Consider the following 110,308-nt stretch of genomic DNA (forward strand, 5'->3'; position numbering starts at 1 on the left):
GGTTGTGGGAGAGTAGGACGCCGCCGGACAATCATTTGAATGGTTCAGGGGCCACCCACAGGGTGGCCCCTGAACCTGTTTTCAGGCACCATCGCCCCACGGGCGAGCTGAGGAGCAGGACAGATGGCGGAGAACGATCGAGCACGAGGTGGCAGGCCGTCAGGAGGTCGCCCCGATCGTCCCGGAGCCGGACGTCCGGCCGGTGGTGGTCGTGGCCGCTCGGGGGACGCCCCCCGGGGTGGCGACCGACCGGAGCGCGGCCGCAGCGGGGGCAAGCCGGGAGGACCGCGCTCGGAGCGCGCCGACAAGCGTCCCTTCGAGGAGCGTCGCGACGGCGGCACCCGCGGGGGCGGCGGTCGTGGCGGTGCGCGGCCGGGAGGACCCGGCCGGGACGCCGGCGGGCGCGGTCCGCGCGGCCAGCGTGACGCCGAGCCCCGTCGCGAGCGCGTCGACCAGGCTGTCTACGACGGTCCGCCGCTGCCGGAGGAGATCACCGGCAAGGAGCTCGATCGCGCGATCTCGGCGCAGCTGAAGGGCCTGCCGGAGAAGCTCGCGCAGCGCATCGCGCGGCACCTGGTGGCGGCCGGTCAGCTGATCGACTCCGACCCGGAGACGGCCTACCGACACACGCTCGCGGCGCGGGCGCGCGCGTCCCGCCTCGCGGTCGTCCGGGAGGCCGTCGGCGAGGCGGCCTACGCGGCGGGTCACTACGCCGAGGCGCTGGCCGATCTGCGGGCGGCCAAGCGGATGAACGGTGCGACCGCGTACCTGCCGATCATGGCCGACTGCCACCGTGCACTCGGTCAGCCGGAGCAGGCGATCAAGCTGGCCAAGAGCCCGTCGGTGGTGAACTTCGTGCCGGAGGCGAAGGCCGAGATGACGATCGTCGAGGCCGGCGCGCGTCGCGACCTCGGGCAGCTCGACGCCGCGCTGCGCACCCTCGAGCTCGCTCCGTTGACCTCGAAGAGCCGCTCGTCGTGGGTCGTCCGACTGCGCTACGCGTACGCCGACACGCTCGAGGCGGCCGGTCGCCTCGAGGAGGCGCTGACCTGGTTCCACCGCACCCAGGCGATCGACGCCGAGGACCTCACCGACGCGTCGGAGCGGGCGGCGGACCTGGAGCGTCGTACCGCGGAGTGAGCCGGGCCACTCCACTGCGGTGACGGTGCGAGACTGCGCGCCATGGTGAGCGTGGAGCGTCCCGCCCTCGAGGGCAGCGTCGCAGTCCGTGACGGTCGTCGCCTGAGCTTCGCCGAGTACGGCGCCCCGAGGGGGCCGGCGGTGGTCTGGATGCACGGCACGCCCGGCGCACGCCGGCAGATCCCCTTCGAGGCGCGCTCCTTCGCCGAGCGCGAGGGCATGCGGATCATCGGCGTCGACCGTCCGGGCATCGGCTCGTCCTCGCCGCACCTCTACCCGGACGTCCGCGACTGGGCCGAGGACCTCGAGCTCCTGCTCGCGGCGCTCGCCATCGACGACGTCCGTCTCGTCGGGCTCTCCGGCGGCGGTCCGTACGTCCTGGCGGCCGCCGCGGCGCTGCCCGGGCGTGTCCGGGGCGTCGGCGTCCTGGGCGGCGTCGCCCCCACGGCCGGCCCGGATGCCGTCGAAGGCGGGCCGATCCAGCTCGCCGTGCGGCTCGCGCCGCTGCTCGACCTCGCGCGCGTGCCCCTCGGCATCACGCTCACCCAGGCCATCCGGCTGGTGCGTCCCCTCGCCGGCTCGGCCCTCGACCTCTATGCCGCGGTGCAGCCCGCCGGCGACAAGGCGCTGCTCGCTCGGCCCGAGTTCAAGGCGATGTTCCTCGACGACCTGCTCAACGGCAGTCGCTTCCAGACCCTCGCCCCGCTGAACGACCTCGTCCTCTTCGCCCGGCCCTGGGGCTTCGCCCTCGAGGACGTCCGGGTGCCGGTGCGCTGGTGGCACGGCGACCAGGACCACATCGTCCCGCTGCGACACGGACGCCACGTGGTCGACCGGCTGCCCGACGCGACCCTCACCGTGATCGACGGGGAGAGCCACTTGGGCGGGCTGGGGATCGCCGAGGAGGTCCTCTCGACGGTGCTCGCGCTCTCGTGACGGGTCGCGGACGACGGCCCGGCCCGAAGGCTGGTGCTCATGCGCCCCATGGGTCACAATGGGCGCACAACTTCCATACCTGTCATTCGGTGATCCGCGATGACGGCACGAGACCGCTGGGGAAGGCGTAGCTCGCGCCGTAGTTGAAGGAGGCTCACCGTGACCGCACGCTCTGCCGCCCGTCCGATGACGAGGGGTGTCTTCTACGTGCACTCAGCTCCGTCGGCGCTGTGCCCGCATCTCGAGTGGGCCGTCGGCGGTGTGCTCGGCTCTGCCGTGAGCCTGGACTGGACGCCGCAGCCGGCGCAGTCCGGCACGTACCGCGCCGAGCTCTCGTGGACCGGCGAGGTCGGCGCCGCCGCGAAGATCACCTCGGCGCTCCGCGGGTGGAAGCAGCTGCGCTTCGAGGTGACCGAGGAGGCGACCTCCGGCACGGAGGGCTCCCGCTACTCCTACACCCCGGACCTCGGCGTGTTCCACGCCGTCACCGGCCTCCACGGCGACCTCATGATCCCCGAGGACCGGCTCAAGGCGGCCGTGGTGAAGGCGGCGCTGGGCGAGACGACCGTCCTGCTCGAGATCGACCGCCTGCTCGGCAAGCCGTGGGACGACGAGCTCGAGACCTTCCGTCACGCCGGTGAGGGCGCGCCGGTGCGCTGGCTGCACCAGGTCGTCTGACCTCCTCCTGCTCGCCCGCGACAGCGCGACGGCCCGGATCCGATCAGGATCCGGGCCGTCGTCGTTCCGGGGCCGGGCTCGCCGGCGTCGCCTCGCCGGGGCTCAGCGCAGGTAGAACGTGGACGTGCGCGCCGAGCCGTCGGTGGCGTTCTCGCCGGGCCCGCTCTTGTAGGAGAACTTCGCCCGGATCTTGAACCGGCCGGGCACGGTGGTGTTGCGGCAGAAGCGGAAGGCGACGCGGTCGGTCGTGGGGTTGCTGCCGCTGAGGTAGGCGCCGGAGGCGATCACCTTGCCCCGCGGGTCGACGAGGGTGGTCTCGAGGCCCCAGATCTCCGTGGGGGGCTTCACCCGGTAGGTGTAGGCGTAGAAGCCGCAGCCGCTCCTGAGCCGGCCGTCCTCGGCGCTGGTCGAGGCGTACTTCGCCATCGGGTACGGGCCGCTGGCCTTGGCCGGTGCCGCGGCAGGGGCGCCGAGGCCGAAGAGGAGCGAGCCGGCCGCGAGGAGTCCAGCGACGGAGCTGACGGACATGGGAGCCTCCAAAGGGGTGATCGCTCCCATCCAACGCCAGGATGAGAGCGGGGTCACGCCCATCTCACCTCGCGACGATGAGAGGGATCTGAGAGCTGAACGCTCCCCGGGGGCTCAGAGGGGGATGTTCCCGTGGCGTCCGCGCTGGACGCCGGCGCTCTGCACGGCCTCGAGCAGCGACTCGGCCACCCGGCGGCGCGTGCGGTCGGGCGCGACGATCTCGTCGACGACGCCGATCTCCACCGCCTTCTCCACCCCGCCCGCGATGCGCTCGTGCTCGGCGGCCAGGTCGAGCTCGACCTGCGCGCGCAGGTCGGGCGCGACCTCGGCGAGCCGACGGCGGTGCAGGATCCGCACCGCCGCCACGGCGCCCATCACCGCGACCTCGGCGCCCGGCCAGGCCAGCACCCGCGTCGCGCCGAGCGAGCGGGCGTTCATGGCGATGTAGGCGCCGCCGTAGGTCTTGCGGGTCACCAGCGTGACCCGCGGGACGACGCACTCGCCGAAGGCATGGAGGAGCTTCGCGCCGCGGCGCACCACGCCGTCCCACTCCTGGCCGACGCCGGGCAGGTAGCCCGGCACGTCGACGACCACCACGAGCGGCACGCCGAACGCGTCGCACATGCGGACGAACCGCGACGCCTTCTCCGCGCTGAGGGAGTCCAGGCAGCCGCCGAGCCGCAGCGGGTTGTTCGCCACGACGCCGACCGTGCGGCCCCCGAGGCGGCCGAGCGCGGTCACCACGTTCGGCGCCCAGCGGGCGTGGAGCTCCTGCGTGCTGCCCTCGTCGAGGAGCCGCTCGACGAGGGGGTGGACGTCGTAGGCCCGCTTGCGGGAGGCCGGCAGCAGCGCCTCGAGATCGAGGTCCTCGACGTCGTCGAGGCGCAGCGCGCCCTGCGCGCCGAGCAGGTCGGCGACGGTGCGGGCGCGCTCGAGCGCCTCGGCCTCGGTGTCGGTGACGACGTGCACCACGCCCGAGCGACGACCGTGGGGCTCCGGGCCGCCGAGCCGGAGCATGTCGACGTCCTCGCCCGTCACCGAGCGCACGACGTCCGGCCCGGTGACGAAGATCCGGCCCTCGGGACCGAGGATCACGACGTCGGTGAGCGCGGGGCCGTAGGCGGCGCCGCCGGCCGCGGGTCCGAGCACGACCGAGATCTGCGGGACGACGCCGGAGGCCTGCGTCATGACCTGGAAGATGCGCCCGACCGCGTGGAGGCTGAGCACGCCCTCGGCGAGCCGGGCGCCGCCGGAGTGCCACAGGCCGACGATCGGCACCCGGTCGGTGAGCGCGCGGTGGTAGGCGTCGACGACGACCCGGCAGCCGACGTCGCCCATCGCGCCGCCCATGACCGTGGGGTCGGAGCAGAAGGCGACGACGCGGGAGCCGCGGACCGTGCCGACGGCGGCGATCATGCCGGAGTCGTCGTCGGGGCTGATCAGCTCGAGGCTGCCGGGGTCGAGCAGCGCCGCCAGCCGGTGCCGGGGGTGGCGGGGGTCGTCGTGTCGCGCGGGCTTGGCGGCCGCGGCTCCGGCGCTGGTCGCGGGAGCGGGATCGGCGGTGAGCGTCATGGGGGACCTCCGGGGCGGGTCAGCGGCTGCCGACGACGACGGCCACGTTGGCGCCGCCGAAGCCGAAGGAGTTGTTGAGGGCGGCGATGTCGCCGAGGGGCAGGTCGCGGGTCTTCACCGCGATGTCGAGGTCGACCGCGGGGTCCTGCTCGTCGAGGTTGATCGTCGGCGGGCTGACCCGGTGGTGCACCGCCAGCACGGTCGCGACCGCCTCGAGCGCGCCCGCGCCGCCGAGCAGGTGCCCGGTCATCGACTTCGTCGAGGTGACCACGACGTCGTGCACGTGGGCGCCCAACGTGGCGTGGAGCATGAGCGACTCCGCGACGTCGCCCTGCGGCGTCGAGGTGGCGTGGGCGTTGACGTGGGCGATCGCGGAGGGATCGACGTCGGCCTCGGCCAGCGCGCGCAGGATCGCGCGGGCGCCGCCGCGGCCGGCGGGGTCGGGCTGGGCGATGTCGTGGGCGTCGCTCGTGACGCCGGCCCCGAGCACCTCGGCGTAGATCCGCGCGCCGCGGGCCAGCGCGTGCTCCTCGGACTCCAGCACCAGCACGCCGGCGCCCTCGCCGAGCACGAAGCCGTCGCGTCCGGTGTCCCACGGTCGCGAGACCGTCGCCGGGTCGCCGGGGTTCTTCGACAGCGCCATCATGTTGGCGAAGGCGGCCATCGGCAGCGGATGGATGGCGGCCTCGGTGCCGCCGGCGACGACGACGTCGGCCCGGCCGAGCCGGATCAGGTCGACGGCGGTGGCGATGCTCTCGTTGCCCGACGCGCACGCCGAGACGGTGGTGACGGCGCCGGCGCGGGCGCCCAGGTGGAGGCTGATGGTCGCCGCCGGCGCGTTCGGCATCAGCATCGGCACGGCGAGCGGCGAGACCCGACGTGGGCCCTTCTGCAGCAGCGCGTCGTAGTTCTCCAGCAGCGTGGTGACGCCGCCGATGCCGGAGGCGACGGCGACCCCGAGACGGTCGCCGTCGATCGTGCCGGCCTCGACCGCCTCGGTGCCGGAGCCGAGGCCGGCGTCGGCCCAGGCCTCCGTGGCCGCGACGAGGGCGAGCTGGCTCGAGCGGTCCAGGCGACGGGCCCGGACCCGCTCGAGCACGGTGGCGGGATCGACCGCCGCGCGTCCGGCGATCCGCACCGGCAGGTCGGCCGCCCACTCCTCGTCGAGGTGGCGGACGCCCGAGCGTCCGGCGAGCATGCCCTCCCAGGTGCTCGCGACGTCACCGCCCAGGGGGCTGGTGGCTCCGAGACCGGTGACGACCACGCGGGTGCGTGCCATGGCGAGTACCTCTCCTGCTGCGGGTGGTGGTGCGGGGTTCCTGCTGGCCTGCCGGCGCGCTGATCCGCCGGCCTGCCGGGGGCGGCTCAGGCCGAGGCGCGCTCGATGTAGCCGACGGCGTCGCCGACGGTCTTGAGGTTCTTGACCTCGTCGTCGGGGATGGTGACGCCGAAGCGCTCCTCGGCCGCGACGACGACCTCGACCATCGACAGCGAGTCGACCTCGAGGTCCTCGACGAACGACTTCTCCAGCTGCACGAGCTCGACGTCGACGTCGGCGACCTCGTTGACGATCTCGGCGAGGGAGGTGCGGATCTCTTCGGTGGTGGGCATGGGCCTCTTCCTTCGTGGTGGGTGGAGCGGTGGGCTCGGCCGTCCCGGCGGTCGCCGGGGCGGGGGATCAGGGCAGGACGACGACCTGCGCGGCGTACGCGAGGCCGGAGCCGAAGGCGATGAGCAGCGCCCGATCGCCGGGGGCGGCGTCGCCGTCGGCGTACATGCGGTCGAGGGCGAGGGGGATCGAGGCGGCGGAGGTGTTGCCCTGCTCGACGACGTCACGGGCGATCCGCACGCGCTCGGGCAGGTGCATCGCCCGCGCCATCGCGTCGGTGATGCGGTTGTTGGCCTGGTGGGGCACGAAGCAGTCGAGCTCGTCGACGCCGATGCCGGCGCGCTCGAGGGCCTCGAGCCCGACCTTCGCCATGGCGAACGAGGCCCAGCGGAACACGGCGCTGCCCTGCATCGTCAGGTAGGGCATGCGGGGCTCGTCGGAGGCGACGACGTCGCGCCAGTCCTCGCGCTGCGCGATGAGGTCGGCCTGCGAGCCGTCAGAGCCCCACACGACCGGGCCGATGGCGGGGACGTCGCTCGGCGAGACCACCGCGGCGCCCGCGCCGTCGGCGAAGATGAAGGCGGTGCCGCGGTCGTCGGGGTCGGTGAACTCGGAGAGCCGCTCGACGCCGATGACGAGCACGTGGCGGCTGCTGCCGCCGCGCACCAGGTCGGCCGCGAGCGCGACGCCGTGGCAGAAGCCGGCGCACGCCGCGGAGATGTCGAAGGCCGCGGGCTGCTCGGTGCCGAGGTCGTGGGCGACCAGGGTGGCCAGCGCCGGCAGCTGCTGGAAGTGGCTGACCGTCGCGACGATGACGCAGTCGATCTGCGCGGGCTCCAGTCCAGCGCGCTCGAGGGCCTGACGGCCGGCCTCGACCGCCATGTGCCGCACCGTCTCCTCCGGCGCCGACCAGCGGCGCTCGCGGATGCCCGAGCGCTGCTGCACCCACTCGTCGCTGGAGTCGATGCGCCCGACGATCGCGCTGTTGGGCACCACGACCGAGGGGCGGTAGGCGCCGAGCCCCGAGAGGCGGGCGTGCCGCGGCGAGTCGGCCATCAGGCGGCGTCCCCGTCGAGGGGGTGCAGGCGCAGCAGCGGCTGGCCGGGGGCGACCGGGTCGCCGTCCTCGACGAGCCACTCGACGACCTGGCCGCCGTGCGCGGCGCGCACCGGGATCTCGTCGCGCAGGCTGCGGACGGCGCCGACCGCCGCGCCGGCGGCGAGCACCGCCAGCTCGGCTGCCTCGGCGTCGAGCCGGAACGTGCCCTTGGCGGGTGCGACGACCAGGCGCCACGTCGGGCTGTGCTGCAGGTCGGAGGCCTCGCCGTGCCGCTCGCAGAACGCGCGGGCGGCGTCGAGCTGGTCGGGGGTCTTGAGCGCGAAGGTCTCCACCCCGGGCAGGGCGCGCTTGGCGATGCCGGCGAGGGTGCCGGCGGGCGGCATCTCGAGCAGCCCGGTGACGCCGAGGTCGGCCATCGTCTCCAGGCAGAGGTCCCAGCGGACGGGATGGGCGATCTGGCCGACGATCCGGTCGAGCACCTCGCGCCCGTCGTGGACGACGCGGCCGTCGCGGTTGGAGATCACCCGGGTGCGGGGGTCGTGGGTCGACACGGCGCGCGCGAGGCGGCCGAGCTCGCCGACGGCCGGGGCCATGTGCGCGGTGTGGAAGGCGCCCGCGACGGCCAGCGGCATCAGCCGCGCCTTCGCCGGCGGGTCGGCCTTGAGCGCGGCCAGCTGCTCGAGGGTGCCGGCGGCCACCACCTGGCCGGGGCCGTTGTCGTTGGCGGCCGTCAGGCCGTGACGCGCGAGCGCGGCCAGGACGTCGTCACGCTCGCCGCCGAGCAGCGCGGTCATGCCGGTGGGGGTCGCCGCCGCGGCGTCGGCCATCAGCCGTCCGCGCTCGCGGACGAGCACCATCGCCTGCTCGGCGGTGATCGCCCGCGCGCCGGCCGCCGCGGTCAGCTCGCCGACGCTGTGCCCCGCCACGGCCCCGATCATCGAGAACGCGTCGGCCGGGTGCGGGAACAGGCCCAGAGCGGCGACGAGCCCGCTGGCGACCAGCAGGGGCTGGGCGACCCGGGTGTCGCGGATGGTCTCGGCGTCGCTGCGCGTGCCGTGGTGGGCGAGGTCGAGGCCGGCCACCGTCGAGAGCCACTCCAGGCGGGCGGCGAAGACGGGGTCCTCGAGCCAGGGGACGAGGAAGCCGGGCGACTGGGCGCCCTGACCCGGGGCGACGATGACGAGCACGGACCTCACTCTGCCCGGCGTCCGGACCGCCGCGCTGCGTCGGCGCACACGAAGTTGCCGGGTGGTCTTTGTGGGGTTCCTACAAAGATGCGCCGGCGTCGTCGGCGGGGTGCCCGAGGGCGCGCTGGGCATGTAACGCGGAGTCCCGTCAACTGACCACCACTCCTGACTGGTGGGAGGTTCACGGGACTCCGCGTTACAAGCGGTCGGCCGCGTCGTCGGCGGGGGGCGGGGCGTCGTCGGCGACGGGCCCGGCCTGGCGGCCGACGGCGAGGGCGATGCGCAGCGTCAGGCTCTCGCGCGGGTCGGCGGGGTCGAGGCCGGTGAGGTCGGCGATCTGGCGCAGCCGGTAGCGGACGGTGTTCGCGTGCACGAACAGCGCCCGCCCCGTCCGCTCGACGGACGCGCCGGCGGCGAACCACGCGGCCAGGGTGTCGGCGAGCACCCCGCGGGAGCGCAGCAGCGGCAGGTGGACCTGCTCGACCAGGTGGCGGCGCGCGGCGTCGTCGCCGGCCAGCACCCGCTCGGGCAGCAGGTCGTCGGCGTGCACCGGGCGCGGCGCCTCCGGCCAGCCGGGTGCGGCGCGCAGGCCGGCGAGCGCGTCGCGGGCGGAGAGGTGGGCGGCGGCCAGGCCCGCCGCGGTGGGGCCGACCACCACGGGGCCGGGGCCGAAGAGCGGCTCGACAGCCTGGACGGCCCGCTCGGGATCGGGCGCGCCGCCCAGCAGGACGACGAGCCGCTCGCCCTGGGCGGCGCACAGGACGTCGGCGCGGGCGAGCCGCGCGACCCGGTGGACGTCGTCGAAGACCTCGGCCTCGGGGCGCGTGCGGGGGATCGCCCCGATGACCGCCAGGACCTCCTCCTGGGCGGTCCAGCCGAGCGCGCTGGCCCGACCGAGGACGGCCTCGTCGGCCTCGCCGCGCAGGACGCCGTCGACGACCAGCGCCTCGAGGCGGGCGTCCCACGCGCCGCGCACCTCCGCGGCCCGCGCGTACACCTCGGCGGTCGCGAAGGCGACCTCCCGGGCGTAGCGGGCGACCGCGCCCCGGACGTCGTCGGCGGCCTCGGCGTCGAGCAGGGCGTCGACGTTCGACTCCACCACCTCGATCGAGGCCTTCACCAGCGCGACCGTCTGCTGCAGGGTGATCGCCCCGGCCAGGGCCCGCGGGGCGACGCCGAACACGCTCGCGGCCAGGGGCGACGCGCCGAGCTCGGGCACCGGCGCGTCGTCGGCGTACCACTCGACGAAGCCGCGCACGCCCGCCTGGACGATCATCGCCACCCACGAGCGCTCCTCGGCGCTCAGCTGCCGGAACCACGGGAACTCGGCGTCCATCCGCGCCGTGGCCTCGGTGCTGAGCGCGCCGGTGGAGCGCAGCAGCGTGCGGGCCGCCCGGGCGCGCGGGCCCTCGTCGCGCGTCACGCCGACGACCCTAGTCCGGTCGGGCCGCAGGCCCCGCCCGAAAGGTCAAGAGTGGCCCGAATCCCAGCATCCATGGGGGATCCGGGCTTCAATGGCGGTCCGCGCCCTCGCCTGCGCACCGGGCGCGCACCCCTCCCCGAACCGTCGAAGGAGCTCCCGTGACCGAGTCGCACGAGGTCCAGCACGTCACGCTGCACGGACACCGGCGGGCCTTCGTCAAGGTCGGCAGCGGCCCCGTGCTGCTGCTCCTGCACGGGCTCGGCTGCGACCACACGACCTGGACGCCGGTGATCGACACGCTGGCGCAGCGCTACACCGTCATCGCCCCCGACCTGCTCGGCCACGGCGTGTCCGACAAGCCGCGCGCCGACTACACGCTCGGCGGCTACGCCAACGGGATGCGCGACCTGCTCACGGTGCTGGGCGTCGACAAGGTCACCGTCGTGGGCCACAGCTTCGGCGGCGGCGTCGCGATGCAGTTCGCCTACCAGTACCCCGAGCGCACCGAGCGGCTCGTGCTCGTCGCCTCGGGCGGCCTCGGCCCCGAGGTCACGCCGGCGATCCGCGCGATCGCGATGCCCGGCTTCCACCAGCTCATGGGCGTCCTCACGCTGCCCGGCGTCCGGCAGGCCAACACCGGCGCGATGCGGGCGCTGAGCCACCTGCCGTCCAAGCACCTGCGCGACCTCGACGAGGTCGCCGACATCGTCGAGTCCTTCCGCGACCCCGCGGCCCGGGCGGCGATCCGGCACGTCGTGCGGGCCGTCGTCGACTGGCGCGGGCAGATCGTCACGATGGCCGACCGCGCCTACCTGACCGACGCGATGCCGATGTGCGTGGTCTGGGGCCGCGACGACCAGGTGCTGCCGGTCAAGCACGCCGACACCGCGAGCCGGATCGCGCCGAAGGCGCGCGTGGAGGTGATCGCCGACGCCGGGCACTTCCCGCACAAGGACCACCCCCAGCGGTTCGCGCGGATCCTTCACGAGTTCGTGCAGGCCACCGAGCCCGCCGCCTACAGCCGCGCCCGGTGGCGCGCCCTGCTGCGCACCGGCGCCAGCGCGCCCATCCCGCGGGTGGCCCGGATCGTCTCCGAGCGGTCGGCCACCATCGCCTGACGGTGGTCTGGACCTGATCGATCGTTCGGTCGATCCGCTCAGATCCGGCGCGTCGCGTCCGATCTGAGCAGCCTCGGGGTCGCCCCCGACGGCTCCGCGGTCACCCCCCGGTGCTGCTCGTCCGAGCGGCCGGGCCCTAGCGTGGAGGGCGTGTCAATGGCGACGCATGATCCCGAGCTGCTCGATCTCGTCCAGCGTGCCGCGGCGGCGGCCCGTGCCGGCACCGGCAGCGGCGGTCCGCCGGACGAGGACGTCGAGGAGCTGCTCGGCGGCTACCTCCAGCACGTGGCGGTCGACGACCTCGCCGGTCGCGCCGAGACCGACCTGTGGGGCGCCTTCGCCAGCCACTACCGGCTCGCCGGCCAGCGTCCGCAGGGCACCGCGCGGGTGCGCGTGCTCACGCCGACGATCGCCGAGCACGGCTGGTCGGCCGGCGGGCACAGCGTCGTCGAGGTGGTCACCGACGACATGCCCTTCCTGGTCGACAGCGTGACGATGGAGCTGGGCCGCCAGCGCCGCGACGTGCACCTGGTGGTGCACCCGTACGTCGACGTCGTCCGCGACATCACCGGCGCGCTGCGGCACGCCGCGCCCGTCGAGGACGGCTCGGTGGAGCCGACCGGCGAGGTGCGGCGCGAGTCGTGGATGCACGTCGAGATCGACCGGATCCCCGAGGGCGAGGACGTCGCCCCGCTCGTGGAGCGGCTCCAGGCCGTGCTGCGCGACGTCCGGGAGGCGGTCGAGGACTGGCCGCGGCTGCGGCACCGGATGCTCGAGGTGGTCGAGGAGCTGCGCTCCGACCCGCCGGCGCTGCCGGACGAGGAGGTGCGCCAGGGCGCCGAGCTGCTCGAGTGGCTCGCCGACGACCACTTCACCTTCCTCGGCTACCGCGAGTACGTGCTCGACGCCGGCGACGGCGAGGACACGCTGCGCCACGTGCCCGGCACGGGGCTGGGGATCCTGCGCGACGACCCGCTGCCCGACGCGTCCGGCTCCTTCGGCCGGCTGCCCGCCGCCGTCCGGGCCAAGGCCCGCGAGCGCTCGCTGCTGGTGCTGGCCAAGGCCAACTCCCGGGCCACCGTGCACCGGCCCGCGTACCTCGACTACGTCGGCGTCAAGACCTTCGACGTCGACGGCGCGGTCACCGGAGAGCGGCGCTTCCTCGGGCTCTTCTCCTCCACCGCCTACGCGGAGTCGCTGACCCGCATCCCGCTGCTGCGCGAACGGGCCGCCGACGTCATCCGGCGCAGCGGCTTCGACCCCCGCTCCTACGCGGGCCGGGCGCTGATGGACACCCTGGAGACCTATCCGCGCGACGAGCTCTTCCACACCTCGGTCGAGGAGCTCACCCCGATGGCGCTGGCCGCGATGCGCGCCAGCGAGCGCCGGGCCGTGCGGGTGATCGTGCGCACCGACGCCTACGGACGCTACGTCTCGGCGCTCGTCTACCTGCCCCGCGACCGCTACAACACCGCGGTGCGCGAGCGGTTCAGCCAGATCCTGCGCGACCGGCTTTGCGGCGACTCGGTCGAGTTCACCGTCCGGATCAACGAGTCGACGACCGCGCGCGTGCACTTCGTCGTCCGGCTGACGCCCGGCGCCGAGCCGCTGTCCCTCGACACCGGCGACCTCGAGCGTCGCCTGGCCGAGGCCTCCCGCAACTGGCGCGACGACTTCCTGGGCGCGGTCATCGCCGAGTTCGGCGAGGAGCACGGGGCGGAGCTGGGCCGCCGCTACGCCGACGCCTTCCCGGAGGCCTACAAGGAGGACTTCGCCCCGCGCACGGCGGCCGTCGACGTCGGGCGGCTCGAGGAGCTGCTGACCAGCGACCCCGGCGCCGAGGCCGGCGACGGTCCGGGGGACCCGGCCGACACGGACGCCGAGGGCGGCATCGACCTCGCGCTGTCCGAGCCGCCGGATGCCGGGCGCGGCGAGGCCCGCCTGAAGGTCTACCGCGTCGGCTCGCCGCTCTCGCTCTCCGAGGTGCTGCCGATGCTCGCGAGCCTCGGCGTCGAGGTGGTCGACGAGCGGCCCTACGGCCTCACCGGCCTGCCGCGGCCCTCGCACGTCTACGAGTTCGGCCTGCGCTACGGCGGCGACCTGCCCGACCGGGCGCGCGAGCTCGTCCAGGACGCCCTGCGCGCGATCTGGGAGGGCCGCTCGGAGGTCGACGGCTTCAACGCGCTGGTGCTCGCCGCCGGGCTCAACTGGCGCCAGGCCACGGTGCTGCGGGCCTATGCGAAGTACCTGCGCCAGGGCGACTCGCCGTTCGTCCAGGAGACGATCGAGGCGGCGCTGCTGGCCAACGTCGCGATCACCCGCCAGCTGGTGCGGCTCTTCGAGGTGCGCTTCGACCCCGGCGCGGAGGTGGCTCGCGAGTCCGACGCCGAGGAGGAGATCGCCGAGCACGTCACGGCCGCGCTCGAGGAGGTCGCCAGCCTCGACCACGACCGCATCCTGCGCACCTACCTGACGCTGATCCGCGCCACGCTGCGCACCAACTGGTACCAGCCCGACGCCGAGGGCCTGTCGAAGAACTACCTGAGCCTGAAGCTGGAGTCGGCGCGGATCCCCGACCTGCCCGAGCCGCGGCCGCGCTTCGAGATCTTCGTGTACTCGGCGCGGATGGAGGGCGTGCACCTGCGCTTCGGGGCGGTCGCCCGCGGCGGCCTGCGCTGGTCGGACCGGCGCGACGACTTCCGCACCGAGGTGCTCGGCCTGGTCAAGGCGCAGATGGTGAAGAACACCGTCATCGTGCCGGTCGGCGCGAAGGGCGGCTTCGTCGCCAAGGCGCTGCCCGACCCGGCCGTCGACCGCGAGGCGTGGCTGGCGGAGGGCATCGCCTGCTACCGCACGTTCATCAGCGGCCTGCTCGACGTCACCGACAACCTCGTCGACGGCGTCACGGTGCCGCCGCGCAGCGTCGTGCGTCACGACGGCGACGACTCCTACCTCGTCGTGGCCGCCGACAAGGGCACCGCGACCTTCTCCGACATCGCCAACGAGGTGGCCCGCTCGTACGGGTTCTGGCTGGGCGACGCCTTCGCGTCCGGCGGATCGGTCGGGTACGACCACAAGGCCATGGGCATCACCGCCCGCGGCGCGTGGGTCTCGGTGCAGCGGCACTTCCGCGAGCGCGGCATCGACTGCCAGGCCGAGGACTTCACCTGCGTCGGCGTCGGCGACATGAGCGGCGACGTGTTCGGCAACGGCATGCTCCTCTCGCCGCACACGCGGCTGGTGGCGGCCTTCGACCACCGCGACGTCTTCCTCGACCCCGACCCCGACCCGGCGGTCTCCCTCGCCGAGCGGCGGCGGCTCTTCGCGCTGCCCCGCTCGTCGTGGCAGGACTACGACCGGTCGCTGATCTCCGCGGGCGGCGGCGTCCACTCCCGCTCGCTCAAGGCCGTCCCGATCACGCCCCAGGTGCGCGGCGCGCTCGGCCTCGAGGACGACGTCGAGCACCTGACGCCGGCCGAGCTGATGCGGGCGATCCTGCGGGCGCCCGTCGACCTGCTGTGGAACGGCGGCATCGGCACCTACGTCAAGGGCTCGGAGGAGTCGAACGCCGAGGTCGGCGACAAGGCCAACGACGCGATCCGCGTCGACGGCCGCGACGTGCGGGCCTGGTGCGTCGGCGAGGGCGGCAACCTGGGGCTCACCCAGGCGGGCCGCGTCGAGTACGCCCGGCAGGGCGCCGACGGCTCGGGCGGCCGGATCAACACCGACTTCATCGACAACTCCGCGGGCGTCGACACCTCCGACCACGAGGTCAACATCAAGATCCTCCTCGACCGGGTCGTCGTCGCCGGCGACCTCACGGTCAAGCAGCGCGACGCCCTGCTGGCGGAGATGACCGACGAGGTCGCGGCGCTGGTGCTGCGCGACAACCACGAGCAGAACCTCGCGCTGGCCAACGCGGCCTCCCACGCCCCGGCGCTCCTGCACGTCCACGAGGACTGGATGCGCACGCTGGAGCGGCGCGGCGTCCTGCACCGCGAGATCGAGGGGCTGCCCTCGCGCACCGAGGTGCGGCGCCGGCTGGAGCGCGGCGAGGGGCTGACCGTGCCCGAGCTGTCGGTGCTGATGTCGTGGACCAAGATCGTGCTCGCCGAGGAGCTGCTGGAGTCCGACCTGCCCGACGACCCGTACCTCGCCGTCGACCTGCACGGGTACTTCCCCACGGCGATGCGCGAGCGGTTCGCCGCGCAGATCGAGGAGCACCCGCTGCGCCGCGAGATCATCGTGACGCAGGTGGTCGGCGACCTGGTGAACGTCGCCGGGCTCACCTACTGGCCCCGGCTGGCGGCCGAGACCGGCGCGTCGGCGGCCGAGCTCGTGCGGGCGAACTTCGTGGCTCGGGAGATCTTCGCGTCCCTGCCGCTGCGCGAGGAGATCGCGGCGTGGGACCACCGGCTCCCCGCGGCGCTGCAGACCCGCATGCGCCTGGAGATGCGCACGCTCGTCGAGCGGGCCTCGCGCTGGCTGGTGACCCACCGTCGTCCGCCGCTGGACTCCGCCGCGACCGTCGAGCAGTTCGCCGGGCCGGTGCAGGAGACGCTGGCGCAGCTGCCCGACCTGATGGGCGGCCGCGAGCTCGCGGCCTACCAGGAGCGGCGCGACGAGCTCGTCGGGCTCGGCGTCCCGCGTGAGCTGGCGTCCCGGGTGGCCGTGCTGCCGCCCGCCTACGCGGTGCTCGGCGTCGTCGACGTCGCGGGACGGCTCGGGCTGGAGCCCGACGAGGTGGCCCGCGTGCACTTCACCCTCGGCGAGCGGCTGGGCATCCCGGCGCTCAGCGAGCGGGTGCTCGCGCTGCCCCGCGAGGACCGCTGGCAGACGATGGCCCGGGCCGCGCTGCGCGACGACCTGCACGGCGTGCACGTGGCCCTCACCCAGCAGGTGCTGGCCACGACGGACGCCTCGGAGTCGGCCGCCGCCCGGGTCGCGGCCTGGGAGGACGCCGACGCCGTCCGCATCGGTCGCGCCACGCGCACCCTGGAGGAGATCTGCGGCGACGACGCCGCCGACCTCGCCCGGATGTCGGTGGGGCTGCGGGTCGTCCGGGGGCTGGCGGGCTGACGGGTCGGTGCTCGGCTCGATGCCGGGTGCGGCGCGGTCGGCGGCGTCGGTTTCCCCGGTCGACCGGGGAAACCGACGCTCCGTGACGCGCTGGGCACCGCGCAGGCCCGATCCAGGTACCGAGCGCGTCACGGAGCGGTGAGACGTCCGCCGAGCCGGTCGCACGGCCTCGCGTCCTCCGGCAGGTCCGCAGGCCGGCCGCGCCGTCGCACCTCGGTCTCCCTCAGGTCGCAACTCACCGCCGGTGCGTCATGATCACGCCGTGAACGCCCTCGCCCCGGACGCCGGAGTCAGCCAGATCGCCGCAGCCGTGAGCGCGGGGGAGGTGAGCGCGAGCGAGGTGCTCGAGGCGTCGCTGCAGCGGGTCGAGCAGCGCGACGCGCACCTCAACGCCTTCACCGTGGTGCTGCGCGAGCAGGCGCGAGCGGAGGCGGCGGCCGTGGACGCGGCGATCGCGGCCGGCCTCGAGCCCGGGCCGCTGGCCGGCGTGCCGATCGCGATCAAGGAGGAGCTCGCGGTCGCGGGCACCGTCACGACCTTCGGCGGTCGCGGCAACAGCACGCCGTCCGACCACGACTCGCTGCTCGTGGCCCGGCTGCGGGCCGCGGGCGCGGTGATCGTCGGCAAGACCGCGATGCCGGAGTTCGGCGCGTGGCCCTTCACCGAGTCGCGCGCCCACGGCATCACCCGCAACCCGTGGGCCGACGACCGCACGCCCGGCGGCTCCAGCGGCGGCACCGCCGCGGCGGTCGCGGCGGGCCTCGTCCCGATCGGCATCGGCGGCGACGGCGGCGGGTCGATCCGCATCCCGAGCGCCTGCTGCGGGCTGTTCGGCCTCAAGCCGCAGCGCGCCCGCGTCACCGGCGCCCCGGCGCCGCACCTGTGGTGGAAGCTCGGCACCATCGGGCCCCTGGCCCGCAGCGTGCGCGACTCCGCCCTGGTCTACGACGTCATCCGCGGTGGCGCGCCGTCGGACCTCTTCGCCGCCGGCGAGGTCGGCTCCTTCGTCGAGGCCGCCGAGCGCGAGCCGGGACGCCTGCGGGTCGGCTGGACGCTGAAGCCGGTGACCCCCGGCGTCCGGCCCGACCCGATCGACGTCGAGGCCGTGCACGCCACCGCGCGCCTGCTCGCCGACCTGGGCCACGACGTCCGCGAGATCGATCCCGCCTACCCCGACCCGACGGCGGCCTTCGTGCCCCAGTTCTTCGCCGGCATCCGCTCCGAGGCCGACGAGGTGGAGCACTTCGACCGGCTCGAGCGGACGACCCGGCAGACCTACCGGCTCGGCTCCTGGGTCACCCCGCGGGTGCGCGACTGGGCGCTGCGCCGCACCGAGGACGTCGCCCGGGCGGCGAACCGCGTCTTCGACGACGTCGACGTGCTCCTCACCCCGACCCTGGCGACCCGCCCCCCGCGGGTCGGCCAGCTCGACGGCGGCCTGCTCGGCGTCAACACCGCGACGATGGCGCTGCGGGCGGCGCCGATGATCGCCTACGCGGCCCTGTGGAACGTCGCGGGCAACCCGGCGGCGGCGATCCCTGCGGGCGTGGGCGTCGACGGCCTGCCCCTCTCGGTGCAGCTGGTCGGGCCGACCGGCGGCGAGCCGCTGCTGCTCTCGCTGTCGGCGCAGATCGAGGCCGCCCGCCCGTGGACGCGCCTGGCGCCGTCGGCCTGACGAGGCAGACTGCAGGGGTGTCCACGCTCCGCCTTCCGTCCCTGCGCACCGTCGCCACCGCCCCGGTGACGCTGCCCCGCACCACCCCGCTGCTGGCCGGCCCGGCCGCCGCGGTCCGACGCGTCGTCGCCCGGCCGCTGGGCCTGCCGAGCCCGCTGCGCGGGCGGGTCGTCGTCGTGACCGGCGCGTCCTCGGGCATCGGCGAGGCCACCGCCCGGGCCGTGGCCGGCGTCGGCGCGCACGTGGTGCTGGTCGCGCGGCGGGCCGAGGAGCTAGAGCGGGTGGCCGGAGAGATCGCCGCCGCGGGCGGCAGCGTCACCTGGCACGCCGTCGACCTCACCGACGCCGCCGCGATCGACGCCCTCGTCGCGACGCTGCTCGAGGAGCACGGGGCCGTCGACCACCTGGTCAACAACGCGGGTCGCTCGATCCGCCGCAGCCTGGCGCTGAGCACCGACCGCATGCACGACTTCGAGCGCACGATGGCGATCAACTACCTCGGCCCCGTCCGGCTCACGCTCGGCCTGCTCCCGGCGATGCGCGCCCAGCGCTTCGGCCACGTGGTCAACATCGTGTCGTGGGGCGTCCAGATCAAGGCGCCGAAGTTCTCCGCCTACCTGGCCTCGAAGGCCGCGCTCGACACCTTCGCGCGCATCGCCGGCCGCGAGACCTTCGCCGACAACGTCGCCTTCACCAACATCCGGGTCTCGCTGGTGCAGACGCCGATGACGGCGCCGACCGAGGCCTACCGCGGCCGCGGCTCGACGCCGGAGGCCGCGGCCGCGCGGATCCTGCGCGCGCTGGAGGACCGGCCGATCACCCAGGACGTGCTGGCCGGACGCCTCGGCGAGGCGTTCAACCTGCTCGCCCCACGGCTCAGCGACGCGCTGTTCGCCGGGTTCGACGCGCTGTTCCCCGACTCCGCCGCGGCCCGCGCGGGCCTCGCCGCGGTGCCGGACGACGCTCAGGCCGGCTCGGCTACCGACGCCGCGAGCTTGAAGCCGGCCCCGGACGGGTCGCGCAGCGTCGCCAGCCGTCCGTAGGGCGTCGCGTGCGGGGCGTCGACCACCGTGCCGCCGCCCGCCTCGACGGCCGCCACCGCGGCGTCGAGGTCGTCGACCATCCAGTACACCTGCCAGGTCGAGGTCGCACCGGCCCAGCCGGAGGCGTCCATGACGCCGGCCAGCTCGGCGCCGGCGTCGTCCACGAGCCGGCGGTAGGGGAACGGCGCGCCCTCGAGCGGCGCGGTGCGCCACCCGAAGACCGCCTCGTAGAACGCCACCGTCTGGTCGAACGCCGAGGCCGTGTGCAGCTCCAGCCAGTACGGACCGCCCGGCACCCGCACGGCCGCGAACCCGCGGTGCGCGCCCGGCTGCCGGGCGCCCACGGGGGCACCGGACGGATCGACGACCTGGGCGAACCAGCCCAGATCGGCCACCTGCATCGGCTCGACGATGACCGGCGCCCCGGCGGCGCGGGCCCGCGCGACGGTCGCGTGGACGTCGTCGACGTGCAGGTAGACCGTCCAGGCGCTGGCGAGCGGGGAGCCGGCGGCGTCGCCCGGGTGGCCCATGAGGCCGGCGATCCACCCGCCGTCGGGCGTCCCGTCGATCGTGAAGTTCGCGTAGCCCCCGAGCTGCGGGTCCGGCTCGGTGCAGCCCCAGCCGACGACCGCGGGGTAGAACGCGCGGGCGCGCTCGGCGTCGGCGGTGAACAGCTCGGCCCACACGGGCTGGCCGGGAACGGGCGGGGCGGGCGCGTCGGTCATGTCAGCTGGCCTTCTTCTTGGCGGCGGTCTTCTTCGCCGTGGTCTTCTTCGCTGGGGTCTTCCTGGCCGCCTTCTTCGCGGTCTTCGCGGCCGGGGCTCGCGCCGTGGTGTCGTCCTCCGCCGACGGCTCCTCGCCCCGCGCCTGCTGGGCCGCGGCCACCGAGCGCTGGAGGGCGGCGAGCAGGTCGACGACCTCGCCGGAGGTCTTGGTGGACGACTCGGTGCGCTGCACCTCGCCGCCCTCGATCTTGGCCGTCACCAGGGCGTGCACGGCGTCGGCGTAGTCGTCCTCGAACTCGGCGGGGTCGAAGTCGCCGGCGAGGGTCTCGACGAGCATCCGGGCCATCGCGACCTCGGCGTCCTTCACCTCGCCCACCTGCTCGGAGGTCACCGAGAAGTCGGGGGTGCGCACCTCGTCCGGCCACATCATGGTCTGCAGGACGATCACCTCGCCGCGCACGCGCAGCACCGCGACGGTGGTGCGCTGGCGCAGGGCGACGGTCACGACCGCCACCCGGTCGCTCTCCTCGAGCGCCTGCCGCAGCAGCGCGTACGGCTTGGCGCCGGCGCCCTCGGGCTCGAGGTAGTACGACTTCTCGAACAGCATCGGGTCGATCTGCTCCGAGGGCACGAACTTCTCCACCGCGATCTCCCGCGAGGACGTCGAGGGCAGGTCGCGCAGGTCGTCGTCGGTGAGGACGACCATCTCGCCGTCCTCGGTCTCGTAGCCCTTGGCGATCTCGGAGTACGGCACCTCCTCGCCGTCGATCGCGCAGATGCGCTGGTAGCGGATGCGCCCGCCGTCGGCGACGTGCACCTGCCGGAACGAGACATCGTGGGACTCGGTGGCGGCGTACAGCTTGACGGGCACGCTGACCAGGCCGAACGAGACGGCGCCCTTCCAGATGGCTCGCATGGGGCAAGGATGGACCCATGCGTCCGATGCTCGCCACCAAGGGCACTCGCCCACCCGCGGGGGCGGCCTGGCTGCACGAGGTGAAGTGGGACGGCGTGCGCGCCCTGGTCGAGGCGTCCCGCGACGGCGCCGTGCGGATGACCAGCCGCAACGAGAACGTCATCACCGCGGCCTGGCCGGACGTCGCCGAGGCGGGGGCGGCGCGCGACCTGCTGCTCGACGGCGAGGTGATCGCGCTCGGCGAGCGCGGCACCCCCGACTTCCGCGCCCTGCAGGACCGCATCCACGTCCGGCGCCGCGAGCAGGCGCTGCGGTGGGCGCGGGAGCGTCCGGCCGTGCTGATGGTCTTCGACGTGCTGCGCCTCGACGGCCGCGACCTCGCCGGTCGCCCGCTCGAGGAGCGGCGGGCGATCCTCGAGGGCCTGCGCGGCGAGCTGGGCGCCTGGCAGGTGCCCGACGCCCACGACGACGGCGCGATGCTCGCCGAGGCGACGCTCGCCCAGGGCCTGGAGGGCGTGGTGAGCAAGCGGCGCGACTCGCCGTACCGCTTCGGCGAGCGCAGCCCGCACTGGCTGAAGATGCCCCACCGCACGCGGGCCTCGTACGTCGTGGGCGGCTGGCGGCCCCAGGAGGGCACGCACGACCGGCTCGCCGCGCTCCTCGTGGGCGAGCCCACGCCGGACGGGCTGGCCTACCGTGGCCGCGTGGGCAGCGGCATCGGGACGACGGCGTCCGCCCGGCTGCGCGCGCTGCTCGACCCGCTCGCCGCCGCCTCGTCCCCGTTCGCCGACGAGGTGCCGGCGCTCGACGCCCGGGGCACCCGCTGGGTGCGCCCGCTGCTGGTCGTCGAGGTGGAGACGCACGGGGTCGGGTACCGCCGGCTGCGGCAGCCGTCGTTCCAGGGCGTGCGCACCGACGTCACGGCGGCCGACCTGTGAGCGCCGCGTGAGCCCCGGCCCGGCGTCCGACGACGCCGCGATCCGGGTGGAGGTCGACGGTCGCACGCTGACCATCAACCACCTCGACAAGGTGCTCTACCCGCGCACAGGCACCACGAAGGGCGAGGTGCTGCACTACTACGCCTCCATCGCCCCGGTGCTGCTGCCGCAGCTGCGCGACCGGCCGATCACCCGCGTGCGCTGGCCGCACGGCGTCGGCGAGGCGGGGTTCTTCGAGAAGAACGTGCCCGGCGGCACGCCGTCGTGGGTGCGCACCGCGCGGGTGCCGACCACCGGCTCGCGCGCCTGGGGGAGCGGGGCGTCCACGACGGGCTCCAGCCGGCCGCGCCCGGACGTGCTGACGATGCCGCTGGTCGACGACGTCGCCACCCTCACCTGGCTGGCCAACCTGGCGGCGCTGGAGCTGCACGCCCACCAGTGGCGGATCGGGCCCGACGGCGCCCCGGGGCCCGCCGACCGCGTCGTCGTCGACCTCGACCCCGGCGATCCGGCCGGGCTGCGCGAGTGCTGCCAGGTGGCGCTCGACGTCCGCGGCCTCGCCGCCGAGCAGGGACTGGACGCCCGCCCGGTGCTGTCCGGCTCGAAGGGCCTGCACCTCTACCTCCCCCTGCCCGAGCCGCTCCCGGCCGAGCAGACCACCGCGCTGGCCAAGGAGCTCGCCGAGCGGCTGCAGCGCGACCGACCGCAGGCGGTCACCGCGGCGATGGCCAAGGTCCGACGCGGCGGCCGGGTCTTCGTCGACTGGTCGCAGAACGCGGCGGCCAAGACCACCGTCGCGCCGTACTCGCTGCGCGGTCGCGAGCGGCCGACCGTCGCCGCGCCGATCACCTGGGCCGAGGTCGAGGCCGGCGCCTCCGACCCGCTGGGCCTGGAGCAGCTGCGGTTCGACGAGGTGCTCGCCCGCGTGGCCCGCGACGGCGACCTGCTCGGGCCCTGACCGGCCGTCGTCCGCGGCGTCGCGGACCGGTCTCCCCGGCGTGCCGGGCCGCCCCGGGACACACCCGTCCACGGTAGGGTCCTGCCATGTCTGCGCGCGTGCTGGTGGTCGAGGACGAGGAGGACATCTCCTTCCCGCTCGTCCGCACCCTCGAGCGCGAGGGCTACGAGGTGCGCTCGGTCGAGAGCGGCGCCGCGGCCCTCACCGAGATCGGCCTCGTGCCGCTCGACCTCGTCATCCTCGACCTCGGGCTGCCCGACATGGACGGCCTCGACGTCTGCAAGCAGGCCCGCGAGGGCGGCTACACCGGCGCCATCATGATCGTCACCGGCCGCGGCGCCGAGCTCGACCGCGTGGTCGGGCTCGACTACGGCGCCGACGACTACCTCGTCAAGCCGTTCGGCGTGGCCGAGCTGCAGGCCCGGGTGCGGGCGCTGCTGCGCCGCGTGGGCGGCCCCGCGGCGGTCGAGCAGGTCGACCCCGACGGCCTGCGCATCGACATCGACGCCCGCCGCGTCTACTCCGGCGAGCGCGAGGTGCCGCTGACGGGCAAGGAGTTCGACGTGCTGGCGATCCTCGCCTCGCACCGCGACAAGGTCGTCTCCCGCGGCCGGCTGATGGCCGACGTGTGGGACGAGAACTGGTACGGCTCCACCAAGACCCTCGACGTCACCATCGGCCGCCTGCGGCAGAAGCTGGAGAGCGTCGGGGTGCGCGAGAAGGTCGTGGCCGTGCGCGGCGTGGGGTTCCGGCTCGAGGGCGCGTCCGCGTCGTCCGCGTCGTCCTCGGGATCCCCGTCGGCACAGGCGGCGGGGGCCGCGCCGGCCTCGCAGCCCTCCGAGCAGGCGTAGCCGGTCCGGACCGGTGTCGCCGCGCGGCGCCGGGCCCGCCATGATGGGCGCGTGCAGCCCAGGGTGACCCCCGTCACAGTCCTCGACGCCGTGCGCCCCGTCCTCGCGCGCCTCCCGGCCCACCGCCGGACGACGTTCGAGCTGCGGCTCGAGCGCTGGTGGCCCGACCTGAGCGCCGGGGTCGCGGCGGTGCACGCCGACGCGCTCGACGTCGCCACGCGCCTCGCGGTCATCGCCGCCGAGGGCTTCGCCGCGCGCCCCGACGAGCTGCACGTGCTCGACGAGCGGCGCCTGCTCGAGCCCGACCGGCTGCAGCGACCCGAGCAGCTCGGCTACGCCTGCTACACCGAGCGCTTCGGCGGCGACCTCGCCGGGGTGGGGGAGCGGCTCGACTACCTCGCCGAGCTCGGCGTCACCTACCTGCACCTGATGCCGCTGCTGCAGCCCCGCGACGGCGACAACGACGGCGGGTACGCGGTGGCCGACTACCGGCGCGTGCGTCCCGACCTCGGGACGATGGACGATCTCGCCGCGCTCGCCGGCCGGCTGCGCGAGCGCGGCATGAGCCTGGTCGTCGACCTCGTGCTCAACCACGTCGCGCGCGAGCACCCCTGGGCCGTCGCCGCCCGGGCGGGCGACGAGCGGCACCGCGCGTACTTCCACGTCTTCCCCGACCGCACCGTCCCCGACGCCTTCGAGCGCACCGTCCCGGAGGTGTTCCCCGACTTCGCGCCGGGCAGCTTCACCGCCGACCCCGATCTCGACGGCTGGGTCTGGACGACGTTCAACTCCTGGCAGTGGGACCTCGACTGGAGCAACCCCGACGTGCTCGCGGAGTTCGCCGAGATCGTCCTGCTGCTCGCGAACGCGGGCGTCGAGGTGCTGCGGCTCGACGCGATCGCGTTCCTGTGGAAGCGCCTGGGCACCACCTGCCAGAACGAGCCCGAGGTGCACGCGCTCACCCAGGCCCTGCGCACCGTCGCGCGCCTCGCCGCGCCCGCGGTCGCGTTCAAGGCCGAGGCGATCGTCGGGCCCCGCGACCTCGTGGCCTACCTCGGCACGGGCGAGCACGCCGGCCGGGTGAGCGACCTGGCCTACCACAACACGCTGATGGTGCAGGTGTGGTCGATGCTGGCCGCCCGCGACACCCGGCTGGCCCGGCACGCCCTCGCGGCCCTTCCCGACACCCCGTCGACGGCCACCTGGATCACCTACGTGCGCTGCCACGACGACATCGGCTGGGCGATCGACGACGCCGACGCGGCCGCCGTCGGGCTCTCGGGTCCGGCGCACCGCGCGTTCCTCTCCGACTGGTACGCCGGCGACTTCCCCGGCTCGTGGTCGGAGGGCCTGGTCTTCCAGCACAACCCGGCCACCGGCGATCGTCGGATCAGCGGCACCGCCGCCTCGCTCGCCGGGCTGGGAGCCGGACGACGCGATGCCGACGGCGCGTTCGCCCGGCTGTTCCTCGCCCACGCGATCGTCGCGGCCTGGGGCGGCATCCCGGTGATCTGGAGCGGCGACGAGCTCGCCCTGCCCAACGACCCCTACTGGGCCGCCGAGCCCGGTCACGGCGCCGACAACCGCTGGGCGCACCGACCGCGGGTCACCGACGTCGACCGGGCCGGCCGGCTGCGCTCCGGCTCGGACGCCGCGCGGGCCTTCGCCGGCCTGGCCCACCTCGCGCGGGTGCGGGCGAGCCTGCCGCAACTGCACGGCAGCGTCACCCCGCAGGTGCTGCTCGACACCGACGACGGCCTGCTCGTCCTGGTGCGGCGCCACCCGTCCGGCGCGCTGGTGGCGGTCTACAACGTCACCGCCGAGGCGCGGCCGCTCTCCCTGCCCCGTCTCGAGCACCTGCTGCCCGGCGCTCCCAGCTCCGTGCTGCACGACGCGCTGTCGGGTCACGGCGTCACCGCGGGCGCGGACGGGATCGTCCACGTGCCCCCGTACGCCGCCTGGTGGGTGGTGCGGGGCCCTGCGCAGGTTTCCCCGGATATCCGGTGAAACCGGACGTTGTCAGGGGAAGTTTCACCTGACAACGTCCAGCTTTCCCTGACCAGTCCGGCCCAGGACCCCGCGGGCGGGCCTGCGACGGCTCAGCCGCGCGCGACCGCGAGCACGGCGCGGGCGACGGCGTCGGGGCCCACGGTCCGGCCGCCGGTGAGCGCCTCGGTGAGACACAGGGCGTAGAGCAGTCCGAACGCCTCGTCGGCGGCCTCCGGAGAGGCTCCCAGCCGCGTCACGAGCCAGGTCGTGACGGTGCCGCCGATCTCGGCCATGACGGCCTCGTTGCGGGCCCGCACCTCGGGCTCGGCGTCGAGCTCGACGAGGAAGGCCCGCGTGGCGGCCCGGTGCTCGGCGAAGATGGCCAGCGCCGCCTCCCCGAGCGCACGGGCGGCTCGCTCGTCGTCCGGCTCCTCCGCCACGTCCGCGAACGCCTCGCGGGTGGCGGCGAGCATGGCCGCCTGCTCGCGCTCCTGCAGGGCGGCGACCAGCCGGCCGCGGTCGCCGAATCGGTGGTAGAGCGCGCCGTTCGAGGTGCCCGAGCGCTCGGCCACCGAGGCCACCGTCACCGCCGCCAGGCCGCCCTCGCGCAGCAGCGCGGCGGCGGCGTCGAGCATCCGCTCCATCGAGCTCTCGCTGCGGGACTGCTGGGGACGGCGCACGCGGGCGAGGCTAGTGGGCGGCAGTGCTGGTCGGCGGGACCTCCTCACCCCCGAGGAGACGGGGCGCCTGCTCGTCCGGTCGGCGGGGAACGCTGAGGCCATGGCCACCACGTCCAGCCCGTCCGCGCCCGCCACCCGTCGTCATGCTCCCGACCGCGGACGCGGCTGGTTGGGCCTCGTGCCGTTCCTGCTCGCCGTCGCGCTGGTCTCCGCGGTCGGCGGGCTCGCGGCGTCGTCGTCCCAGGAGACCTACCGCGCGCTCGAGCTGCCGCCCTACGCGCCGCCGTCGTGGGTCTTCGGCCCGGTCTGGACGGTGCTCTACGTGACGATCGCCGTGGCCGGGTGGCTCGCCTGGCGCGCCGGTGCCGGGCCGCGCGAGCTGTCGGTGTGGGGCGTGCAGCTGCTGCTCAACCTCGCCTGGACGCCGCTCTTCTTCGCCGCGGGCGAGTACCGCTGGGCGCTGGTCGAGATCGTGGCGCTGCTGGCGTCGGTGGTCGCCACCGTCGTCGTGCTGGGCCGCGTGCGCCGCGCGGCCGGTCTCCTGCTGCTGCCCTACCTGGCCTGGGTGGCCTTCGCGACCGCGCTCAACGCGGGCATCGTCGTCCTGAACTGACGCCGGCGGCGACGCGCGCCGCTCAGCCGAGGACCATCGCCCAGCCGAGCGACGAGCCGTTGGCGTTCAGCGTCGTCGCGCTCCCGTTCGCGACGCACAGGCCGACGTCGTAGATGCCGGCGCTCGGCGTGGAGGTGGCCGAGATCGGCACCAGGGTGCCCTTGTCGATCGGCACGGTGAGGCCCTGGACCCCGGAGAGGTCCACGAGCCGCGACCGGCCGACCTGCCGACCGCAGATCGAGACCACCGCGCGCACGCTGCTCGCGCCGCCGCTCACCCCGAGCACGGCCGTCCCGGAGGCCACCACGCGCTGCCCCGTCCCGACGACGAGCTGGACGGTGCCGCCGGCGAAGACGTAGTCGGACGAGCCGCCCGGGATGGCGTCGATCGGTCCCTCGAAGCGATCGGCGCTCACCGGGCCGCCGGATCCGGCCGGTCCCGCAGGTCCCGCGGGTCCGGTGGCTCCGGCGGCGGCCAACACGCCCCACGTGCCGGCGTCGGTCGGCGCCACGCCGCGCGAGGCCCTGCGGGCGACGTAGGAGCCGCCGTCCTGCGTGACGACGTCCTGCGCGGCGTAGGAGGTGCTCGCGCTCCACGCGCCCCGGAAGCGATACCCCGACGACCAGCGGACCGTGCGCTCGCCGCTGCGGCAGCGCGCGCCGCGGTCGGCGTCCACGAGGCGCACCGCGCCGGAGGACGCGACGCATCCGGTGAACTGGCCCGAGCTCGCGGACGGGATGGCCGCGTACGCGAGCCCGCCGGTCACGGCCGTGGCGCCGAGCGCCCCGACGACGAGGCCGGTCGTGCCTCGGCGACGGCGCAGGAGCTCGGCGGGCGAGCGTCGGGGACGCGGGGACGGTGCGGTCGCGGGAGGTTCGGTCGGCATGGGATCACCTGGGGAGTCGAGCGCTCGGCGAGCGCGGTGGCCGTCAGGCTAGTGGGCTCGGGTCTCGACAGAACGGAGCATGCGCTCTAATTTTCTTCCATGAGCCCCGTCCTGACCTGGCGCGGCCGTCGCTTCGGCGGCGTGGCCCGCGATCACTGGCGTCGCGCGAACGACGACCTCGACCCCGAGACCGACTACGTCGAGATCTACCGCCGGGTCGCCCAGCACGAGTTCCCGTGGGACTTCATCCAGGCGCTGTCGTTCGCGCTGTTCCGCACCTACGCGGTGCCCGGCATCGGCCGGCTGCTCGGCGAGACCGGCGCCTTCACCGAGGCCGTCCAGAAGCGCTACGACGACACCGCGCTCCTGCTCGACCAGCCGTTGAAGCACGGCTTCGAGCACCCGACGGCCCGGGCCGCGATCCGGCGGATCAACCAGATGCACCGCAGCTACGACATCCCCGACCACGAGATGCGCTACGTGCTCTCGACCTTCGTCGTCGTGCCGCAGCGCTGGCTCGCCGACTACGGCAAGCGACCGCTCTCGCCGGTCGAGGAGCGGGCGTCGGTCAACTACTACCGCGCGCTCGGCCGGCACATGAACATCCCCGACGTGCCGGAGACCTTCGCGGGGTTCGCAGCGCTGATGGACTCCTACGAGGCCGAGCACTTCGGCTACGACGAGGGCGGACGCGCGGTCGCCGACGCGACCCTCGGCCTGATGCTCACCTTCTACCCGGCGCCGCTGCGTCCGGCCGTCGAGGTCTTCAGCCGGGCGCTGATGGACGAGCCGTTGGCCCGCGCGCTCGGCTACGAGCCGGTGACGCCCGCGGTCCGGTGGGCCGCGCAGGCCGGTCTGCGGGCACGGGGCGTCGCGCTGCGGGCGTTCCCGGCGCGGCTGACGCCGGTGCGCACCGAGGACTCGCCCTTCATCCGCTCCTATCCCGACGGCTACCGGGTGCCCGACATGGGCACCTTCCCGACGCCGGGCGTCGCGGGGTGCCCCGTGCGGCACGTCGCGGAGTCCGAGACCGCATGACCGCGTGAGCGACTGAGCGTCGGAGCGCGGAGCGCCGGGTCAGCGCAGGACGACCACCCGGTTGACGCCGGCGGCGGTGAAGTCCCAGACCCGCTTCGCGGTGCGGGCGCTGAGCCGGATGCAGCCGTGCGAGGCGTCGAAGTCCGTGCCGAGCCACCAGTCGGGGTGGATCTGCGCGTACGGGCTGCGGCGCTGCGTCGGGATGCGGTGGAAGCCGATGCCGCAGGGCGCGAACCGCACGAAGTGGTCGAGGTTCACCGAGCCGCTGGTCGAGGTGTTGGTGCGCACCCGTGCGGGCCGGCCGCACTTCGAGCCGGTGGTGTAGCTGCCCGGACGCAGCTTCGACGGGTTGTCGACCACGCCCGCCTGCAGGGTCACCCGGTTGCCCGGCTCGACCAGCCAGATCCAGTTCTGGGTCTGGCTGATCACGATCCGTCGGCCCGTGCCGGAGCGCGCGGGCACCGGACGCCGGTCGCACGCGATGCGCTTGGTCGAGGAGAGGCGCTGCCGGGTCGTGGTGTCGAGTCGGCCGCTCTGGCGCAGGCCGTTGGCCGCCTGGAAGCGGATCAGCGCGGCCTGCGTCATGCGTCCGGCCCTGCCGTCGATCGGCCCCGGCTCGCAGCCGAGGTAGCGCAGCTGCCGCTGCCGGGTCGAGACGCCGTCGGACGCGCCGTCGGCGGCGGTGGCGCCGGTGACGACGAGGGTGCCGGCCAGGGCGAGCAGCAGGCTCAGCAGCAGCGCGGGGGCGGTGCGGACGGGCAGGGCATGGCGGGACGGGCGCACGGGTCCTCCTGGGGGTCGGGGGTCATCGTGTCCCACAGGCGCGTCGGCGGGAAGCGACCGTCCACAGGGATGGGGCTCAGCCCGGGAGGACGAGCGCGTAGCCCAGCACGAAGTCGTTGGCGTTGAGCTGGCCGGTCAGGACGCGCAGGCACAGCCCGACCCGGTAGGTGCCCGCCGGCAGGGTCGTCGCGCCGGCGGCCGAGACGGGCAGGTGGTCGGCGAGGACGCTGGCCAAGACGCTCGCCGAGGAGTCGAGCGGGTCGACGGTCGCGGTTCCGGTGCGCTGGCGGCAGACGTTGACCAGCACCGTCGTGGTGCCCGACGGCCCGCCGATCGAGCCCGACGCGGTGATCGCCAGCCGCTGGGATCCGTCGACGGTCACCGTGGCGGTCGGTCCCGCGAAGCCGTAGGAGCCGGCGACGAACGCCGGCGCGATCGAGCCGCTGAACGCCGCCGTCGTGACGCCCGCCGGCCCCGTCGGCCCGGTCGGCCCGGTCGGCCCGGTCGCGCCCACGGCACCGCGCGGTCCCGGGGTGCCGGCCGGGCCGGTGGGCCCGGTGGGTCCGGTCGGGCCCGGCTCCCCGGGCGCGCCCGCGGGTCCGGTGGGCCCGGGCGTCCCGGGGCTGAGCACGCCCCAGAACGACGCGGTGGTCGGCGGCACCGCCTCGGAGGGGCGGGTGGCCACGTAGCTGCCGCCCTCGAAGGTCACGATGTCCTGCGGTGCGTACCGCGCGGACTGGCTCCACGCGCCCCGGTAGCGGTAGCCGCGCGACCACGTCACGGTCGTCTCCCCGGACGCGCACCGGCGGCCGCGGTCGGCGTCGACGATGCGGACGGCGCCGTCGGAGCGGCTGAGGCAGGCGGTGATCAGTCCGGTGGTGGCGGACGGGATCGCGGCGAGCGCGAGACCGCCGGTCACCGAGCCGGCGGCGAGGGCGCCCACCGCCAGACCGACGGTGCCGCGTCGACGACGCAGGAGGCTGGGGTGCTGCATGACGACTCCGGGGGTCCGCGGGCCCGGGGGAGGTCTCCGACGACGCTAGCGAGCCCGCCGGTCGCGAGCCACGCGGTCCAGACCGCCCCGCTCACCCGTTCGTCGGAATGATCGGCGCCCGCCTCTGCTTGGCTCGGACGAGACCGTCCCCCGTCCGAGGAGCACCCATGACCGACCTGTTCACCCCGCTGTCCACGCCGCTCGGCGAGCTGCCGAACCGGCTGGTGATGGCCCCGCTGACGCGCAACCGCGCCGACGGCGAGGGCGTGCCCGGCGACCTCGCGGTGGAGTACTACCGCCAGCGCGCCACCGCCGGCCTGATCATCAGCGAGGGCACGCAGCCCAGCGCCGTCGGCCAGGGCTACCTGAACACCCCCGGCATCCACAGCGACGAGCAGGTCGCCGGCTGGCGCCGCGTCGCCGACGCCGTGCACGGCGAGGGCGGCCGCATCGTCGTCCAGCTGATGCACGCCGGTCGCGTCGCGCACCCCGACAACAAGCACGGCCTGGAGAGCGTGGCGCCGAGCGCGCTGGCCGCTCCGGGCGAGATGTTCACCGCGAACGGCGCCTTCCCGCACCCCACGCCGCGGGCGCTGGAGGCCGACGAGATCGACGGCGTCGTCGAGGAGTACGTCCACGCCGCGCGTCAGGCGATCGCGGCCGGCCTGGACGGCGTCGAGGTGCACGCCGCCAACGGCTACCTGATCCACCAGTTCCTCGCGCCGGGCGCCAACGAGCGCACCGACGAGTGGGGCGGCTCGCCGGAGAACCGCGCGCGCTTCGCGATCGAGGTGACGCGTCGCGTCGCCGAGGCGATCGGAGCCGAGCGCGTCGGCGTGCGCATCTCGCCGGCCCACAACATCCAGGGCTGCGACGAGAAGGACCCCGCCGACGTCGAGGCCACCTACACCGCCTTCATCGAGGGCATCTCCGACCTCGGCCTGGCCTACCTCTCGGTGCTCTACGCCGACCCGCGCGCCGAGCTGATCACGAAGCTGCGCAGCGCCTTCGGCGGCCTGACCTTCCTCAACTCCGGCTTCGCGAACCCGACCACCCGCGAGAGCGCGGCCGCGCTGGTCTCCGAGGGCGTGGCCGACGCGGTCGTCGTCGGTCGTCCGTTCCTCGCCAACCCCGACCTCGTGCGTCGGTGGACGGACGGGCTCGGCGAGAACGAGCCGAACCCCGACACCTTCTACGGCGGCGGCGCCGAGGGGTACACCGACTACCCGTTCGCCGACTGACCCGCACCACCACGACGGCCCGTCCCCGATCCCCGGGGGCGGGCCGTCGGCACGTCACGGGGACTGTCGGTGCCGCCTGCGAGCATCGCCTCCTCGACTCGGGAAGGACGACCATGCACCGGACGGACCGGCTCATCAGCCGCTGCACCGACGCCCAGGGACGCATCGACAAGCGCATGCTCCATGCGCGGGGCCTCAGCGACGCGAACCTCTTCGGGCCGGAGGAGCAGGGCCCGGTGCTCGATGGCGGCCTGCTGGTCGACGCGAGCGGGCTCTCGGTGCGCGGCGAGCTCGACGGCCGGCCGTTCTGGGTGGCCGTCCTGTGGGGCGGCGAGCTCGGCGAGGGCGTGCAGCTGCGCGGCTGGGATGCCCCCGCGATCGGCGCCGAGCTCGACCTGCGCCACGGCGAGGTCTTCTCCCTGACGCCGGTCGGGCCGCACGTGGCGCTGCGCCCGGACGATCCGTTCGCGCTCCTCGTCGCGCTCCTCGAGCTGGGCGGTCGCGACGCGCAGTGGCAGGGCGACCCGCCGCCGGGGTACCCCCGGGAGACCGGCTGCATTCCGCCGCTCGACCGATGAGCGGGCTCGCGCCGCGTCCTCCGATGATCGTCCGGCGGCCCGTCCGGCACCGCGTCGCCCGAGGTCGGCGCTACGGTGCGAGTCCCCACCGAAAGGCCCGCCGCATGAGCACCTCGTCGTCCGGACGCGCGTCCGGCCCGTCCCTCGACCCGGCCGCCCTCGACCTGCTGCGCGACGCCGGCGCCCTGTGCCTGCTGGCCGCGGCGCTCGGGCTGCGCTGGACGGTGCCGGACGGCACCACCGACGTCTTCTGGGTGCTGGGCTCGCTGGCGCTGGTCGCGGTCTCGGTCGCGGTGCCGCACCTGCGCCGGCGCGGCCCGCTGGCGCGCCTCTCGGCGTCGGCCTCGCTCGCGGTGCGGTGGGCGGCGGGCGTCCCGCTGCTGGTCAGCGCCGCGGTCGTGGTGATCGACGACCTGCTGCACGTGGGCGACCCGGTGCTGGCGCCGCGGTTCGACGAGGTCGCCCGCTCGGGCATCGGCCTGGCGGTCGGCGTGTCGCTTGCCGGCCTGGTGCTCGCGGCGCAGCCGCGGCACGACGAGCGCGGCACCCGGTTCGACGCGCTGTGGCCGCCGTTGGCGACGGCCCTGCTGGTGGCCGGCTGCGCGATGCTGCTGGTGACGCAGGCGATCGGCCTGGTGCGGGTGCTCGACCAGCTGCCGTTCGATCGCGCGCAGGTCGTCGCGTCGCTGGCCTTCCCGCTCGCGCTGCTGGCGGTGCTGGCCGTGCCGGCCCTGCTCGCCCGCCGCGACCCCGGGTGGTGGCGGCCGGTCGCCGCCGTCGGGCTCGCGCTGCTGGTGCTGGCGGTGCTGTTCGGAGGCGGCCGGGGCGGCACGGTGCAGGTGAGCGCGGCGGAGACCGCCACCTCCGGCGCGGGACTGTTCCTGGTGCTGCCGGGCGCGGCCGCGGCGCTGTCCGCTCCCGTGCTCGGGCGCACGGCCTCCGACGTCTCGGTCGAGGCCTGGCTGCGCACGGTGGGCCGGGCCCTGATCCTGCTGGCGGTCGGCCTGGCCCTCCCGCTGGTCGACCGGATCGTGCTCGTCGCCGATGCCGAGGGGGTGCCCGCCTCCGCCTACCTCCAGATCGGCCTCCTGCTCGTGATGGTGCTGCTCGCGCTCATCGGACGGTGGCTGCTCGGCGGCGCCGACGCCGGCACCCTCACCGAGGCCAGCGCGGCCCGGCTGCGCGTCGTCGTCGTGCTCGGCGTGCTGCTCGTGCTGGGGGCGGCCGCGGTGCTGTGCGGCTCCCGCGCGGACGGGTTCCCGCTCACCGACGTCGAGGTCGCGACCTGGCTCGGCCTGACCGGGCTCGGCCTGGGGGCCCTGCTCGTCCCGCCCGCGGTGCGGGCGCACTTCCCGCCCCTGGTCGCGCGCGGAGCCGCCGGCGAGTGAGGCCCCGGGGGTCCGGACGGAGTTGTCCACAGATCCGGATCGCCCCCTTCCGGAGCCGCCCGACCGCGGCCTAGCGTCGACGTCCTGACCTCCTCATCTCGGGACGGAGTCGTCATGACGCTCACCTCCGTCGAGCCTGCTGCGGGCTCGACCCTGCCGCTCTCCCTGCTCGACGCGCTCGACCGCCGGGTGCGCGAGCTCGTGCGCGCCGACGGCCTCGACCCGCAGCGCGATCCCGACGCCGTCCGCCGGCTGGCCGCCCGGGTGGTGGGGGAGCACGACCAGCGCGCGACCACCGGCGCGGTGTCGGCGATCGGCGATCCGGCGGCGGTCGTGCGCGAGCTGGTCGCCCGCGTCTCCGGGTTCGGGCCGCTGCAGCCGTTCCTCGACGACCCCGAGGTCGAGGAGATCTGGATCAACGCCCCCGACCGGGTCTTCGTCGCCCGGCGTGGGCGCCACGAGCTGACGAACCTGGTGCTCACCGCCGCGCAGGTCGAGGAGCTGATCGAGCGGATGCTCGCCTCGAGCGGACGACGCCTCGATCTCTCGACGCCGTTCGTCGACGCCATGCTCCCCGGCGGTCACCGCCTGCACGTGGTGCTCGAGGGGATCAGCCGGGGCTTCGCGGCGGTCAACGTCCGGAAGTTCAGCGTGCGGGCGACCCGGCTGCGCGATCTCGTCGGCCTCGGGTCGATGACCGGTCAGGCGGCCGACTTCCTCGAGGCGTCGGTGCGGGCCGGCCTCAACGTCCTGGTCGCCGGCGGCACGCAGGCCGGCAAGACGACGCTCCTGAACTGCCTCGCCGCGGCCGTGCCGGGCGGCGAGCGCATCGTCAGCGCCGAGGAGGTCTTCGAGCTGCGGTTCGCCCACCCCGACTGGGTGCCGATGCAGACCCGTCAGGCCGGCCTCGAGGGCACCGGAGAGGTGGCGCTGCGCGACCTGGTCAAGGAGGCGCTGCGGATGCGACCGAGCCGGCTGATCATCGGCGAGGTGCGGGCTGCCGAGGCGCTCGACCTGCTTCTCGCGCTCAACTCCGGGCTTCCGGGCATGGGCACGCTGCACGCCAACAGCGCCCGAGAGGCGCTGGTGAAGCTCTGCACCCTCCCGCTGCTGGCCGGCGAGAACATCTCGTCGGCCTTCGTGGTGCCCACCGTGGCCTCCTCGGTCGACCTCGTCGTCCACCTGGCGCTCGACGCCGACGGCCACCGTCGGGTGCAGGAGATCGTCGGCGTCCCCGGACGCGTCGAGAACGGCGTCATCGAAGCCGAGCCGCTGTTCGTGCGCGTAGGCGGCGAGCTGCGCCGCACCGGCGGCACCGCCCCGCGGGCGGAGGCGTTCGCGCGCGTCGGGATCGACGTCCGCCGCCTCCTCCACGGCGCCGACGGGGAGCGCTGACCGATGGGCACGCTCCTGGGTCTGACCCTCGGCATCGGCCTGTTCCTGGTGTGGAGCAGCCGCACGATCCCGCGGGAGCCTCGTCGGCCGCGGCCGCCCGGCCGCTGGTCGCGGACCCTCGTCCACGCCGGTCTGGGCCGTCTCGGCGTGCCGGGCCTGCTCGGCGTCTGCGCCGGGGCGGGGCTCCTGGTCGGCCTGACGGTGCAGGGCGTGTCCCACACGGCCCCGGTGGCGCTGGTGTTCGGCGGCATGGCCGCCTACCTGCCGGCCGGGCTGATCGCCGGGCGAGCGCGCCGGCACCTGCGTGAGACCGCCGAGGTCTGGCCCGAGGCCGTCGACCACCTCGCCAGCGGCGTCCGCGCGGGACTCTCCCTGCCCGACGCGCTCGCCGGCCTGGCGGAGCGCGGTCCGGCGCCGCTGCGGCCCGCCTTCGCCGCGTTCGCCCTCGACCACCAGGCGACCGGACGCTTCGGCGACTGCCTCGACCGGCTCAAGGAGCGGCTCGCGGACCCCACCGGCGACCGCGTCTGCGAGGGGCTGCGGGTCGCCCGGGAGGTCGGTGGCGGCGACCTCGGCCGCCTGCTGCGGAACCTGTCGGGGTACCTGCGCGACGACGCGCGCACGCGCTCCGAGCTCGCGGCGCGTCAGTCGTGGACGGTCAACGCGGCCCGGCTCGCGGTCGCCGCACCGTGGGTCGTCCTGCTGCTGATGGCCTGGCAGTCGGAGGCGATCGAGCGCTACGCCTCACCCGGCGGCACCGTCGTCCTGATCGGGGGCGGAGTCGTGTGCGTCGTCGCCTACCGGGTGATGACCTGGATCGGCCGGCTGCCCGAGGAGCCGAGGGTGCTGTCGTGACGCCCGCCTGGACCGGCGCCCTCCTCGGGCTCCTCGCCGGGCTCGGCCTCTGGCTGGCCGCCGCACGGCTGCGGGCGATCCTCCGCCCCTCGCTGACGGCGCGGATCGTCCCCTACCTGCGCGACCTCCCGGGTGCGCCCGCCGCGCCCATGGCGGCTTCGCCCGGGGGCGGGGACGCCGGACCGATGGCGCGCCTGCTGCAGCACGCCGCGGCGACGGTCGACGAGGTGCTCGGCGGAGCGACCTCGGTGCAGCGACGTCTTGATCGCGCCGGCCTCCGGATGAGCGTCCAGGAGCTGCGCGTCCAGCAGGTGCAGTGGGGTCTGGTCGCCCTCGGCCTGGCGGCCGCGTGGACGATCCTGCAGCCGCCGCGCGGACCCGCCCAGGTCGTCCCGTCCGTGCTGGTGCTCGCCGCGGCGCTGGTGGGAGGCCTGCTCGCACGCGACTGGTGGCTCACCCAGCAGGCCACCGCTCGCGAGCGACGGGTGCTCGCGGAGTTCCCGACCATCGCCGAGCTGCTGGCTCTCGCCGTCGCAGCCGGCGAGAGCCCGGTCGGCGCGCTCGAGCGGGCGACCCGTCGCGGCAGCGGCGCCATGGCCGAGGACCTGCGCCAGGTGCTCGCCGAGATCCGCACCGGGCGTCCCGTCGCCGCGGCCTTCGACCGCTACGCGAGCCGCACCGGCCTGCCCACCGTCGCCCGCTTCGCCCAGGCCCTGGCGGTCGCCGTCGAGCGGGGCACCCCGCTGGCCGAGGTGCTGCACGCCCAGGCGGCCGACGTCCGCGAGGCCGGTCGCCGCGAGCTGATCGAGTCGGCGGCCCGCAAGGAGGTGCTGATGATGATCCCGGTGGTCTTCCTCGTGCTCCCGACCGTCGTCGTCTTCGCGTTCTACCCCGGCCTCGTCGGCCTGCGCCTCACGGCGACCTGACGCCGTCCCCGACCCCCAGCGCCGGCGGATCGGGCCGCCGGCTCGAGAGGAGCACCACCATGAAGAGCAGGTCCAACCAGACCATCCACCGCGCGGTCGATGAACCGCGCGTCGTCGCCAGGCTGCTCGCCGCGGTCCTCGCCGTCGGCAGCACGATCCTCGTCCGGCTGCGCGCGCGGGACGATCGTGGCGACGTGCCCGGGTGGGTGCTGGTCACCGTCATGACGGTCGCACTCGTCGGCGCGATCTCCAAGGCGGCCGGTCCGGCGCTGACCTCGATGCTCACCGACGCCCTCGACTCGGTCCGGTGAGCCGGCCCCGCGACCGCCGGACGGATCGCGGGGCCGCCGTCGTCGACGCGGTGCTGGTGATGGTGCTGCTGGTGCCGATCGTGCTCGGCGTGCTGCAGGTCGCGCTCGTGCTGTTCGTGCGGAACTCCGTGGCCTCGGCCGCGGCCGAGGGGGCCCGCTACGCGGCCACCGCGGACCGAGATGGCGGCGACGGTGTCCTCCGCACCCGTCAGCTGATCGCGCAGGCCGTCGCCGCGCGCTTCGCCGAGGGCGTGAGATACCGACCGACGCTGGTCGACGGCGCACCGGCCGCCGAGATCCGGGTCCATCTCCGGGTCCCGGCGCTCGGGCTGGGTGGGCCGGCCGTCAAGCTCGACGTGGTCGCCCACGCCATCGAGGAGCAGCCGTGAGCCGCGACGACCGCGGCTCGGCCGTGGTCGAGTTCGTCTGGCTCGGCGTCCTGCTGCTGGTGCCTCTGGTCTGGATCCTGCTCAGCGTCTTCGAGGTGCAGCGCGGCGCCTACGGCACGACGAGCGCCGCACGAGCCGCCGGCCGCGCCTTCGTCCTGGCGCCCGACGACGCCACCGGGCGGGTGCGGGCCGAGCAGGCGGCGCGGCTCGCCCTCGCCGACCAGGGCGTCGATGCCCCAGTGCGCGTCGAGATCTCCTGCACCCCGGTGCCGACGGACTGCCACAGCGGCACCTCGGTGGTGACCGTCCGCCTCGCCACCCGCGTCGACCTGCCGCTGCTGCCGCGGATGTTCGGCGACACCCCGCCGTCGGTGTCGCTGGATGCGACCCACCGGCTGCCGGTCGGCCGGTTCCAGGAGCGCGGTCGGTGAGGGGCGAGCAGCGGCCGCGTGCCGACGACGGCTCGGTGATCCCGCTGATCGTCGGGTTCGCGCTCGTGCTCGTCCTCGCGATCGCGCTGGTCGTCGACGCCACCGCCGCGTTCCTGCACCGCCAGAGCCTCGACAACCTCGCCGACGGCGCGGCCCTCCAGGCCGCGGATCTCGGCGCCGCCGGCCGGGCCTACCAGGGTGGCGTGCCGGGGGAGCGGCTGGCCGTCGACCCCGCCTCGGCGCGGGAGGCCGTCGCCGCCTTCCTCGACGACGCCGGGGTGGCCGAGCGGTACCCGGGCCTGCGGTTCGCGGTCGAGGTGCGGCCGGACGAGGTGGTCGTCACCGTCTCGGCGCCGCTCGACCTGCCGCTGCGCCTCCCCGGCGCCGCGAGCCGACCGCGGATCGTGGCGCGGGGCGCCGCCGTCACCGTCGTCGACCCGTGAGTGATCCGCGACCGACGCGCCGACCAGTGAGCGGTCGTGGACCGCCCCGACCGGAAGCCGCCCAGGTTTTACCCGGCCGTTTGCGCTGGAACTGATGCGCATCCCCGCCCCGACACCTAGCGTGAGAGCCGTGCCTGATCGCTGGTCCTCGACGTCCCCGGCCCGGATGCGACGCCTCGCCGCGGCCGGCCTCGGCGTGCTGATCGCCGGGGGCGGGCTCCTCGTCTCCCCGGCGCCCGCGGCGCAGTCGCGGGCCGCGACCATCCAGCAGGAGGCGGTCGCCGGCACCAACCACGAGCGCACCACCCGCTCGCGGGCCGCGCTCAAGGCGTCGAGCTGCCTGCAGCGCTTCGCCGCCCAGCAGGCCGCCCGGATGGCCGCCAGCCGCACGATGTACCACCAGCCGCTCGACCCGATCCTCGCGCGCTGCCAGCTGCGCATGGTCGGCGAGAACGTCGCCTACGGCCAGACCAGCGGCAAGCAGGTCGTCCGCGACTGGATGAACTCGCCCGGCCACCGCGCCAACATCCTCGAGAGGCGGTACCGCCTCATCGGCCTCGCCGCCCGCCAGGCCAGCGACGGCACCTGGTACTACTCGCAGGTCTTCGGCACCCCCCGCTGACGGCGGAGTAGGTGCGCGTGTCGCGCGCCGCGTAGGCTGCACCCTCGTGGCAGGCCCTGACTACGACGTCGAGATCAAGCAGCTCCAGGCGACGATGAAGACCATCGGGCAGGTGCTCGACCTCGACGCCATGCGCACCGAGATGGCCGACCTCGGCGAGCAGGTCGCCGCCCCCGACCTCTGGGACGACCAGGCCAACGCCACCCGCGTCACCGGCCGGCTCTCCGCCCTGCAGGGCCAGATGGAGCGGTTCGAGTCCCTGATGAGCCGCATCGACGACGTCGCCGTGCTCGTCGAGCTCGGCCAGGAGGAGGGCGACGCCGACTCCCTCGCCGAGGCCGACCGCGAGCTCGCCTCGATCAAGCAGTCGGTGGAGTCGCTCGAGGTGCGCACCCTGCTCAACGGCGAGTACGACGCCCGCGAGGCCCTCGTCACGATCCGCGCCGGCGCCGGCGGCGTCGACGCCGCCGACTTCGCGGAGATGCTCATGCGCATGTACACCCGCTGGGCCGAGCGGCAGAAGTACGGCGTCGAGGTCTTCGACACCTCCTACGCCGAGGAGGCCGGCCTGAAGTCGGCCACCTTCGCCGTGCACGCCCCGTACGCCTACGGCACGCTCAGCGTCGAGGCCGGCACCCACCGCCTCGTGCGCATCAGCCCCTTCGACAACCAGGGCCGCCGGCAGACGTCCTTCGCCGCCGTCGAGGTCGTGCCCGTGCTCGAGCAGACCGACGAGATCGAGATCCCCGACGAGGAGATCCGCGTCGACGTCTTCCGCTCCGGCGGCCCCGGCGGCCAGTCGGTCAACACCACCGACTCCGCCGTCCGCCTCACCCACCTGCCCACCGGCACGGTCGTCAGCTGCCAGAACGAGAAGTCGCAGCTGCAGAACAAGGCGTCCGCGATGGTCGTGCTCAAGGCCAAGCTGCTCGCGCTGAAGAAGGCCGAGGAGAAGGCGCAGCTCGACGGACTGCGCGGCGACGTGCAGGCCTCGTGGGGCGACCAGATGCGCAACTACGTGCTCAACCCGTACCAGATCGTCAAGGACCTGCGCACCGGCCACGAGTCCGGCAACCCCAGCACGGTCTTCGACGGCGAGATCGACGATTTCCTCGAGGCCGGCATCCGGTGGCGCCGCAACTCCGAGAAGGAGGACGCCTGACGCACCGGCGCGCGGCGTCCCCTCCGCGCTTGATCAGCGGGGACGCGCCGCCTCCGAGCGGGCGCTCGCACGACCCACGCCGACCTCGTTGACGGCCCAGGCGCGCACCGCCCACCGGCCGTCCGGCAGCGCCAGGCTGACCCGCACCCGGCTGCCGCTGGTCTGCATCTCGCCGCGTCGCCGCTCCACCACGCGACCCGAGGCGTCCAGCCGGACGGCCTCGATCACGTAGCCGGTGATCCTCGCGCCGCCGTCGTCGCTCGGCGCCGACCACGTGGCGGTGAGCGTCAGGGGACGGCCGAGGGCGCCGCGGGTGAGCACCGGGCGTGACGGTGCTCCGGGACGCGTGGCCGCCGGGAGCGTCGTGACGTCGACGGAGCCGGCCTCGCCGACGCCCTCGGCGTTGACGGCCGCCACCGTCAGGGTCACGGTGCGGCCGGCAGGGAGGCCGGTCACCTGGTAGGTCCGCGCGTCGGCGGGGAGCGTCACGGGCGCCGCGCCCGGCACGCCCACCAGCCAGCCGGTCAGCGGGCTGCCGCCGTCGTCCAGCGGCGCCTGCCACTGCAGGGTCGCCGCGCTGCGGGTGACGCCGATCGCCGTCAGCGACGCCGGCGCGCCGGGCACCGTCGCGACGGCGCCCGGGTCGCTGGGCGACGGGCTGGGCGAGACGCTCGGCGAGACGGAGGGCGAGACGCTCGGCGACACCGACGGCGACGGGCTGACCGACGGGCTCGTCGAGGTGCTGGACGACGGGCTGGGCGAGGCCGCGGCGTCGCAGCCGGTGACCTCGAGCCGGTAGCGCCCGAGGCTGTCGTAGTCGCTGTACCCGTCGGTGAGCGGGTTGCCGTAGCCGACGCCGTCGACCGAGGCGTACAGCACGCGGCCGCCGCCGGCAAGGGTGGCCCGCGCGTCGAGCCCGGACGCGGTGGGCGGGTTGGTCGAGAGCGACTGGGCCGGCGGGTCGGCCGACGCCAGCGCGGTGCCGTCGGCGTCGAGCACGCGCAGCGCGAGGTCGAGGTCCGGCCCCTCGTCGGCCGGCACGGCGCGGACGACGACGTCGCCGGTGCAGGTGCCGAGCCGGTAGACGTCGACGTCGGTGCGGGTGCCGATCAGCCCGGGCGCCACGGCGGTGGGCAGCGTCTTCGAGGCGGTGGCGACCGTGTCGCCGGCGTCGTCGGCCACCAGGGGAGCCGACTGCGCGATGATCGCCAGGTCGTCCTCGAGCTGGTTCGCGCCGGCGTACTCGCCCTTGCTCCACTGGGTGATCGGCTTCCAGCCCGAGCCCATGATCGGCGCCCACGCGCCCTGCCCGGAGTAGTACGAGCTGCCGCCGGTGACGCCGTCGTGGGAGAGGCCGAGCTGGTGGCCGACCTCGTGGCTGACCGTCTCGGCGATCGAGTACACGTCGTCGTAGTAGCGGGTGAACGCCCAGGCCGGCTGGTAGGCCTGGTGCGACGACGACGCGTCGAAGACGCCGACGTAGGCGATGCCGGTGCAGCCCTGCTGGCCGCCGCAGGTGGCGCTTGAGCCGTGGGCGTTCGGGTCGTCGGTGATCGCGGCGATCGCCCCGAAGGTCGGGTCGCCCGCGCCGCTGCGGTCGATGGCCGCGGCGGCGGGCTGCTCGGTGGTGACGTCGACGTCGAAGGGCGCGTAGTCCTCCGAGACCCGCTGCCAGACCTGCTGGATCGTGGCGCGCTCGGCGTCGGAGAACGTCGTGTAGTCGGCGTCCTGCGACCAGCCGCCGTAGGCGCCGGCGGTCATGCCCTGCTGCACCCATGCGGCCCCGAGGCCGGAGCCGCTGAGCGTGACGCCGTCGAAGTCGAGGTAGATCGTGCGCTGCGAGCCGGGCCGGCTGTGCAGGGTGAACGTCTGGGCGGCCGGCACCACCAGCCGCGGCGCCGCCGAGGCCCGGAGGCTCGCCGGCGGCGGGGTGAGGGCGTCGCGGAAGGCGACCCGCCCAGCGGTGTCGACGACCGTGGTCGGGTCCGCCAGCAGCCGGCGCAGTGCCGGGACGGTACGACCGTTGACCCGCGCGACGGCGCGCAGCAGGCCGGCGTCCAGGCCGCGCAGCGCCCGCGGACCCCGCACCCGCGCCGGCAGGATCGGCGGCAGCGGACGCGTCACGCCGGGGGCCGGGGAGGTCAGCGCAGCCGGCTCGAGGGTCACCGGCACCGCCGGCGGCTGCCCGCCGCCGCGAGCCGCGGTCGCCGAGGACACTGCGGGCGCCGCGGGCGCGGCGGCAGCCGGGACGGGCACCTCGCCCGCGCGCGGAGCCGACGATCCGTGCGGCGCGACCGCCGCCACGAGCGCCGCCGCGACGAGCGTCGCCGTCAGCGCCGCGGCCCGGGCGCGGGCGGCCGGCGCGTCCCGGACGGGCCTCGAGGGACGGCCGGGACGGCGGGGCTGACGCATGCGGGACTCCTTCGGCCGGTCGGGGCGACCGCGCCATCGTCCGGTGCAACGGCCGGGGGCGGGCCGACATGAGCCACATCTCACCGATTCGTGACCGGCCGAGCCGGGTGCGCGGCCGCGGGCCGATGCTGGGCTAGCCTCGATCAGGTGATTCGCTTCGAGAGGGTCGTCAAGACCTACCCCGGCAGCACCGCGCCCGCCCTCGACGGCGTGTCGGTCGACGTCGAGAAGGGCGAGTTCGTCTTCCTCGTCGGCGCCTCCGGCTCCGGCAAGTCCACCGCGCTGCGCCTGGTGCTGCGCGAGGCCCGCGCCTCGTCCGGCCGCGTGTACGTGGCCGGCAAGGAGATCAACCGCCTCGCCGGCTGGAAGGTGCCCCGCCTGCGCCGGCAGATCGGCACCGTCTTCCAGGACTTCCGCCTGCTGCCGTCCAAGACCGTCGCCGAGAACGTCGCCTTCGCGCTGGAGGTGATCGGCACCCCGCGCCGCGAGATCAAGCGGGTCGTCCCCGGCACGCTCGACCTCGTCGGGCTCTCCGGGCTCGGCGACCGCATGCCCGAGGAGCTCTCGGGCGGCGAGCAGCAGCGGGTCGCGATCGCCCGCGCGTTCGTCAACCGGCCGATGATCCTGCTGGCCGACGAGCCCACCGGCAACCTCGACCCCGCCACGTCGGCGGAGATCATGCGCCTGCTGGAGCAGATCAACGGCACCGGCACCACCGTCGTCATGGCCACCCACGACCACGGCATCGTCGACCTCATGCGCAAGCGCGTCATCGAGCTCGACTCCGGCCGCGTCGTCCGCGACGAGGCGTCCGGCGCCTACGGCTTCCAGCACTGACCCGACGGCCGACACGCCGACCCCGACCGGGTCGCCCGCGCCGGCCGCGCCGCCACCCGTACGTCAGCAGCCCGCTACCAGAGAGCTCCCATGCGCTACGTCTTCTCCAACCTCGGTCAGGGCCTGCGTCGCAACCTGTCGATGCACCTGGCCGTCATCCTCACGCTGTTCGTCTCCCTCGCGCTGGTCGGCGCGGGCGTGCTGGTCAAGCGGCAGGCCGACGCCGCCGCCGAGCAGTGGGGCAACGAGCTGCAGATCACCGCGTTCCTGTGCCGTGAGGACGACCCCGTCAAGCGCTGCCTCGGCGCGGTCGACTCCGCGCAGAAGGCCGCGATCACCAAGGTCGTGAAGAACAACCCCGAGGTGGCCTCCTTCTACTTCGAGTCGCAGGAGACCGCCTACCAGAAGGCGCAGAAGCTCTTCGACCCCAAGCTCTTCCAGGGCGACCAGCCGGTGCTGACGCCCGCCGACTTCCGCGAGTCGATCTGGATCACCCTGAAGAACCCCGACCAGTTCCAGGGCATCACCAGCGCGGTGCTGGGCCTCGACGGCGTCTCGAGCGTCAAGGACCAGCGTGACGTGGTCCAGCCGATCCTCAGCGGCATGCGGGTCATGCAGGTCGCCTCGCTGGGCGTCGCGGTGTTCCTCGTCGTCGCCGCCCTGATGCTCGTGGCCAACACGATCCGGCTCGCGGCCTTCGCGCGGCGCAAGGAGATCGCGATCATGCGGCTCGTCGGCGCGTCCGGCCTCTACATCTCGCTGCCGTTCCTGCTCGAGGCGCTGTTCACCGCGATCGTCGGCGTCGCCCTGGCCGGCGGCGCGCTCGCGGCCGGCATGTGGTTCGGCGTCCACGACCGGCTGCGCGACTACATCGGCTTCATCCCGTGGATCGGCCTGGACGACTTCCTCGTCGCCCTGGTGATCATCGCGATCGTCGGCCCCGTCGTCACGCTGCTGCCGACACTCCTGCTGACCCGCAAATACATCAAGGTCTGACGCCACCGGGTTACGGTCGACGGGTTCTCTTCCCCGAACACCTGGACTGACATGCGCCTCTTCCCCGGCGCCGTGCTGCTGCGCAGCCCGCGCCTCCGCATCCTCGCCACGCTCACCGCGCTCGCCCTGCTGCTCGGCGCGGTGGCGCTGCCGCTGGCCAACGCCAAGGGCTCCGGCGACCTCAAGGACCGTCGCAAGCAGGTGCAGTCGCAGATCCGCGGCGCCCAGCAGGATCTCGACGAGTCCAGCGGTGCCGCGCGACGCGCAGCGCTGAGGGTCAAGGCCGCCGAGCAGCGGCTCGCCGCCGCGCGGCAGCGCCTCTCGCGCATCACCGTCCAGCTCGCCGAGGCGCGCCGCGAGGACGAGCGGCTCGCGCAGCGGCTCGCGGTGGCGCAGCAGCGGCTGGCCGACGCCCAGGCGGCGCTCGCCGAGGGCAAGCGGGCCGTGGCCCGGCAGCGCACCCAGGTGAGCGAGACGATCACCAGCTACTACGAGCTCGGCGACCCGCGCCTGCGCGCCTTCGCCACCCTGCTCGACTCCGCGGACGCCGAGGAGCTCACCCGCCGCGACAGCCTCGGCGACGTCGTCGTCGAGCGTGAGTCGGGCGTCTACGACGACCTCGTCGCCACCGAGCGCGACCTCGCCGCCCGGGAGGGCAAGGTCGAGGCCGCGACCGCCGAGGTGGCCGACGAGCGGGCCGCCGCCGCCCGCAACCTCGAGCGCGTCACAGCGCTGCGCGCGCGGGCGAAGACCGCCGAGGCCTCGGTGCAGCAGCTGGTCGCCGAGCGCTCGGCCCAGCAGCGACGCGCCGCCGCGGCCGCCGCCGCCGACCGTCGGGTGCTCGCCCGGCTCAAGGCGCGTGAGGAGCGCATCCGCAAGCAGATCCTCGCCCAGCAGCGGCGGGCGTCCGGCAACGTCCGGGCGGGCGACGGCTTCCTGACGCCGCCGGTGAACGGCCCGATCACCTCGCCGTTCGGCTACCGCATCCACCCGATCTACGGCTACTACGGCCTGCACGACGGCACCGACTTCGGCGTCTCCTGCGGCGAGCCGATGAAGGCCGCCGGCAACGGCATCGTCACCCAGCGGTTCTCCGACGCCGTCTACGGCAACCGGCTCTACGTCAGCCTCGGCTCGGTGAACGGCAAGAACCTCACCGTCGTCTACAACCACGCCTCGGGCTACCGGGTGAACGTGGGGGAGCGGGTCACCCGCGGCGAGACGGTCGGCTGGGTCGGCGACACCGGCTGGTCGACCGGCTGCCACCTGCACTTCACGGTGCTCGAGAACGGCACGCCCGTCGACCCGGAGAAGTGGCTCTGATGCTGCAGGATCCGCGGCCCCACCCCTGACGGCGGAAAGCCGATTGCCGTCGGGGTGGGCCCGGCTGGGATGATGGGCGGATGCCGAAGGAGAAGGGCCGCACGCTGGTCGCGCAGAACAAGAAGGCGCGCCACGACTACCACATCGAGGACACCTTCGAGGCGGGCCTCGTGCTCCAGGGCACCGAGGTGAAGTCGCTGCGGCAGGGACGCGCGTCGCTGGTCGACGGGTTCGTCGACATCGACGGCCACGAGGCCTGGCTGCACGCCGTCCACATCCCCGAGTACTCCCAGGGCACCTGGACCAACCACTCCGCGCGCCGCAAGCGCAAGCTGCTGCTCAACCGGGTCGAGATCGACAAGATCGAGCGCCGCATCTCGGAGAAGGGCCTGACCGTCGTGCCCCTCTCGCTGTACTTCAAGGACGGCCGCGCGAAGGTCGAGATCGCGCTGGCCAAGGGCAAGAAGTCGTGGGACAAGCGCAACGCGATCGCCGAGCGCACCGCCAAGCGCGAGGTCGAGGTCGAGATCGGACGCCGGCTGAAGGGCATGCGCGACTGACCCGGGCGCTCTGGTGATCGGGCAGCCCGTCCGGTGATCGAGCCGCGCGGTCGGTGATCGAGCTTGTCGAGATCCCCGCACCCGCGCGTCCGGTCAGCCGATGTCGAGCCGCGCGATGGACCCGCCGTCGAGCACGAACCGGTACGGCAGCTCGGCGACGCCGCCGGGGAAGTCGCCCTCGAGCCGGACCAGCGCGACCCAGCGCGCGTCGTCGAGACGCTCGGCGCCGATGAGGCGGCTGGTGTAGGTGAACTCGCTGCCGGCGTGCTGCAGGAAGTCCCGGATGCCGGCCGGGCCCGCGAACGTCTCGCCCTGGTCGGTCACCACGGCGTCGGTGGCGAACGCGGCGTGGGCGCGGTCGGCGTCGCGGGCCATGTGGGCCTCGAGGAAGGCGCGGATCGTCGCCGGGAGGTCGGTGGGATCGATGGTCGTCGTCTGGTCGCTCATGCGGTCGAGCGTGACGGCTGCCGGACCCGGAGGGTCAAGCGCTCGACCCTCTCCCCGGGGGAGGGTGCAGACTGGCCGGGTGAGCAACGCCCTGGGCATCGGCGAGTTCGCCCGGCTCACCCACCTCAGCGTGCGCACCCTGCGCCGCTACCACGAGGCCGGCCTGCTCGAGCCGGCCGACGTCGACGAGCGGTCGGGCTACCGCCGCTACGCCGCCGACCAGATCCCGACCGCCCAGGTCATCCACCGGCTGCGCGAGCTCGACGTCCCGCTCGCCGACGTCCGGCGGATCCTCGCCACGCCCGACCCCGGCGTCCGGGCGGACCTCGTCGGCGCCCACCTGGGCCGGCTCGAGGCACAGCTCGAGCGCACCCGCGGGGCGGTGCGCTCGCTGCAGCGGCTGCTGGCGCCGGAGCCCGCGCCGGTGCGCGTCGAGCTCCGCTCGGTGCCGGCGACGACGGTGGCCGGCATCGCCGCGGACGTGGGGCTCGACGAGGTGCTCGCCTGGTACGCCGGCGCGATGGCCGAGCTCGACGCGTGTCTGCCGGCGCCGCTCGCCGGGCCGTCCGGCGGCGTGTACGACGACGCCCTGTTCACCCACGGACGCGGGCGCGCCCTGGTGCACCGGCCGTGCGACGACCCGCCGAGCCTCGGCCGGGTGCGGCCGGTGACGCTGCCGGCCGTCGAGTTGGCGGTGGCCACGCACGTCGGCGAGCACGACGACATCGACGTCACCTACGGGGAGGTCGGCGCCTGGCTGGTCGCGAGCTCGCTCGTGGTCGCCGGCCCGATCCGCGAGACCTACCTCGTCGGCCCCCGCGACACCGACGACGCGAGCTCGTGGCGCACCGAGATCGGCTGGCCGGTCTTCGCGCTCACGGCGGAGCCGCCGGAAACCCCGGTGCCCGACGCTGGGCCCGCGGGCTAGACTGAGGACACAACTCAACAGGGGGCTGATCGGTTTCGACTTGGGACGTTGGTTCCAGGGGAAGCGGGTCGAGGAGCCAGCGACATCTCGTAAACGACCGCTGGAAACCCATAACTGCCAACGCTAAGCGCAGTTCCTTCGCTCTCGCCGCCTGAGCGGTGATCGAAGCGTCCGACCGGGCATACGTCTCCGTCCCGGACCCGGGCGTCATCTAGGAGACTCGCTGCTCATCTGCCGTCGGGGTGGATGGGTGGGACTCAAACCCGACTGAGCCTGTCGATGACATGTCCGTGTGAGCATCGAGGCTGAGAAAAGCGCCATCACAGGACTGCACCCGGAGAAGACCTGGTTCGGCGCTCGAGGACCGGGGTTCGATTCCCCGCAGCTCCACCAGCACTGTTCAAGAACAGCCCCTGTGACGACGAGGGCCGCTCCCGTGGGGCGGCCCTCGTCGTGTCTGCATCGGGGCGTCGGGCCGCCGGTGACGGGCTACCGTGACGCCGTGCCCTCCCCGCTCGTCGACGTCCGGCTGCGCCCGATCGTGGGGGTCGATCTCGGCCTCCTGCACGGCGGCGACTCCGAGTTCGACGACTTCGGGCCGCGTCCGGTGCGCACCGAGCCGCCCTCGCCCGACCTGCGCTCCGGGCCGGGCGGGCTGGCGGTGGTCGACCCGGCGTCGCACGCGGTGCTCGGCATGGTCAGCTGGGTCTGGCAGCGCTGGGGCCCGAACCCCGAGTCGGCCAGCCCGATGATCGGCGTGTGGCTGCGCCGCGAGGCGCGGGGCCGGGGCGTCGGCACGGCCGCGCAGGCGGCGCTCGTCGACCTGTTCTTCGAGCGGCTGCGGCTGCACCGCGTCGAGGCGCACACCGACGTCGACAACCTGGTCGAGCAGCGGGCGCTGGAGCGCATCGGCTTCCGGCGCGAGGGCGTCGTCCGGGGCGCGCAGTGGCGTCGTGGCGCCTGGCACGACGGGTGGCTCTACAGCCTGCTGCGCGAGGAGTGGCTGGCCGCGCGCGAGGGGTCGGCGCCTACCGGGGGATGACCCGGAAGAGCACCCTCCGCTTCACCATCGCCCAGATCGCCAGCACCACGACGGTGTGGATCGCCGTGCCGACCCAGAACGAGCGACCGTCGAGGAACGTCAGCGAGCCCACCGCGATCACGAAGAACACGTGGACGATGAAGACGTACAGGCTGTTCTCGCCCATCGGCGTCCAGAACCACCCGACGAGCCGGTCGATCGGCCTCCAGCACGTCGTCAGCACCGCGTACGCGACGACGAGCATCAGCGCGAGGTCGACCAGGCGGCCCGGCTGAAGGAACACCCGCGTGTAGGCGTGCTGGTAGAGGTAGGCGTAGGTGCCCGGGTCGAGCACCATCGGCGCGACGCCGCGGTGGTGGCAGATCCACAGGTAGCCGAGGAACGCCGCGTAGGCCACGACCAGCACTCCGACGACCACCTGGCCGCGGCGCGAGGTGAGCGCGGCGACGACCTGCCGCCGGTGCCAGCCGATCACCAGCCCGTGGGTGAAGGGCAGCTGCCAGGTGAGCAGGGGGAAGACGAACTCGAACTGCGAGGGCAGCGGGTGGTAGCCGGTGACCGCCGAGACGACGTAGAGCGCCCAGGAGATCGTCAGCAGCAGCCACCACAGCCGCCGTCGCACCAGCCACATGCAGGCCGGCAGCACGAGGCTGAGCACCACGAACAGGCCCATGATGTTGAAGACCCACGGCCCCATCTCGAGCAGCAGCAGCTGCTTCACGGCGTACCACGGCGGCGGGTAGTCGAGCAGCCGCGCGACGTTCGGGTACAGGTCGTACACCTGCCCCTGGGCCGCGCCGCCGCCCTCGCCGGTGCCGCGGTCGGTGAAGGTGCTGACGACCTCGCTGCGGACCTTCGGGATCAGCCCGAGCAGCGGCACCAGCAGCACGACGACCAGCGCTGTGACGTACTGCTTGCGCGCGCGACGCCACATGACGACGGCCGTGGCCCACTCGCCGGCTCGCTTGAGCGCCGGCCGGTAGACCATGCCCAGCACGATGCCGGAGAGCAGCACGAACATCTCCGCGCCGGTGATCGCGCCGATCGCGTTGAGCGAGACGTAGCTCCACACGCCCGCGACCTCGACGTGGGTGGCGACCACCGTGATGATGATCCACCCGCGGAAGAGGTCGAGCCGGTGGTCGCGGCCCGTGCCGTCCTCGACGTAGCGCCACGACGGGACGAGGCGTCCCACCAGCCCCGCCACCAGGTAGGCGACGGCCAGCAGCACCACGCACAGCACCAGCCAGCCCATCTCGGCGCTGACGTCGTCGGGCTGGCGGCCCTGGGCGGTCGCGGCGGCCCGGGTCTGCTGGTCGAGCACGCGCGTCACGGGGCCGAGGGTCAGGCCGGAGGACTCCAGGTCGGCGCGCAGCCGGTCGGCCAGCGACTGCGGACGCGTCGCGCCCCACTGGGCGGCGTCCCCGCCGATCTCGTCCTCGGGCCGGCTCAGCTCGAGCCAGGTGATGCCGCGGATCAGCGGGTGGTCGGCGTTCGCGGCGAAGACCTCGCGCCACCAGGTCTGCATGATCGCGGTCTGCCCCGGGCCGGGGTCGGCGTCGAGGTTCACCAGCGCGGAGGTGCTCACCAGCATCGGACGCCGCCCGCTGGTGGCGAACCGCTCGTAGAACGAGGTGCGGGGGGTGCGGGAGCCGTACTCCCACTGCTCGGCCAGGCGCTGCCGGAACTCGTCGGGCGCGGGAAGCGTGTTCTGGCCGAACGGCTGCGCGGCGCCGAACCGGAAGAGGCTCAGCCCCACCCAGTCGACCGCCGACGAGCCGGGCCAGTACGGCGCGTACGGGTCGTCGGCGTCGGTGACGCGGCCGTCGCGGTTCGTGTCGAGTGACGCGGGGTCGCGTCGTCCGGCCGGCGGCACCTCGCCGTAGGACCGGCCGAAGGGGTAGCCGGCGCCGTACGCCGGCGACCAGACCATCGCGGCCTGGTCGGTCGTGGCGTGCACCGCGTCGGCGACCCGGCGGAAGGCGGCCCGGTAGGCCTGCGGCTGCTGGCCCCAGATGACCCACGAGCCGTTCATCTCCGGCGCGAACCGCAGCAGCACGTAGGAGTCGTAGTCGACGTGCAGCTGCGCGACGACGTCCGCGAGCCGCTGCGCGTCCGCCTCGGTGAGGTCGGCCAGCCCGATCTGCGGCTCGAGGTCGACGACCGGCACCGCTCCCTGGGAGGCGGCCTGCTCGACGAACTGGCGCAGGTAGGTCTCGTCCTGCGGGGTCAGGGGGTAGTGCACGCGCTGGGCGTACAGCGACGGCGTGGTGCCGAGCCGGTCGGCGTAGGCCTGCGCGGAGTCCTTCGTCCAGTCCAGCGCCGGGCCGAACCACGGGCTGCCGGCCGCCGGCAGCGGCGGGACGGGGTCGGGGGAGGGGTCGTCGACGGCGTTCGCCGGGCCGGGCGTCAGCAGCAGGAGCAGCAGCAGCGCGAGGGCGAGCCCGACGACGGCTCGCGCCCGGCTCACGTGCCGCACCGCAGGTGCCAGCGGTTGCGTCCCCCGTCGCGCTCGTAGGCGAGCTCGTCGAGCGCGGCCAGCGCGAGCGCGAGCCCGCGGCCCGACTCGGCGTCCTCGTCGGGCATCGTCACCGAGCTGAGGTCGATGGCGATCGGCTGGCCGTTGTCGCCGAGGGTGCCGCGGACGACGCCGTCGCGCACCTCGACCTCGACGGTGAGCATCCGCCCCGGGGCGTCGGGGGCGTAGGCGTGCTCGACGATGTTGCCGAGGATCTCCACCAGCCCCATCTCGAAGCGCATCGCGGTGCCGGGGTCGACGCCCTCGGACTCCCACAGGTCGGCCAGCCGCTCCTGCACCTGCTCGACGACGTCCGGCTCGGCGGGCGCGGTGAGCGCGAGGGCGGGCCCGGGCTGCTCGGGCCGCTCAGCCTGCTCAGCCGGCTCAGACATAGAACGCCCCCTCGACGGTGTCGCGCGGGCGCAGCACCTTGTCGAGGTTGGTGAGCCGCAGCACCGTCAGCACCGCCTCGGTGGGGCGGGCGATGCGGAGGTCGCCGCCGGCCTTGCGGGCGGTCTTGAGCGCGGAGATCAGCGCGCCGAGGCCGGAGGAGTCGAGGAAGGTCGTCTCGGCCAGGTCGACGACGATCCGGGCGGTGCCGGCGTCGACGAGCTGCTCGAGGGTCGAGCGCACCTGCGGCGCGGAGACCATCGTCAGCCGGCCCTTCGGCACGACGACGCCGATCCCCTGGGAGTCGGTGGTGACGTCGATCTCGATCATGGTGCTCCTCGGTGGGTCGGGGCGGGGGCCGCGAGGTGGGCCGGCGGGCGGGCCGGGGGCGGCTCCGGCTCGAAGCCGCGGTAGCGCGCGGCGCGCAGGATGACGGAGAAGATCAGCAGGTCGAAGAGGACCCAGAGCATGTTGAAGGAGGCGCCGAACAGCGGCGCCTGGCCGACGGCGATGCGCACGACGCCGATCACCAGCGCCAGGGCCAGCAGCCCCATCGCGATCAGCTGCGGTCGGACGCGGTCCCAGCGCGGGCCGGTCGGCTCGCGCTTGGTCTTCGGCGTCACCGCGAAGTCGAGGTCGCGGCCGAGGAAGACGTTGCCGAACGCCGAGGTGAAGCTCTTGATCCAGGTCGGGAAGAGCGCGAGCGAGTACTGCTGGCCGCGCCACGTGGGACGGCCGTTCGCGACGACGAGGAACAGCAGCTGGTTGACGATCAGGAACGGCACCAGGCGGGCGAAGAAGTCGACGCTGTAGGCCTGCACCGGCTGCACGCCGATCGAGAGGTAGGTGATGGGCGCGGCCAGGTAGACCAGCGCGGCGAACCCCGACAGGTAGCTCCACATCGTCGCGAAGTACATGAGCCGCTGGGTGATCGAGAGCCCCCGCTGGGTCAGCGGGTTCTCCCGGAACAGCACCTGGACGGTGCCCTGGGCCCAGCGCAGCCGCTGGGTCAGCATGGTCTCGAGGTCCTCGGGCGCCAGGCCGTGCGCGAGCACCTCGTCGTGGTACGCCGAGCGCCAGCCGAGCCCGTGCATGCGCATGCAGGTGGCCATGTCCTCGGTGACCGAGATCGTCGCCAGCGGCATGATCGGCTGCGCCTCGCCAGCGCGGCCGACGTCGACCGCCTCGACCAGCGCCCGGACGGCGTCGACGGCGCCCAGCGGCGACCACTGCCGGTGGGCCAGCCGGTCGAGCGCCGCGCTGGAGATGTCGGCGAGGGTGTCGACGGGGTCCTCGGCCAGCGCCTCGAGCTCGGCGATGATCGCGAGGTCGGCGGCCACGGCCGTCAGGTCGGCCTCGACCAGCTCGCGGTGCACCGAGTCGATGCGGCGCTGGAAGCGGTAGGTGACGTCGAAGAGCGCGACGCCGCGGGCGAGCTCGCGGCGGGCCCGCTTGACGTCGTGGTCGATCGCGTCGAGGGCCTCGGCGATCCGCTCCTGGCCCGGCTCGAGGCTCTCCCGCGCCTCCTGCAGCACGGTGCGGGCGGTGCGCAGCGCCTTCACGACGCCGAGCTCGACGTCGTGGGCGTAGCGCGCGAGGCCCAGCTGCATGAGCGCCTCGCGGCGGATGATCGCGTTGGAGCCGCAGAAGAACGCGGCGTTCCAGCCGTCCTTGCCCTGCTGGATCGGGCCGTAGAACAGCGGTGCCTGGCTGCCCAGCGGGTCGGACTCCGGCACGTTGACGAAGTACTGCGGGGTCTGCACCAGCCCCATCCGCTCGTCGGTGAAGTAGCCGAGCGTGCGGTCGAGGATCTCGGGGACGGGCACCTGGTCGGCGTCGAGGATGAGCAGGAACTCGCCGTCCGTGGCCAGCAGGGCGTTGTTCAGGTTGCCGGCCTTGGCGTGCCGCGGCATGCCGACCCAGTCGGCCGAGCGGGTGATGACGCCGATGCCCTCGGCCTCCGCGGCCTCGTGCATCGCGGGCCGGTTGCCGTCGTCGAGGATCCAGGTGCGGTGCGGGTAGCGGATCGCCTTCGCGGCCCGCGCGGTGTCCATGACCAGCTCGATCGGCTCGTTGTAGGTCGTGATGAACACGTCGACGGTGAGCCCCTCGGGTGCTGGCGGCGGCTCGCCGCGCTCGCGCAGCCGCCACATCGTCAGCCCGAAGAGCAGGGAGTCGATCAGGCTGTAGGTCTCGGCGATCACCAGCGGGACGGCGATCCACCAGACCGACCAGTGCACCGAGAACAGCCAGCGCCAGACGATGTAGTTCAGGCCGAGCACCGCGGTGAGCACCACGATGACCCGCACGGCCACGAGCCGGCGGGTCAGCGGGAGCGCGGTGGCTCGGCTCATGCGGGCTCCCGGAAGGCCGCGAGCACGGTGACGTCGTCGTTCGGGGCGCCCTCCTGGGTCAGCGTCACGACCCGCTGGAGGAGGTCGTCGACCGACGCCGCCTCCCGGACGAGCGCCGCGATCTCCCCGGCCCACTCGTGGTCGTCCTCGAGCAGGTCGAGCAGGCCGTCGCTGAAGACGACCAGGCGGTCGCCGGGCGCCAGCGAGAGGCGCTGCTCGGTCCAGTGCGCCTCCACGACGATGCCGAAGGGGAGGTCCTCGCTGCCCAGGGTCTCGACGCCGCCGTCCGCGCGCGCGACCAGCGCCAGGCCCAGGCCGGCGTCGACGAAGCGCGTCCACCCGTCGTCGAGGTCGATCGCCAGGTGCAGGAGGGTGACGAAGGCGCCGGTGCTCTCCAGGTCGGGCAGCAGGGCGCGCGCGACCTGCGTGCTGGTGACGCCGAGGTCGACCCCCGCGGCCACCGCGGCGCGGGTGCCGCGCATCGCGGCCCGCACCCCGGCGCCGACCAGCGCGGCCCCCGTGCCCTTGCCCATGACGTCGCCGAGCACCAGGTCGGCGACGCCGTCGGTGACGCCGTGGTCGAAGAAGTCGCCGCCGACGGCGAGCGCCGGCAGGCAGACCCCGGAGATCTGCCAGCCCTCGGGCGAGAGCGGGGCGGAGGGCAGCATCGAGGCCTGCACGCGCTCCGCGGCGGCCATCTCGGTGGACGCCGTCAGCTCGCTCTGGGCCCAGTGGGCGAGGTCGGCGAGCGCCCGGCGCTGCTCGTGGTCGAGCTCGCGCTCGCGGTCGTCGAAGAGGCACAGCGTGCCGACGACGTTGCCGTGGCCGTCGTGCAGGGGGACGCCCGCGTAGAACACCACCTGGCCGCTGGCGACCAGGTCGAGGTCGGCGAACCGCGGATCGCGGCGGGCGTCGGCGACGTACAGGGTCTCGTCGAGCTCGCCCGTGGTGTGGCAGAAGGTCTGACGCCGCGGCATCGGCTCGGCGGTGATGCCCGCGGCGGCGGGGAAGACCGCCCGGTCGCCGTCGAGCACCGTGACGGTCGAGAAGCGCACGTCGAAGAGGAGCCGCGCCACCCGGGTGACGCGGGCGAGGCCCTCGTCGCGCTCCGACGTCAGCAGCAGGCCCTCGACGGCTCGCTGACGGCGCTCCTCGCGTGCTGGCGGCGTCCCCGTGACCACGGGACGACCCTAATCGGGCGATCGAGCAGGCGGTGCCTGGTCCCGCCGGTTCGACCGTCCTGTGGACGATCCGTGGGCGTCACGTGGGCATCGCCGGGGGAGGGGCCGACGGGACGCGACGGCGCGTCCGGGGGGTGCGGCTCTGGCCGATCGGAGGGGGAGCGCCTCATCGAGCGACCGGTAGCCTCTGCGTCGCGATCCCCGGCGCGTTCTCCCGGGCGAGGAGGACGGGAGTCGGCGTGCGGCGCATCGTGGTGGTCGAGGACGATCCCGACATCAGCGACCTGCTGGCCTTCGCCCTGGAGTCCGAGGGCTACGAGGTGCTCACCGCCGACACCGGCGAGTCCGCGCTCGCGCTGATCCACGAGCAGCGTCCCGACGTCGTCACGCTCGACCTCACCCTGCCCGACCTCGACGGCACCGAGGTCTGCCGTCGACTGCGCGCCTTCTCCTCGGCCTACGTCATGATGATCACCGGCCGCAGCGAGGAGGCCGACCGGCTCGTCGGCCTCGAGATCGGCGCCGACGACTACCTCGCCAAGCCGTTCTCGGCGCGCGAGGTGCGGGCCCGGGTCGCGGCCCTGCTGCGCCGGCCCCGGGCGGTCGAGCGTCCGGAGCGGCTGACGGTCGACGCCGGGGGCGGGCTGGTGCTCGTGCCGGTCGCGCACGTCGCGGTGCTCGACGGCGTCCCGCTGCCGATGACGCCGGTCGAGGTCGACCTGCTCTGCGCGCTCGCCGCCGAGCCCGAGCGGGTCTGGGACCGCGCCGAGCTGGTGGCGCAGGTGTGGCAGGGCGGGTTCATCGAGTCCGACTACCTCGTCGACCTCACCGTCGCCTCGGCGCGGCGCAAGCTGCGCAAGGCCGACCCCAGCGGCCACGAGTGGATCCGCACCGTCGAGGGCGCCGGCTACGCGTTCGCCGCGCGCTGAGGGGCCCGGCTCACGCGACAGGGCCCGCCGATCGACGATCGGCGGGCCCTGTCGGCTGCTGCCTGGGCGCCCGGCGGGCGTGGGTGACGCGGAGGCGTCAGATGCCGACGGCCTCCATCGGCTGCTCGGCCTCGTGGTGCTGCACGTACCAGGCCACCGCCTGCGAGCGACGCACGACGTCGATCTTGCGGTACGCCTGGCGGATGTAGGTCTTGACCGAGTTGATCGACAGCCCGAGCTCGGCGGCGATCTCGTCGTTGGAGCGGCCCTCGGCGATCAGCCGGAGGATCTCCGACTCGCGGGGCGAGAGGTCTCCCGTGGCGCGGCGGTCGGCGAGCGAGGCGGCCGAGGGCAGGGCCGAGCCGAGGCGGCGGTGGGTCTCCTCGATGGCGTCGGCCAGCGCCGCGCCGTTGAGCGCCTTGGAGATGATCGCGTGACCGGTGGACGTGGACTCGCGCCAGGTGTAGGCGACGGCCGCGGCCCCGGCGGAGGTGAGCCGACGCAGCAGCGCGCGGCTCTGCACCGTCAGCCGCACCGGCTCGAACAGCACGAGGTCGACCTCGGAGGGCTGCACCTGGCCGGTCACCTGGATCAGGCGGATGCGGGCGGGGTGGGCGCTGAGCATGGTGCGCAGACCAGGCTCGGTGAGCGGGTGGTCGTCGACGACGGCGACACGGAGAGGAGCACGCACAGGATCGGACCTTTCGGCTTGCGACGGGGATGACGGGCTGCCTACCCGAGCTCGGCAGGGACGGCTGGCAGGTGTGGCGGGGAGTTCCGCCGTCGCGGACCCGGTGGGGATCACGGACCCGGTCGAGCGGGGGCGGCGCCGTGGGGGCGTCGATCTGGACCATTCCTCGCTGCAGGCCGTTGAAACCCGAACCACTTCGAAGTCGGACCGAAGGGGTGAGAAAGCGAATCCGTCGGCGGGATCGGGAAAATCCGCGATCCCGCCGACGGACGTCGGTCGGTGCCGTGCTGTGCCGCGCTGTGCCGTGCTGCGCCGGATCAGGCGGCCGGGCCGTCCCGCAGGGCGGTGAGGCCGGCGAGGACGCCGAGGTAGGCCGTGCCGTCGGGCCCGAGCGCGAGTCCGGCGTAGTTGTTGTTGAACAGCGGGCCCGCACCCGAGCGGATGCGCCACACCTCGCGTCCGGTGCGCACGTCGAGGGCGGTCCAGTACCAGGCGTCGGACGGGTCGCCGGCGGGCTTGGTGTAGGCGTAGACGAGGCCGGTGGCGAGCGACAGCTTCGCCACGACGCTCGGCGACGGGGTGGTCGTGCTCGTCCAGACCTTGCGGCAGCCGCTGCCGTCGCGGGCGATGTCGACCCGCGCGAAGCCCGGGGTGGTGGTGCGGCCGGCCGAGACGGCGTCCGGACCGGTGTAGCCGTGGTTGTTCTCGACGATCAGCGTGCGGCCCGCGCCGATCAGGCTGTTCTCGGTGGCGCTGGCGCCGCGGCCGAAGACCGGCACCTCGCAGACCGTCCGCGGTCCGCGCGGTCGCTTCGCCGTGCGGTAGACCACGACGTTCATCGGGTCGGCGTTGTCGGTGATCGCCACGTAGCCGCCGGACAGGACGGTGGGGGTGGTGCCGGTGCCGTCGTCGACCTGGCCGGGCTTCGTCGAGCCGATCGAGCGGTAGCGCACCGACCAGGTGACGACCGGACGGCCGGCGCGGTGGTCGAAGCGGTAGAGCCGGCGGTTCGTGGCGATGTAGGCCTCCCCGTGGGAGCCGACGGCCAGCGAGTTCTCGATCTGGCCGTCGCTGCCGCGGCCGAGCCGGACGGTGCGGATGCGGCCGCTGCGCGGGTCGATGGTGCCGACGACGCCGTCGGTCTTGGTGACGAACCACAGCACGCCGTCGCTGCCCGGCAGGGCGGAGTTGACGGTCTGGCCGTCGGCGAGCGCGCCGGTGAGGTCGCGCTGGCGCACCACCCGCAGCCGGTCGCCGTCGGTGGCGATGGTGAGGATGCGGCCGTCGACCGTGCCGATCACGGCGCGGTCGCGGTGGTCGAGGTAGAAGTACGCGCCGCCGCTGAAGTTCTGGAACGGGTTGCCGCCGACGCCCGAGCCGGGCGCCGGCCGCGGCAGCGCGTAGGAGTCGATCACCGCGAGGGTCTCGGCGTCGAGCAGGTACAGCGCGCGGGTCACGCCGATGCACGTGGTGACGATCCGGCCGGCGCGGTTGAACGTCACCGAGCCGCAGATGCCGCCGAGCGAGGCCGAGAGCGTCTGCGGGTCGCGGCCGAGGGGGCCGGCCTGCCGGTAGGTGTCGCTCTGCCAGCCGTCGTTGTGGATGCCCGAGCGGCCGTTGGGGGCCAGGAACGGGTTCTGCGGCACGGGCGGCACGCGCAGCGGCCGCGCCGTGGCGGGCTCGCCGACCATCTGCTCCGACGTCGTGGGCAGCGACGGCACCGGCGTGACGACGCCGGGTACCGCGGGGTTGGGGGCCGACGGGGCCGACGGGGCCGACGGCGCCGACGGGGCGTCGGGGGCGGCGACCGCGGCGGTGGCGGTGAGGGCGACGAGGGCCGTGGTGAGCGCGGCGACGCGACGCCGGACCGCGGCGCGCGCGAGGGGGAGGGGGATCGACATGGCGGGCATTTTATGAGTGATCCACTCGACTTTGCTGGGTCGTCCATCGGCCGAGCCGGCGGCGGCGCGTCCGGAGGGACCGGAGCGTCCGGAGTCGTCCGGGGCCCGCCTCGCCCGGAGGGTGGTCGGTTGTGCCGGGGGCGAGGAGGTAGCACCCTCCTCGCATGTTGCTCTCGGGAGCGCGGCCGTCCCGTCGTGCCGTGCACGTCCTCGTCACCCTCGTGCTGGCCGTCCTGCTGGGCCTGCTGGCCCCCACGCCGGCCCTGGCCGCCGGCTCCGGAGTGGGCTCCGGAACGGGCTCGGGCTCGCACCGCGGCACCGCGCACCGCGCCGAGGCGGCACCGAGCCTGACGATCTCCGCGCCGATCGGCTGGCCCGACCGCGAGGTCCCGGTGCGGGTCGTCCTGAGCGACGGCGGCCAGCCGGTGCCCGGCGCGGCGATCGTCCTGGAGCGGCGCACGCCCGAGGGCTGGCGTCAGGTCGCCGAGGGCGTCACCGACGCCGAGGGCGCCGTCGTCGCCCCGGTGCTCCTGGACCGCACCCCCTTCTACGACGACGTGCGCGCCACCGCGGCCGCGGCGGGGGAGCGTCCCGCCGTCACGGCGACCGCGCGGCTGCGGTTCCGGCCGCGCACCCCGCGGGTGCTCCTGCAGGCGCCGCGTTCGGTCGTGGACGAGCGCACGGTGCGCCTGGTCGGCACCTGGACCGCCGGCGGCGATCCCGTCGACGGCTCGATGCGCGTGGAGCAGCGGCGCGCGGGGGAGGGCTGGCGGCCCGCCGGCTGGATCCGCACCGGCGCGGACGGCGTCGGCTCGCTCACCCTGCGTCCGCGGGTCGACACCCGCTACCGGCTGCGCACCGCCGCGCGCGGCTCCTGGCTGCTGGCCGGGCGCAGCGCGGAGCGGCTGGTCGACAACCGCCCGCCGTTCGCGCCGGTCGTCCCGCCGGCCGGCGCGCCCCGCCCGACGGTCTCCGTGCCGGTGCAGCCGCGCGCCGATCGGCCCGGGGCGCACCCCGTCATCACCTCGATCCCCGACGCGGTCTGGCGCGACATGGTCGGCCGCTCCTGGCATCGCGGGTGCCCGGTGGGCCGCTCGGGGCTGCGCCTGCTGCGCATCAACTACGTCGGGTTCGACGGCTACCGCCACCGCGGCGAGCTGGTCGCCGCCACCGGCGCGATCCGCCGCATGGCGGCCGCCCTCGCCGACATGCACGATCGCGGGCTGCCCCTCCGCTCCCTCTACCGCGTCGACCGGTTCGGCTGGTCCGCGAGCCTGCGCGGCGCGAACGACCACCGCTCGATGGCCGCCGACAACACCTCGGCCTTCAACTGCCGCGGCGTCGTCGGCAACCCGGGCGTGCGCTCGCCGCACTCCTCCGGCCGGGCGCTGGACGTCAACCCGTGGGAGAACCCCTACCGCTCGCGGCGCGGCGTCGTGCCGAACACCTGGTGGCTGGCGCGCAGCGACGCCCGCTACGCCTGGCGCAGCCGCTCCCACGTCGTCGTCCGGATCATGGCCGCGCACGGCCTGCGGTGGACGTACGGCAACGGCGACACCCAGCACTTCGACGTCTGAGAGAGTGGTGCGGTGAGCGGCGAGGACGAGGACTGCGTCTTCTGCCGGATCGTCGCCGGCGGGCTCGAGGCCGACGTCGTGCTCGACGAGCCGCACCTGCTGGCCTTCCTCGACCAGCGCCCGGTGTTCCGCGGCCACGTGCTGCTCGTCCCGCGCGCGCACGTCGTCACGCTGCCCGAGCTGCCGGCCGACCTGCGCGACCCCTTCCTCGCCGCCGCCCAGCGGCTGGCCACCGCGGTGGTCGAGGGCCTCGAGGCGCAGGGCAGCTTCGTGGCGATCAACAACGTCGTCAGCCAGTCGGTGCCCCACCTGCACCTGCACGTCGTGCCGCGGACGAAGGGCGACGGGCTGCGCGGCTTCTTCTGGCCGCGCACCCGCTACGCCGACGGCGAGCGCGCGGCCTACGCGGCCCGCCTGCGCGAGGCTCTCGGACCGGGGTCCTGACCCGCCCCGCCACGGCCTAGGGTGAGGCCGGCCGCTGCGGCGGCCCCGCCTGCAGAACCCATCCGTTCCCCCAAGCCTCAGGAGTCACCATGGGCCGCTTCGACGGACGCGTCGCCATCATCACCGGAGCCGCGCGCGGCATCGGCTTCGGCACTGCCACTCGCTTCAGCGAGGAGGGCGCCGCCGTCGCGATCATCGACCTCGACGAGACCGCCGCCGCCGAGGCCGCCTCCCGCCTGCCGGGCCGCGCGATCGGCGTCGGCGCCGACGTGAGCGACGCCGGCTCGGTCGACGCCGCGATCGCCAGGGTCGTCGAGGAGCTCGGCGGGGTGCACATCCTCGTCAACAACGCCGGCATCACCCGCGACAACCTGCTCTTCAAGATGACCGAGCAGGACTGGGACCTCGTCATCGGCGTCCACCTCAAGGGCGCCTTCCTCATGACCCAGGCCGCGCAGAAGCACTTCACCGCGCAGAAGTACGGCAAGGTCGTCAACATCTCCTCGACCTCCGCGCTCGGCAACCGCGGCCAGGCCAACTACTCGGCCGCCAAGATGGGCATCCAGGGCTTCACCCGCACCCTGGGCATCGAGCTGGGCCCGTTCGGCATCAACGTCAACGCGGTCGCGCCGGGCTTCATCGCCACCGAGATGACCGACGCCACGGCCGCCCGGCTGAAGATGGACGTCGAGGAGTTCCGCCGCCTCAACGCCGAGCACAACCCGGTGCGCCGCGTCGGCGAGCCCGACGACATCGCCGCCGCGGTCACCTTCCTGGCCAGCGACGAGGCCTCCTACATCACCGGTCAGACGCTGTACGTCGACGGCGGCGCCACCCTGGGCTGACCCCCGATCGACCCCGGCCGCCCCCGCTCCACGGGCCGGCGGCTCAGCCGCCGGCCGCAGCGGCCGATCGACGAAGGGCGTGCCTCCCGAGCGGAGGCGCGCCCTTCGTCCATGCTGGGCGCACCGTCCAGCCTCGTCCGGGAGTCCGTCGTGCGCCGCTGCCACCCCACCGTGAGCCGAGTCCTGCCCGCCCTCGGCGCGCTCGTCGCCCTCTCGCTGCCGCTCGCCCTCGGCGGCTGCGGCGGCTCGGCGCCCGCCGGCGTCCCCGCCGCAAGCGGGCCGTCCGGCGCCGCGGCAGGCGCCGCCGTCCCCGACGCGCCGCCGGTCTCGCCGCTCACGGGCCGCCGGGTCGACGCCGCCGCGGCCGCGCGTCCGGTGCTCGCGGTCAAGATCGACAACACCTACGCCAGCGCGCCGCAGATCGGCCTCGGCAAGGCCGAGCTGGTCGTCGAGGAGCTCGTCGAAGGTGGCCTGACCCGCCTCGCCGCGTTCTACCAGTCCTCGCTGCCCGCCAAGGTCGGCCCGGTGCGCTCGATGCGGGCCAGCGACATCGGCATCGTCTCGCCGGTCGGCGCCGACATCGTCACCAGCGGCGCGGCCCAGCGCACGATCCGGCGGATCAAGGGCGCCGGCATCACGTTCTTCGAGGAGGGCGCGAAGGGCTTCTCCCGCGACCCCTCGCGGCGCATGCCCTACAACCTGTTCGCCGACCTGACGAAGGTCGTCACCCTGGTGAAGCCGCACGACCCGCCGGCCCCGTACCTGCCGTTCGGGGCGGCGTCCGACCTGCCGAGCGGCCCGAGGGCGACCACGATCGCCGCCCGCTTCGGCGGGGGCCGCACCTCGCAGTGGACCTACGAGGACGGCGCCTACCGCAACACGAACTCCTTCGCCGCCGACGGGGACCGCTTCGCGGCGACGAACGTGCTCGTGCTGCGCGTGCGCGTCGGCGACGCCGGCTACCGCGACCCGGCCGGCAACCCGGTGCCCGAGACGCGGCTGATCGGCACGGGCCGGGCGATGCTGTTCAGCCGCGGCCGCGTCGTCCGGGCCACCTGGAGCAAGGCCGACCTGACCTCGCCGCTCGAGCTGAGCGCGGGCGGCACGACGCTCACCGTCCCGACCGGTCGCACGTGGATCGAGCTGGTGCCGGCCAAGGACGGCAGCGTCACGGTCGGACGCTGAGCCCGGCCTCCCAGTTCACCGGCTCAGTCGGCTCAGTCGCGCGGCGCGGCGTCGGGCAGCCCGGCGCCGGTCTCCACCAGCGCCTGGAAGCCGGCGATGATGAACGCCAGCGCCCGCTCCACGCGCTCGGCCGCCGCGTCCGGGTCGTCGGCGGAGGCCACCGCGTCGCCGGCCGCCGAGAGCGCGCCGTAGAAGATGCGGGCGAACGTCTGGAGCATGTCCTCCTCGAGCTCCCACGTGCCGGCGGAGAGCACCGCGCGCACGATGTCGAGGACGATCGCGAAGGTCGAGCGCTCCTCCTGCTCGCGGAAGCGCTCGTAGCCGAGCACGGCCGGGCCCTCCTGGATGACGATGCGCCGGTAGCCGGGGTCCTGCACGACGACGATGAACGCCTCGAGGCCGGCGCGCGCCTTGTCCCACGGGTCGCGGTGGCCCTTGAGGGCTCGCTGCGCGGCCTTCGACGTCTCGGCCTCGACCCGCTCGAAGACGGCCTCGAAGAGCGCCTGCTTGCCGGAGAAGTGGTGGTAGAGCGCGCCCTTGGTGACCCGCGCCCCCGCGACGATCGAGTCGAGCGACGTCGCGGCATAGCCCTGCGCGGTGAACAGCTCCTGGGCGACGTCGACGAGCGCGCGCTTGGTCGCCGCGGAGTACTGCTGGCGCCGGCTGACGCCCGGCACGCTCGTGGCGGCCTTCGCGACGTCGGTGACGCGGGGAACGAGCTTGCTCACGCTCGACTTGGGGGTCTTCGCCACCTGCGGAGTCTAGGCACCTCACCCCTGACAGGTGGGGAGGATCACCCGTCGGAATGTTGGATACCGGGAGTATGTCTCCCTACTCTGGGGAACGTACTCGGGGTATGTGACCACTCCGAGCCTCCCTCCCTCAGGCGCCTCACTCCCTCAGGAGCACGACATGACCTGGACCTCCTATCGCAACCGCGGAGAGACCCTCCGCCGCGTGATCGACGCCGCCGACGCCCGTCCCGACGGCACCCTCCCCACCCTCGACGGACTCGAGGAGGCCTTCGCCTCCGACGTCGACCTCCTCGGCGCGCTGATGCTGCGCTGGCACACCCGCCTCGCCGGCCGGATCGAGCGCGAGATCCTCGCCACCCCCTACGACCTCCCCGGCGCCGTGGTCTCGGCCTGGCGGCTCACCGCCGACGAGCACCCGGGCATCCGGGCGGTCATCGACGCGTATCGCACGCGGTCCGAGGCCGGCGACCTCGTCGGCGAGGACGCCGACATGCTGGCCCGGGCGCTCCACACCGCCGCCCGCAAGGAGCACGAGCTCCTCGCCCTGATGGCCGGCCTGGCCAGCGGCGCCGGTCCGGCCACCGAGGCCGTCGGCGCCCGGCTCGAGCAGCAGGCGCGCACCGGTCTGGTGCTCCGCCCGCGCGTCGAGGACACCGGCCGCGCGTCCCTGATCGATCGGCTCAAGGCGGCCCTCGCCGCCTGACGGCCGCCCTCCGGACCCTCCTCCCGGCGCCTCCCTCCCCTAGGGGCGCCGACTCATGGGCCCCATCCCGCCCCGCGCCCCCTCCCGGCGCGACCACGGGCGATGATGGGGCCCATGAGTGCGTCCGGGAGTGCGTCCGGGAGCGGGTTCGGGCCGGGCTTCCTGCTCGTGGCCAGCCCCGAGCTGGTCGACCCGAGCTTCGCCGACTCCGTCGTCCTGCTGCTCGAGGCGGACGCCGAGGGCGCCCTGGGCGTCGTGCTCAACCGCCCCTCCGGCATCACCGTCCAGGACGTCCTGGGCGGCTGGTGGCTGCTGGCCAGCCCGCCCGAGGTCGTCCACCAGGGCGGTCCCGTGGGGGCCGACGGCGCGCTGGCCGTGGTCCTGCTGGCCGAGGAGGCCCCGGTGCCCGAGGGCTTCCGGCCGATCGCGCCGGAGCGGTTCGGCGGCCGGCTCGGCCTGGTCGACCTCGAGGAGCGCACCGACGAGATCTCGGTCGCGGTCGCCGAGCTGCGCGTCTTCGCCGGGTACGCCGGCTGGGGGGCCGGACAGCTCGATCGCGAGATCGAGGAGGGCAGCTGGTACGTCGTGCCCGCCGAGGCGATGGACGCCTTCGTCGAGGACGCCCCCGACCTGTGGCGCGAGGTCCTGCGCCGTCAGCCCGGCGAGCTGGCCTGGCACGCGACCCGGCCCGTCGACCCCGACATGAACTAGGTCGCGGCGGGCCTACACTGGCGCACGTGAGCACCATCGGATTCGGGACCGGCACCGCCGTCGACGAGCGCGTCCGCGAGGACCGCAGCACCGTCCCGACCGACGCCGGCGACCACGAGCGGTTCTCGCACTTCGTCGACAAGGACAAGCTCACCGAGGCCACCGTCATGGGCACCCCCGTGGTCGCGCTGTGCGGCAAGGTCTGGGTGCCGAGCCGTGCGCCCGAGCGGTTCCCCGTGTGCCCGGAGTGCAAGGAGATCTGGGAGTCGCTGTCCGGCGACGGCTCCGACGAGGGCGCCGACGCGTGACGGGCGGACACGAGCCGTCCGCCCCCTCGCTGGCCACCGGCCTGACGCCGGCCTGGCCCGATCGCGCCGCCTGGGGCACCGCGCCCTCCCTGCGCGCCTGGCAGCAGGCCGCGATGAGCGACTACTTCGCGCGGCAGCCGCGCGACTACCTCGCGGTCGCGACGCCCGGCGCGGGCAAGACCACCTTCGCCCTCTCGGTGGCCGCCGAGCTGCTCGGACGTCGTAAGGTCGACCGGATCATCGTGGTCGCGCCCACGGAGCACCTGAAGCTGCAGTGGGCCGAGGCGGCCGCGCGCGCCGGCGTCCCGCTCGACCCCACGTACTCGGCCGGCAAGGGCCGCACCTCGGCGGACTTCGTCGGCGTCGCGGTCACCTACGCCGGCGTGGCGGTCAACCCGCTGGCCATGCGCATCCGCACCGAGCGGTTCAAGACCCTGGTGATCCTCGACGAGGTGCACCACGCCGGTGACGCGCTCTCGTGGGGCGAGGGCGTCCGGGAGGCCTTCGAGCCGGCCGCGCGTCGCCTCGCGCTGACCGGCACGCCGTTCCGCTCCGACGTCAACCCGATCCCGTTCGTCACCTACGCCCCGGGCGACGACGGCGTGCCGCGCTCGGTGGCCGACTACACCTACGGCTACGCGCACGCGCTGGCCGACCACGTCGTCCGGCCGGTGCTGTTCCTGGCCTACTCCGGCGAGATGCAGTGGCGCACCCGGGCCGGCGACGAGGTCGCCGCGACCCTGGGGGAGCCGCTCACCAAGGACCTCACGAACCAGGCGCTGCGCACGGCGCTGGACCCGCAGGGCTCGTGGATCCCCTCGGTGCTGGCCGCGGCCGACAAGCGGCTCACCGAGGTGCGCCGGCACGTGCCGGACGCCGGCGGCCTCGTGATCGCCACCGACCAGGACGACGCCCGCGCCTACGCCAAGACGCTGCGGCAGATCAGCGGCGAGGCGCCGACGGTCGTGCTCTCGGACGACAAGGGCGCCTCGAAGCGGATCTCGGAGTTCTCCGCCGGCGACCAGCGCTGGATGGTCGCGGTGCGGATGGTCTCCGAGGGCGTCGACGTGCCGCGCCTGGCCGTCGGCGTCTTCGCCACCACCACCTCCACGCCGCTGTTCTTCGCCCAGGCCGTCGGCCGGTTCGTGCGCGCCCGCACCCGCGGCGAGACGGCCTCGGTGTTCCTGCCGTCGGTGCCGACCCTGCTCGGCTTCGCCGCCGAGCTCGAGCGCTCCCGCGACCACGTGCTCGGACGCCGGGTGAACGACGAGGGCGACCTCTTCTCGCCCGAGGACGCCCTGGTGGCGCAGGCCCAGGCCACCGAGAGCGAGACCGGTGCCGACCCCGGTGCGGCCTTCGAGGCGCTCGGCTCGCAGGCGCGGTTCGACCACGTCCTCTACGACGGCGCGGCCTTCGGGCACGAGGGCGAGGTGCACGTCGGCTCGGAGGAGGAGATGGACTTCCTCGGCATCCCCGGCCTGCTCGAGCCCGACCAGATGCGGGCCCTGCTGCACAAGCGGCAGAGCGAGCGCCGGCGCACGCGGGGAGGCTCGCCAGCCGGGGCCGGGGCGGACGCCGGCCCGACGGTCGGTCGGCCGGACGCCGCCGAGATCACCGCCCACGAGCAGCTCGCCGTCCTGCGGCGCGAGCTCAACGGCCTGGTCGCGGCCTGGCACCACCGCACGGGCCAGCCGCACGGCGTCACGCATGCCGCCCTGCGCAAGGAGTGCGGCGGACCCGCGGCGGCGATCGCGAACGCCGACCAGCTGCGGGCGCGGATCGACCGCGTGCGCGCCTGGGCCAGCGAGCGCCGCAGCTCCTGATCCGGGCGGCCGCACGAGCCGGCCCCTAGACTCCCCGCGTGCCGACCGAGACCTCCCAGACCCTCGACCGCGGCCTGCGCGTGCTCGGCGCCCTCGCGGCCGCGCCCGACGGGCTCACGGTCACCGAGCTCGCCTCGACGCTCGGCGTCAACCGCACGATCGTCTACCGCCTGGTCACCACGCTCGAGCAGCACGCGCTGGTGCGCCGCGAGCCGGGCGGGCGCATCCAGGTCGGCCTCGGCGTCCTGCACCTGGCCTCGGCGGTGCACCCGGTGCTGCGCGAGGCCGCGGTGCCGGTGCTGCGGGAGCTGGCCGACGCGGTCGGCTGCACCGCCCACCTCACCGTCGCCGACGGGGGAGAGGCGCTGGCGATCGCGGTGGTCGAGCCGACCCGCACCGACTTCCACGTCAGCTACCGCGTCGGCACCCGGCACCCGCTCGAGGCGGGCGCCGCGGGCAAGGCGATCCTGCTGGGCCGCGAGCCCGAGCCGTCCGCGCCGTATGTGACGACGGTCGGCGAGCTGCAGCGCGGCGCGCGGGGCATCGCGGCGCCGCTGGGCTCCGACGCGCTCGAGGCGAGCGTCGGGGTGGTGACCCTCGGCGAGGTCGACGAGGACGAGGTGGGCGACGCCGTGCTCGACGCCGCCCGTCATCTCGCCGCGGTGCTCGCGGCGGGCTGACCCTCGTCCTCGCCTGCGCTGCCGACGGCTCAGGCGTCGCCGACCAGCACGGCCTCGGCCTCGGTCGAGGAGCCGACCTCGCTGTGCGGGGTGTGGCCGACGACCAGGCGGCGGCCGGCGAACAGCGTCACGACGCCGATGAGCACGGCGGTGGCCCCGAACCAGAAGGGCGCGTGCGGGCTGACGTTCTCGCCGAGCTTGAGCGCGGCGTACGGGCCCACGGCACCGCCGGTGAAGCGGAGGAACGAGTAGGCGGCCGACGCGACCGGACGCTCGACCGGCGCCGCGCCCATCACGGCCTCGGTGATCAGGGTGTTGTTGACGCCGATGAACGCGCCGGAGGCGACGATGCCCACGACGACGACCGGCGTGTGCTCGGTGAGCAGCGCGATCATCACGAGGTCGAGGGTGAACAGCGCGAGCATGGCGATGATCGCGGGCACCGTGCCGATCGCACGCTGCACGAGGGGGGCGACGGCCACCGAGGTGAACGCGAGCAGCAGGCCCCAGGCGAAGAACACCCAGCCGACCTGGAGGATGCCGAATCCCGGCAGGGCGAACGGGCCGGCGGCCAGGATGGTGAAGAAGCCGATGTTGTAGAAGATCGCGGTGACGCCCAGCAGGAGCAGCGCGGGGTGGCGCAGGGCGCGGAACGGGTCGGCGATCGAGGTGCGGCGACCGGTCGGCGGGGTGGCCGGCAGGAGCAGGGCGGTGCCGATCACGGCGATCACCATGAGAGCCGAGACGCCGAAGAACGGAGCGCGCCACGACTGCTCCCCGAGCAGGCCGCCGAGCAGCGGGCCGGACGCGATGCCGATGCCCAGGGCGGCCTCGAAGAGGATGATCGCCTGGGCGGTGGAGCCCTTGGCGGCCGAGACGATCGTCGAGAGGGCCGTGGCGACGAAGAGCGCGTTGCCCAGGCCCCAGCCGGCGCGGAAGCCGACGATCTGGCCGACGGTGTCGCTGGCGCCGGCGAGCCCGGCGAAGACGATGACCAGCACGAGCCCGGCCAGCAGGGTGCGCTTGGGGCCGATGCGGCTGGAGACGACGCCGGTGATCAGCATCGCGACGCCCATGATCGCCATGTAGCTGGTGAACATCAGCGACACCTGGCTCGGGGTCGCGTCGAGCTTCGCGGCGATGTCCTTGAGGATGGGGTCGACGAGCCCGATGCCCATGAAGGCGATCACGCAGGCGAAGGCGACGGCCCACACGGCGCGGGGCTGGCGCAGCAGGGAGCCCTGCTGCGCCTCGGGCCCGCCGGGGGCCTCGGGCTGGGCGTGGGCGGGGACGCCGCGAGCGGCGGTGGTGTGGCTCATCGGGGACCTTCCTGGGTCGGGGCCGGGGTGCCGGCGGTGACGGGCTGGAGCGGGGTGCCGGGGGTCGCGGCGTGCTCGGCGTCCTGCTGGTCGAGCAGGTCGCGGAGCACGGCGACGGCGATCGCCACGTCGTCGGCGGTGTGACCGCTCGCGGCGACGAGGTGCGCGACGACGTCGGCGTTGGCGGCGCGGGTGGCGCGCAGCTCCTCGCGTCCGGCGTCGGTGAGCGAGACGACGCTCGCGCGGGCGTCGTCCGGATGCGGTGCCTTGACGACCAGGCCGCGGTCGACGAGACCCGAGACGAGCCCGGACATCGTCGGCTGGCTGCACTGGTCGATCTCGGCGAGCCGGGTGACGCCCAGGGGCCCGAACTGGTCGAGCGTGGAGAGCACCCGGAATCCGGCGCTCAGGCGGCGACGCTGCCGCAGGCTCCGGACGAGGCGGCCCGCGTTGATCACGAGCTCGCTGCTGAGGGCGGCGAGGCGGGCGTCGGCGGGCATGCCCTCGACTATACATAGGCTGCCTATGCGTTTCCAGCCGACGGCTCGGCGATGGTCGATGTCGGCGTCCGGTGGTTGGCTGCGGCCATGCCCGTGCACGTCGCCTTCCTCCGCGCGATCAACCTCGGCGCCACCCGCGCGGTGCCGATGGCGACGGTGCGCGCGGCTGCGGAGGCGGCGGGCGGCACGGGCGTCGAGACCCACCTCAACACCGGCAACGTCCGGCTCACGTCGCCGCTGCGGTCGCGGGCGAAGGTCGAGGCGGCTCTCGAAGCGGCCCTCGAGGCGGCCGCCGGCTTCGCGGTGCCGACGATCGTGCTGAGCCCCGCTGAGCTCCGCGAGGTCGTCGCGCGGGCCGACACGATCGACGCCGAGCGGGGCTCCGACGCGGGGCACCACGTCTCGTTCCTGAAGGCCGAGGCTCCGGCCGACGCCGTCGCGGCGCTCCGGGCGGCCGCCGGCCCGGGGGAGTCCGCGGTCGTGGCCGGACGCGCGGTGCACCTGCTGCTCGGCGCCGAGTACCACCGTGCCCGGCTCACCAACGCGCTCGTCGAGCGGCACCTCGGCGTCGCCACGGCGCGTCGCATCACGGTCGTGCGCGAGGTGGTGCGTCGCTGGTGCTGAGCTCTTCACCGGGCGTCCACCGGGTGGTCGCCTCGCGCTCGTCCGGCCTAGGTTGTCTCCCGACCGGACCGATCTCGGGAGGATCCCCATGTCTGAGCACTCCGGCGCGCCCGCGCCTGCCCCCGTCCCCTCCGCCGCCCCCTCGCCGGTGACCCGCCGGGGTGCCGTCACCGGCGCGGCCGCGCTCGCGGCGTCCGGCTACCTCGCCGCGCCGGCCAGCGCCCACGGCGACGACGGTCGTCACGGCCACGGGTCGCGACGGGCGCGGGTCACCGTGCTCGGCACGACCGACCTGCACGGCAACGTCTACAACTGGGACTACTTCAAGAACCGCGAGTTCGACAACGCGGCGCACGACGACATCGGGCTGGCCAAGGTGCGCACCCTGGTGAAGGCCGTGCGGGCCGAGCGGCGCGGCGAGCCGATCCTCACCCTCGACGCCGGCGACACCATCCAGGGCACCCCGCTGGCCTACTACTACGCGCGCATCGACCCGATCACCAAGGGCTCGACGCACCCGATGGCCACCGCGATGAACCTCGTCGGCTACGACGCCGCGGCGCTCGGCAACCACGAGTTCAACTACGGCATCGACACCCTCCGCACCTTCGAGTCGCAGCTCGACTTCCCGCTGCTCGGCGCGAATGCCGTCGACCCCGCCACCGGTCGGCCGGTGTTCCGGCCCTACGTCGTCAAGCGCTTCCGGGTGCACGGCCGGCCGCTGACCGTCGGCGTCCTCGGGCTCACGAACCCGGGCATCGCGATCTGGGACAAGGCCAACGTCGAGGGCCGCATGGCCTTCCCGGGGCTGGTCGAGCAGGCGAAGCGGTTCGTCCCCGAGATGCGGCGGCGCGGCTGCGACCTGGTCGTCGTCGCGGCGCACTCGGGCGCCGACACCTCCAGCTCCTACGGCGACGCCCTGCCGTACCCCGAGAACGCCTCGTCGCTGCTCGCCGCGCAGGTGCCCGGCATCGACGCGATCCTGGTGGGCCACGCCCACAAGGAGATCGCGCAGCGCTACGTGGCCAACGAGACCACCGGCCAGCAGGTGCTGCTGTGCGAGCCGTCGTACTGGGGCATGCGGCTGGCGGTGCTCGACCTCGACGTCGAGCTGGTCCGGTCCGGGCGCCACGGCCGCCGCCGCTGGGCGCTGGCCTCGGCCACCTCGCAGGTGCTCAACTCCAACACCGTCGACGCCGACCCGCAGGTCAGCCGGGCCGTCCGCCGCGCCCACGACACCGTCGTGGCCTACGTGAACTCGAAGATCGGCACCTCGACCACCGAGCTGTCCGCCGCCCGGGCCGTCGTCGAGGACGTGCCGATCATCGACTTCGTCAACCACGTGCAGGCCGACGCCGTGAAGGCCGCGCTCACCGGCTCCGACGCCGCGCTGCCGGTGCTCTCGATCGCGGCGCCGTTCAACCGCTCGGCCTCGTTCCCCTCCGGCGACGTCACGGTCCGCGACGTCGCCGGGCTCTACATCTACGACAACACGCTGCTCGCCGTCCGGGTCACCGGCGCCGATGTCCGGGCGTACCTCGAGTACTCGGCGCGCTACTTCAAGCAGGTCTCCGGCACCGGGCCGTTCACGATCGACCAGCTCACCAACGCCCCGTCGCCGACCGCGCCCAACGGCACCCCCGACTACAACTTCGACTCCGTCGCCGGCCTCGACGCGCCGCTGACGTACGCGATCGACGTCGCCGCCGCCCCCGGCTCCCGCATCCGCGACCTCGCCTACGGCGGACGGCCGGTCGCCGACGCCGACCGGTTCGTGCTCGCGGTCAACAACTACCGCCAGTCCGGCGGCGGCGGCTTCCCCGCGGTCTCCACCGCGCCGGTGGTCTACAACGCCCAGGTCGAGATCCGCCAGCTCCTCATCGACTGGGTCACCACGCACCACACCATCGACCCCGCCGACTTCGCCTCCGTCGACTGGCGGCTGGTGTCGGGCGGTCAGCCGATCAACGTGTCCTGAGGCGGGCCGCCGCTCGGCATGTAACGCGGGGTTCGACCAATCTGTGCACCCGATATTTGGGTCGCACAGAGGGCTGGAACCCCGCGTTACATGCGCTTGGAGGGCGCCGCTGACGGTCCACAGCCACCACCTCGACGGGCGGGCCCCCAGATCGAGGACGGACATGGCGGGGGCGTCGATGGTGCCTGCACGCTCGCGGCATGATCAGCGAGATCTCACACCGGATGGCCGGTCAGAACGGGCTCGTGTTGCGGGCTCAGCTCGTGGGGGAGGGGGTCGCCGGCGTCAGCGTCGACCGGGCTCTGAGATCCGGCGAGCTCATGGCGGTGCGACGCAGCGTCTACACCACCGGCGAGGCCTGGGAGGCCGCGAGCCTTCCTCAGCGGGCCGTCATGCAGGTTCGCGCCGCAAGCGCACTGGTCCGCGAGCCGCACGTCATCTCCCATGACTCAGCCGCCCTGCTGCTCGGCCTGCCCACGCTCAGGCAGCCGGTCGACCTCGTCCACCTGACGCGCTTCGGTGTTCACGGCGGTCGCACGCGGCACGGCGTCAAGCACCATAAGGCCCCCTTCGAGGCATGGCAGGTCGAAGGCGACCTCGAGGAGGCATGGTTCGGTGTCGAGCGAGTCGCGGCCGACATCGCCCGCGAGCACGGTCTCCGAGCCGGGCTGGTCGCCTTCGACGCCGCCCGTCGACGCGGTGCCCGCGTTGCCGATCTCCAGGCGACGGTCGCCGCCATGCGGAGTTGGCCGGGCGTGACAGTGGTGCGCGAAGCCCTCGAGCTGTCGGACGGACGAGCCGAATCGCCGGGAGAGTCCCTGACCCGGCTGATGCTCGTCCAGCTCGGAGCCGGACCGGTGGAGCCCCAGTTCGGCCTGCGGCGTGACGGCCGGACTGTCTGGGGCGACCTTCGCATCGGTCGGCTCGTCGTCGAGTTCGACGGCCGCGTCAAGTATCGGTCGATCGAGGACGGCGGCCTGGCAGCACGTGCCGTCGAGGAGATCGTCCTTGAGGAGAAGGTGCGCGAGGACTTCATCCGCTCCTTCGGCCTGATCGTGATCCGGATCGTCTGGGAAGACCTGCGGCCGGATCAGTGGCGGGCGACCCAGGCGCGACTCCGACGAGCGCTGGCTCACGCCGACGCTCTCTACGGACGCGACCTGAGCGATCTCGCGGCCTACCGGGTGGGGGCGAGGCGGGTGGCGTGACCGACTGCCCTGATGTAACGCGGGGTTCGGCTCATCTGTGCACCCCGAATTCAGGGAGCGAAGATGGTCCGAACTCCGCGTTACAAGGGCTACTCGCCGCGGAACACCGGCCGGCGACGCTCGGCGAAGGCGGCCAGGCCCTCGCCGAAGTCGCGGGTGCGGAAGAGCGCCTGCTGGCCGGAGCTCTCCCGGTCGAGCGCCTGCTCGAAGGCGGGCAGGGCGGTGGCGTTGACGGCCCGCTTGATCGCGGTCTGGGCCAGGGCCGGGCCGGCCGCGAGCCGCTCGGCCAGCGAGGTGACGAGGGACTCCAGCTCGGCGTCCGGCGCCAGGTGGGTGATCAGGCCGGCGGCGAGGGCGTCGGCCGCGGGCAGGGGCTCGCCGAGCAGGGCCATCCGCATCGTGCGGGCCCGGCCGATGGCGGCGACGATCGACGCGGACGAGCCGCCGTCGGTCATCAGGCCGAGCCGGGTGAAGGGCAGCAGGAACGCGGCCGACTCCGCGGCGACGACGAGGTCGGCGGCCAGCGCGGCCGAGCAGGCGACGCCGGCCGCGACGCCGTTGACGGCGGCGACCACCGGCACGTCCACCGACACCACGGCCCGGACGAGGCGGTGCGCGCCGTCCATCGTGGCCTGCGGATGCTGGGGCGCGACCCGCAGCGACTCCATGTCGGCGCCGGCGCTGAAGGCCGGGCCGGTCCCGGTGAGCACGACGACGCGCACCGCCTCGTCGGCCTGCGCCGACTCCACCGCGTGGCTCATCCGCTCGAGCATCGGCGCGTTCAGGGCGTTGAGGGCGGTGGGCCGGTCGAGGGTGATCCAGCGGGCGGCCCCGCGCTGCTCGACCCGGACGGCCGCCTCGACGTCGAAGTCGGCCGGGGCGTCGGGGAACCGGGAGGGCTCAGACACGGACGACTCCGGCGGCGTCCAGCTCGGCGAGCGCCGCCGCCGTGGTCTCCGGTGCCACGCCCGCGCACAGGCCCTCGAGCAGCCGCACCGCGAAGCCCTCGCGGACGGCGTCGAGCGCGGTGGCCCGCACGCAGTGGTCGGTGGCGATGCCGCAGACGTCGACGGCGGTGACGCCGCGCTCGCGCAGCCACTCGCCGAGCCGACGGCCCTCGGACGCGCCCTCGAAGCCCGAGTAGGCGGCGACGTGCTCGCCCTTGAGGAACACGGCATCGAGGGCGTCGTCGGCGATCTCGGCCAACGCCGGGTGGAACCGCTCGCCAGGCGTCCCGACCTCGCAGTGCACCGGCCACGAGTCGACGAAGTCGGGCGAGGCCGACCAGTGCGCTCCGGGGTCGACGTGGTGGTCGCGCGTCGCGACGACGGCCGCGTAGCCCTCGCGCGCGGCGGGATCGGTCAGCAGCTCGGCCACCTTGACGGCCACGCCCGCCCCGCCCGTGACGGCCAGCGAGCCGCCCTCGCAGAAGTCGTTCTGCACGTCGACGACGATCAGCGCTCTCATGCCCGCGACGCTACCGCGCAGGCCGCCCGGCCGGCCGGGCCGTCGACCGCCGGGACGCTCACGCGTGCTCGGTCGGGATCGCCTGCTCGCCGCGCGCCATCGAGCGCACGGCGACGGGCAGCTCCGCGACGCTGGCCGCGTGCCGCGCGCGGGCGGCCTCGAGCGGCTCGCGTCCGACGACCTCGCCCTCGCACACCAGCGGCAGCAGCAGGGGACGCTCGTCCGGCCCGAGGTCGGGGGAGCGGCGGATCACCTCGGCCTGCGCGCGCCCGCCGACGACCCGCCGGCCGGCCCACTTGCGCCCGCCCGTCGACGCCTTGTGCGGGCTGCGCTTGGCCACCGGCTCCAGCCCGCCGTCGGCCCCCTCGCGGGCGACCAGCTTGTAGACGAAGCCGCAGGTCGGGTGGCCGCTGCCGGTGACGAGCCGGGTGCCCACGCCGTAGCCGTCGACCGGGGCCGCGGCCAGGGCCGCGATCGCGTGCTCGTCGAGGTCGCTCGTGACGACGATGCGCGTGTCGTGCGCGCCCAGCGCGTCGAGCTCGCGGCGCACCTCGACCGCCAGCACGCCGAGGTCGCCCGAGTCGATGCGCACGGCCCCCAGCCCGGGGCCGGCGACCTCGACGCCGCGGCGCACCGCCTCGGCGACGTCGTAGGTGTCGACCAGCAGCGTCGTGCCGGTGCCCAGCGAGGCCACCTGGGCGCGGAACGCGTCGGTCTCGGAGTCGTGCAGCAGCGTGAACGCGTGCGCGCTCGTGCCCGTCGTCGGGACGCCGTGCCGCTGCCGCGCCGCGAGGTTGGACGACGCCGCGAAGCCGGCCACGTACGCCGCCCGCGCCGCGGCCACCGCGGCCTCCTCGTGCGTGCGCCGCGAGCCCATCTCGATGCACGGCCGACCGCCGGCCACGAGCGTCATCCGGGAGGCGGCGGCCGCGATCGCGGAGTCGTGGTTGAGGATCGAGAGCACGAGCGTCTCCAGCAGCACCGCCTCGGCGAAGGTGCCCTCGACGACCAGCACCGGCGAGTCGGCGACGTGCACCTCGCCCTCGCCGTAGCCCCAGACGTCGCCGGTGAACCGATGGTCGGCCAGCCATGCCAGGGTGCGCTCGTCGACGACGTCCGCCAGCGCGTCGAGCTCGGCCGGGCCGAACCGGAACGCCTCGAGCGCGTCGAGCACGCGCCCGGTGCCGGCGACGACGCCGTAGCGCCGACCCTCGGGCAGGCGCCGGGCGAAGACCTCGAAGACGCAGCGCCGCGACGCCGTGCCGGAGGCCAGGGCCGCCTGCAGCATCGTCAGCTCGTAGTGATCGGTGAGCAGGGCGGTCGAGACGGCGGTCGGTGGCTCGGACACGGCGACAACCTAGGGCTCGGCGCCGACGATCGCGCGTCCCGACGGGGTGACCGGACGACGCCGGGCGCGTGTGCCAGCATGGGGACGTGTCCGCGCCCAGCCCCGTCGAGGTCGATCCCGGTCTCGTCGACGAGACGTCGACCGTCCCCAGCACGCCATGGGTGACGATCGTCTGGGACGACCCCGTCAACCTGATGAACTACGTCGCCTTCGTCTTCCAGCGCCACTTCGGCTATGACAAGAGGAAGGCCGAGCGGCTGATGCTGCAGGTGCACGAGGAGGGCCGCTCGGCGGTCTCCAGCGGCACCCGCGAGGAGATGGAGCGCGACGTCCAGGCCATGCACGAGTACGGCCTGTGGGCCACCCTGGAGCGCCAGGAGTGAGCGGCTTCGTCCGGCACCGCCGCTCCGGCGCGATCATCGCGACCTTCACCGGCCTGGAGGCCGACCTGCTGCGGTCGATGGCCTCGCAGCTCATCGAGCTGCTCCGCGACCAGGTGGCCGCCCCCACGGAGTCCGACGACCCGCTGGAGGCGATGCTCGACTTCTCCGGCCCCAGCCAGGAGCCCGACGACCCCGCCCTCGCGCGGCTCTTCCCGACGGCCTACGCCGACGACGAGGAGGCCGCCGGCGACTTCCGCCGCTACACCGAGCAGTCGCTGCGCTCGGGCAAGGTGGCCGCGGCCAGCACCGTCATCGACCTGCTCGAGGACGCCGGCCTGCCCGCCGAGCTCGACGAGGACGACCTGATGATCGACCTCGAGCTCGACCAGGCCGAGGCGATGGCCTGGCTGCGCTGCCTCAACGACCTGCGGCTGACCCTGGCCGTCCGCCTCGAGATCGAGGACGAGCACGACCACGTCCGGCTCGAGGCGCTCCCCGACGACGACCCGCGGGTGTGGGCGTTCGACGTCTACGACTACTTCGGCGGCCTGCAGTCGACGCTGGTCGACGCGCTCGAGGGCTGAGCCCGCCCGGCGGCCCCCTAGGGTCGCCCCATGAGCCCGACCCCCGACTTCGTCCTGGCGCTGCGCGAGCGCATCGGCCACGAGCTGCTGTGGCTGCCGGGGGTGACGGCCGTCGTCGTGCACGAGGGCCGCGTGCTGCTGACGCGGCGGGCCGACACCGGCGAGTGGGCGCCGATCACCGGCATCCTCGAGCCGGGCGAGGAGCCGGCCGTCGGCGCGGCGCGGGAGGCCCTGGAGGAGTGCGGGGTCGAGATTCTGGTCGAGCGCCTGGCCGGCGTGGCGTGCACCGACGTCCGCGAGTACCCCAACGGCGACCGGTCGGTCTACCTCGACCTCGCCTTCGCGTGCGCGTGGGTCTCCGGGGAGCCGCACGTCGCGGACGACGAGAACCTCGAGGTCGCCTGGTGGCCGCTCGACGCCCTGCCGCCGCTGTCGGCCGACCACCGCGCGCGGGTCGACGCGGCGACGTCGGGGGAGCAGGCGGCCCGCTTCCTGGGCTGACGCGGGCCGCCCGGGCCCCAGCCCCTACGCTGGAACGGTGCTGACCCTCGACCAGGCCACCTACGACGCGATCGTCGCGCACGCCAAGCGCGACCATCCCGACGAGGCGTGCGGCATCGTCGCGGGTCCCGAGGGCAGCGACCGTCCGACCCGGCTGGTCGAGATGGTCAACGCCGCCGGCAGCCCCACCTTCTACGAGTTCGACTCCACCGAGCTGCTCGACCTCTACAAGCAGATGTGGGCCAACGACGAGGAGCCGGTCGTCGTCTACCACTCCCACACCGCCACCGAGGCCTACCCGAGCCGCACCGACATCGGCCTCGCGAGCGAGCCGAACGCCCACTACGTGCTCGTCAGCACGCGCGAGCACGGGAATAACGACGGCCCGGTGGAGTTCAGGTCCTTTCGGATCGTGGACGGCGAGGTCACCGAGGAAGAGGTGGTCGTCGTGCCCGAGCTGAGCCCCGCCGGCTGACGCCGGCCGTCCCGCCACCGAACCGCCACCGATCGTCCCGATCCCTCCGGGAACCCAACAGAGCAGGAGCACCCCGTGTCCGTCGAGGTCCGCATCCCGACCATCCTCCGCACCTACACCGGCGGCGAGAAGGCCGTCCAGGCCGACGGCGCCACCCTCAGCGCGCTGATCGACGACCTCGAGGCCAAGAACCCCGGCATCAAGGACCGGCTCGTCGACAACGGCGACCTGCGCCGCTTCGTCAACATCTACGTCAACGACGAGGACGTCCGCTTCCTCGGCGGCCTCGAGGCGTCGCTCTCCGACGGCGACCAGGTCGTCGTCCTCCCGGCCGTCGCCGGCGGCGCCGCCTGAGCCTCGGGCTCGGCGCACGGCGACGGACAGGAGCAGCCATGGCGAGGTTCGACGACCTCCTCACCTCGGTGGGCAACACGCCCCTCGTGGGGCTGCCGCGACTCTCGCCGGGCACGCTGCCCAACGGCGCCGAGGTGCGGCTGTGGGCGAAGCTGGAGGACCGCAACCCCACCGGCTCGATCAAGGACCGCCCCGCGCTGCGGATGATCGAGGAGGCCGAGAAGGACGGCACGCTGCGTCCGGGCTGCACCATCCTGGAGCCCACCTCGGGCAACACCGGCATCTCGCTGGCGATGGCGGCCAAGCTCAAGGGCTACCGCATCGTGTGCGTGATGCCGGAGAACACCTCCGAGGAGCGGCGCCAGCTGCTGCGCATGTGGGGCGCGGAGATCGTCTCCTCGCCGGCGGCGGGCGGCTCGAACGAGGCCGTCCGGGTGGCCAAGCGGATCGCCGACGAGCACCCCGACTGGGTCATGCTCTACCAGTACGGCAACCCGGCCAACGCGCTCGCGCACGAGGACGGCACCGGCCCCGAGCTGCTGGCCGACCTGCCCTCGATCACCCACTTCGTCGCCGGCCTCGGCACCACCGGCACGCTCATGGGCGTCAGCCGGTTCTTCCGGCGCGCGAAGCCCGACGTCCGCATCGTCGCCGCCGAGCCGCGCTACGGCGAGCTCGTCTACGGTCTGCGCAACCTCGACGAGGGGTTCGTCCCCGAGCTCTACGACGCCGACCTGATCGACACCCGCTTCTCCGTCGGCCCGCGGGACGCCGTGCGCCGGGTCCGCGAGCTGCTCGAGCTCGAGGGCATCTTCGCGGGCGTCTCGACCGGTGCGATCCTGCACGCCGCGCTCGGCCAGGCGGCGAAGGCGATCAAGGCCGGCGAGTCCGCCGACATCGCGTTCATCGTCTGCGACGGCGGCTGGAAGTACCTCTCCACGGGCGCCTACGAGGGCACGATCGACGAGGCCGAGGACCGTCTCGAGGGCCAGCTCTGGGCCTGACGCCGCCGCGGTCCGCGCGACGCGTCCCGCCGACGTGAGATGCATCCCGAGGCCCGGACGTCCAGGGGCGCATGACCTAACCTTGGGTCCCATGCCCGTCCGGACCCCCGCCCGCGCCCTCCGGCGCGCTCTGGCGGCTGCGTCCGCGCGGCTCGGGGGAGGGTCCGCATGAGGCTCACGGTCCTCGGCTGCTCCGGCTCCTACAACGGCCCGGACGCCGCCGCCAGCAGCTACCTCGTCGAGGCGGAGCACGACGACGGCACCGGCTCGCGCACCTGGCGGCTGCTGCTCGACCTCGGCAGCGGCGCCCTCGGGCCGCTGCAGCGGCTGACCGACCCGCTCGGCATCGACGCCGTGCTGCTCAGCCACCTGCACGCCGACCACTGCCTCGACCTGTGCGGCTACTACGTGATGCGCAAGTACCACCCGACGGGCGCGCAGCCGCGGCTGCCCGTCTGGGGGCCGAGCACCACCGCCGACCGCATGGCCCGCGCCTACGACCTCGAGCTCGACCCCGGCATGCACGAGGAGTTCGACTTCCTCACCTGGGCCGGCCCGATCACGATCGGCCCCTTCGCGATCGAGGCCCAGCCGGTGGAGCACCCGGTCGAGGCGTACGCGATGCGGATCAGCGCCGACGGCGCCGTGCTCGCCTACAGCGGCGACACCGGCCCGTGCGGCGGGCTGGACGCCGTCGCGAAGGACGCCGACCTGCTGCTCGCCGAGGCGTCCTTCCGCTCCTGCGACGTCAACCCGCCGGCGCTCCACCTGACGGGCACCGAGTGCGGCGAGGTCGCCACGCGCATGGGCGTGCGCCGGCTGGTCGTCACGCACGTGCCGCCGTGGTTCACCTCCGACGTCGCGCTGGCCGAGGCGCGGGCCGCCTTCGACGGCCCCGTCGAGCTCGCCACGCCCGGCGCCGTCTACGACGTCTGAGGCGCGCGAGCCGCCGGGCGCGGGCTCAGACCCAGCCGGCGTCGTGCACGCAGATGGCGATCTGGGTGCGGTTGCTCGTCGCGAGCTTCTCCAGCAGCCGCGAGACGTGCGCCTTCACCGTCGGCACCGAGAGGTGCAGCTCACGGGCGATCTCGGCGTTCGACAGGCCGCGCCCGACCGCCCGGGCCACCTCGGACTCGCGGTCCGTGAGCCCGGCCAGCCGGGCCAGGGCGTCCTGCTGACGCGCGTCGGCGGGGGCGTCGGCCGGCGGATCGGCCTCGACGTCGCGCAGCCGCTCGATCAGCGTGCGGGTCACCGACGGCGAGAGCATCGGCTCGCCCGCCGCGACCGCGAGCACGGCCTCGACCAGCCGCGCCGGGGGCGTGTCCTTGAGCAGGAAGCCGTCGGCGCCGGCGCCGAGCGCGCCGACCACCTGGTCGTCGGCGTCGAAGGTGGTCAGGACGATCACGTGCGGCGCCTCGCCGCGCTCCTGCAGGCGTCGCGTGGCCTCGAGGCCGTCCAGGCGCGGCATCCGGATGTCCATCAGGACGACGTCCGGCGTCAGCCGCTCGGCGGCCTCCAGCGCCTCCAGGCCGTCCCCGGCCTCCCCGACGACGCGGAGGTCGGCGCGACCGCCGAGCATCAGGCCGAGCGCCGAGCGCACGAGCGGGTCGTCGTCGACGAGCAGGACGCGCACGGGCGCGGCGTCGCCGTGGGAGGACTCCGACGAGGAGGCGGGCGGGCTCACGAGGGCCACGGTAGCCACGCCCGCACCTCGAACGCGCCGTCACTCAGGCCGTGCTCGAGTCGCCCGCCGCTGAGCTCGGCGCGCTCGGCCAGCCCGATCAGGCCGAGGCGGGCGCCGTCGGCGGGCCGCCGGGCGAAGCCCAGCGGGTTGCGCAGCAGGACGCTCAGCCCGGCGTCCGGGTCGCCCTCGAGGCGGACGGTGAGCAGCGCGCCGGGGGCGTGCTTGCGCGCGTTGGTGAGCCCCTCCTGCACCAGCCGGTAGACCGTGCGGCCGAGCGCGTCGGGCACCGGCGCGGCGACGGCGTCGACCAGGTCGACGCTCTGCCCCTCCGAGCGGGCCTCGGCGACCAGCGCGGCGACGTCGGCGTGCGTCGGCTGCGGGACGGTGGCCGCGCCCTCGACCAGGCGTCCGGTCTCGGGGTCGCGCAGCACCCCGAGGACGCCGCGCAGGTCGCGCAGCGCCTCCTGGGCGCGCTGGGCGATGACCTCGGCCTCGGCGCGCAGGGCGTCGGGGCCGAGGTCCTCGCGGAAGGCGAGCGCGCCGGCGTGCATCGAGATCTGCGAGATCCGGTGCGCCAGGACGTCGTGCATCTCGCGGGCGATCCGGGCGCGCTCGGTGACCCGGGCGCTCGCCGCCTGCTGCTCCCGCTCGGCCTCGGCGAGCTCGGCCCGGCGGTGGAGCGTCCAGAGCAGCTCGCGCCGCGACCCCAGGTAGAGCCCCCACCCGGCGGCGGCCGCGGCCACCACGAGGTTGACCAGCGCGTCGACCCACCACGGGTCGCCGGTCGGCTCCGGGCTGGTCTGCCGGCTCCAGGCCACGCCGGCGAGGAAGGCGGTGCCGGCCACGAGCGCGACCTCGCGGTAGCGGCGTCGCGTCGCCACCGACACCGCGCCGAGCAGGGCCGGCCCCGCCGCGGTGGCCGAGACGAGCGTCAGCGCGTTGAGGGCCAGCGCGATCGGCATCGGCCAGCGGCGGCGCAGGCAGACCAGGCCGAACGACGCGAGGCCCAGCGCGAGGTCGAGCGCCATGCGGCGGCCGCTCTGGGAGTCCTGCACGGGCAGCCAGACGCCGAGGCTGATGAGGGCGCAGACCGTCAGCCGCCACCCGTGGCGCCAGCCGCTCAGGGGCGGCTGGATCGCCGCGGGGTCGGGCCGCTCGACACGGGGGCGGCTCGTCACGGAGCCAGGGTAGGCGGCCGGCCGGTCCGATCGGCACCGTCGCAGGTCGGTCGGGGGGCGGGCGACCCCTACCTTCGTCGGGGGGAGAGGGCGACCCGCGACCGATGTGTCGGACCGCGGCGACGGGGCAGGGTGGGGCCATGATCACGGTCGAAGGACTCACCAGGACGTACGGCGCGTACACCGCCGTCGACGACGTCAGCTTCGTGGCCCAGCCGGGGCGGGTCACCGGCTTCCTCGGCCCGAACGGCGCCGGCAAGACCACGACGATGCGGATCATGGTCGGGCTGACCCCGCCGACCCGCGGCAGCGTCACGATCGGCGGCCACCGCTACGCCGACATCCCCAACCCCGGCCGGCACGTGGGCGTCCTGCTCGACGCCTCGGCCCAGCACGCCGGGCGCACCGGTCGCGAGATCCTCACCCTCGGCGCGCGCACGATGGGCCTGCCGATGTCGCGGGTCGACGAGATGCTCGCGCTGGTCTCGCTCGACGACTCCGAGGCCAAGCGGCGGCTGCGCAACTACAGCCTCGGCATGAAGCAGCGCCTCGGCATCGCCCACGCGCTGCTCGGCGACCCGTCGGTGCTGATCCTCGACGAGCCCGCCAACGGCCTCGACCCCGCGGGCATCCGCTGGATGCGCGGCCTGCTCAAGGGGTACGCCGACCGCGGCGGCACGGTGCTGCTCTCCAGCCACCTGCTGCACGAGGTCGAGCTGATCGCCGACGAGATGATCCTCATCGGCCACGGCCGCATCGTCGCCCAGGGCGACAAGGAGTCCCTGCTGCGCGAGGAGCGGCCCTCGACGCTGGTCACCTCGCTCGACAACGACCGGCTCGCCGCGGCGCTGCAGGCCGCGGGGGTCGGCGTGACGCCGGCCGGCGGCGGCCTGCGGGTCGACGCCGACCCGACGTCCGTCGGCCGCGCCGCGCTCGAGGCCGGCGTGGTCCTCACCGACCTGCGCAGCGGCTCGCGCGGCCTGGAGGACCTCTTCCTCCAGCTCACCGCCTCCACCCAGCGCGAGCAGCCCGCGCCCCCGACCGCCCCGTTCGCCCAGACCCAGCCGACTCAGGGAGCCGTCCGATGAGCACCACGACCTCCAGCACCCCCACGCCCGGCGCGGCGGTGCCGCGCACCATCGACGTCTCCGGCACCGCGCCCGTCCCGTTCGGCCGCCTGGTCGCCGTGGAGCTGCGCAAGAGCTACGACACCCGCGCCGGCTTCTGGCTGCTCGGGACGATCGCGGGCCTGGTGGTGCTCGCCGAGGGCATCGCCACCGCGGTCGGCATCACCCAGGACAACTCGCCGGGCCTGGACTTCGGGGCGTTCGTCGGCGTCGCCGCGTTCGTCACCGCGGTGCTGCTGCCGGTGCTCGGCATCATGCTCGTCACGAGCGAGTGGGGCCAGCGCACCGCGATGGTCACCTTCTCGCTCGAGCCGCGGCGTCCCCGGGTCGTGGCCGCCAAGTACGTCGTCGGCCTGATCCTCACCGTCGCCACCGCGCTGGTGGCGGTGGCCATCGGCGCGGTGTGCAACGCGTTCCTCGGCCTGGGCATCGGCGGCGCCGACTGGACCTTCGGCTGGGACTACTTCGTCGGCTTCCTCATCGTCCAGTCGCTGGCGATGACGAGCGGCTTCGCGCTCGCCACGCTCCTGCTGAGCACGCCGGCCGCGATCGTGGTGTTCTTCGCCTACAGCTACGTGGTGCCCACGATCCTCGCCCTCGCCTCCGCGTTCCTCGACTGGTTCGAGCCGATCAGCGACTACATCGACTTCCAGCGGGCGCAGGTGCCGCTGCGCGACCTCTCGATCAGCGGCGGCGAGCAGTGGGGCCAGCTGCTGGTCTCGGCCGCGGTGTGGCTCGTCGTCCCGCTGGCGCTCGGCCTGCGGCGCATCCTGCGTGCCGAGGTGAAGTGACCGCGTGACTCGCTGAGGCGACGGTTCACCCGACGTTGACCGACACGTCGCACGGCCACGGCCCCCGGGTTCCCCGCAGCGGTGACCCTGGGGGCCGTGGCTCGACGCTATCTGCGCCTGGTCGCCCTGGGCGACAGCACCACCGTGGGGGTCGGCGACCCCGTCCTCGGCCCTGACGGCCGCGAAGGCCTGCGGGGGTGGTCCCGGCTCCTCGCCGAGGCCCTCTCGACCGGTCACGACCTCTCCTACCTCAACCTCGCGATCAGCGGCTCGACCGTCGGCGCGGTCGCCGAGCGCCAGCTCGACGACGCCGTGGCCCACGCCCCCGAGCTCGCGTCCCTGATCGTCGGCATCAACGACACGATGCGCTCCACCTGGCACCCGGCCCGCTTCGCCGAGGACCTCCTCGCGGTGGCGGGCCGGCTGCACGACGCGGGCGCCACGCTGCTGACGGTGCGGTTCCACGAGCACGGGCGGGTCTTCGGGCTGCCGCCGGCGCTGCGGCGTCCGCTCGACCTGCGCATCGACGCGGTCAACGCCGCCTACGACCAGGTGGTGGCGCGGTACGGCGGCGTGCAGGTCGACCTCGCGCACGAGGCGGGCGTCTACGAGCGGGCCAGCTGGTCGGTCGACCGGCTGCACCCCTCGGAGCTCGGCCACCGGATGCTCGCCCGCGCGTTCGCCCGCGAGCTCGCGGCGGCGGGCTACGACGCCGTCCTGCCGAGCCTCGAGCCGGACGGCGGCATCGAGCCGTCGTGGCGGCGCAACGTCGCCTGGGTGGTCACCGAGGGGGCGCCCTGGATGGGCCGCCGCGCCCGCGACCTGGGCCCGTGGGCCGCGCGGGCCGCCTGGGAGCGGGCCCTGGCGCGTCAGCCGGAGCCTGCGCCGTAGCCTTCGGGGCATGACTGCACGCGAGGACGGCCGCGCCGACGACGAGCTCCGCCCGATCACGATCACCCGGCACTGGCTCGACCACGCCGCGGGCTCGGTGCTGGTGGAGTTCGGCCGCACCAAGGTGCTGTGCGCGGCGTCGGCGTCCGAGGGCGTGCCGCGGTGGCGCAAGGGCTCGGGCCTCGGCTGGGTGACGGCCGAGTACGCGATGCTGCCGGCGTCCACCAACACCCGCTCGGACCGCGAGTCCGTCAAGGGCCGCATCGGCGGTCGCACCCACGAGATCAGCCGGCTGATCGGCCGCTCGCTGCGGGCCGTCGTCGACTACCAGGCGCTCGGCGAGAACACCATCCAGCTCGACTGCGACGTGCTCCAGGCCGACGGCGGCACCCGCACCGCCTCGATCACCGGCGCGTACGTCGCGCTCGCCGACGCGGTCGCGCACCTCAAGGCCACCGGCGCGCTCAAGGCGTCCGCGCAGCCGCTGACCGGCTCGGTCGCGGCGGTCTCGGTCGGCATCATCGACGGCGTCCCGCGCCTCGACCTGCCCTACGTCGAGGACGTGCGCGCCGAGACCGACATGAACATCGTCATGACCGGCGACGGCCGCTTCGTCGAGGTGCAGGGCACCGCCGAGGGCGCGCCGTTCGACCGCGCCGAGCTCGACGCGCTGCTCGACCTCGGCGCGAAGGGCTGCGCCGACCTCACCCGGCTGCAGCGCGAGGCGCTCGACCGGCCGGGGCGCGCGTGAGCGAGCGGCTGGTCTTCCTGGCCTCCCGCAACGCCAAGAAGCTGGAGGAGATGGAGCGCATCCTCGCGCCGCTGGTGCCGGGCGTGCGGGTGGTCGGCCTGGACGACCTCGCGGGCCTCGGCATCGCCGGCTACGACGAGCCGGTGGAGGACGAGCCGACCTTCGCGGGCAACGCGCTGCTCAAGGCCCGCGCCGGGTTCGCCGCCACCGGCCTGGTGTCGGTGGCCGACGACTCGGGCCTGTGCGTCGACGCGCTCAACGGCATGCCCGGCGTGCTGTCGGCGCGCTGGGGCGGGCCGCCGAGGTCCGACGAGCGCAACAACGCGCTGCTGCTCGCCCAGCTGGCCGACGTGCCGGACGAGCGACGCGGCGCCCACTTCGCCTGCGCCGTCGCGGTCGTCCACGGTGCCGGCGAGCTGGTCGTCGAGGGACGCATGGAGGGCCGGATCATCCGCGAGACCCGCGGGACGGGCGGCTTCGGCTACGACGTGCTCTTCGAGGCGCCCGAGCACCCCGGACGCACCAGCGCCGAGCTGTCGCGCGAGGAGAAGGACGCGATCTCGCACCGCGGCCGCGCCTTGCGCGAGCTCGCGCCGCAGCTGGCCGCCCTGCTGGCCTGACCACCTGCTGCCCCGTCGCGCGACCGCGAGGCGACGCGTCGGGTGCCGAAGGCGGGAGTCGAACCCGCACGCCCGGGGGCACGGGAACCTAAATCCCGCGTGTCTGCCTGTTCCACCACTCCGGCTCGGCCGCCGGGAGCGATCCCCACGGCCGAGCCGCAGTCTAGGAGTGGGGGCGGACCGCTCAGGCGTCGAGGCCGAGGTCCTTGCGCAGCTTGGCGACGTGGCCGGTGGCCTTGACGTTGTACTGGGCGACCTCGATGCGACCCTCCTCGTCGACGACGAAGGTCGAGCGGATGACGCCCTCGACGACCTTGCCGTAGAGCTTCTTCTCGCCGAAGGCCCCGTAGGCCCGCAGGACGTCCTTGTCGGGATCGGCCAGCAGCGGGAACGTCAGCGCGTCGCGCTCGCGGAACTTCGCGAGCTTCTCCGGCTTGTCCGGCGAGACGCCGAGCACCTCGTAGCCGGCCGCCTGGAGCGAGGCCAGGCTGTCGGTGAAGTCGCAGGCCTGCTTGGTGCAGCCGGGCGTCATCGCCGCCGGGTAGAAGTAGACGATCACCTTGCGGCCGCGCAGGTCGGCCAGCGACACCTGCGAGCCGTCGTCGGTGGGCAGGGTGAAGTCGGGGGCGGGGTCTCCGGGGGAGAGGCGGTCGCTCACAGGGGTGCCTTTCTGCAAGGAGTTTGCAACAGCGATAGTGTCGTGGCATGCATGTGCCCGACGGCTTCTTCGACGCCCCGACGTCCGCCGCCACCGCCGTGGTGGCCGCGAGCGCGATCGGCACGTCCCTCTACCTTGCCAGGCGCCGCGAGCTCGACGACCGCACGGCGCCGCTGGCCGGGCTCGTCGCCGCGTTCGTCTTCGCGACGCAGATGCTCAACTTCCCGGTCGCGGGCGGCACGAGCGGCCACCTGATGGGCGGCGCGCTGGCGGCCGTGCTCGTCGGGCCGGCCACGGCGATCCTCTGCCTCTCGGTGGTCTTCCTCGTCCAGGCGCTCCTGTTCGCCGACGGCGGCATCACCGCGCTGGGCACCAACATCCTGCTGATGGGCGTGGTGACGGTGCTCGTCGGCTACGGCGTCTTCCGGGTGCTGCAGGCGGTGCTGCCGAAGCGCGCGTCGCTGGTGCCGCTGCTCGCCGGGCTCGGCGCGCTGGTCTCCGTGCCGGCCGCCGCGCTGGTCTTCGTCGGCCTCTTCGAGGTCGGCGGCACGGTCGACGTGCCGCTGGGCACGCTCGCCTCGGCCATGCTCGGCGTGCACGTGCTGATCGGCATCGGCGAGGCCGTCATCACCGCCGCCGCGGTCGCCGCGATCCTCAAGGTGCGCCCCGACCTCGTCCACGGCGCCCGACGCCTGCCGACGGCGACGCCCCTGGTGGTGCGCACCTCGCCGGTGGCCACGCCGGCCGCGCCCGCCGCTCCGACGGGAGGAGAGGCGTGAGCGCGCGCCGCGCCTCGACCCGGCGCGTGCTGCTCGGCGTCCTGCTGGTGAGCCTCGTGCTCGCGGGCGTCGTCAGCCGGTGGGCCGACTCCGCCCCCGACGGGCTGTCCAGGGTCGCGCAGGACCTCGGCTTCGAGGGCGCCGCCACGCCGCACGTCAGCGACGGCAGCCCGTTCGCCGGGTACGCCGGCCCGTGGGCGGGCGTGGTCGGGGTGCTGGTGGTGCTCGCGATCGCGGGCGGCGCCACGTGGCTGCTCCGGCGCCGGGGCCCCGCCGGCGACGACCACCCCCGGGCCGACTGACGTGGGCGCCGGCCACGGGCACCGCCTGCACTTCCACGGCCATTCGGCCCTGCACCGGGCCGCGGCGCACCACAAGGTGCTCGCCCTGCTCGGCTTCATGCTGGTGGTGGTCGCCACCCCTCGCGGCTGGTGGTGGGCCTACCTCGCCGAAGGGGTGCTGCTGGGCGGCGTCGTCCTGGCCTCGCGGGTGCCCCTCGGCTTCCTCGCGCGCCGGATGGTCGTCGAGACGCCCGTGCTCGTGTTCGCCGCGCTGCTGCCGCTGATCGCGCACGGCGAGCGCGTCGACGTCCTCGGCCTCTCGCTCAGCCGCTCCGGGCTCGAGGGGGCCGCGCTGCTGCTCGTCAAGGCGACGTTCGGCGTCGTCGCGGGGCTGACGCTGGCCGCCACCACCGAGCCGCAGGCGCTGCTGGCCGGCCTCGCGCGGCTGCGGCTGCCCCACCAGCTCGTGCAGATCGCGGCCTTCATGGTGCGCTACCTCGACGTCGTCACCGACGAGATGCGGCGCATGCGGGTCGCCCGCGAGGCGCGTGGCTTCACCGCCCGCGACCCGCGCCACTGGGGCGTGCTGGCCCGCTCGGTCGGCGCGCTCTTCATCCGCTCCTACGAGCGCGGCGAGCGGGTGCACCTGGCGATGCTCGCGCGCGGCTACGACGGGCGCATCCCGCTCGACCTCGACCGTCCGCAGGCGCCGGCTGTCGCGCCGCGGGGGCACGGCCACGCACACGGCCACGCCCACGAGCACGCCGCGGCGCCCGTCCCCGCGCTGCTCACCGCACCGGCGGAGCACGCGTGAGCACTCCGGTCCTCGACGTCCGGGGCCTGGCCTACGCCTACCCCGACGGACACCAGGCGCTCTTCGGCGTCGACCTGCACGTGCACCGGGGCGAGCGCGTCGCGCTGCTCGGCCCCAACGGCGCCGGCAAGACCACCCTGGTGCTGCACCTCAACGGCATCCTCGCTGCCGGGGCCGGCACGGTGGCCGTCAGCGGCCTGCCGGTCGCGAAGGAGCACCTCCAGGAGATCCGTCGCCGCGTCGGCGTGGTCTTCCAGGATCCCGACGACCAGCTGTTCCTCGGCAGCGTCCGGGCCGACGTCGCCTTCGGGCCGCACAACCTCGGCCTGCGTGGCGCGGAGCTCGACGCCCGCGTCATGACCGCGCTCGAGCAGGTCGGCATGGCCGAGCACGTCGACCGGCCACCCCACCACCTCAGCTTCGGGCAGCGGCGCCGCGTCGCGGTCGCCACGGTGCTGGCCATGCAGCCCGAGGTGCTCGTCCTCGACGAGCCGTCGTCGAACCTCGACCCGGCCTCGCGCCGCGAGCTGGCCGACATCCTGCGCTCGCTCGACGTCACCGTCCTCATGGTCACCCACGACATGCCGTACGCGCTCGAGCTGTGCGAGCGGTCGGTGATCCTGCACGACGGCACGATCGTCGCCGACGGCTCGACCCGCGATCTGCTCACCGACGACGCCCTGATGGCCCGGCACCGCCTCGAGCTGCCCTACGGGTTCGATCCGCGGACGGTCGGGCCGGCGCCGGGTCGTGCGCCCGCTCCCGCTGCTCCGGCGGGTCCGACGGGGTGAGCGACGCCGCCCACGCCCCGTGCGGTGAGGTGGCGCCCGTCGGGCGATCGGTAGGGTGCTCACCGTGAGCAAGAAGCCGCATTCCGCCGACAGGGCCGCCCAGCTGGAGCGGGAGATCGCCGAGGCGCGCGAGCGGCTCGCCGTCTCCGTCGGCCAGCTGGCCTACCGGGCCAAGCCGCAGACGATCGTGCGCCGCGAGGTGTCGAGCGTGAAGGCGAGGTTCGTCGACCCCGCCACCGGCCAGCCGCGCACCGACGTCATCGTCAAGGTGGCGGGCGTCGTCGTCGGCTCGCTCACCGTGATCGTGCTGATCCGCCGCGCCAACCGCTGAGGTCGTCGCGCGTGAGCGAGAAGACCCCGATCAAGATGCTGCACGACCGGGTCCTGGTCGAGCTCGACCAGGAGGCCGGCGAGCGGCGCTCCACCGGCGGCATCGTCATCCCTGCCACCGCCGCGATGGGCGCCCGGCGCCTCGCGTGGGCGCGGGTCGTCGGCCACGGCCCGCAGGCCCGTGCCGTGCAGATCGGCGATCGCGTGCTGTTCGACGCCGACGACAAGGCCGAGGTCGAGGTGCAGGGCGAGGTGTACGTCGTCATGCGCGAGCGCGACGTCCACGCGGTGGCGGCCGACCGGCTCGCCGACGAGGCCACCGGCCTCTACCTGTGATCAGCGGGCGCGGAAGAACCCGGCCGCGCTGAGCAGGTCCGCGCAGCGGTCGCAGAGCGCGGCCGGCTCGGTGTCACGGGGGTCGGTCGCGCTGCGCTGACGTCGTCCGCGCACCGTCGCCTCCACGGGCGCGGCGTGGTGGGCGCTCGCGCAGAAGCCGAGGAACTCCCGACCGTCGCGATCCGCGGCCGGCGGCTCGGCGACGAATCCGGCGCGCGGAGCCCGCGGCGTGGGGGCGGGCGCCTCGGGGGCGGGCGTCTCGAGGGCGGCCGCCCTCGCGGTGCCCGTCAGGAGCCGCGGGTCCGCGTCGTCGCGGCGGGCCAGCCCGGCCTCGACCAGCGCGTCGCCCACCGGCTCGGAGCGGACGCGGAAGCCGAAGCCGCCGGCCGCCGAGCGGCGGCAGTGCTCCAGGACGGCGTCGTCGACCCAGGTGCCGCGCACCCACGCGCCCGTCACCGAGAGCAGTCGGGTCTCGCGGCGCATCGCTGCTGTGGGGCTCATGTCGGTCTCAACGAGGCACGACGCCGCAGGTCACGGATGCCCCCGGAGGCATACGTCACGTGCCCGGGGCGTAACCGGCGCCGTCCGTCCGCGTTGAGGGGGCATGGTGTTCACGATCGTCCTCGGCGGCTTCCACACCGCCCACCTCGACCCCGTCACCGGGTGCGGCCTGGTGGTCTGCCCCCGCCCGGAGCTCGACGTGTGGCTCGACGACGAGTCGGTGCTCGGCGCCGCCTGGGTCGATGCGACGCGGAAGCTGGCGCGTGCGGGCTGGGCGCCGATCGTCGACGCCCAGGGCCTGCTCCGCTACGAGGGCGTCACGGAGGACGGCTCGCTCGTCGCCTCGGTGGCGGCCGAGCGGGGCCTGCTGCCCGCCACGCCGGCGACCCTCGACCACGAGACGTGGTCGCAGCTGTGCCAGGCCGCGGGCCTGGTCGGCGTCAGCGCGCCGCGCGCCTGACCCCCGGCGCGTCCACCGCGCCTCCCCGCCTCCCTCCCCGGAGAAGACGAGAGCCCGGCACCGTGATGGTGCCGGGCTCTCGCGCATCCCGGTCGACCCCGGAGCCGGCGGAGTGGGATTCCGCGGGCCCCGGGGCCACCTGGGGGTGCCGTCCGCGGGTGCCTGGGGACGGACGGCGGGTCGGTGGAGGCGTGGGGGTCGGTCCGGTGCCGGCTCGGTCAGCGCCCGAAGGCGTCGACGTAGGACACGATGCGGCCGACCATCTCGCTGGTCGCCCGCAGGTCGGTGACGCCCGGCGAGGCCTCGGTGGCCAGGGAGTGCAGCACCGGCGCGGCCGCGGCGGCGTCGACGCTGGCGGCGACGGTCGCGCAGGCGCGGGCCGCCTCGCGGACGGCGGTGGGCTCGAACGTCCACACGGCCTCGAAGACCCGCTCGCGGTCCTTGACGCTGCTCTGGCCGGGCAGCTCCCACGCGCTCAGCGCGACGGGCAGCTCGCGGGAGTCGCAGATGACCGCCCACTCGCGCCGCAGGGGCGCGGACTCCGGCAGCGGGATCTTCACCGGCACCGGGCCGGTGGCCGGCGGCAGCTCGGAGGGCACCGGGGTGTCGGGGAAGTCGGCGAAGACCATCGCGACCTGCGCCACCCGGGACAGCTCGATCCAGCGCTCGCCCGCGGCGTTGAAGTACCGCTCGCGCTGGAAGGAGCCGAAGATGCGGGCGTGGTCGGCCTTGGCGCAGAACTCGTCCTCGATCGCCCACGAGAGCGCCAGCAGCGTGCTCTTGCGCAGCCGCAGCGGGGTGAGGTGCGGGTGGGTCTGGCGGAGCCGGGCGAAGATCGACGGGGCCGCCGGGCGCGCGAGGTCGGCCACGTCGGCGATCGCCGCCTCGAGGCGCGACCCGGCGTCACGCCGGGCCATCACGTCGAGCACGGCCTTGACATCCTCCGGGGTGTAGCGGCGGTGGCCGCTGGCCAGTCGCTTGGCCCGTGGGAAGCCGTGCCGGTTCTCCCACATGCGCAGGGTCGCCACGGCGACGCCCGTGCGCTCGGACAGGTCACCGATGCTCAGCACGGCGTCGTCCTCGGTCGTCATGGTGTCCTCCTCACGGTCGGGTGTGGTCGGTGGCGGTGTGCGGCGGCCGGATCCGGCCGCCCGTGGCCGGGGCTCAGGAGGCACGGCGACCTCCGGCGTCGCGGGGGAGGCCGAGCCGGTCGAGGACCGCCGTCGCGGCGCGCTCCCCGGAGGCCAGCGCCCCCTGGAGCGACGGCGTCGCGCGGTGGTCGCCGCAGACGACGAGGTCGTCGGCGAGCCAGGTGGCCTCGGCCCGCACGCGGGCCGGCACGGTCGTGGCCGGCAGCGCGTGGACGATCTCGTGGCGTGCGACGGGCTCCCAGTCGCCCGGGTCGACGCCGTGGATCTCGCCCGCGTGCCGGCGCATCTCGGCCTCCGACGGGACCGGGCCCGAGCCGAGCAGCGCGCTGCCCTGGACGAGGTGGCGTCCGGCGGGAGCGTGCTCGGGCACGGCCTGCGAGACGACGGCGGTGTTGACCAGGGGCCCGCGGCCCGCGCGGACGTCGACGTGCACGAGGGAGTCGGCGGCCGGCGCGGTCGGTGCCGACCACCACTGGGTGACGACGCCCCGCGGCTCGGGGGCGGCGAGGTCGAGCCGGTCGTGCGCGGCAGCCGCGTCGGTGGCCCACACGATCACGTCCGCTCGGACGTCGCCGGCGGGGGAGCGGAGCAGCGCGCCGTCGGCGTCGCGCTCGATCGTCTCGACCTCGTGGTCGAGACGGACGTCGAGGCCCTCGGCCAGGAGCCGCGGCAGGACGCCGATGCCGCCCACGGGCAGCCCCGGGACGCCGGACAGGAAGCTGCGGACCACGAGCAGGGCGTAGCGGTTGGCGACCTCGGCGGGGTGGTCGAGCACGACGCCGGAGAGGAACCCGAGCAGGGCCTCGCGCAGCTCGCCGGCGACGCCGGCGTCGTCCAGCGCGCGGCCGAGCGTCACGTCGTCGGCCGCCTCGACCCGTCGGGCGAGCCGGTGCGCGGCCGGCCCGGCCACGAGGACCGGGCGCAGCCAGCGGGCCAGGGCCAGCGCGTCGCCGGGGTTCCGACCGAGCGCGCCGAGGGTGCCCAGGGTCAGGCGCGGTGCCTTGAGCGGGTGGCCCCACCGGCGCAGGCCGTCGTCGGTGCGCAGGGCGAGCCCCGCGGTGAAAGGGCGCAGGTCCAAGCGCTCGACGTCGATCGCGCGCCGCAGGGCCGGGTAGCCGGGGTTGAGCACCTGGAAGCCGTGGTCGACGACGTGGCCGTCGACGACGTCGCTGGCGACGCGTCCGCCCACGCGTGCGGAGCGCTCGAGGACGGTGACGGCGAGGCCTGCCCGCTCCAGCACCGCCGCCGCGCGCAGGCCAGCGACGCCCGCGCCGACGACGGCGACGCGGCTCGCGCCTGCGCGGTGGTGGGAGGTCATGGAGCGTCAGCAGTCCTTCAGGTGTCGGATCACCCGTGCGTAGGTGATGAGCTTCAATCTACACCAAACCTCAACAGGGCCGCTGAGAACATGAACAAAGATCTGAGGTTAGGGCTTGGAATCTCAACAGGACTGTGTGTAGATTTCCGATCAGCAAGTTCAGCAGGCCCACCTCGGCAGCACAGGAACGGAGCTCGGATGACCACCACCTCGGCCCACCCGGCCCGGTTCCTGCGCGGCCGCCTCCGACTGGTCGGCGGGGTGCAGCACGTGGCGGGCGACACCCCGCCGACCTCCTTCTCCGCAGCACGGCCCGGCACCCGGCCGATGCTGCTCACGCCGTACGCGGCCACCGCGCTCGAGTCGCCGTCCGCGACGGTCGCCGCGCGGCACAGCCGCTCGGGCCTGCAGCGCCGGCTCCGCGTCGGACAGCAGGTCGTGCTCGTCGACCGCCGCGGCGGGCAGCATGACGGCGTGGTAGAGGACATCGCCTACACCGAGGACGACGTCGTCTACCTCCTGGGACCGGAGCGACGCGGCCGGCGTCGTCCGACCTCCCTGCCGACGCCGACCGCGACTCCGGGCCCGTCCCGACGCACCACCGCCCTGCTGGCGCGCACCGCGCCCGACACGGACCGCGACGCGCGCAGCGCGTCGGTCCTCGACCTCGAGCTCGCCCGGCGGCGTCGTGCCGCCCGGGAGGACGGAGCAGTCCGATGAGCACCACCCAGCCCACCCACGTGCAGCAGGCCGCCCGGATGCGTGACGCGCTCGGCCGTCTGCGCCGCTCCCGCGCCCAGCTCCTCCGGCGTCCCGAGGACTCCTGCCAGCGGGCGGTCGAGCGCGTCGACGCGCTGATCGACGGCCTCACCCGGCGGCTCGACGAGCTCGACCTGGCCGGGGCGCCCCTCGAGGCCTGGGCCGTCCTGGTCGACGACGACGGCCGCGAGGTCAGCGTCCGCACCCCCTGCGTCATCGGCGTCCCCGACGCCGACGGTGTGCGTCATGTCGACCGAGCGCTGGAGATGGAGGGCGACGCAGCGGCCATGGGCCGGGCACGCCGCCTCCGGCTGATCGGCGGCGACGGCGGCGTCGGAGAGCTGCCGCTCGACGACCTCGGTCGCGCTCCCATCTGGTTCGAGCGCACCGCCTAGAAGACTTGCCGGGTCCCCTGCCTTTCTGTGGCGGGCGGGCAGGGGGCCCGGCAACACCAGACTTGTCGAGGTCCTGCGCCTTTCTGTGGCGGGCAGGCGCAGGACCTCGGCAAACAGATGTGCCGGACCCCGCGTTCTTCTGTGGCGGGCGGACGCGGGGTCCGGCATCCCCTCGTGTCGGGGCCCTTCCGTGGCGGGCGGGCCCCGGCCCATCTCCACGCGCGCCGCGGTCGGCGCCACGGCCGCTAGGCTGCCGCCGCGGCGCGCGCCCGTGCCGCCCGAGGGGCAGGAGACCGATGACGACCGATGCCGCCGTCGACGACGGCCTCGCCCGCGTCCTGCTCCGTGCCGGCGTCGTCGCGCTGGCTCAGGTCGACCTCGCGCGCGAGCGGGCCGACGCCCTGCCGCTGGCCGCGAGCCTGATCAGCGTCGGCGCCGTGTCGGACGACGTGCTGGCCCGGGTCCTGGGGACGCATCACGAGCTGCCGGTGCTCGACCGCGCTCAGCTGGACGACCTCACCGCCCTGGTCGACGCGAGCGGCTCCGCGGCCGTCCCGGTCGAGGCCTGGCACCAGGGCCTCGGCGGCGTCGTCGCGGTCACGCCGGCGCCGGGGGTCGTCGCGATCGCGCGGCTGCGCGACCTGCAGGCGACCGTCGGATCGCCGGGCGAGCCGCGCGCGGCCAGCGCCGACACCGCGGCGGGCGCCACCATCTCGGCGCTCCTCGATCGCGTGGTCGCGCTGCGCGCCGACGACGTCGTCAGCGAGTCGGTCGGCGACCGGGCCCGGATGCGGCTGCGGATCGGCGAGGTCGTCGAGGAGCTCCTCGACGTGCCCGCGGCGATCCTGCCGGCGCTCTCGGCGGAGCTGAAGCACCGGGCGGGCCTCGACCCGCTCGTCCGGCACCGGCCGCAGGACGCGCTGGTGCCGCTGCAGGCCTCGATCGGCCCCGTGCTCGCGCACGTGGCGACCACGCCCACCCCCGCGGGGGAGCGGGTCGTCGTCAGGTTCGTCTGACGTCGCGCTCAGGCGTCGGCGAAGCAGAGCAGGCAGGAGCCGGCCGTGTGGGCGAGGTGGCTGCCGTGCAGGCGCTCCGAGCGGCGCAGGAGGTCGCGCAGCGCCTGTTCGGACCGGGCGATCTCGACCCGGGCGGCGGCGGTGGCGTCGTCGAACTGCGCGTGCAGGGTGCTGGCTGCGCTGATGCCCATCTCGTCCTCCTCGGGTCCGGGTGCGCGTCGTCGCGCTCCGTGAGGAGCATGCGCCGGGGTCGGCCTGCTCCACAACGGACGGGGGCCAGGTCGACCCGACCGCCGTCGCAGATGACCCGATCGGACTATCCGGGCTCGACCTGAGCGGTTTCCCGGTGCGGATCGAGGCGGACCGGGCCGGCGCGGATCGACGCGGATCTGCCCGGAGACGACGCGAGGCCCCGACCGTGGTGGTCGGGGCCTCGCGAGGTGGTACGCCATCAGGGACTCGAACCCCGAACCCGCTGATTAAGAGTCAGCTGCTCTGCCAATTGAGCTAATGGCGCCCGTGCGGTGAAGCGAAGAGAACATTACCAGCGCCCCGCAGGCCGGAGAAATCGAGGGACGAGCGGAGTCGGCCCGTGCGGTCCGGATCAGCCCCGCTCCGCGAGGACGGCCTGCGCGGCGTTGTGCCCGCCGAGCCCCGACACCGCGCCGCCGCGCTTCGCGCCCGAGCCGCAGAGCAGCACGCCCGGCACGCCGGTGGCCACGCCCCAGGCGTCGGCCGGGTCGTCCAGTCGGGCGCGTCCGCGCGCCCAGGGCCAGTCGAGGTCGCCGTGGAAGATGTGGCCGCCGGGCAGGGCGAGCTCGGCCTCGAGGTCCTGCGGCGTGCGCACCTCCACGCACGGGCGGCCGTCGGCGTCGCGGGCCAGGCAGTCGGCGATCGGGTCGATCAGGTGACGGTCGAGCGAGGCGAGGGCGGCGTCGCGTGCGCGGTCGCGGGCGGCGTCGTGGTCGCCCTCGAAGAGCCAGGCCGGCGTGTGCAGGCCGAACCAGGTCAAGGTGTGCCGATCGGCGTCGTTCTCGCCGAGGATCGAGGGGTCGGTGAGGGAGTGGCAGTAGACCTCGCCGGGCAGCGGGTCGGGCAGGCGTCCGGCCGACGCGGCGCGGTGCGCCTCGGCGAGCTCGTCGTAGCCCTCGCAGAGGTGCAGCGTGCCGGCGAACGCCGTCCGCGGGTCGAGGCCCGAGCGCAGGCGCGGCAGCCGGTCGAGCAGCATGTTGATCTTGAGCTGGGCGCCGACCGGCTTGGCGGTCGGCTCGGCGGCGCCGCCCAGCAGGATCCGCAGCACCCACGGCGCGACCCCGGACAGCACGTGGCCCGCGGTGACCGAGCGTCGTCCCGCCGCGTCGTCCCAGACGACCTCCGACGCGGAGCCCGGGCCGGAGCCGGGGTGGATGCGGTGCACGCCTGCGCCGGTGAGGATCTCCGCCCCGGCGCGCGCCGCCGCGGACTCGAGCGCGCCGGAGACCGCGCCCATTCCGCCCACGGGCACCCGCCACTCGCCGGTGCCGCGGCCGATCAGGTGGTAGAGGAAGCAGCGGTTCTGGACCAGCGACGGGTCGTGCAGCGAGGCGAAGGTGCCGATCAGCGCATCGGTGGCGACGACGCCCCGCACCGTGTCGTCGGCGAAGCGGCGCTCGATCGCCTCACCCAGCGGACGCTCGACCAGGTCGCCCCAGATGCCCGGCGCCTGGGCCTCGACGGCCTCCCGCAGCACGCCCTCCCGGGGGAGCGGCTCGGTGAGGGTCGGCTCGACGACGCGGGCCAGGTGCTCGATGCCGCCGTAGAAGGCGCACCACGCCTCGTACTCCTCGTCGCGGCGGGTGACGGCCCGGAAGGAGTCGCGCGTCGCGCGTCCCTCCGGCCGCTCGACGAGGAGTCCGGTGTCGACGCCGTCGCGGACGGTCGGGGCGTAGGACGCCGTGCGGCGCGAGACCAGGCGCAGGTCGAGGTCGAGCTCGTCGGCGATCCGCTCGGGCAGCAGGGAGACGAGGTAGGAGTAGCGCGAGAGCCGCACGTCGTGGCCGGCGAAGGCCTGCTCGGAGACCGCGGCGCCGCCGGTGCGGCCCAGGCGCTCGAGGACGAGCACGCTCAGCCCGGCCCGGGCGAGGTAGGCCGCCGAGACCAGCCCGTTGTGGCCGCCGCCGACGACGACGACGTCGTAGTGGCGGCGGCGCGGCTCGCCGTCCAGGCCCCGGGCGGGGCCGGGTGCCGACAGCGGATCGTCGTGGAGTGGTGCGCAGAGGGGACCGGCCGGGGAGTCCGGGGTGGGGATCACCCGCGGCACCCTAGTCAACGACCGTGCACCGGTCGTCCCACGTCCGGGCGGGTCGGCGCGACGCGGAACATTCAAGATTCAACTACTGTTGTGGCTGCATCATCCCGTGAGAAGGAGCCCCCGATGCCCGCGATCACCGTCGACGACCTCACCACCCTGGCCCGCGTGCGCCGTCCGGGACTCGGCGACCAGCCGCGTCCGGTCCGGCGGATCAGCACCGCCCCGCAGGGCTACGAGGGCGAGGGCTTCCCGGTGCGCCGGGCCTTCGCCGGCCTCGACCTGCGCGACCTCGACCCGTTCATCATGATGGACCAGATGGGCGAGGTGGAGTACGCGCCCGGCGAGCCCAAGGGCACGCCGTGGCACCCCCACCGCGGGTTCGAGACCGTCACCTACATCATCGACGGCGTCTTCGACCACCACGACTCCCAGGGCGGCGGCGGCACGATCACCAACGGCGACACCCAGTGGATGACCGCCGGCAGCGGCCTGCTGCACATCGAGACCCCGCCCGAGTGGCTGGTGACGTCCGGCGGCCTCTTCCACGGCCTCCAGCTGTGGGTGAACCTGCCGCGCGACGCCAAGCTGAGCACCCCCCGCTACCAGGACCTGCGCTCGGGCGAGGTCGCGCTGCTCGCCGGCGACGACGCGGGCGCCCTCGTGCGGGTGATCGCGGGCTCCGTCGACGGCCACCGGGGTCCGGGCTCCACGCACACGCCGATGACCTTCGTCCACGCCACCCTCGAGCCGGGCGCCCGCCTGGAGCTGCCGTGGGACGTCGACTTCAACGCCCTGGTCTACGTGCTCAACGGTCGCGGCACCGTCGGCGTCGACGACCAGCCGATCCGCACCGGCCAGGCCGCGGTGCTGGGCGCGGGCGACTACCTGACGATCGCCGCCGACCGCTCCCAGGAGAGCCGGCACCCGGCGCTGGACGTCGTCGTCATCGGCGGCCGGCCGATCCGCGAGCCGATCGCCTGGGCCGGTCCGTTCGTGATGAACACCAAGGCCGAGGTCCTGGAGGCGTACCAGGACTTCCAGCGCGGACGCTTCGGTCAGCCGACCGACTGAGTCCGCGCGTCCGCCGTCGGCGCCGTCCTGCGGGCGGCGCGGACGGCGGGGCGGGCGGCGACCAGGACGCCGCGGCCCCGCCGCACCGCCCACCAGGCCGCGAGGCCGACGCCGAACGAGGCGAGGAACCCGGCCAGCGGGTCGTCGATGCGCTCGAAGACCTGCCAGTGGGTCAGGTAGATCCACAGCGACGCGCCCGCCAGACCTCCTGCGAGCGTCGCCACGGCGGACGGCACCCGCACGCTGCGCACCCAGGTGAGCAGGGCCAGGCCGGCGAGCACGATCAGCTCGCGCTGGGGGTCGTCGAAGAGCCCGGCCAGCCCCACGGCGCCCAGCAGGGTGACGAGCAGCCGCCGGCGCGCGGTGTCGGCGCGCGCCGCCGCCCAGCCGAGCGCGAAGATCCACGCGATCACGCCCGGGGTGCACCGCTCCGTGGTGCCGGCCTCGACGCCCGTCCACGCGTAGCGCACGACCAGCCCCGCCACCGCGAGCCCGATCGGCAGGGCGAAGGGACGGCGTCGCTCGAGTCGGTCGACACCCGGCACCGCGAGCAGCGCGGCGGTGCCGACGACCAGCCAGAACGCCGCCTCGACGAACCACAGGTGCCAGTCGTCGGTCCAGGCGTCGCTGCCGAGGAGCCCGTTGAGCATCAGCGGGGTGGGCCAGCGGTACTGGCCGGTCGTCAGCACGACCGCCCCGGCCACCAGTGCCGTCGGCACCAGCAGGTGGGTCGCCGAACGGAGCAGGCCGCGCACGCGCGCGGCGGCGGTCGGGTCGGCGAGCCGGAAGCGGGCCAGGTTGAAGCCCAGCAGCGCGAGCAGCGCGTGTGCTCCGCCGCGCACCTCCCAGACCTGGGTGTGCGTGCCGACGATCAGCACGATCGCCGCGGCCCGCACGAGCACCGACACCTCGGTCGGCACCGGGCGCAGCCAGCCGATCGCGCCCATGCCGTCCAGACGGCGCACGGCGCGGGGCCGGCGATCGGTGCCGGTGCGGGTCGCGGCGCGCTCCGCCGTCGCGGCGGCCAGGCGCTCGAGCTCGCGGACCGGCAGCCGGTGCCAGTCGTCGGGGAGGCGGTGGAGCCGACGACCCACGCGGGTGGCGAGCTCGACGTAGGAGAGGGAGTCGCCGCCGAGCTCGACGAAGCTGCGGTCGGCGTCGATGCGGCCGCGACCGAGCACGAGCGCGACCTCGTCGGCGAGGGTGCGCTCGGGACGGGATCCGGCGGGACCGACGCCGGGCTCGGGCGCCTGGTCGGGCCGCTGGTCGGGCCCCTGGTCGAGCAGTCGCTCGAGCGCGGCCCGGTCGGGCTTGCCGGACGACGTCCGGGGCAGGCTCGCGACGGCGACCACGCGGACGGCGTGGTCCGGCAGGCCGGTCGCCTCGCGCGTCCGGCGGCGCAGTGCGGCGAGCCGGCCGCGCTCCTCGGTGACGACGTGCAGCCGCTCGTCGTGCATCAGCGTCCAGGCCGGCGCGACCGGGTGCAGCAGCCGCTCGAGGTCGTCGAGGTCGAGGCGCAACCCGAACGGCTTCGCGACCCGATCGCGGCGGCCGACGATCTCGACCAGCCCGTCGCGGATCCGGGCGAGGTCGCCGGTGCGCAGCGTCGTCACGTCGCGGCCGCGGGCGAGGTCGGCAGGGGTGCGGGCGTAGCCGAGCATCACGTTCGGGCCCTCGTAGACGAGCTCGCCGACCTCCGGGTCGTCGTGCCCGACCGGCTCGACGCGCAGCGTGCCGCCGGGGATCGCGCGGCCCACCGAGGACGGATGCCGATCGGCCAGGTGCGGGGGCAGCATCGCCATCCGGGCCGTGGCCTCGGTCTGGCCGTACATGACGACGAGGTCCCAGCCCCGCTCCGCGCCGAGCCGCGCGTGGTGCTGCACCCGCTCGGGCGCCAGACGGCCGCCGGCCTGGGTCACGCGACGCAGGGCGGGCAGCTCGCGGTCGGCCAGCCCGGCGCGGTCGAGAAGGTCGACGGTGTAGGGGACGGCCGCGAGCGTCGTCACGTCGCTCATCGCCGACCAGAACGCCGGCTCGGCCACCGAGGCGTCGCACAGCCGGACGCTGCCGCCGCGGACCAGGTGCGAGGTGACCACCGAGAGCCCGTAGCAGTAGTGGAGCGGCAGCGAGGTGATCGCGCGGTCGTCGGGCCCCAGCCCGAGGACCTCGGCGATCGCGGCCGCGTTGCTGCGCAGCCCCTCGGCGGAGAGCCGCACGAGCTTCGGGCTGCCCGTGGAGCCCGAGGTGGTGAGCAGCAGCGCCAGCTCGGGGTGCAGGTCGTGGGCGGGCGGCGCGTCGACCGCGCGGCGGTGCACGGTGCCGGCCGGCGTGACGACGACGTCGGGGTCGTAGGCCGCGATCGCCCGCTCGAGCTGGTCGGGACGGTCGGCCGGCAGGAGCAGCGCGACGTGGTCGTGCTCGAGAGCGGCGACCAGGGCGACCAGGGAGTCGAGGTCGCGGCCGAGACCGAGGGCGACGAGGCGTCGACCGGTGCCCCAGTCCGCGGCCACGTCGGCCGCGCGCGCCGCCAGCTCGTCGAAGTCGAGGGTGCCGTGAGCGCCGACCACGGCCGGACGTGCGCCATGGCGGTGGAGGCCGAGGATGCGGCCGATGCGCACGTCCGGGGCGGTCGGGTTCACGGCCCGAGCATAACTTAGGCCAGGCTCACCTAAGGCGCCGGGTGGTCGATGTCACCGGGATCACCGGGGATGCGCGGACGCGGGGCCGACCACGTCGACGCGCACCTGCGCGCCGGGCTCGGGCGCGGTCAGGCCGTCGGTGCGGGCCAGCAGGCGCACGTCGGCGTCGTCGAGCAGGGCGAGCCGGACGGTGGCGTCGTGGCCGTGGAAGCCGACGTCGATCACCCGGGCCAGCGCGCCGCCGTGCGTGGCCGCCCGCTCGGGGGTCAGCCGCAGCTGCTCGGGACGCAGCACGAGGGTGACCTCGCCCTCGAGCGCGGCCTCGTCGGCCTCGGAGACCAGGGCGACGTCGCCGAGCGCGCAGGTGGCCCGGCCGGCGCGTGCGCGGGCGGGCAGCACGACCGCGCCGCCGACGAACCGGGCGACGTCGGCGTCCGCCGGGCGGGCGTACAGCTCGCGCGGGGCGGCCGCCTGCACGAGGCGTCCGGCGCGCATGACGGCGACCTGGTCGGTGAGGGAGAGCGCCTCGTCCTGGTCGTGGGTGACGAGCACGCCGGTGGCGCCCGCGGCGCGCAGCGCGGCCACGACGGCCTCGCCGGTGCTGGCGCGCAGGGCGGCGTCGAGGCTGGAGAACGGCTCGTCGAGCAGCACGACCGACGGCGCCGGCGCCAGCGCGCGGGCCAGGGCGACGCGCTGCTGCTGGCCGCCGGAGAGCTCGTGCGGCGCGCGCTCGGCGAACGTCCGCGGCAGCTCGACGAGGTCGAGCAGCTCGGCGACCCGGGCCACGCGCTCGCGGCGACCGCGGCCGGCGCGACCCCGCAGGCCGAAGGCGATGTTCGCGGCGACGTCGAGGTGCGGGAAGAGGGCGCCCTCCTGCGGCACGTAGCCGATGCCGCGGTCGCGGGCCGGCACGCAGCGTCCGGGCGCGGCGACCACGCGACCGTCGAGGGCGACCGACCCGGCGTCGGGCTCGAGGAACCCGGCGATCACGCGCAGCAGCGTCGTCTTGCCGCAGCCCGAGGGGCCCAGCAGCGCCGTCACCGAGCCGGGCGGCACCGCCAGGCTGACGTCGTCGACGGCGCGCACCGGCCCGAAGGAGCGGCTGACGTGCTCGAGCACGAGGGTGGTCATCGGTCTCCTCCTCCGGCCGAGACGCGGCCGAGCAGCACGGTGGCCGGCAGCGAGATCAGCACCATCAGCAGCGCGTACGGGGCCGCCGCGCCGTAGGCCACCGACGACGAGGCCGACCAGAAGCGGGTGGCGAGCGTGGCGACGTCGATCGGCGCGAGCATGAGGGTGGCGGTGAGCTCGGTGGAGACCGCGAGGAAGACCAGCGCAGCGCCGGACGCGACGCCGGGCGCGATCAGCGGCAGCGTGACCCGGCGGATCGTCTCCAGGGGGCCGGTGCCGAGGCTGCGGGCGACGTCGTCGAGCACCGGGGGCGCCTGCTCGATCGCGGCGCGCAGGCTCACCACGGCGCGCGGCAGGAACAGCACGGCGTAGGCCGAGAGCAGCAGCGCGTAGGTCTGGTAGAGGTCGGGGACGACCCGCAGCGAGGCGGTGACCAGCGCCAGCGCGATGACGATGCCCGGCAGCGAGGTCGACACGTAGGTGCTGCCCTCGAGCAGCCCGGCCAGACGTCCGCGGTGCCGCACCGCCAGCCAGGCCACCGGCGCGGCCAGGACGACGGTGATCGCGGCGCCCGCAGCGCCGAGCGCGAGGGAGGTGCCGGTCGCGGCGAGCAGGTCGGCCACCGGGAAGGCCGTCGAGGAGCCGACGACCAGCCAGTGCACCAGCGCGTAGGTGGGCACGCCGACCGCGAGCGCCACGACCCCGGCCGCGGCGAGGAGGCCGACGGGTGTCCAGCGGCCCAGGCGCTGACGGTCGGCCGGCCGCGCCGAGCCGGCCGAGAGCCGCGCGTACCGGCGTCGTCCCCGCAGCCGCAGCTCGGTGAGGAGCAGCAGGAGGCAGCACAGCACGAGCACGCTGGCCGTCATGGTGGCGGCGCCGCCGTTGAAGGTGGAGCGGTACTGGTCGTAGATCGCGGTGGTGAAGGTCGGGAAGCGCAGCATCTGGATCGCGCCGAACTCCGCGAGCAGGTGCAGGCCGACGAGCAGCGAGCCGCCGAGCAGTGCGGGGCGCAGCTGCGGCAGCACGACCCGGACGAAGACGGCCAGCCGGCCGTGGCCGAGGGCCTGGGCGGTCTCCTCGAGCGCGGGGTCGAGGCCGCGCAGCGTCACGACCGCCGGCAGGTAGACCAGCGGGTAGTAGGCGAGGGTGACCACCAGCACCGCGCCGGCGTAGGTCTGCACCGAGGAGGTCAGCGAGACCCAGCCGAAGGACGTCACGAAGGCCGGCACCGCGAGCGGGGCGACGAGCAGCGCGTGCCACAGGCGACGCAGCGGCAGGTCGGTGCGCTCGACCAGCCAGGCGCAGCCGACGCCGACGACGGCGCAGGCGAGCATGCCGCCGACGACCAGGCGCACGGTGTTCCAGAGCAGCTCGCCGATGCGCGGACGCCACAGCAGGTCGTAGGCCTCGCGCGGGCCGACCGCGGCGGCGTCGTAGGCGACGAACCCGAGCGGCACCAGCGCGAGGGCCGCGACGACGACCGCCGTCAGCACCAGCGTCCGCGGAGCGCGGGCGCCGCGATCCTTCGGGCGCGCGCGTCCGGCCCCGCCGCGCGGCGCGGTCGGGCCGGACGGCTGGGACGGGTCGGGCGCGCCCGGGGGCGTCGGCCGCTCGAGGACGGTGATCAGAGCAGGCCCACCTGCTGCATCAGGTCGACGACCTTGCTGCTGTTGAGCTGGGTGAGGTCGACCTTCGGGGGCTGCAGCGCGTCGAGCGCCTTGACCTCCGGCGGCAGCGAGGCCTCCGGGTTGAGCGGGTACTCCAGGGCGTAGGAGTCGCCCATCGCCTGCTGGGCCTGGGCGGAGGTCAGGTATTCCACGAAGCGCTGCGCGTCGCTCTGCTTGCTGGACGAGGCGAGCACGCCGGCGGCGGAGACGCTGAGGAAGGCGCCCGGGTCGCCGTCGGTGAAGTAGTGCAGGGCCGAGGAGTCAGAGTTCTCGCCGTTCTCCTGGCGGTCGCGGGCCCAGTAGTAGTGGTAGGTGATGCCGGCGTCGACGTCGCCGGCGTTGACCGCCTGGAGCACCGAGTTGTTGCCGTCGTAGACCCGGCCGTTGGCCTTCAGCCCCTGCAGCCAGGTGCGGGTGGCGTCCTCGCCCTCGAGCTGGAGCACCGCGCTGACGATCGCCTGGAAGTCGGCGCCGTTCGGCGCGTACGCGACGCGGCCCTTCCAGGCGGGCTTCGCGAGGTCGAGCAGCGAGGTCGGCAGGTCGGCCTGCTGCACCTTCTGCGTGTTGTAGAGCAGCACGGTGGAGCGGGCGAGGAAGCCGGTCCAGTCGCGGTCGGCCGGCACGTACTGGCGCGGGATCGGCTTCAGCGCGGCCGGCTCGACCTTCGTGAGCAGACCGGCGCCGTCGACGAGGGTCATGGCGGGGGAGTTCTCGGTGAGGAAGACGTCGGCGGGGGAGGCCTTGCCCTCGGCCACGATCTGGTTGGCCAGCTCGAGGTCGCTGCCGTTGCGCAGCTTGACCTTGATGCCGGTGGCCTTCTCGAAGTCCGGCACGATCTGGGTGATCAGCTGCTCGTGCTGGGCGTTGTAGACGGTGATCGACGGGCCGTCGTCGCCTCCGCCGCAGGCCGCGAGCGCGGGCAGGGCCACGGCGGTCGCGGCGACGAGGGCGAGGGCACGGAGCTTGCGGGGCACGGGGTCTCCTCCAGACGAATTAGGCAAGGCCAACCTTACCTAATGCTTGAAGCGCGGCCCAGGTGACGTCCGTCGCCGCTCAGGCCAGGCCGGCGGCGATCCGGTCGAGGATCGCGCCGAGCCGCGCCAGGTCGTCGTCCCGCAGCGGGTCGAGGACGAGGCGGCGCACGGTGGCGACGTGCGCGGGCGCCGCCGCCTCGATCGCCCGGCGCCCCGCCTCGGCGAGCACCACGTACGCGCCGCGGCCGTCGTCCTCGCACTCCTCCCGCTCGACCAGCCCGCGCGCGCCCATGCGTCGCAGGTGGTGGGAGAGCCGGCTGCGCTCCCAGGCCAGGGCGTCCGCCAGCTCGGAGACCCGCAGGCGGCCCTCGGGGCTCTCGCTGAGGCGGACGAGGACGTCGAAGTCCGGCAGGGAGAGCCCGGCGTGCTCGTGCAGGTCGCGGTGGAGGGCGGCGGGCAGGGCCGCCGTCACCTCCAGCCAGCGGCGCCAGACGCGCTGCTCGGCGTCGGTGAGCCAGGGGGCGGCGGTCTCGGCGGCGGGGGTCATGGAATGGATGCTATCCCTAAGTGGTTGACGCGTCATCTACCTGCCGTCCAGACTGGACGCACCCGGCCCGAGAGGAACCACCATGAACGCCACCATCGAGCTCGCCCCGTCGATCGACGTGCGTCGCGCGGCCGACCGGTTCGTCTCCGACTTCGGCTGGCTCGACTCCAAGCACTCGTTCTCCTTCGGGCAGCACTTCGACCGCGCCAACACCCACCACGGCCTGCTGCTGGTGAACAACGACGACGTCGTCGACGCCGGCACCGGCTTCGACACCCACCCGCACCGCGACATGGAGATCGTCACCTGGGTGCTCGACGGCTCGCTGGTGCACCAGGACTCCACCGGCCACAACGGCGTCATCTACCCGGGTCTGGCCCAGCGGATGAGCGCCGGCACCGGCATCCTGCACTCGGAGAAGAACGACTCCTGGACGCTCGGCGGCCCCGAGCACCGCCAGCCGGTGCACTTCGTCCAGATGTGGGTGCTGCCCGACGAGTCCGGCATCGTGCCCGGCTACGAGCAGCTCGAGATCGCTCCCGAGCGGCTCGCCGGCCAGCTCGTGCCCGTGGCCTCCGGCATGGCGGCGCACCGCGACGAGACCGCCATCCGCATCCGCAACCGCTACGCCGCGCTGCACGCCGCCCGGCTCCAGCCCGGCGAGAGCGTCGAGCTGCCCGACGCACCGTACCTGCACCTCTTCGTCCCCCGGGGCGCCGTGACGCTCGAGGGCGCCGGCCCGCTCGCCACCGGCGACGCCGTCCGGTTCACCGCCACCGGCGGGCAGCGGGTCACCGCCACCGAGGCCGCCGAGATCCTGGTGTGGGAGATGCACGCCGGCGTCGCCGCCTGATCGTGCCGGCGTGTGTCGGTTTCCCCGGGCGCCCGGGGAAACCGACATTCCGTGACGCGCAGGGCACCGTCGAGGGACCGGCGAGGTGCCGTACGCGTCACGGAAGACCGCAGCGACCTCCGGGTGACCAGGCCGGTGGCCTGGCAGGATCCGGTGCATGGACGACGAGCTGCAACGGCGCGTCCTCGCAGCCTCTGCGGCCTGGCGCTCGCCGTGGTTCCCGCCCGACGCCCGTCACCTCCGTGACGATCGACTCGAGGCGTATGCCAAGGACGGGCTCCTGACCGTCATGCACGTGGGCCTCCCCGGGCGCGGCGGGACGCCGTCCGCGGCGTCGGATCTCGCTCTCGTCCAGGATCTCGCTCGGCGCGCCGGCTGCTCGGAGGTCTCCTGGACGAGCGGCGCCGGCGTGAGCGCCGCGGGTCTGGAGGAGCTGCTCGCAGCGCGAGGCGGGACGGTCACCGCGACCATCGAGATCCTCGCCCGACGCACCGACGTCACGGCGCCGGCCCCCGAGTCCAGCCGGATCGTGGTCGCCGAGGTCGCCACCGCCGAGCAGTACCGCGACGTCCTGCGGGTCGACGCGGAGGTCTGGGACCACGCCATGCCGGACGAGTCGGAGCTGCGAGCGGGCTTCCCGGCCGGGGCGGACGGCCGCTGGCTGGCCACCCTCGACGGTGAGCCCGCAGGCGCCGGCGGGTACGGCATCGTCGACGACGTGGCCCGGTTGTGGGGCGCGGGCGTCGTGCCTCGTCATCGCAGGCAGGGCGTCTACGCGGCGCTCGTCGAATGCCGTGTCGAGAGCGCACGTGAGCGGGGCGCGAGCCTGGCGCTGGTGCATGCGCTGCCGACGTCGGCGCCGATCCTGCGGCGGCTGGGCTTCGAGCGCTTCGGCGAACGGCTCGTCTGGAGGTTCGCCGCTGGTTGAGAGCCCCGCGGGTCACCTTCGTCCCACGCGTCACCAGCGCAGCATCGGCGCCGGGTCGGTCGGGTGCCTCACCGCCCACGAGACCGCGTGGCGGACCAGGAACCGGTGGAACCCGAGGTAGGGGAACGCCTCGACGGCGGCCGTGACGTCGCGCCGGCGCAGCGGCGTGCCGAGGGTGACGCCGCGGGTGGCGTCGACGCGGTCGGCCAGCCGGAAGGTCTCGACCCAGGGGTCGTCGCGGACGGCACGGAGACGGTGGTGATCGGCCACCATCCGCTCGACGCGGGCGATCTCGTCGTCGGTCAGGTCGAGGCCGAGCGGATCGACGAGGGTCGCCGCGAGCGCCACCGACGGGTCGAGGTAGTCCCAGGTGCGGCCGGTCCAGATGCCGGCGTCGTGGATCGCCCAGGCGAGCGCGATCGCGGGCGGCGCCTCGGCCAGGCCCAGCATGGCGAGCTGGTAGGTCAGCCCGCGGTGCACGTGGTTGCGGTAGGCGGCGAGATCGTCCCCGATCTGCGGAGCGAGCCGGGCGAGCACCTCCTCGGCGACCGGGTCAGGGCGGATCGGCCCGGTCCCGCCCGTCACCCGCGACCGCCTCGACGGGCACGGACCGCGCCGACGGCCGCCGCCCACCCGAGTCGGACGGGCGCGGTCAGCTGCCCGGCGGCCAGGGTCTCCCGTGCGAGCAGCGACGTCGCCCGTGCCCGGGTGCCCGCGCTGGCCTTGGACCAGTGGCCCGAGTCGAAGGGCGGCTGCGGGTCGTACTCCAGCGCCAGCTGGATGGCCTCGGCGCGCTCCCGGCCACCGAGCTCGCCGGCGAGCCACAGCCCCAGGTCGATGCCGGCCGAGACTCCCGCCGCGGTGACGATGCGTCCCGTCCCGACGATGCGCTCGTCGCCGACCGGCGTGACGCCGAAGGGGCGCAGCAGCGGCAGCGCCATCCAGTGCGACGTCGCCCGCTGCCCGGCCAGCACGCCGGCCGCGGCGAGGATCACCGATCCCGAGCACACCGACGCCGTCCAGCGGGACGTGCGGTGCGCGGCCCGCACCCAGCCGAGGACCCGCTCGTCGCGCGCGTGCGTCATCGTCGTCATCCCGCCGGGCACCAGCACGACGTCGGGGGTCGGCGTCTCCTCGAGCGTGTGGGTGGCCCCGACGAGCAGCACCCCCGAGTCGGCGGCCACCGGCCCCGAGTCGTGCCAGACGAAGCGGACCTCGACGTCGGGCAGGTTGCGCAGCACCTCGTACGGCCCGATCAGGTCGAGCGCCGTGTAGCCCGGGTAGAGGAGGATCGCGATCTGCATGGCGCGTCCATGGTCCCGCGTCGGCGCGGCTCGGTCCATGGTCGAGTGGGATCCGGCGTCCCTCGGTGCGACCCGAGCAGAAAGCCCCTGACCGCGTCTCCGCAGGTCAGGGGCTCGCTGTCGCCCTCACGGGCACTGGGGTGAGTGACGGGACTCGAACCCGCGGCCACCTGGACCACAACCAGGTGCTCTACCAGCTGAGCTACACCCACCATCGGCCCGCGCTGGCGCGAGCCGTCGTGAAGTGTAGGGGATGGCGCGGGGGGTCACTCAATCGGCGGTTCGCCGGCCGGTCGCGCGCCGGTCAGCGAGCCGCCGTGCTCGGCGGCGAGCTGCTTGACGCGGTCGGTGTCGGGCCCGGGAGCGGGCACGAAGACGGCCTCGCGGTAGTACCGCAGCTCCTCGATCGACTCCTGGATGTCGGCCAGCGCCCGGTGGTTGCCCTTCTTCTCCGGCGCGCCGAAGTAGGCCCGCGGGTACCAGCGGCGGGAGAGCTCCTTGATCGAGGAGACGTCGACGATGCGGTAGTGCAGGAACGACTCCAGCCGCGGCATGTCGCGGCCGAGGAACGCGCGGTCGGTGGCGACGGTGTTGCCGGCCAACGGCGGGCGGCTGCCGTCGGGGCAGTGCTCGCGCACGTAGGCGAGCACGGCGTCCTCGGCCTCGGCGAGGGTCAGGCCGGCGTCGAGCTCGGTGAGCAGGCCCGAGCGCTCGTGCATCTGCCGGACGAAGTCGCCCATCTGCTCCAGCGCGGCGGCCGGCGGCTTGACGACGAGGTCGACGCCCTCGCCGAGCACGTTCAGGTCGAAGTCGGTGACGAGCGCCGCGA

General features: G+C 74.6%; 113 protein-coding genes, 3 tRNA genes and 1 other RNA gene (1 of these 117 cut by a window edge). 70 read left to right on the forward strand and 47 right to left on the reverse strand.

Annotated elements, in window-relative coordinates; all coding sequences use genetic code 11:
• Positions 1-123: 123 nt before the first annotated feature.
• The 3 genes from K8Z61_RS00005 to K8Z61_RS00015 all read left to right on the forward strand — a co-directional run bounded on the left by K8Z61_RS00005 (position 124) and on the right by K8Z61_RS00015 (position 2,754).
• Positions 124-1,140: a tetratricopeptide repeat protein gene (locus K8Z61_RS00005; RefSeq protein WP_224126022.1), complete on the forward strand. Its 1,017-nt coding sequence runs from the start codon at positions 124-126 to the stop codon at positions 1,138-1,140.
• A gap of 42 nt (positions 1,141-1,182) precedes the next feature.
• Positions 1,183-2,076 carry an alpha/beta fold hydrolase gene (locus K8Z61_RS00010; protein WP_224126023.1) on the forward strand — a complete coding sequence of 298 codons (894 nt, stop codon included), beginning with the start codon at positions 1,183-1,185 and terminating at the stop codon, positions 2,074-2,076.
• A 186-nt stretch (positions 2,077-2,262) separates the two neighbouring features.
• The gene (locus K8Z61_RS00015) at positions 2,263-2,754 is read left to right on the forward strand and encodes a DUF3145 domain-containing protein (RefSeq protein ID WP_224127550.1); all 492 of its coding nucleotides are present in this window, start codon (positions 2,263-2,265) and stop codon (positions 2,752-2,754) included.
• Between the two features lie 102 nt (positions 2,755-2,856).
• On the opposite strand, the gene K8Z61_RS00020 is transcribed toward K8Z61_RS00015, so the two are convergent.
• From K8Z61_RS00020 to K8Z61_RS00050, 7 genes are all read right to left on the reverse strand, one after another.
• Positions 2,857-3,282, reverse strand: coding sequence for a hypothetical protein (locus K8Z61_RS00020; protein ID WP_224126024.1), 426 nt, complete (start codon positions 3,280-3,282; stop codon positions 2,857-2,859).
• Positions 3,283-3,396: 114 nt separating this feature from the next.
• On the reverse strand, positions 3,397-4,854 hold the full coding sequence (locus tag K8Z61_RS00025) for an acyl-CoA carboxylase subunit beta (RefSeq protein ID WP_224126025.1): 1,458 nt from the start codon (positions 4,852-4,854) through the stop codon (positions 3,397-3,399).
• A gap of 19 nt (positions 4,855-4,873) precedes the next feature.
• A complete protein-coding gene (locus K8Z61_RS00030; RefSeq protein ID WP_224126026.1) occupies positions 4,874-6,133 on the reverse strand; it encodes a beta-ketoacyl synthase in 1,260 nt (419 codons plus the stop codon).
• Between the two features lie 86 nt (positions 6,134-6,219).
• Positions 6,220-6,465 carry an acyl carrier protein gene (locus K8Z61_RS00035; protein ID WP_224126027.1) on the reverse strand — a complete coding sequence of 82 codons (246 nt, stop codon included), beginning with the start codon at positions 6,463-6,465 and terminating at the stop codon, positions 6,220-6,222.
• Positions 6,466-6,532: 67 nt separating this feature from the next.
• Positions 6,533-7,519: a beta-ketoacyl-ACP synthase III gene (locus K8Z61_RS00040; RefSeq protein ID WP_224126028.1), complete on the reverse strand. Its 987-nt coding sequence runs from the start codon at positions 7,517-7,519 to the stop codon at positions 6,533-6,535.
• Entirely contained in the window at positions 7,519-8,709 is a 1,191-nt protein-coding gene (locus tag K8Z61_RS00045; protein ID WP_224126029.1) for an acyltransferase domain-containing protein, read from the reverse strand. Before K8Z61_RS00045 ends, K8Z61_RS00040 begins: the two co-directional genes overlap by 1 nt.
• Positions 8,710-8,905: 196 nt before the next feature.
• Positions 8,906-10,132, reverse strand: a complete 1,227-nt coding sequence (locus tag K8Z61_RS00050; protein ID WP_224126030.1) for a CdaR family transcriptional regulator — start codon at positions 10,130-10,132, stop codon at positions 8,906-8,908.
• Between the two features lie 158 nt (positions 10,133-10,290).
• Here K8Z61_RS00050 and K8Z61_RS00055 point away from each other — a divergent pair, with 158 nt between their 5' ends.
• From K8Z61_RS00055 to K8Z61_RS00070, 4 genes are all read left to right on the forward strand, one after another.
• The gene (locus K8Z61_RS00055) at positions 10,291-11,250 is read left to right on the forward strand and encodes an alpha/beta fold hydrolase (RefSeq protein WP_224126031.1); all 960 of its coding nucleotides are present in this window, start codon (positions 10,291-10,293) and stop codon (positions 11,248-11,250) included.
• Between the two features lie 156 nt (positions 11,251-11,406).
• Positions 11,407-16,329 carry an NAD-glutamate dehydrogenase gene (locus K8Z61_RS00060; protein WP_224126032.1) on the forward strand — a complete coding sequence of 1,641 codons (4,923 nt, stop codon included), beginning with the start codon at positions 11,407-11,409 and terminating at the stop codon, positions 16,327-16,329.
• 262 nt (positions 16,330-16,591) lie between these two features.
• Entirely contained in the window at positions 16,592-18,004 is a 1,413-nt protein-coding gene (locus K8Z61_RS00065) for an amidase (protein WP_224126033.1), read from the forward strand.
• Between the two features lie 17 nt (positions 18,005-18,021).
• Positions 18,022-19,047, forward strand: a complete 1,026-nt coding sequence (locus tag K8Z61_RS00070) for an SDR family NAD(P)-dependent oxidoreductase (protein ID WP_224126034.1) — start codon at positions 18,022-18,024, stop codon at positions 19,045-19,047.
• Here K8Z61_RS00070 and K8Z61_RS00075 read toward each other — a convergent pair.
• Positions 18,969-19,772 (reverse strand): VOC family protein, encoded by an 804-nt coding sequence (locus tag K8Z61_RS00075; RefSeq protein WP_224126035.1) that lies wholly within the window; start codon positions 19,770-19,772, stop codon positions 18,969-18,971. The two genes, K8Z61_RS00070 and K8Z61_RS00075, sit on opposite strands and share 79 nt — an antisense overlap.
• A gap of 1 nt (position 19,773) precedes the next feature.
• Positions 19,774-20,688, reverse strand: coding sequence for a Ku protein (locus K8Z61_RS00080; RefSeq protein ID WP_224126036.1), 915 nt, complete (start codon positions 20,686-20,688; stop codon positions 19,774-19,776).
• A 17-nt stretch (positions 20,689-20,705) separates the two neighbouring features.
• Here K8Z61_RS00080 and ligD (K8Z61_RS00085) point away from each other — a divergent pair, with 17 nt between their 5' ends.
• The 4 genes from ligD (K8Z61_RS00085) to K8Z61_RS00100 all read left to right on the forward strand — a co-directional run bounded on the left by ligD (K8Z61_RS00085) (position 20,706) and on the right by K8Z61_RS00100 (position 25,442).
• A complete protein-coding gene (gene ligD, locus K8Z61_RS00085; RefSeq protein ID WP_224126037.1) occupies positions 20,706-21,626 on the forward strand; it encodes a non-homologous end-joining DNA ligase in 921 nt (306 codons plus the stop codon).
• 7 nt (positions 21,627-21,633) lie between these two features.
• Positions 21,634-22,584: a non-homologous end-joining DNA ligase gene (gene ligD, locus K8Z61_RS00090; RefSeq protein WP_224126038.1), complete on the forward strand. Its 951-nt coding sequence runs from the start codon at positions 21,634-21,636 to the stop codon at positions 22,582-22,584.
• An 86-nt stretch (positions 22,585-22,670) separates the two neighbouring features.
• Positions 22,671-23,435, forward strand: coding sequence for a response regulator transcription factor (locus K8Z61_RS00095; RefSeq protein WP_224126039.1), 765 nt, complete (start codon positions 22,671-22,673; stop codon positions 23,433-23,435).
• Between the two features lie 63 nt (positions 23,436-23,498).
• Positions 23,499-25,442: an alpha-amylase family protein gene (locus K8Z61_RS00100; protein ID WP_224126040.1), complete on the forward strand. Its 1,944-nt coding sequence runs from the start codon at positions 23,499-23,501 to the stop codon at positions 25,440-25,442.
• 92 nt (positions 25,443-25,534) lie between these two features.
• Here the strand turns inward: K8Z61_RS00100 and K8Z61_RS00105 are convergent, their stop codons facing one another.
• Positions 25,535-26,104, reverse strand: coding sequence for a TetR/AcrR family transcriptional regulator (locus K8Z61_RS00105; protein ID WP_224126041.1), 570 nt, complete (start codon positions 26,102-26,104; stop codon positions 25,535-25,537).
• Positions 26,105-26,204: 100 nt separating this feature from the next.
• On the opposite strand from K8Z61_RS00105, the gene K8Z61_RS00110 reads away from it, so the two are divergent.
• Positions 26,205-26,717 (forward strand): TspO/MBR family protein, encoded by a 513-nt coding sequence (locus K8Z61_RS00110; RefSeq protein WP_224126042.1) that lies wholly within the window; start codon positions 26,205-26,207, stop codon positions 26,715-26,717.
• A 22-nt stretch (positions 26,718-26,739) separates the two neighbouring features.
• On the opposite strand, the gene K8Z61_RS00115 is transcribed toward K8Z61_RS00110, so the two are convergent.
• A complete protein-coding gene (locus K8Z61_RS00115) occupies positions 26,740-27,603 on the reverse strand; it encodes a hypothetical protein (protein ID WP_224126043.1) in 864 nt (287 codons plus the stop codon).
• A gap of 99 nt (positions 27,604-27,702) precedes the next feature.
• Between K8Z61_RS00115 and K8Z61_RS00120 the strand changes: the two genes are divergently transcribed.
• A complete protein-coding gene (locus tag K8Z61_RS00120; protein ID WP_224126044.1) occupies positions 27,703-28,641 on the forward strand; it encodes an oxygenase MpaB family protein in 939 nt (312 codons plus the stop codon).
• Between the two features lie 39 nt (positions 28,642-28,680).
• On the opposite strand, the gene K8Z61_RS00125 is transcribed toward K8Z61_RS00120, so the two are convergent.
• Entirely contained in the window at positions 28,681-29,424 is a 744-nt protein-coding gene (locus tag K8Z61_RS00125; RefSeq protein WP_224126045.1) for a L,D-transpeptidase family protein, read from the reverse strand.
• A gap of 76 nt (positions 29,425-29,500) precedes the next feature.
• On the reverse strand, positions 29,501-30,418 hold the full coding sequence (locus K8Z61_RS00130) for a hypothetical protein (protein WP_224126046.1): 918 nt from the start codon (positions 30,416-30,418) through the stop codon (positions 29,501-29,503).
• A 167-nt stretch (positions 30,419-30,585) separates the two neighbouring features.
• Here K8Z61_RS00130 and K8Z61_RS00135 point away from each other — a divergent pair, with 167 nt between their 5' ends.
• The 12 genes from K8Z61_RS00135 to prfB all read left to right on the forward strand — a co-directional run bounded on the left by K8Z61_RS00135 (position 30,586) and on the right by prfB (position 40,159).
• Entirely contained in the window at positions 30,586-31,659 is a 1,074-nt protein-coding gene (locus K8Z61_RS00135; RefSeq protein ID WP_224126047.1) for an alkene reductase, read from the forward strand.
• 113 nt (positions 31,660-31,772) lie between these two features.
• Positions 31,773-32,237, forward strand: a complete 465-nt coding sequence (locus K8Z61_RS00140; protein ID WP_224126048.1) for a hypothetical protein — start codon at positions 31,773-31,775, stop codon at positions 32,235-32,237.
• A 104-nt stretch (positions 32,238-32,341) separates the two neighbouring features.
• A complete protein-coding gene (locus K8Z61_RS00145) occupies positions 32,342-33,625 on the forward strand; it encodes a hypothetical protein (protein WP_224126049.1) in 1,284 nt (427 codons plus the stop codon).
• Positions 33,626-33,739: 114 nt separating this feature from the next.
• A complete protein-coding gene (locus K8Z61_RS00150; RefSeq protein WP_224126050.1) occupies positions 33,740-35,020 on the forward strand; it encodes a CpaF family protein in 1,281 nt (426 codons plus the stop codon).
• Between the two features lie 3 nt (positions 35,021-35,023).
• A complete protein-coding gene (locus K8Z61_RS00155; protein WP_224126051.1) occupies positions 35,024-35,875 on the forward strand; it encodes a type II secretion system F family protein in 852 nt (283 codons plus the stop codon).
• The gene (locus K8Z61_RS00160; RefSeq protein ID WP_224126052.1) at positions 35,872-36,801 is read left to right on the forward strand and encodes a type II secretion system F family protein; all 930 of its coding nucleotides are present in this window, start codon (positions 35,872-35,874) and stop codon (positions 36,799-36,801) included. Before K8Z61_RS00155 ends, K8Z61_RS00160 begins: the two co-directional genes overlap by 4 nt.
• 59 nt (positions 36,802-36,860) lie before the next feature.
• Positions 36,861-37,112, forward strand: a complete 252-nt coding sequence (locus K8Z61_RS00165; protein WP_224126053.1) for a hypothetical protein — start codon at positions 36,861-36,863, stop codon at positions 37,110-37,112.
• Positions 37,109-37,501 carry a TadE/TadG family type IV pilus assembly protein gene (locus tag K8Z61_RS00170; protein WP_224126054.1) on the forward strand — a complete coding sequence of 131 codons (393 nt, stop codon included), beginning with the start codon at positions 37,109-37,111 and terminating at the stop codon, positions 37,499-37,501. Before K8Z61_RS00165 ends, K8Z61_RS00170 begins: the two co-directional genes overlap by 4 nt.
• Positions 37,498-37,932: a hypothetical protein gene (locus K8Z61_RS00175; RefSeq protein WP_224126055.1), complete on the forward strand. Its 435-nt coding sequence runs from the start codon at positions 37,498-37,500 to the stop codon at positions 37,930-37,932. Before K8Z61_RS00170 ends, K8Z61_RS00175 begins: the two co-directional genes overlap by 4 nt.
• Complete coding sequence (locus K8Z61_RS00180; RefSeq protein ID WP_224126056.1) at positions 37,929-38,375, forward strand: pilus assembly protein TadG-related protein; 447 nt, start codon at positions 37,929-37,931, stop codon at positions 38,373-38,375. The genes K8Z61_RS00175 and K8Z61_RS00180 overlap by 4 nt, the downstream gene beginning before the upstream one ends.
• A gap of 130 nt (positions 38,376-38,505) precedes the next feature.
• Positions 38,506-38,997: a CAP domain-containing protein gene (locus tag K8Z61_RS00185; RefSeq protein ID WP_224126057.1), complete on the forward strand. Its 492-nt coding sequence runs from the start codon at positions 38,506-38,508 to the stop codon at positions 38,995-38,997.
• 46 nt (positions 38,998-39,043) lie between these two features.
• Positions 39,044-40,159, forward strand: coding sequence for a peptide chain release factor 2 (gene prfB, locus K8Z61_RS00190; RefSeq protein WP_224126058.1), 1,116 nt, complete (start codon positions 39,044-39,046; stop codon positions 40,157-40,159).
• A 33-nt stretch (positions 40,160-40,192) separates the two neighbouring features.
• On the opposite strand, the gene K8Z61_RS00195 is transcribed toward prfB, so the two are convergent.
• Positions 40,193-42,571, reverse strand: coding sequence for a fibronectin type III domain-containing protein (locus tag K8Z61_RS00195; RefSeq protein ID WP_224126059.1), 2,379 nt, complete (start codon positions 42,569-42,571; stop codon positions 40,193-40,195).
• Positions 42,572-42,718: 147 nt separating this feature from the next.
• On the opposite strand from K8Z61_RS00195, the gene ftsE reads away from it, so the two are divergent.
• The 4 genes from ftsE to smpB all read left to right on the forward strand — a co-directional run bounded on the left by ftsE (position 42,719) and on the right by smpB (position 46,287).
• On the forward strand, positions 42,719-43,408 hold the full coding sequence (gene ftsE / locus K8Z61_RS00200) for a cell division ATP-binding protein FtsE (protein WP_224126060.1): 690 nt from the start codon (positions 42,719-42,721) through the stop codon (positions 43,406-43,408).
• A gap of 90 nt (positions 43,409-43,498) precedes the next feature.
• Positions 43,499-44,404, forward strand: coding sequence for a permease-like cell division protein FtsX (ftsX, locus tag K8Z61_RS00205; protein ID WP_224126061.1), 906 nt, complete (start codon positions 43,499-43,501; stop codon positions 44,402-44,404).
• 51 nt (positions 44,405-44,455) lie between these two features.
• Positions 44,456-45,727, forward strand: coding sequence for a M23 family metallopeptidase (locus K8Z61_RS00210; protein ID WP_224126062.1), 1,272 nt, complete (start codon positions 44,456-44,458; stop codon positions 45,725-45,727).
• Positions 45,728-45,807: 80 nt separating this feature from the next.
• Positions 45,808-46,287: an SsrA-binding protein SmpB gene (smpB, locus tag K8Z61_RS00215; protein ID WP_224126063.1), complete on the forward strand. Its 480-nt coding sequence runs from the start codon at positions 45,808-45,810 to the stop codon at positions 46,285-46,287.
• 93 nt (positions 46,288-46,380) lie between these two features.
• Here the strand turns inward: smpB and K8Z61_RS00220 are convergent, their stop codons facing one another.
• The gene (locus K8Z61_RS00220; protein WP_224126064.1) at positions 46,381-46,734 is read right to left on the reverse strand and encodes a nuclear transport factor 2 family protein; all 354 of its coding nucleotides are present in this window, start codon (positions 46,732-46,734) and stop codon (positions 46,381-46,383) included.
• Positions 46,735-46,813: 79 nt separating this feature from the next.
• On the opposite strand from K8Z61_RS00220, the gene K8Z61_RS00225 reads away from it, so the two are divergent.
• From K8Z61_RS00225 to K8Z61_RS00235, 3 genes are all read left to right on the forward strand, one after another.
• The gene (locus K8Z61_RS00225) at positions 46,814-47,662 is read left to right on the forward strand and encodes a MerR family transcriptional regulator (RefSeq protein ID WP_224126065.1); all 849 of its coding nucleotides are present in this window, start codon (positions 46,814-46,816) and stop codon (positions 47,660-47,662) included.
• 21 nt (positions 47,663-47,683) lie between these two features.
• Positions 47,684-48,055, forward strand: a transfer-messenger RNA (tmRNA) gene (ssrA, locus tag K8Z61_RS00230).
• A gap of 109 nt (positions 48,056-48,164) precedes the next feature.
• On the forward strand, positions 48,165-48,704 hold the full coding sequence (locus tag K8Z61_RS00235) for a GNAT family N-acetyltransferase (RefSeq protein ID WP_224126066.1): 540 nt from the start codon (positions 48,165-48,167) through the stop codon (positions 48,702-48,704).
• Here the strand turns inward: K8Z61_RS00235 and opgC are convergent.
• The 5 genes from opgC to K8Z61_RS00260 are packed head-to-tail and all read right to left on the reverse strand — an operon-like array spanning position 48,691 to position 55,147.
• Complete coding sequence (opgC, locus tag K8Z61_RS19175; RefSeq protein ID WP_224126067.1) at positions 48,691-51,174, reverse strand: OpgC domain-containing protein; 2,484 nt, start codon at positions 51,172-51,174, stop codon at positions 48,691-48,693. The two genes, K8Z61_RS00235 and opgC, sit on opposite strands and share 14 nt — an antisense overlap.
• Positions 51,171-51,614, reverse strand: coding sequence for an ATP-binding protein (locus K8Z61_RS00245; protein ID WP_224126068.1), 444 nt, complete (start codon positions 51,612-51,614; stop codon positions 51,171-51,173). Before K8Z61_RS00245 ends, opgC begins: the two co-directional genes overlap by 4 nt.
• A complete protein-coding gene (locus tag K8Z61_RS00250) occupies positions 51,607-51,942 on the reverse strand; it encodes an STAS domain-containing protein (RefSeq protein ID WP_224126069.1) in 336 nt (111 codons plus the stop codon). Before K8Z61_RS00250 ends, K8Z61_RS00245 begins: the two co-directional genes overlap by 8 nt.
• Positions 51,939-53,966: a glycosyltransferase family 2 protein gene (locus K8Z61_RS00255; protein WP_224126070.1), complete on the reverse strand. Its 2,028-nt coding sequence runs from the start codon at positions 53,964-53,966 to the stop codon at positions 51,939-51,941. The genes K8Z61_RS00250 and K8Z61_RS00255 overlap by 4 nt, the downstream gene beginning before the upstream one ends.
• Complete coding sequence (locus tag K8Z61_RS00260) at positions 53,963-55,147, reverse strand: PP2C family protein-serine/threonine phosphatase (protein ID WP_224126071.1); 1,185 nt, start codon at positions 55,145-55,147, stop codon at positions 53,963-53,965. The genes K8Z61_RS00255 and K8Z61_RS00260 overlap by 4 nt, the downstream gene beginning before the upstream one ends.
• Positions 55,148-55,386: 239 nt before the next feature.
• Here K8Z61_RS00260 and K8Z61_RS00265 point away from each other — a divergent pair, with 239 nt between their 5' ends.
• Complete coding sequence (locus K8Z61_RS00265; protein ID WP_224126072.1) at positions 55,387-56,076, forward strand: response regulator transcription factor; 690 nt, start codon at positions 55,387-55,389, stop codon at positions 56,074-56,076.
• A 97-nt stretch (positions 56,077-56,173) separates the two neighbouring features.
• Here K8Z61_RS00265 and K8Z61_RS00270 read toward each other — a convergent pair whose 3' ends face one another.
• Positions 56,174-56,767 (reverse strand): response regulator transcription factor, encoded by a 594-nt coding sequence (locus tag K8Z61_RS00270; protein WP_224126073.1) that lies wholly within the window; start codon positions 56,765-56,767, stop codon positions 56,174-56,176.
• A 317-nt stretch (positions 56,768-57,084) separates the two neighbouring features.
• Entirely contained in the window at positions 57,085-58,668 is a 1,584-nt protein-coding gene (locus K8Z61_RS00275) for a hypothetical protein (protein WP_224126074.1), read from the reverse strand.
• A 164-nt stretch (positions 58,669-58,832) separates the two neighbouring features.
• Between K8Z61_RS00275 and K8Z61_RS00280 the strand changes: the two genes are divergently transcribed.
• The 4 genes from K8Z61_RS00280 to K8Z61_RS00295 all read left to right on the forward strand — a co-directional run bounded on the left by K8Z61_RS00280 (position 58,833) and on the right by K8Z61_RS00295 (position 62,719).
• Positions 58,833-60,245, forward strand: coding sequence for a M15 family metallopeptidase (locus K8Z61_RS00280; protein WP_224126075.1), 1,413 nt, complete (start codon positions 58,833-58,835; stop codon positions 60,243-60,245).
• A 12-nt stretch (positions 60,246-60,257) separates the two neighbouring features.
• Positions 60,258-60,689 (forward strand): HIT family protein, encoded by a 432-nt coding sequence (locus K8Z61_RS00285; protein WP_224126076.1) that lies wholly within the window; start codon positions 60,258-60,260, stop codon positions 60,687-60,689.
• 89 nt (positions 60,690-60,778) lie between these two features.
• Entirely contained in the window at positions 60,779-61,534 is a 756-nt protein-coding gene (locus K8Z61_RS00290; RefSeq protein ID WP_224126077.1) for an SDR family NAD(P)-dependent oxidoreductase, read from the forward strand.
• A 111-nt stretch (positions 61,535-61,645) separates the two neighbouring features.
• Positions 61,646-62,719 (forward strand): DUF3048 domain-containing protein, encoded by a 1,074-nt coding sequence (locus K8Z61_RS00295; RefSeq protein ID WP_224126078.1) that lies wholly within the window; start codon positions 61,646-61,648, stop codon positions 62,717-62,719.
• A gap of 32 nt (positions 62,720-62,751) precedes the next feature.
• Here K8Z61_RS00295 and K8Z61_RS00300 read toward each other — a convergent pair whose 3' ends face one another.
• Positions 62,752-63,471 (reverse strand): TetR/AcrR family transcriptional regulator, encoded by a 720-nt coding sequence (locus K8Z61_RS00300; RefSeq protein WP_224126079.1) that lies wholly within the window; start codon positions 63,469-63,471, stop codon positions 62,752-62,754.
• Between the two features lie 160 nt (positions 63,472-63,631).
• Here K8Z61_RS00300 and K8Z61_RS00305 point away from each other — a divergent pair, with 160 nt between their 5' ends.
• The 5 genes from K8Z61_RS00305 (at position 63,632) to K8Z61_RS00325 (ending at position 67,699) form a co-directional block, all read left to right on the forward strand.
• Positions 63,632-64,177: a hypothetical protein gene (locus K8Z61_RS00305; protein WP_224126080.1), complete on the forward strand. Its 546-nt coding sequence runs from the start codon at positions 63,632-63,634 to the stop codon at positions 64,175-64,177.
• A gap of 114 nt (positions 64,178-64,291) precedes the next feature.
• Positions 64,292-64,888: a YqgE/AlgH family protein gene (locus tag K8Z61_RS00310; RefSeq protein WP_224126081.1), complete on the forward strand. Its 597-nt coding sequence runs from the start codon at positions 64,292-64,294 to the stop codon at positions 64,886-64,888.
• A 26-nt stretch (positions 64,889-64,914) separates the two neighbouring features.
• Positions 64,915-65,196, forward strand: coding sequence for a DUF3039 domain-containing protein (locus K8Z61_RS00315; protein WP_224126082.1), 282 nt, complete (start codon positions 64,915-64,917; stop codon positions 65,194-65,196).
• A gap of 113 nt (positions 65,197-65,309) precedes the next feature.
• Positions 65,310-67,019, forward strand: coding sequence for a DEAD/DEAH box helicase (locus tag K8Z61_RS00320; RefSeq protein WP_374227906.1), 1,710 nt, complete (start codon positions 65,310-65,312; stop codon positions 67,017-67,019).
• Positions 67,020-67,057: 38 nt separating this feature from the next.
• Positions 67,058-67,699: an IclR family transcriptional regulator gene (locus K8Z61_RS00325; RefSeq protein WP_224126084.1), complete on the forward strand. Its 642-nt coding sequence runs from the start codon at positions 67,058-67,060 to the stop codon at positions 67,697-67,699.
• 29 nt (positions 67,700-67,728) lie between these two features.
• Here the strand turns inward: K8Z61_RS00325 and K8Z61_RS00330 are convergent, their stop codons facing one another.
• Positions 67,729-69,018 carry an MFS transporter gene (locus tag K8Z61_RS00330; RefSeq protein ID WP_224126085.1) on the reverse strand — a complete coding sequence of 430 codons (1,290 nt, stop codon included), beginning with the start codon at positions 69,016-69,018 and terminating at the stop codon, positions 67,729-67,731.
• Positions 69,015-69,518: a MarR family winged helix-turn-helix transcriptional regulator gene (locus K8Z61_RS00335; RefSeq protein WP_224126086.1), complete on the reverse strand. Its 504-nt coding sequence runs from the start codon at positions 69,516-69,518 to the stop codon at positions 69,015-69,017. The genes K8Z61_RS00330 and K8Z61_RS00335 overlap by 4 nt, the downstream gene beginning before the upstream one ends.
• Positions 69,519-69,605: 87 nt before the next feature.
• Between K8Z61_RS00335 and K8Z61_RS00340 the strand changes: the two genes are divergently transcribed.
• The 3 genes from K8Z61_RS00340 to K8Z61_RS00350 all read left to right on the forward strand — a co-directional run bounded on the left by K8Z61_RS00340 (position 69,606) and on the right by K8Z61_RS00350 (position 73,328).
• Positions 69,606-70,142, forward strand: coding sequence for a DUF1697 domain-containing protein (locus K8Z61_RS00340; RefSeq protein ID WP_224126087.1), 537 nt, complete (start codon positions 69,606-69,608; stop codon positions 70,140-70,142).
• 88 nt (positions 70,143-70,230) lie between these two features.
• A complete protein-coding gene (locus K8Z61_RS00345) occupies positions 70,231-72,120 on the forward strand; it encodes a bifunctional UDP-sugar hydrolase/5'-nucleotidase (RefSeq protein WP_224126088.1) in 1,890 nt (629 codons plus the stop codon).
• Positions 72,121-72,320: 200 nt separating this feature from the next.
• A complete protein-coding gene (locus tag K8Z61_RS00350) occupies positions 72,321-73,328 on the forward strand; it encodes a hypothetical protein (protein WP_224126089.1) in 1,008 nt (335 codons plus the stop codon).
• An 89-nt stretch (positions 73,329-73,417) separates the two neighbouring features.
• On the opposite strand, the gene K8Z61_RS00355 is transcribed toward K8Z61_RS00350, so the two are convergent.
• Genes K8Z61_RS00355 through K8Z61_RS00365 form a run of 3 tightly spaced genes read right to left on the reverse strand, consistent with a single transcriptional unit; the run spans position 73,418 to position 76,143 of the window.
• On the reverse strand, positions 73,418-74,236 hold the full coding sequence (locus tag K8Z61_RS00355; RefSeq protein ID WP_224126090.1) for an enoyl-CoA hydratase-related protein: 819 nt from the start codon (positions 74,234-74,236) through the stop codon (positions 73,418-73,420).
• On the reverse strand, positions 74,229-74,795 hold the full coding sequence (locus tag K8Z61_RS00360; protein ID WP_224126091.1) for an isochorismatase family protein: 567 nt from the start codon (positions 74,793-74,795) through the stop codon (positions 74,229-74,231). The genes K8Z61_RS00355 and K8Z61_RS00360 overlap by 8 nt, the downstream gene beginning before the upstream one ends.
• Positions 74,796-74,853: 58 nt before the next feature.
• Positions 74,854-76,143, reverse strand: a complete 1,290-nt coding sequence (locus K8Z61_RS00365; RefSeq protein ID WP_224126092.1) for a nicotinate phosphoribosyltransferase — start codon at positions 76,141-76,143, stop codon at positions 74,854-74,856.
• A gap of 86 nt (positions 76,144-76,229) precedes the next feature.
• Between K8Z61_RS00365 and clpS the strand changes: the two genes are divergently transcribed.
• The 7 genes from clpS (at position 76,230) to K8Z61_RS00400 (ending at position 80,380) form a co-directional block, all read left to right on the forward strand.
• Complete coding sequence (gene clpS, locus K8Z61_RS00370) at positions 76,230-76,526, forward strand: ATP-dependent Clp protease adapter ClpS (RefSeq protein WP_224126093.1); 297 nt, start codon at positions 76,230-76,232, stop codon at positions 76,524-76,526.
• Positions 76,523-77,110 (forward strand): DUF2017 domain-containing protein, encoded by a 588-nt coding sequence (locus K8Z61_RS00375; protein ID WP_224126094.1) that lies wholly within the window; start codon positions 76,523-76,525, stop codon positions 77,108-77,110. Before clpS ends, K8Z61_RS00375 begins: the two co-directional genes overlap by 4 nt.
• 30 nt (positions 77,111-77,140) lie before the next feature.
• Positions 77,141-77,611: an NUDIX domain-containing protein gene (locus K8Z61_RS00380; protein WP_224126095.1), complete on the forward strand. Its 471-nt coding sequence runs from the start codon at positions 77,141-77,143 to the stop codon at positions 77,609-77,611.
• A 37-nt stretch (positions 77,612-77,648) separates the two neighbouring features.
• Complete coding sequence (locus K8Z61_RS00385; RefSeq protein WP_224126096.1) at positions 77,649-78,086, forward strand: Mov34/MPN/PAD-1 family protein; 438 nt, start codon at positions 77,649-77,651, stop codon at positions 78,084-78,086.
• Positions 78,087-78,161: 75 nt separating this feature from the next.
• Entirely contained in the window at positions 78,162-78,440 is a 279-nt protein-coding gene (locus tag K8Z61_RS00390; protein WP_224126097.1) for a MoaD family protein, read from the forward strand.
• Positions 78,441-78,478: 38 nt separating this feature from the next.
• Complete coding sequence (locus K8Z61_RS00395; RefSeq protein ID WP_224126098.1) at positions 78,479-79,444, forward strand: PLP-dependent cysteine synthase family protein; 966 nt, start codon at positions 78,479-78,481, stop codon at positions 79,442-79,444.
• 168 nt (positions 79,445-79,612) lie between these two features.
• Complete coding sequence (locus K8Z61_RS00400) at positions 79,613-80,380, forward strand: MBL fold metallo-hydrolase (protein ID WP_224126099.1); 768 nt, start codon at positions 79,613-79,615, stop codon at positions 80,378-80,380.
• A gap of 25 nt (positions 80,381-80,405) precedes the next feature.
• Here K8Z61_RS00400 and K8Z61_RS00405 read toward each other — a convergent pair whose 3' ends face one another.
• The gene (locus K8Z61_RS00405) at positions 80,406-81,128 is read right to left on the reverse strand and encodes a response regulator transcription factor (protein ID WP_224126100.1); all 723 of its coding nucleotides are present in this window, start codon (positions 81,126-81,128) and stop codon (positions 80,406-80,408) included.
• Positions 81,125-82,306 carry a histidine kinase gene (locus K8Z61_RS00410; protein ID WP_224126101.1) on the reverse strand — a complete coding sequence of 394 codons (1,182 nt, stop codon included), beginning with the start codon at positions 82,304-82,306 and terminating at the stop codon, positions 81,125-81,127. Before K8Z61_RS00410 ends, K8Z61_RS00405 begins: the two co-directional genes overlap by 4 nt.
• Before the next feature lie 140 nt (positions 82,307-82,446).
• Here K8Z61_RS00410 and K8Z61_RS00415 point away from each other — a divergent pair, with 140 nt between their 5' ends.
• The 5 genes from K8Z61_RS00415 (at position 82,447) to rdgB (ending at position 86,486) form a co-directional block, all read left to right on the forward strand.
• Complete coding sequence (locus K8Z61_RS00415; protein WP_224126102.1) at positions 82,447-83,394, forward strand: ABC transporter ATP-binding protein; 948 nt, start codon at positions 82,447-82,449, stop codon at positions 83,392-83,394.
• On the forward strand, positions 83,391-84,224 hold the full coding sequence (locus tag K8Z61_RS00420; protein WP_224126103.1) for an ABC transporter permease: 834 nt from the start codon (positions 83,391-83,393) through the stop codon (positions 84,222-84,224). The genes K8Z61_RS00415 and K8Z61_RS00420 overlap by 4 nt, the downstream gene beginning before the upstream one ends.
• A gap of 96 nt (positions 84,225-84,320) precedes the next feature.
• Complete coding sequence (locus K8Z61_RS00425; RefSeq protein ID WP_224126104.1) at positions 84,321-85,115, forward strand: SGNH/GDSL hydrolase family protein; 795 nt, start codon at positions 84,321-84,323, stop codon at positions 85,113-85,115.
• 10 nt (positions 85,116-85,125) lie between these two features.
• A complete protein-coding gene (gene rph / locus K8Z61_RS00430) occupies positions 85,126-85,866 on the forward strand; it encodes a ribonuclease PH (RefSeq protein WP_224126105.1) in 741 nt (246 codons plus the stop codon).
• Positions 85,863-86,486 carry an RdgB/HAM1 family non-canonical purine NTP pyrophosphatase gene (gene rdgB / locus K8Z61_RS00435; RefSeq protein ID WP_224126106.1) on the forward strand — a complete coding sequence of 208 codons (624 nt, stop codon included), beginning with the start codon at positions 85,863-85,865 and terminating at the stop codon, positions 86,484-86,486. The genes rph and rdgB overlap by 4 nt, the downstream gene beginning before the upstream one ends.
• Before the next feature lie 43 nt (positions 86,487-86,529).
• Here rdgB and K8Z61_RS00440 read toward each other — a convergent pair.
• Both K8Z61_RS00440 and bcp read right to left on the reverse strand, forming a co-directional pair.
• Positions 86,530-86,611, reverse strand: a tRNA-Leu gene (locus K8Z61_RS00440).
• 59 nt (positions 86,612-86,670) lie between these two features.
• Complete coding sequence (bcp, locus tag K8Z61_RS00445) at positions 86,671-87,144, reverse strand: thioredoxin-dependent thiol peroxidase (RefSeq protein ID WP_224126107.1); 474 nt, start codon at positions 87,142-87,144, stop codon at positions 86,671-86,673.
• 47 nt (positions 87,145-87,191) lie between these two features.
• Between bcp and K8Z61_RS00450 the strand changes: the two genes are divergently transcribed.
• The 6 genes from K8Z61_RS00450 (at position 87,192) to K8Z61_RS00475 (ending at position 90,475) form a co-directional block, all read left to right on the forward strand.
• The gene (locus K8Z61_RS00450; protein WP_224126108.1) at positions 87,192-87,923 is read left to right on the forward strand and encodes an energy-coupling factor ABC transporter permease; all 732 of its coding nucleotides are present in this window, start codon (positions 87,192-87,194) and stop codon (positions 87,921-87,923) included.
• Entirely contained in the window at positions 87,920-88,225 is a 306-nt protein-coding gene (locus K8Z61_RS00455) for a PDGLE domain-containing protein (RefSeq protein ID WP_224126109.1), read from the forward strand. Before K8Z61_RS00450 ends, K8Z61_RS00455 begins: the two co-directional genes overlap by 4 nt.
• A gap of 1 nt (position 88,226) precedes the next feature.
• On the forward strand, positions 88,227-89,018 hold the full coding sequence (cbiQ, locus tag K8Z61_RS00460; RefSeq protein ID WP_224126110.1) for a cobalt ECF transporter T component CbiQ: 792 nt from the start codon (positions 88,227-88,229) through the stop codon (positions 89,016-89,018).
• Positions 89,015-89,809, forward strand: a complete 795-nt coding sequence (locus tag K8Z61_RS00465) for an energy-coupling factor ABC transporter ATP-binding protein (RefSeq protein WP_224126111.1) — start codon at positions 89,015-89,017, stop codon at positions 89,807-89,809. The genes cbiQ and K8Z61_RS00465 overlap by 4 nt, the downstream gene beginning before the upstream one ends.
• A 64-nt stretch (positions 89,810-89,873) precedes the next feature.
• A complete protein-coding gene (locus K8Z61_RS00470; RefSeq protein WP_224126112.1) occupies positions 89,874-90,140 on the forward strand; it encodes a DUF3618 domain-containing protein in 267 nt (88 codons plus the stop codon).
• A gap of 35 nt (positions 90,141-90,175) precedes the next feature.
• Positions 90,176-90,475, forward strand: coding sequence for a co-chaperone GroES (locus tag K8Z61_RS00475; protein WP_224127552.1), 300 nt, complete (start codon positions 90,176-90,178; stop codon positions 90,473-90,475).
• Here the strand turns inward: K8Z61_RS00475 and K8Z61_RS00480 are convergent, their stop codons facing one another.
• Positions 90,476-90,976 (reverse strand): hypothetical protein, encoded by a 501-nt coding sequence (locus K8Z61_RS00480; RefSeq protein ID WP_224126113.1) that lies wholly within the window; start codon positions 90,974-90,976, stop codon positions 90,476-90,478.
• Between the two features lie 103 nt (positions 90,977-91,079).
• Here K8Z61_RS00480 and K8Z61_RS00485 point away from each other — a divergent pair, with 103 nt between their 5' ends.
• Positions 91,080-91,436 (forward strand): hypothetical protein, encoded by a 357-nt coding sequence (locus tag K8Z61_RS00485; RefSeq protein WP_224126114.1) that lies wholly within the window; start codon positions 91,080-91,082, stop codon positions 91,434-91,436.
• A gap of 218 nt (positions 91,437-91,654) precedes the next feature.
• On the opposite strand, the gene K8Z61_RS00490 is transcribed toward K8Z61_RS00485, so the two are convergent.
• Both K8Z61_RS00490 and K8Z61_RS00495 read right to left on the reverse strand, forming a co-directional pair.
• On the reverse strand, positions 91,655-92,527 hold the full coding sequence (locus tag K8Z61_RS00490; RefSeq protein WP_224126115.1) for a DICT sensory domain-containing protein: 873 nt from the start codon (positions 92,525-92,527) through the stop codon (positions 91,655-91,657).
• A 73-nt stretch (positions 92,528-92,600) separates the two neighbouring features.
• Positions 92,601-93,905: an FAD-dependent oxidoreductase gene (locus K8Z61_RS00495; RefSeq protein WP_224126116.1), complete on the reverse strand. Its 1,305-nt coding sequence runs from the start codon at positions 93,903-93,905 to the stop codon at positions 92,601-92,603.
• Between the two features lie 198 nt (positions 93,906-94,103).
• On the opposite strand from K8Z61_RS00495, the gene K8Z61_RS00500 reads away from it, so the two are divergent.
• The 3 genes from K8Z61_RS00500 to K8Z61_RS00510 all read left to right on the forward strand — a co-directional run bounded on the left by K8Z61_RS00500 (position 94,104) and on the right by K8Z61_RS00510 (position 96,075).
• Positions 94,104-94,625, forward strand: coding sequence for a hypothetical protein (locus tag K8Z61_RS00500; protein ID WP_224126117.1), 522 nt, complete (start codon positions 94,104-94,106; stop codon positions 94,623-94,625).
• The gene (locus K8Z61_RS00505) at positions 94,622-95,059 is read left to right on the forward strand and encodes a hypothetical protein (RefSeq protein ID WP_224126118.1); all 438 of its coding nucleotides are present in this window, start codon (positions 94,622-94,624) and stop codon (positions 95,057-95,059) included. Before K8Z61_RS00500 ends, K8Z61_RS00505 begins: the two co-directional genes overlap by 4 nt.
• A 296-nt stretch (positions 95,060-95,355) precedes the next feature.
• Entirely contained in the window at positions 95,356-96,075 is a 720-nt protein-coding gene (locus K8Z61_RS00510) for an ATPase, T2SS/T4P/T4SS family (RefSeq protein WP_224126119.1), read from the forward strand.
• A gap of 8 nt (positions 96,076-96,083) precedes the next feature.
• Here the strand turns inward: K8Z61_RS00510 and K8Z61_RS00515 are convergent, their stop codons facing one another.
• The 3 genes from K8Z61_RS00515 to K8Z61_RS00525 form a co-directional block, all read right to left on the reverse strand.
• Complete coding sequence (locus K8Z61_RS00515; protein WP_224126120.1) at positions 96,084-96,266, reverse strand: hypothetical protein; 183 nt, start codon at positions 96,264-96,266, stop codon at positions 96,084-96,086.
• Positions 96,267-96,516: 250 nt separating this feature from the next.
• Positions 96,517-96,592, reverse strand: a tRNA-Lys gene (locus K8Z61_RS00520).
• Positions 96,593-96,679: 87 nt separating this feature from the next.
• Complete coding sequence (locus K8Z61_RS00525) at positions 96,680-98,365, reverse strand: NAD(P)/FAD-dependent oxidoreductase (RefSeq protein WP_308116722.1); 1,686 nt, start codon at positions 98,363-98,365, stop codon at positions 96,680-96,682.
• Between the two features lie 123 nt (positions 98,366-98,488).
• On the opposite strand from K8Z61_RS00525, the gene K8Z61_RS00530 reads away from it, so the two are divergent.
• The gene (locus K8Z61_RS00530; RefSeq protein WP_224126121.1) at positions 98,489-99,436 is read left to right on the forward strand and encodes a pirin family protein; all 948 of its coding nucleotides are present in this window, start codon (positions 98,489-98,491) and stop codon (positions 99,434-99,436) included.
• Here K8Z61_RS00530 and K8Z61_RS00535 read toward each other — a convergent pair.
• The 5 genes from K8Z61_RS00535 to K8Z61_RS00555 all read right to left on the reverse strand — a co-directional run bounded on the left by K8Z61_RS00535 (position 99,421) and on the right by K8Z61_RS00555 (position 106,394).
• Positions 99,421-102,075: an AMP-binding protein gene (locus tag K8Z61_RS00535; RefSeq protein WP_224126122.1), complete on the reverse strand. Its 2,655-nt coding sequence runs from the start codon at positions 102,073-102,075 to the stop codon at positions 99,421-99,423. The two genes, K8Z61_RS00530 and K8Z61_RS00535, sit on opposite strands and share 16 nt — an antisense overlap.
• A 60-nt stretch (positions 102,076-102,135) precedes the next feature.
• Positions 102,136-103,206 (reverse strand): ABC transporter ATP-binding protein, encoded by a 1,071-nt coding sequence (locus K8Z61_RS00540; protein WP_224126123.1) that lies wholly within the window; start codon positions 103,204-103,206, stop codon positions 102,136-102,138.
• A complete protein-coding gene (locus K8Z61_RS00545) occupies positions 103,203-104,699 on the reverse strand; it encodes an iron ABC transporter permease (protein WP_224126124.1) in 1,497 nt (498 codons plus the stop codon). Before K8Z61_RS00545 ends, K8Z61_RS00540 begins: the two co-directional genes overlap by 4 nt.
• A 131-nt stretch (positions 104,700-104,830) precedes the next feature.
• Positions 104,831-105,847: an iron ABC transporter substrate-binding protein gene (locus K8Z61_RS00550; protein ID WP_224126125.1), complete on the reverse strand. Its 1,017-nt coding sequence runs from the start codon at positions 105,845-105,847 to the stop codon at positions 104,831-104,833.
• Positions 105,848-105,926: 79 nt separating this feature from the next.
• On the reverse strand, positions 105,927-106,394 hold the full coding sequence (locus tag K8Z61_RS00555) for a MarR family winged helix-turn-helix transcriptional regulator (protein ID WP_224126126.1): 468 nt from the start codon (positions 106,392-106,394) through the stop codon (positions 105,927-105,929).
• A gap of 82 nt (positions 106,395-106,476) precedes the next feature.
• Between K8Z61_RS00555 and K8Z61_RS00560 the strand changes: the two genes are divergently transcribed.
• Together K8Z61_RS00560 and K8Z61_RS00565 are read left to right on the forward strand one after the other, a co-directional pair.
• Positions 106,477-107,247 (forward strand): pirin-like bicupin family protein, encoded by a 771-nt coding sequence (locus tag K8Z61_RS00560; RefSeq protein WP_224126127.1) that lies wholly within the window; start codon positions 106,477-106,479, stop codon positions 107,245-107,247.
• Between the two features lie 157 nt (positions 107,248-107,404).
• A complete protein-coding gene (locus K8Z61_RS00565; protein ID WP_224126128.1) occupies positions 107,405-108,175 on the forward strand; it encodes a GNAT family N-acetyltransferase in 771 nt (256 codons plus the stop codon).
• Between the two features lie 30 nt (positions 108,176-108,205).
• Here K8Z61_RS00565 and K8Z61_RS00570 read toward each other — a convergent pair whose 3' ends face one another.
• From K8Z61_RS00570 to orn, 4 genes are all read right to left on the reverse strand, one after another.
• Complete coding sequence (locus tag K8Z61_RS00570; protein ID WP_224126129.1) at positions 108,206-108,760, reverse strand: hypothetical protein; 555 nt, start codon at positions 108,758-108,760, stop codon at positions 108,206-108,208.
• Positions 108,757-109,479, reverse strand: coding sequence for a DJ-1/PfpI family protein (locus K8Z61_RS00575; protein ID WP_224126130.1), 723 nt, complete (start codon positions 109,477-109,479; stop codon positions 108,757-108,759). The genes K8Z61_RS00570 and K8Z61_RS00575 overlap by 4 nt, the downstream gene beginning before the upstream one ends.
• A 136-nt stretch (positions 109,480-109,615) precedes the next feature.
• A tRNA-His gene (locus K8Z61_RS00580) sits at positions 109,616-109,691 on the reverse strand.
• Positions 109,692-109,745: 54 nt separating this feature from the next.
• Positions 109,746-110,308 carry the 3' portion of an oligoribonuclease gene (orn, locus tag K8Z61_RS00585; RefSeq protein ID WP_224126131.1) on the reverse strand. It continues 73 nt past the right edge of the window, so 563 of the gene's 636 nt are visible here — the last part of the coding sequence; its start codon lies off the right edge, out of view; its stop codon occupies positions 109,746-109,748.

Origin of the sequence: Nocardioides sp. TRM66260-LWL, assembly GCF_020075545.1 — a bacterium.
GTDB lineage: Bacteria > Actinomycetota > Actinomycetes > Propionibacteriales > Nocardioidaceae > Nocardioides.

Coding starts and splice junctions, on each gene's coding strand:
- K8Z61_RS00005 (WP_224126022.1), top strand. CDS start 124: ATGGCGGAGAACGATCGAGCACGAGGTGGCAGGCCGTCAGGAGGTCGC.
- K8Z61_RS00010 (WP_224126023.1), top strand. CDS start 1,183: ATGGTGAGCGTGGAGCGTCCCGCCCTCGAGGGCAGCGTCGCAGTCCGT.
- K8Z61_RS00015 (WP_224127550.1), top strand. CDS start 2,263: ATGACGAGGGGTGTCTTCTACGTGCACTCAGCTCCGTCGGCGCTGTGC.
- K8Z61_RS00020 (WP_224126024.1), bottom strand. CDS start 3,282: ATGTCCGTCAGCTCCGTCGCTGGACTCCTCGCGGCCGGCTCGCTCCTC.
- K8Z61_RS00025 (WP_224126025.1), bottom strand. CDS start 4,854: ATGACGCTCACCGCCGATCCCGCTCCCGCGACCAGCGCCGGAGCCGCG.
- K8Z61_RS00030 (WP_224126026.1), bottom strand. CDS start 6,133: ATGGCACGCACCCGCGTGGTCGTCACCGGTCTCGGAGCCACCAGCCCC.
- K8Z61_RS00035 (WP_224126027.1), bottom strand. CDS start 6,465: ATGCCCACCACCGAAGAGATCCGCACCTCCCTCGCCGAGATCGTCAAC.
- K8Z61_RS00040 (WP_224126028.1), bottom strand. CDS start 7,519: ATGGCCGACTCGCCGCGGCACGCCCGCCTCTCGGGGCTCGGCGCCTAC.
- K8Z61_RS00060 (WP_224126032.1), top strand. CDS start 11,407: ATGGCGACGCATGATCCCGAGCTGCTCGATCTCGTCCAGCGTGCCGCG.
- K8Z61_RS00075 (WP_224126035.1), bottom strand. CDS start 19,772: ATGACCGACGCGCCCGCCCCGCCCGTTCCCGGCCAGCCCGTGTGGGCC.
- K8Z61_RS00080 (WP_224126036.1), bottom strand. CDS start 20,688: ATGCGAGCCATCTGGAAGGGCGCCGTCTCGTTCGGCCTGGTCAGCGTG.
- ligD (WP_224126037.1), top strand. CDS start 20,706: ATGCGTCCGATGCTCGCCACCAAGGGCACTCGCCCACCCGCGGGGGCG.
- K8Z61_RS00095 (WP_224126039.1), top strand. CDS start 22,671: ATGTCTGCGCGCGTGCTGGTGGTCGAGGACGAGGAGGACATCTCCTTC.
- K8Z61_RS00110 (WP_224126042.1), top strand. CDS start 26,205: ATGGCCACCACGTCCAGCCCGTCCGCGCCCGCCACCCGTCGTCATGCT.
- K8Z61_RS00115 (WP_224126043.1), bottom strand. CDS start 27,603: ATGCCGACCGAACCTCCCGCGACCGCACCGTCCCCGCGTCCCCGACGC.
- K8Z61_RS00120 (WP_224126044.1), top strand. CDS start 27,703: ATGAGCCCCGTCCTGACCTGGCGCGGCCGTCGCTTCGGCGGCGTGGCC.
- K8Z61_RS00130 (WP_224126046.1), bottom strand. CDS start 30,418: ATGCAGCACCCCAGCCTCCTGCGTCGTCGACGCGGCACCGTCGGTCTG.
- K8Z61_RS00135 (WP_224126047.1), top strand. CDS start 30,586: ATGACCGACCTGTTCACCCCGCTGTCCACGCCGCTCGGCGAGCTGCCG.
- K8Z61_RS00140 (WP_224126048.1), top strand. CDS start 31,773: ATGCACCGGACGGACCGGCTCATCAGCCGCTGCACCGACGCCCAGGGA.
- K8Z61_RS00145 (WP_224126049.1), top strand. CDS start 32,342: ATGAGCACCTCGTCGTCCGGACGCGCGTCCGGCCCGTCCCTCGACCCG.
- K8Z61_RS00150 (WP_224126050.1), top strand. CDS start 33,740: ATGACGCTCACCTCCGTCGAGCCTGCTGCGGGCTCGACCCTGCCGCTC.
- K8Z61_RS00155 (WP_224126051.1), top strand. CDS start 35,024: ATGGGCACGCTCCTGGGTCTGACCCTCGGCATCGGCCTGTTCCTGGTG.
- K8Z61_RS00165 (WP_224126053.1), top strand. CDS start 36,861: ATGAAGAGCAGGTCCAACCAGACCATCCACCGCGCGGTCGATGAACCG.
- K8Z61_RS00195 (WP_224126059.1), bottom strand. CDS start 42,571: ATGCGTCAGCCCCGCCGTCCCGGCCGTCCCTCGAGGCCCGTCCGGGAC.
- ftsX (WP_224126061.1), top strand. CDS start 43,499: ATGCGCTACGTCTTCTCCAACCTCGGTCAGGGCCTGCGTCGCAACCTG.
- K8Z61_RS00210 (WP_224126062.1), top strand. CDS start 44,456: ATGCGCCTCTTCCCCGGCGCCGTGCTGCTGCGCAGCCCGCGCCTCCGC.
- smpB (WP_224126063.1), top strand. CDS start 45,808: ATGCCGAAGGAGAAGGGCCGCACGCTGGTCGCGCAGAACAAGAAGGCG.
- K8Z61_RS00220 (WP_224126064.1), bottom strand. CDS start 46,734: ATGAGCGACCAGACGACGACCATCGATCCCACCGACCTCCCGGCGACG.
- K8Z61_RS00245 (WP_224126068.1), bottom strand. CDS start 51,614: ATGTCTGAGCCGGCTGAGCAGGCTGAGCGGCCCGAGCAGCCCGGGCCC.
- K8Z61_RS00250 (WP_224126069.1), bottom strand. CDS start 51,942: ATGATCGAGATCGACGTCACCACCGACTCCCAGGGGATCGGCGTCGTC.
- K8Z61_RS00255 (WP_224126070.1), bottom strand. CDS start 53,966: ATGAGCCGAGCCACCGCGCTCCCGCTGACCCGCCGGCTCGTGGCCGTG.
- K8Z61_RS00275 (WP_224126074.1), bottom strand. CDS start 58,668: ATGTCGATCCCCCTCCCCCTCGCGCGCGCCGCGGTCCGGCGTCGCGTC.
- K8Z61_RS00280 (WP_224126075.1), top strand. CDS start 58,833: ATGTTGCTCTCGGGAGCGCGGCCGTCCCGTCGTGCCGTGCACGTCCTC.
- K8Z61_RS00290 (WP_224126077.1), top strand. CDS start 60,779: ATGGGCCGCTTCGACGGACGCGTCGCCATCATCACCGGAGCCGCGCGC.
- K8Z61_RS00295 (WP_224126078.1), top strand. CDS start 61,646: ATGCTGGGCGCACCGTCCAGCCTCGTCCGGGAGTCCGTCGTGCGCCGC.
- K8Z61_RS00305 (WP_224126080.1), top strand. CDS start 63,632: ATGACCTGGACCTCCTATCGCAACCGCGGAGAGACCCTCCGCCGCGTG.
- K8Z61_RS00310 (WP_224126081.1), top strand. CDS start 64,292: ATGAGTGCGTCCGGGAGTGCGTCCGGGAGCGGGTTCGGGCCGGGCTTC.
- K8Z61_RS00320 (WP_374227906.1), top strand. CDS start 65,310: ATGAGCGACTACTTCGCGCGGCAGCCGCGCGACTACCTCGCGGTCGCG.
- K8Z61_RS00330 (WP_224126085.1), bottom strand. CDS start 69,018: ATGAGCCACACCACCGCCGCTCGCGGCGTCCCCGCCCACGCCCAGCCC.
- K8Z61_RS00335 (WP_224126086.1), bottom strand. CDS start 69,518: ATGCCCGCCGACGCCCGCCTCGCCGCCCTCAGCAGCGAGCTCGTGATC.
- K8Z61_RS00340 (WP_224126087.1), top strand. CDS start 69,606: ATGCCCGTGCACGTCGCCTTCCTCCGCGCGATCAACCTCGGCGCCACC.
- K8Z61_RS00345 (WP_224126088.1), top strand. CDS start 70,231: ATGTCTGAGCACTCCGGCGCGCCCGCGCCTGCCCCCGTCCCCTCCGCC.
- K8Z61_RS00350 (WP_224126089.1), top strand. CDS start 72,321: ATGATCAGCGAGATCTCACACCGGATGGCCGGTCAGAACGGGCTCGTG.
- K8Z61_RS00360 (WP_224126091.1), bottom strand. CDS start 74,795: ATGAGAGCGCTGATCGTCGTCGACGTGCAGAACGACTTCTGCGAGGGC.
- K8Z61_RS00380 (WP_224126095.1), top strand. CDS start 77,141: ATGAGCCCGACCCCCGACTTCGTCCTGGCGCTGCGCGAGCGCATCGGC.
- K8Z61_RS00395 (WP_224126098.1), top strand. CDS start 78,479: ATGGCGAGGTTCGACGACCTCCTCACCTCGGTGGGCAACACGCCCCTC.
- K8Z61_RS00400 (WP_224126099.1), top strand. CDS start 79,613: ATGAGGCTCACGGTCCTCGGCTGCTCCGGCTCCTACAACGGCCCGGAC.
- K8Z61_RS00415 (WP_224126102.1), top strand. CDS start 82,447: ATGATCACGGTCGAAGGACTCACCAGGACGTACGGCGCGTACACCGCC.
- K8Z61_RS00420 (WP_224126103.1), top strand. CDS start 83,391: ATGAGCACCACGACCTCCAGCACCCCCACGCCCGGCGCGGCGGTGCCG.
- rph (WP_224126105.1), top strand. CDS start 85,126: ATGACTGCACGCGAGGACGGCCGCGCCGACGACGAGCTCCGCCCGATC.
- K8Z61_RS00450 (WP_224126108.1), top strand. CDS start 87,192: ATGCATGTGCCCGACGGCTTCTTCGACGCCCCGACGTCCGCCGCCACC.
- K8Z61_RS00475 (WP_224127552.1), top strand. CDS start 90,176: ATGCTGCACGACCGGGTCCTGGTCGAGCTCGACCAGGAGGCCGGCGAG.
- K8Z61_RS00480 (WP_224126113.1), bottom strand. CDS start 90,976: ATGAGCCCCACAGCAGCGATGCGCCGCGAGACCCGACTGCTCTCGGTG.
- K8Z61_RS00485 (WP_224126114.1), top strand. CDS start 91,080: ATGGTGTTCACGATCGTCCTCGGCGGCTTCCACACCGCCCACCTCGAC.
- K8Z61_RS00490 (WP_224126115.1), bottom strand. CDS start 92,527: ATGACGACCGAGGACGACGCCGTGCTGAGCATCGGTGACCTGTCCGAG.
- K8Z61_RS00495 (WP_224126116.1), bottom strand. CDS start 93,905: ATGACCTCCCACCACCGCGCAGGCGCGAGCCGCGTCGCCGTCGTCGGC.
- K8Z61_RS00500 (WP_224126117.1), top strand. CDS start 94,104: ATGACCACCACCTCGGCCCACCCGGCCCGGTTCCTGCGCGGCCGCCTC.
- K8Z61_RS00505 (WP_224126118.1), top strand. CDS start 94,622: ATGAGCACCACCCAGCCCACCCACGTGCAGCAGGCCGCCCGGATGCGT.
- K8Z61_RS00510 (WP_224126119.1), top strand. CDS start 95,356: ATGACGACCGATGCCGCCGTCGACGACGGCCTCGCCCGCGTCCTGCTC.
- K8Z61_RS00515 (WP_224126120.1), bottom strand. CDS start 96,266: ATGGGCATCAGCGCAGCCAGCACCCTGCACGCGCAGTTCGACGACGCC.
- K8Z61_RS00530 (WP_224126121.1), top strand. CDS start 98,489: ATGCCCGCGATCACCGTCGACGACCTCACCACCCTGGCCCGCGTGCGC.
- K8Z61_RS00540 (WP_224126123.1), bottom strand. CDS start 103,206: ATGACCACCCTCGTGCTCGAGCACGTCAGCCGCTCCTTCGGGCCGGTG.
- K8Z61_RS00555 (WP_224126126.1), bottom strand. CDS start 106,394: ATGACCCCCGCCGCCGAGACCGCCGCCCCCTGGCTCACCGACGCCGAG.
- K8Z61_RS00560 (WP_224126127.1), top strand. CDS start 106,477: ATGAACGCCACCATCGAGCTCGCCCCGTCGATCGACGTGCGTCGCGCG.
- K8Z61_RS00565 (WP_224126128.1), top strand. CDS start 107,405: ATGGACGACGAGCTGCAACGGCGCGTCCTCGCAGCCTCTGCGGCCTGG.
- K8Z61_RS00575 (WP_224126130.1), bottom strand. CDS start 109,479: ATGCAGATCGCGATCCTCCTCTACCCGGGCTACACGGCGCTCGACCTG.